Origin of the sequence: Geobacter sp. FeAm09, from assembly GCF_008330225.1 — a bacterium.
Lineage (GTDB): Bacteria > Desulfobacterota > Desulfuromonadia > Geobacterales > Pseudopelobacteraceae > Oryzomonas.
Window position 1 is genome coordinate 2236260 of the sequence record NZ_CP042466.1, and the last position, 108741, is coordinate 2345000.

The 108741-nt window shown below is 59.6% G+C and carries 75 protein-coding genes, 3 tRNA genes, 2 rRNA genes, 1 other RNA gene, 2 pseudogenes and 1 riboswitch (2 of these 84 running past the window's edge); of the genes and pseudogenes, 36 read left to right on the forward strand and 47 right to left on the reverse strand.

Annotated features, from left to right (window positions below):
• Positions 1 to 113, forward strand: partial view of a DUF2726 domain-containing protein gene (locus FO488_RS10535; RefSeq protein WP_149210531.1) — the 3' portion only. The gene continues 295 nt to the left of window position 1, outside the view; only the last 113 of its 408 coding nucleotides appear in the window; its start codon lies off the left edge, out of view; it ends in the stop codon at positions 111 to 113.
• 179 nt (positions 114 to 292) lie between these two features.
• Complete coding sequence (locus FO488_RS10540) at positions 293 to 1735, forward strand: P-loop ATPase, Sll1717 family (protein ID WP_149210532.1); 1443 nt, start codon at positions 293 to 295, stop codon at positions 1733 to 1735.
• 190 nt (positions 1736 to 1925) lie between these two features.
• On the opposite strand, the pseudogene FO488_RS10545 reads toward FO488_RS10540, so the two are convergent.
• From FO488_RS10545 to smpB, 3 genes and pseudogenes are all read right to left on the reverse strand, one after another.
• Positions 1926 to 3159: pseudogene (locus tag FO488_RS10545) on the reverse strand (tyrosine-type recombinase/integrase).
• 200 nt (positions 3160 to 3359) lie between these two features.
• Positions 3360 to 3714, reverse strand: a transfer-messenger RNA (tmRNA) gene (gene ssrA / locus FO488_RS10550).
• A 51-nt stretch (positions 3715 to 3765) separates the two neighbouring features.
• Complete coding sequence (gene smpB / locus FO488_RS10555) at positions 3766 to 4224, reverse strand: SsrA-binding protein SmpB (RefSeq protein WP_149212151.1); 459 nt, start codon at positions 4222 to 4224, stop codon at positions 3766 to 3768.
• A 139-nt stretch (positions 4225 to 4363) separates the two neighbouring features.
• Positions 4364 to 4529, forward strand: a riboswitch (M-box (ykoK) riboswitch).
• Positions 4530 to 4595: 66 nt separating this feature from the next.
• Here smpB and FO488_RS10560 point away from each other — a divergent pair.
• Together FO488_RS10560 and FO488_RS10565 are read left to right on the forward strand one after the other, a co-directional pair.
• Positions 4596 to 5852: a magnesium transporter MgtE N-terminal domain-containing protein gene (locus tag FO488_RS10560; protein WP_149210533.1), complete on the forward strand. Its 1257-nt coding sequence runs from the start codon at positions 4596 to 4598 to the stop codon at positions 5850 to 5852.
• A gap of 11 nt (positions 5853 to 5863) precedes the next feature.
• Positions 5864 to 7162: an Nramp family divalent metal transporter gene (locus tag FO488_RS10565; RefSeq protein ID WP_149210534.1), complete on the forward strand. Its 1299-nt coding sequence runs from the start codon at positions 5864 to 5866 to the stop codon at positions 7160 to 7162.
• 78 nt (positions 7163 to 7240) lie between these two features.
• On the opposite strand, the gene FO488_RS10570 is transcribed toward FO488_RS10565, so the two are convergent.
• The 18 genes from FO488_RS10570 to FO488_RS10655 all read right to left on the reverse strand — a co-directional run bounded on the left by FO488_RS10570 (position 7241) and on the right by FO488_RS10655 (position 32524).
• Positions 7241 to 7771 carry a DUF4124 domain-containing protein gene (locus tag FO488_RS10570; RefSeq protein WP_168205983.1) on the reverse strand — a complete coding sequence of 177 codons (531 nt, stop codon included), beginning with the start codon at positions 7769 to 7771 and terminating at the stop codon, positions 7241 to 7243.
• Positions 7772 to 7790: 19 nt separating this feature from the next.
• Positions 7791 to 8135: a histidine triad nucleotide-binding protein gene (locus tag FO488_RS10575; RefSeq protein WP_149210536.1), complete on the reverse strand. Its 345-nt coding sequence runs from the start codon at positions 8133 to 8135 to the stop codon at positions 7791 to 7793.
• A gap of 6 nt (positions 8136 to 8141) precedes the next feature.
• Positions 8142 to 8885 carry a TlyA family RNA methyltransferase gene (locus FO488_RS10580; RefSeq protein ID WP_149210537.1) on the reverse strand — a complete coding sequence of 248 codons (744 nt, stop codon included), beginning with the start codon at positions 8883 to 8885 and terminating at the stop codon, positions 8142 to 8144.
• Positions 8885 to 9433, reverse strand: coding sequence for an orotate phosphoribosyltransferase (gene pyrE / locus FO488_RS10585; RefSeq protein ID WP_149210538.1), 549 nt, complete (start codon positions 9431 to 9433; stop codon positions 8885 to 8887). Before pyrE ends, FO488_RS10580 begins: the two co-directional genes overlap by 1 nt.
• The gene (gene purF, locus FO488_RS10590; protein ID WP_149210539.1) at positions 9426 to 10853 is read right to left on the reverse strand and encodes an amidophosphoribosyltransferase; all 1428 of its coding nucleotides are present in this window, start codon (positions 10851 to 10853) and stop codon (positions 9426 to 9428) included. Before purF ends, pyrE begins: the two co-directional genes overlap by 8 nt.
• Positions 10854 to 11021: 168 nt before the next feature.
• A complete protein-coding gene (locus tag FO488_RS10595; protein WP_149210540.1) occupies positions 11022 to 11849 on the reverse strand; it encodes a phosphoribosylformylglycinamidine synthase subunit PurQ in 828 nt (275 codons plus the stop codon).
• A gap of 1 nt (position 11850) precedes the next feature.
• Positions 11851 to 14841, reverse strand: a complete 2991-nt coding sequence (locus FO488_RS10600) for a phosphoribosylformylglycinamidine synthase subunit PurS (RefSeq protein WP_149210541.1) — start codon at positions 14839 to 14841, stop codon at positions 11851 to 11853.
• Positions 14842 to 14951: 110 nt separating this feature from the next.
• Positions 14952 to 16085 (reverse strand): mechanosensitive ion channel family protein, encoded by a 1134-nt coding sequence (locus FO488_RS10605; protein WP_370514273.1) that lies wholly within the window; start codon positions 16083 to 16085, stop codon positions 14952 to 14954.
• Positions 16078 to 17373, reverse strand: a complete 1296-nt coding sequence (purB, locus tag FO488_RS10610) for an adenylosuccinate lyase (RefSeq protein ID WP_149210542.1) — start codon at positions 17371 to 17373, stop codon at positions 16078 to 16080. The genes FO488_RS10605 and purB overlap by 8 nt, the downstream gene beginning before the upstream one ends.
• A 258-nt stretch (positions 17374 to 17631) precedes the next feature.
• Positions 17632 to 18402, reverse strand: a complete 771-nt coding sequence (locus tag FO488_RS10615) for an MBL fold metallo-hydrolase (RefSeq protein ID WP_149210543.1) — start codon at positions 18400 to 18402, stop codon at positions 17632 to 17634.
• A 328-nt stretch (positions 18403 to 18730) separates the two neighbouring features.
• Complete coding sequence (gene xerD / locus FO488_RS10620) at positions 18731 to 19618, reverse strand: site-specific tyrosine recombinase XerD (protein ID WP_149210544.1); 888 nt, start codon at positions 19616 to 19618, stop codon at positions 18731 to 18733.
• Positions 19619 to 19672: 54 nt separating this feature from the next.
• Complete coding sequence (locus tag FO488_RS10625) at positions 19673 to 19897, reverse strand: VF530 family DNA-binding protein (RefSeq protein WP_149210545.1); 225 nt, start codon at positions 19895 to 19897, stop codon at positions 19673 to 19675.
• Positions 19897 to 20328 carry a DUF2231 domain-containing protein gene (locus tag FO488_RS10630; protein ID WP_149210546.1) on the reverse strand — a complete coding sequence of 144 codons (432 nt, stop codon included), beginning with the start codon at positions 20326 to 20328 and terminating at the stop codon, positions 19897 to 19899. Before FO488_RS10630 ends, FO488_RS10625 begins: the two co-directional genes overlap by 1 nt.
• Before the next feature lie 24 nt (positions 20329 to 20352).
• The gene (glnD, locus tag FO488_RS10635) at positions 20353 to 23061 is read right to left on the reverse strand and encodes a [protein-PII] uridylyltransferase (RefSeq protein ID WP_149210547.1); all 2709 of its coding nucleotides are present in this window, start codon (positions 23059 to 23061) and stop codon (positions 20353 to 20355) included.
• A gap of 149 nt (positions 23062 to 23210) precedes the next feature.
• Positions 23211 to 24203 carry an ADP-ribosylglycohydrolase family protein gene (locus tag FO488_RS10640; protein ID WP_149210548.1) on the reverse strand — a complete coding sequence of 331 codons (993 nt, stop codon included), beginning with the start codon at positions 24201 to 24203 and terminating at the stop codon, positions 23211 to 23213.
• A 299-nt stretch (positions 24204 to 24502) separates the two neighbouring features.
• Positions 24503 to 27949, reverse strand: a complete 3447-nt coding sequence (locus FO488_RS10645; RefSeq protein WP_149210549.1) for a pyruvate carboxylase — start codon at positions 27947 to 27949, stop codon at positions 24503 to 24505.
• Between the two features lie 377 nt (positions 27950 to 28326).
• Complete coding sequence (locus FO488_RS10650) at positions 28327 to 29829, reverse strand: response regulator (protein ID WP_149210550.1); 1503 nt, start codon at positions 29827 to 29829, stop codon at positions 28327 to 28329.
• 1 nt (position 29830) lies between these two features.
• Positions 29831 to 32524: a PAS domain S-box protein gene (locus FO488_RS10655; protein ID WP_168205984.1), complete on the reverse strand. Its 2694-nt coding sequence runs from the start codon at positions 32522 to 32524 to the stop codon at positions 29831 to 29833.
• A 410-nt stretch (positions 32525 to 32934) separates the two neighbouring features.
• Here FO488_RS10655 and FO488_RS10660 point away from each other — a divergent pair, with 410 nt between their 5' ends.
• Complete coding sequence (locus tag FO488_RS10660; protein WP_149212153.1) at positions 32935 to 34374, forward strand: sigma-54 dependent transcriptional regulator; 1440 nt, start codon at positions 32935 to 32937, stop codon at positions 34372 to 34374.
• A 111-nt stretch (positions 34375 to 34485) separates the two neighbouring features.
• On the opposite strand, the gene FO488_RS10665 is transcribed toward FO488_RS10660, so the two are convergent.
• Together FO488_RS10665 and FO488_RS10670 are read right to left on the reverse strand one after the other, a co-directional pair.
• The gene (locus FO488_RS10665) at positions 34486 to 34791 is read right to left on the reverse strand and encodes a cytochrome c3 family protein (protein WP_149210552.1); all 306 of its coding nucleotides are present in this window, start codon (positions 34789 to 34791) and stop codon (positions 34486 to 34488) included.
• 162 nt (positions 34792 to 34953) lie between these two features.
• Positions 34954 to 36408, reverse strand: a complete 1455-nt coding sequence (locus FO488_RS10670; RefSeq protein ID WP_149210553.1) for a multiheme c-type cytochrome — start codon at positions 36406 to 36408, stop codon at positions 34954 to 34956.
• 257 nt (positions 36409 to 36665) lie between these two features.
• Here FO488_RS10670 and FO488_RS10675 point away from each other — a divergent pair, with 257 nt between their 5' ends.
• Positions 36666 to 37595, forward strand: a complete 930-nt coding sequence (locus FO488_RS10675; RefSeq protein WP_149210554.1) for a D-2-hydroxyacid dehydrogenase — start codon at positions 36666 to 36668, stop codon at positions 37593 to 37595.
• Positions 37596 to 37665: 70 nt separating this feature from the next.
• Here FO488_RS10675 and FO488_RS10680 read toward each other — a convergent pair whose 3' ends face one another.
• The 9 genes from FO488_RS10680 to FO488_RS10720 form a co-directional block, all read right to left on the reverse strand.
• A complete protein-coding gene (locus tag FO488_RS10680) occupies positions 37666 to 38475 on the reverse strand; it encodes a TOBE domain-containing protein (protein ID WP_149210555.1) in 810 nt (269 codons plus the stop codon).
• A 148-nt stretch (positions 38476 to 38623) separates the two neighbouring features.
• Positions 38624 to 39964 carry a porin gene (locus tag FO488_RS10685; protein WP_149210556.1) on the reverse strand — a complete coding sequence of 447 codons (1341 nt, stop codon included), beginning with the start codon at positions 39962 to 39964 and terminating at the stop codon, positions 38624 to 38626.
• A 242-nt stretch (positions 39965 to 40206) separates the two neighbouring features.
• Positions 40207 to 40974: an energy transducer TonB gene (locus FO488_RS10690; protein ID WP_149210557.1), complete on the reverse strand. Its 768-nt coding sequence runs from the start codon at positions 40972 to 40974 to the stop codon at positions 40207 to 40209.
• Positions 40975 to 40977: 3 nt separating this feature from the next.
• Complete coding sequence (locus FO488_RS10695) at positions 40978 to 41358, reverse strand: biopolymer transporter ExbD (protein WP_149210558.1); 381 nt, start codon at positions 41356 to 41358, stop codon at positions 40978 to 40980.
• Complete coding sequence (gene exbB, locus FO488_RS10700) at positions 41339 to 41779, reverse strand: TonB-system energizer ExbB (protein WP_149210559.1); 441 nt, start codon at positions 41777 to 41779, stop codon at positions 41339 to 41341. The genes FO488_RS10695 and exbB overlap by 20 nt, the downstream gene beginning before the upstream one ends.
• Positions 41780 to 42037: 258 nt before the next feature.
• Positions 42038 to 43603 carry a ShlB/FhaC/HecB family hemolysin secretion/activation protein gene (locus tag FO488_RS10705; protein ID WP_149210560.1) on the reverse strand — a complete coding sequence of 522 codons (1566 nt, stop codon included), beginning with the start codon at positions 43601 to 43603 and terminating at the stop codon, positions 42038 to 42040.
• Positions 43604 to 43844: 241 nt separating this feature from the next.
• Positions 43845 to 44843 carry a peptidylprolyl isomerase gene (locus tag FO488_RS10710; RefSeq protein WP_205743255.1) on the reverse strand — a complete coding sequence of 333 codons (999 nt, stop codon included), beginning with the start codon at positions 44841 to 44843 and terminating at the stop codon, positions 43845 to 43847.
• A 302-nt stretch (positions 44844 to 45145) separates the two neighbouring features.
• On the reverse strand, positions 45146 to 46057 hold the full coding sequence (locus tag FO488_RS10715) for a hypothetical protein (RefSeq protein ID WP_149210562.1): 912 nt from the start codon (positions 46055 to 46057) through the stop codon (positions 45146 to 45148).
• Positions 46058 to 46507: 450 nt separating this feature from the next.
• The gene (locus FO488_RS10720) at positions 46508 to 53212 is read right to left on the reverse strand and encodes a filamentous hemagglutinin N-terminal domain-containing protein (protein WP_149210563.1); all 6705 of its coding nucleotides are present in this window, start codon (positions 53210 to 53212) and stop codon (positions 46508 to 46510) included.
• A gap of 1036 nt (positions 53213 to 54248) precedes the next feature.
• Here FO488_RS10720 and FO488_RS10725 point away from each other — a divergent pair.
• The 12 genes from FO488_RS10725 to FO488_RS10780 all read left to right on the forward strand — a co-directional run bounded on the left by FO488_RS10725 (position 54249) and on the right by FO488_RS10780 (position 75307).
• Entirely contained in the window at positions 54249 to 54599 is a 351-nt protein-coding gene (locus FO488_RS10725; RefSeq protein ID WP_149210564.1) for a winged helix-turn-helix domain-containing protein, read from the forward strand.
• A 584-nt stretch (positions 54600 to 55183) separates the two neighbouring features.
• Positions 55184 to 55993 carry a hypothetical protein gene (locus tag FO488_RS10730; protein WP_149210565.1) on the forward strand — a complete coding sequence of 270 codons (810 nt, stop codon included), beginning with the start codon at positions 55184 to 55186 and terminating at the stop codon, positions 55991 to 55993.
• A gap of 150 nt (positions 55994 to 56143) precedes the next feature.
• Positions 56144 to 63760 carry an S-layer family protein gene (locus FO488_RS10735; RefSeq protein ID WP_168205985.1) on the forward strand — a complete coding sequence of 2539 codons (7617 nt, stop codon included), beginning with the start codon at positions 56144 to 56146 and terminating at the stop codon, positions 63758 to 63760.
• A 105-nt stretch (positions 63761 to 63865) separates the two neighbouring features.
• Positions 63866 to 65071: a hypothetical protein gene (locus tag FO488_RS10740; protein ID WP_149210567.1), complete on the forward strand. Its 1206-nt coding sequence runs from the start codon at positions 63866 to 63868 to the stop codon at positions 65069 to 65071.
• Between the two features lie 30 nt (positions 65072 to 65101).
• Positions 65102 to 65833, forward strand: a complete 732-nt coding sequence (locus FO488_RS10745; protein WP_205743256.1) for a hypothetical protein — start codon at positions 65102 to 65104, stop codon at positions 65831 to 65833.
• Positions 65834 to 65836: 3 nt separating this feature from the next.
• On the forward strand, positions 65837 to 66088 hold the full coding sequence (locus FO488_RS10750; RefSeq protein ID WP_205743257.1) for a hypothetical protein: 252 nt from the start codon (positions 65837 to 65839) through the stop codon (positions 66086 to 66088).
• Positions 66088 to 67983 (forward strand): heterodisulfide reductase-related iron-sulfur binding cluster, encoded by a 1896-nt coding sequence (locus FO488_RS10755; RefSeq protein ID WP_149210568.1) that lies wholly within the window; start codon positions 66088 to 66090, stop codon positions 67981 to 67983. The genes FO488_RS10750 and FO488_RS10755 overlap by 1 nt, the downstream gene beginning before the upstream one ends.
• Positions 67980 to 69005: an ABC transporter substrate-binding protein gene (locus tag FO488_RS10760; RefSeq protein ID WP_149210569.1), complete on the forward strand. Its 1026-nt coding sequence runs from the start codon at positions 67980 to 67982 to the stop codon at positions 69003 to 69005. Before FO488_RS10755 ends, FO488_RS10760 begins: the two co-directional genes overlap by 4 nt.
• A gap of 28 nt (positions 69006 to 69033) precedes the next feature.
• Complete coding sequence (locus FO488_RS10765; protein WP_168205986.1) at positions 69034 to 71157, forward strand: TonB-dependent receptor; 2124 nt, start codon at positions 69034 to 69036, stop codon at positions 71155 to 71157.
• Between the two features lie 41 nt (positions 71158 to 71198).
• Positions 71199 to 72962, forward strand: a complete 1764-nt coding sequence (locus tag FO488_RS10770; RefSeq protein ID WP_205743258.1) for a fibronectin type III domain-containing protein — start codon at positions 71199 to 71201, stop codon at positions 72960 to 72962.
• A 34-nt stretch (positions 72963 to 72996) separates the two neighbouring features.
• A complete protein-coding gene (locus FO488_RS10775) occupies positions 72997 to 74790 on the forward strand; it encodes a dockerin type I repeat-containing protein (RefSeq protein WP_149210572.1) in 1794 nt (597 codons plus the stop codon).
• Between the two features lie 52 nt (positions 74791 to 74842).
• Complete coding sequence (locus FO488_RS10780; RefSeq protein ID WP_149210573.1) at positions 74843 to 75307, forward strand: hypothetical protein; 465 nt, start codon at positions 74843 to 74845, stop codon at positions 75305 to 75307.
• Between the two features lie 118 nt (positions 75308 to 75425).
• Here the strand turns inward: FO488_RS10780 and FO488_RS10785 are convergent.
• The 5 genes from FO488_RS10785 to serA form a co-directional block, all read right to left on the reverse strand.
• Positions 75426 to 75502, reverse strand: a tRNA-Arg gene (locus FO488_RS10785).
• Between the two features lie 124 nt (positions 75503 to 75626).
• On the reverse strand, positions 75627 to 75866 hold the full coding sequence (locus FO488_RS10790; protein WP_240731855.1) for a DUF1450 domain-containing protein: 240 nt from the start codon (positions 75864 to 75866) through the stop codon (positions 75627 to 75629).
• A gap of 1 nt (position 75867) precedes the next feature.
• Positions 75868 to 76389: a ferritin gene (locus FO488_RS10795; protein WP_149210575.1), complete on the reverse strand. Its 522-nt coding sequence runs from the start codon at positions 76387 to 76389 to the stop codon at positions 75868 to 75870.
• Between the two features lie 85 nt (positions 76390 to 76474).
• Complete coding sequence (gene lgt / locus FO488_RS10800) at positions 76475 to 77251, reverse strand: prolipoprotein diacylglyceryl transferase (protein WP_149210576.1); 777 nt, start codon at positions 77249 to 77251, stop codon at positions 76475 to 76477.
• A 13-nt stretch (positions 77252 to 77264) separates the two neighbouring features.
• Positions 77265 to 78890, reverse strand: coding sequence for a phosphoglycerate dehydrogenase (serA, locus tag FO488_RS10805; RefSeq protein ID WP_149210577.1), 1626 nt, complete (start codon positions 78888 to 78890; stop codon positions 77265 to 77267).
• A gap of 116 nt (positions 78891 to 79006) precedes the next feature.
• Between serA and FO488_RS10810 the strand changes: the two genes are divergently transcribed.
• The 3 genes and pseudogenes from FO488_RS10810 to FO488_RS10820 all read left to right on the forward strand — a co-directional run bounded on the left by FO488_RS10810 (position 79007) and on the right by FO488_RS10820 (position 82297).
• A complete protein-coding gene (locus FO488_RS10810; protein WP_205743259.1) occupies positions 79007 to 79537 on the forward strand; it encodes a tRNA (cytidine(34)-2'-O)-methyltransferase in 531 nt (176 codons plus the stop codon).
• Positions 79534 to 80738: pseudogene (gene truD, locus FO488_RS10815) on the forward strand (tRNA pseudouridine(13) synthase TruD). The gene FO488_RS10810 and the pseudogene truD overlap by 4 nt, the downstream one beginning before the upstream one ends.
• Positions 80739 to 80914: 176 nt before the next feature.
• Entirely contained in the window at positions 80915 to 82297 is a 1383-nt protein-coding gene (locus FO488_RS10820; protein ID WP_149210578.1) for a TatD family hydrolase, read from the forward strand.
• Between the two features lie 212 nt (positions 82298 to 82509).
• Here FO488_RS10820 and FO488_RS10825 read toward each other — a convergent pair whose 3' ends face one another.
• From FO488_RS10825 to FO488_RS10845, 5 genes are all read right to left on the reverse strand, one after another.
• Positions 82510 to 85410 (reverse strand): ATP-binding protein, encoded by a 2901-nt coding sequence (locus tag FO488_RS10825; protein ID WP_149210579.1) that lies wholly within the window; start codon positions 85408 to 85410, stop codon positions 82510 to 82512.
• Between the two features lie 836 nt (positions 85411 to 86246).
• Positions 86247 to 86801: a nitroreductase family protein gene (locus FO488_RS10830; RefSeq protein ID WP_149210580.1), complete on the reverse strand. Its 555-nt coding sequence runs from the start codon at positions 86799 to 86801 to the stop codon at positions 86247 to 86249.
• Between the two features lie 58 nt (positions 86802 to 86859).
• The gene (locus FO488_RS10835) at positions 86860 to 87615 is read right to left on the reverse strand and encodes an energy-coupling factor ABC transporter ATP-binding protein (protein ID WP_149210581.1); all 756 of its coding nucleotides are present in this window, start codon (positions 87613 to 87615) and stop codon (positions 86860 to 86862) included.
• Positions 87616 to 87763: 148 nt separating this feature from the next.
• Entirely contained in the window at positions 87764 to 88567 is an 804-nt protein-coding gene (cbiQ, locus tag FO488_RS10840) for a cobalt ECF transporter T component CbiQ (protein WP_149210582.1), read from the reverse strand.
• A 68-nt stretch (positions 88568 to 88635) separates the two neighbouring features.
• The gene (locus tag FO488_RS10845; RefSeq protein WP_149210583.1) at positions 88636 to 89652 is read right to left on the reverse strand and encodes an energy-coupling factor ABC transporter permease; all 1017 of its coding nucleotides are present in this window, start codon (positions 89650 to 89652) and stop codon (positions 88636 to 88638) included.
• Between the two features lie 188 nt (positions 89653 to 89840).
• Between FO488_RS10845 and FO488_RS10850 the strand changes: the two genes are divergently transcribed.
• The 5 genes from FO488_RS10850 (at position 89841) to FO488_RS10870 (ending at position 92640) form a co-directional block, all read left to right on the forward strand.
• Positions 89841 to 90056: a 4Fe-4S binding protein gene (locus FO488_RS10850; RefSeq protein WP_149210584.1), complete on the forward strand. Its 216-nt coding sequence runs from the start codon at positions 89841 to 89843 to the stop codon at positions 90054 to 90056.
• 64 nt (positions 90057 to 90120) lie between these two features.
• Positions 90121 to 91179, forward strand: a complete 1059-nt coding sequence (locus FO488_RS10855; RefSeq protein WP_149210585.1) for a 3-methyl-2-oxobutanoate dehydrogenase subunit VorB — start codon at positions 90121 to 90123, stop codon at positions 91177 to 91179.
• Positions 91180 to 91216: 37 nt separating this feature from the next.
• Positions 91217 to 91960, forward strand: a complete 744-nt coding sequence (locus FO488_RS10860; protein ID WP_149210586.1) for a thiamine pyrophosphate-dependent enzyme — start codon at positions 91217 to 91219, stop codon at positions 91958 to 91960.
• Positions 91961 to 91973: 13 nt separating this feature from the next.
• Complete coding sequence (locus tag FO488_RS10865) at positions 91974 to 92525, forward strand: 2-oxoacid:acceptor oxidoreductase family protein (protein WP_149210587.1); 552 nt, start codon at positions 91974 to 91976, stop codon at positions 92523 to 92525.
• Positions 92526 to 92565: 40 nt separating this feature from the next.
• Positions 92566 to 92640: transfer RNA gene (locus FO488_RS10870), tRNA-Gln, on the forward strand.
• 123 nt (positions 92641 to 92763) lie between these two features.
• Here the strand turns inward: FO488_RS10870 and FO488_RS10875 are convergent.
• Positions 92764 to 93114, reverse strand: coding sequence for a helix-turn-helix domain-containing protein (locus FO488_RS10875; protein WP_205743260.1), 351 nt, complete (start codon positions 93112 to 93114; stop codon positions 92764 to 92766).
• 286 nt (positions 93115 to 93400) lie between these two features.
• Between FO488_RS10875 and FO488_RS10880 the strand changes: the two genes are divergently transcribed.
• The gene (locus tag FO488_RS10880; protein WP_149212157.1) at positions 93401 to 94087 is read left to right on the forward strand and encodes a type 1 glutamine amidotransferase domain-containing protein; all 687 of its coding nucleotides are present in this window, start codon (positions 93401 to 93403) and stop codon (positions 94085 to 94087) included.
• A gap of 201 nt (positions 94088 to 94288) precedes the next feature.
• Here the strand turns inward: FO488_RS10880 and FO488_RS10885 are convergent, their stop codons facing one another.
• Both FO488_RS10885 and FO488_RS10890 read right to left on the reverse strand, forming a co-directional pair.
• Complete coding sequence (locus FO488_RS10885) at positions 94289 to 94702, reverse strand: hypothetical protein (RefSeq protein WP_149210588.1); 414 nt, start codon at positions 94700 to 94702, stop codon at positions 94289 to 94291.
• Positions 94703 to 94781: 79 nt separating this feature from the next.
• Positions 94782 to 96842, reverse strand: a complete 2061-nt coding sequence (locus FO488_RS10890) for an ATP-binding protein (protein WP_149210589.1) — start codon at positions 96840 to 96842, stop codon at positions 94782 to 94784.
• Between the two features lie 242 nt (positions 96843 to 97084).
• Between FO488_RS10890 and gap the strand changes: the two genes are divergently transcribed.
• The 9 genes from gap to FO488_RS10935 all read left to right on the forward strand — a co-directional run bounded on the left by gap (position 97085) and on the right by FO488_RS10935 (position 107055).
• The gene (gene gap, locus FO488_RS10895; protein WP_149210590.1) at positions 97085 to 98089 is read left to right on the forward strand and encodes a type I glyceraldehyde-3-phosphate dehydrogenase; all 1005 of its coding nucleotides are present in this window, start codon (positions 97085 to 97087) and stop codon (positions 98087 to 98089) included.
• A gap of 91 nt (positions 98090 to 98180) precedes the next feature.
• Entirely contained in the window at positions 98181 to 99380 is a 1200-nt protein-coding gene (pgk, locus tag FO488_RS10900; RefSeq protein ID WP_149210591.1) for a phosphoglycerate kinase, read from the forward strand.
• 8 nt (positions 99381 to 99388) lie between these two features.
• Entirely contained in the window at positions 99389 to 100144 is a 756-nt protein-coding gene (tpiA, locus tag FO488_RS10905; RefSeq protein WP_149210592.1) for a triose-phosphate isomerase, read from the forward strand.
• 92 nt (positions 100145 to 100236) lie between these two features.
• Complete coding sequence (gene secG, locus FO488_RS10910) at positions 100237 to 100617, forward strand: preprotein translocase subunit SecG (RefSeq protein ID WP_149210593.1); 381 nt, start codon at positions 100237 to 100239, stop codon at positions 100615 to 100617.
• Positions 100618 to 100680: 63 nt separating this feature from the next.
• Positions 100681 to 100767 (forward strand) — tRNA-Leu (locus FO488_RS10915).
• Positions 100768 to 101107: 340 nt separating this feature from the next.
• The gene (locus FO488_RS10920) at positions 101108 to 103975 is read left to right on the forward strand and encodes an SLBB domain-containing protein (protein WP_240731857.1); all 2868 of its coding nucleotides are present in this window, start codon (positions 101108 to 101110) and stop codon (positions 103973 to 103975) included.
• A gap of 11 nt (positions 103976 to 103986) precedes the next feature.
• The gene (locus FO488_RS10925) at positions 103987 to 105192 is read left to right on the forward strand and encodes a Wzz/FepE/Etk N-terminal domain-containing protein (protein ID WP_149210594.1); all 1206 of its coding nucleotides are present in this window, start codon (positions 103987 to 103989) and stop codon (positions 105190 to 105192) included.
• Positions 105173 to 106369, forward strand: coding sequence for a phosphatase PAP2 family protein (locus FO488_RS10930; RefSeq protein WP_240731859.1), 1197 nt, complete (start codon positions 105173 to 105175; stop codon positions 106367 to 106369). The genes FO488_RS10925 and FO488_RS10930 overlap by 20 nt, the downstream gene beginning before the upstream one ends.
• Positions 106363 to 107055: an HAD family phosphatase gene (locus tag FO488_RS10935; protein ID WP_149210595.1), complete on the forward strand. Its 693-nt coding sequence runs from the start codon at positions 106363 to 106365 to the stop codon at positions 107053 to 107055. The genes FO488_RS10930 and FO488_RS10935 overlap by 7 nt, the downstream gene beginning before the upstream one ends.
• 310 nt (positions 107056 to 107365) lie before the next feature.
• Here the strand turns inward: FO488_RS10935 and rrf are convergent.
• Both rrf and FO488_RS10945 read right to left on the reverse strand, forming a co-directional pair.
• A 5S ribosomal RNA gene (gene rrf / locus FO488_RS10940) occupies positions 107366 to 107482 on the reverse strand.
• Positions 107483 to 107619: 137 nt separating this feature from the next.
• Positions 107620 to 108741 (reverse strand): 23S ribosomal RNA (locus tag FO488_RS10945) (it continues 1833 nt past the right edge of the window).

Consider the following 108741-nt stretch of genomic DNA (forward strand, 5'->3'; position numbering starts at 1 on the left):
TGAAGATAAGAGAAAAGAAGTCTGGAGAAGAGACTGGGAAAAAGTTTTTAGTGTGTATCAAGTATCCTGAATGCCGAACTGTTGAGCCGTATGCCGAGGCCAGATGGTTTTAGGAGTAATAAGGCCCCGTGTTACTGGAACGGGGAAAGATGCCTGCATTATAACAGCTATATAGTTGTATATGGGTTTAATAAAAAAAATATCAGGTTCCCATATACATGTAGATGGAACAACCTGACCGATCTATAACGAGTTGGTCATTTAAGAATGTATTATAAATGGAGGTTTCGATATGGAAGGACTTAAGCTGAGTGATATTTATCTCGGAGTAAATGATGGGAAAAAAGAAGCCCGATATAAGGCTGATTTTGAAAAGTATTTTTTTGATTATAACAACCTCCATGAGCATGTTCTTGATCCTGCAGTTTTTTTAATACTGGGAAGAAAAGGTTCAGGCAAAACTATATTAGCTGAGTACATTAAAAAGACCTGTAGTGGACCAACATTTTTTATAGATATTCGATCATATAAAGATTTCAGGTTTCATGAACTAGTTCATTTAAAATCAGGTGACATTTCTCCGAACGAGTATTTTGCAATTTGGGAGTGGGTAATGTTGCTTGATTTAGCAAAAATCATAATACAAGATGAAGGAATACCACAGTCTAATGAAAAAAGAAGACTTGATACTTTTTTTAAGGAAAACTATGCCTCTTTAACAATTGATGTAAAGAAAGTTATCGAAATAACCAAGCAGCACAAAATTAAAGGCTCATTATTGAAGCAAGAAGCTGAATATGGTGGAGCAAGCAAACAAACAGAAGGTTCATATCTTCAATATCTTGAAGACCTGCGCGAAGTAGTAATTACCCTACTTTCTACTTCACGCAGCGAGTACGCATTATTTTATGATGAACTTGATGACAGATTTAGAAATGAGGAATACTACAAAAATTCTATTATTAGCCTGCTAAAAGCCGCTGACAAAATAAATATGTTGTGCATTGACAATGGCTGTAAATGTAAAATATATGCACTTTTAAGAAGTGATATATTTTCAATTCTTAACGACCCAGATCTTAATAAAATAGTAAAGGTCAATGGATTAACAATAGACTGGGGAAACAAAGTTGATAAATCATCACCATTATTTGAACTGATACTAACTAAAGCATCCAGATCAGTAAGTTCGCTAGAGTCACGTAGTTATGATGACAAATTCAAGATATTGTTCCCTCAAGACATAAAGCGCGTTGAACCAGAGCGGTTTATACTTGAAAGAACTTTATTCCGCCCAAGAGATATAGTTACCTACCTTAATCTTATAATTAAAAAATATCCTACAACAAGCTATTTTGGTTTTAAAGGCTTTTTAGATTTAAGGAAATCATATTCAGAGTATCTTTTAAATGAAATCAGAAATGAAATGTGTGGACACATCTCAGATGACCAAATTGACACAGGGCTTCAGTTGTTAAAACAGTTCAATAGACATAATTTTAAATACACTGACATTAAGCTATATTGGGATAAGAATAAAGATAAATACAAAGCTGTTGAGCTTGACAATATATTATCAATATTTTTTAAGTTCAATATCGTTGGCAACAAATGGTTTAAGGATGATCATAAGAAAAACTTCTACAGTTGGGCTCATAGAGATCCAAGATCTGAACTAGATTTTGATAAAGAAATAATTATCCATTTAGGATTAAGAGATGAACTGTCTGTTTAATTGCTAAGATCAGGGGGAATACGGCAGGGAATAGGTGTCGCGTCTGCGCATTGACAAAAAATGTCCCAACCAGCCGGTTGCACGCCGCCACGCCCGGAAAACCGACCGGGCGAAGCGGGTGAACCGGGCACCCCGTTATAACGAAGTTAGCTCTTTCCAGTGCCCACTTTTGTTCGAACCGGGGAGCCAATCAGACAGATCGTTTCAACGGTATTACCTTCGCCACGCTCTTCAACTCTTCAAGATAATCCGCCCATTGCTGCATCATTTTTTTGCGTTCGACAAGGTGAGCCGTGCGGTTGTAAGCTCTGCCGTTGGGATCTTTCACGGCATGTGCAAGTTGATGCTCGATGAAATCCGGTCGAACCTGCAGGACTTCATCAAGGATCGTCCTGGCCGTTGCTCTGAATCCGTGACCGGTCATTTCGTCGGAGGTATACCCCATGCGCCGGAGAGCGGCGTTTATGGCGTTGTTGGTCATGGGGCGGAGCGGTGAGCGGTGGCATGGGAAAACATATCTGCCGTAGCCGGTCAGTGGGTGAAGATCTTTCAGGGTGGCGATTGCTTGGCGCGATAGAGGGACAATGTGGGGCTGCTTCATTTTCATCTTTTCGGCCGGTATGTTCCATTGCTCGTTTTCAAAGTCGATTTCGGCCCATTTCCATTTGCCGGAGTTCTCCAGGACGAACAAAGAGCATGGGTGCCAGCTTGAGGGCGCACTTGACGTGAAAGGTGCCTTTAAAGCCGTCTATGGCCCGGAGAAGGTCGGCAACTTCTTTCGGGTCGGTAAGGGCGGCATGATGTTTTTCCCGGACCGGTGGCAATGCCCCCCTTAAATCGGCAGCAGAATCGCGCTCAGCGCGTCCGGTAGCCACGGCATAACGTAGGACCTGCCCGCAGATCGTTCTAACCCTGTGAGCCGTTTCCAGGGCTCCCCTACTCTCTACCCTTCTCAGTATCGCCAGAATGTCCACAGGCTTGATTTCGGCAACAGGCTTACCGCCGAGCCAGGGGAACACGTCGCGGGTCAATCTGTCCATGATCGTGGCGGCATGGCCGGGTGACCATTGACCGGAGAATTTGCTATGCCATTCGCGGGCAATTATCTCGAAGCTGTTTTCAACCTCAGCGAGCGTAGATGCTTTTTGCGCTTTTTTCTGTTCTCCTGGATCAACACCATTGACCAAAAGCTTCCTAGCTTCATCTCGACGCTGGCGGGCATCGGCAAGGGACACGGCGGGGTACGCACCAAGAGCCAGCATTTTACGCTTGCCAGCAAAGCGATAATCGAGACGCCACAGCTTTCCGCCTGTAGGCGTGATCTGTAAGAAGAGGCCTGAACCATCCATAAGCCGGTAGTCACGTTCCTGAGGTTTGGCGTTTTTCACCTGGAGATCAGAGAGCGGTGCGATCCGTTTCGGCATGGCCTTTTCTCCTTTTTGGAGGTATCCGGTTTTCGTATGGAGGTATTTCACTTTGAGGATGCTCCATATAACCCCAAAAATACCTCCAAAAATGTTGGCCACAAGCATATCAAAGCGAACTTTGCCGGACAACACAAAAAGAAAAGCCCCTGATTTCTCAAGGGCTTTTGGTCTTAGCCGGACAATACCGGACTATGTTTTGGTGGAGGTGCCGGGAGTCGAACCCGGGTCCGAAGAACCTACCATCTGAATTACTACACCGTTAGTCCGTTGCTCGATTTAACCGGCCCGGTACGCAAAGGACAAAGCACCGTGCCGGCGGTCCCGTAAGTTTTCAGGTTGCGCTACGGGCGTTGCGCATCCCAATCCGGTAGTGAATGACGTCCCCTTCTTACCACCGGCATCTCGGTCGGGGACGCCTGTTAAGCTGCGAGAGCTACAGGAGTGTTATAATTGTCGGCAATTAATGCCGTTGCAGGTTTATTAAGGTCGGCCACCTGCCCCGACCCGGTGCAACCCAGATTTTCACTTCCCCGTCGAAACCTTTACACCCCCCTTTGAAAAATTTGTAGCCAAAACCACGAAGCGGATTGTCGGACAACCGCCCTAGCCCCGGTTGCGGGCCTTCATGGCCTGCGACATCTCCCGCTGCGTATCCTTCTTTTTCAGATCCTCACGTTTATCGTACAGTTTCTTACCTTTGGCAAGCCCTATCTCCACCTTGACCAGCCCGTCCTTGAAATAAAGCCGCAGGGGAACGACCGAATACCCCTGTTCCCTGATCCTGCCGTACAGCCGCCCGATCTCCTTGCGATGCAGGAGGAGCTTGCGCTGGCGGTCCGGCTGGTGGTTCTGGCGGTTGCCGAAATCATAGGGCGCGATGTGCAGGTTGTGCAGAAAGGCCTCGCCCTCGCGGATCAGCATGAAGGCGTCGGTCAGGTTGACGGTGCCGGCCCGCAGCGATTTTACCTCGGTCCCCTGAAGCACCATCCCGGCTTCCAGCTTTTCCTCGATAAAATATTCATGGTAGGCCTTCTTGTTGTTGCAGATCAGTTTCTCACCCATGTCGATCATCATAGCAAAATCGGCGCTGAAAGGGAAATCATATCCTGCGTCACGAAACGGCAATAATTCCGTAACGCTTTTTTCACCGGCAGGGGGGTTTTGCGTATTGACAAACAATTTCCTTTTGGATTATATGGTTAAAGTTCCTCGTTAGCAGAGGCGTTTGCACAAACACAGGCTACTGCCCAAAAATGTCGAAAGACGCCAATGGGTAGACCAGGTATTGTCGGCCTAAGGCTTTACCTAAGGTAGCTGGTCATTGACCTACGTTGTGCTCTGCCGAAAGTCAACCAGTGGGGAAACGGTTACTTTGCGTGCGCCAAAGGCCCTTTCTTCCCTGAAAGGGCCTTTTTTATTTCGGGGTGGCCATTATGAACACGGAATACAGCGAAATATACCTGAGTGCCGTCATCGGCCGGTCGGTGATCAACAGCAGGGGCGAAGAGCTCGGGCTTCTCCGCGACCTGATCATGGTGCCGGGCGAGGTCTTCCCCGAGGTGTCGCACATCGTGATCAAGGGACGCAAGGGCAAGATGCTGCTCCCCTGGAGCGAGGTATCGCTGTTTACCCACGTGGTCATATCCTCCGCCGGCATCGCCCCCGGCCTGCGCCCCTACGAGTACCGCGAGGCGGAGATCCTGGTGCGGCGCGACCTTTTGGACAAGCAGATCGTGGACGTGGACGGGGCCAAGGTGGTGCGCGTCAACGACATCAAGCTGGGCAAGCTCCACGACAAGCTGTGCATATTCTCCGTCGATATCGGCTTCCGCGGCCTCCTGCGCCGCCTGGGCTACGAACGGTTCGGCGAGAACGTGGCGCGGCTGATCAAGAAGGACATCCCCAACGCCGAGATCAGCTGGGAGTATGTCCAGCCGCTGGAGCCCCATTCGTCCAAGCTGGCCCTCAATATCGCCCGCAACCAGATGAACGAGATCCATCCGGCCGACCTGGCGGACATCATCGAGCAGATCCCGATCCAGAGCATCAAGACCGTGCTCGAAAGCATCGACCCGGAAACCACCGGCGATACGCTCTACGAACTGGAACCGGAGATGCGCAGCGTGGTCATCAGCCAGATGGATGCCGAGCACGCCTCGGACATCCTGGAAGAGATGTCCCCGGACGATGCGGCCGACGTCCTCTCCGACCTGTCGGAAGAGACGGCCCAGCAATTGCTGGGGATGATGGACGACGAGGAGAAGGAAGAGATCGAGGAACTGCTGGAGCACGAGGAAGACACGGCCGGCGGCTTCATGACCAGCGAATTCCTCACCCTGCCCCTGAACCACACGGTGGGCGCCGCCATCGCCGAGGTGCGCCGGCTCGCGGGGGAGATCGAAAACGTCAGCTATGCCTATCTCCTGGATGACGCCGAACATCTGGAGGGGGTGCTCAGCCTCCAGGATTTGCTCGCCTCCAAGGACGATGAACTCGTCGTGGATGTGATGGAAGACAACATCCGTAGCGTGAATGTGGGCGACGCCCCGGAGGAGATCCTGGAAACCCTCACCCGGTACGACCTGACCGCGGTAGCGGTATTGGACGAGGAACAGCGCATGGTGGGCATCGTCACCGTTGACGACGTCCTGGCCCACTATCTGCCGCGCCTGGTGAAGAAGAGAGGATAGGAAGAAACGCCATGTTCACCGGTATATCGCTGTTCAAATTCCTCAAGCCGCTCAAGAGCGTGACCCCCCGGAACATCATGCTGTTCCTGGCCATCCTCGGTCCCGGCATCATCACCGCCAATGTGGACAACGACGCCGGCGGCATCACGACCTATTCCCTGGCCGGGGCCAACTACGGCAACGACCTGCTCTGGACCATGCTCCCCACGACCATCGCCCTGGTGGTGGTCCAGGAGATGTGCGCCCGCATGGGCGCCGTGACCGGCAAGGGGCTCGCCGACCTGATCCGCGAGTCGTTCGGCGTCAAGGTCACCTTCTACGTGATGATCGCCCTGCTTTTGACCAACATGGGCAACTCCATCTCCGAATTTGCCGGCATCGCCGCCAGCCTCGAGATCTTCGGCATCAGCAAGTACCTGTCGGTCCCCATCAGCGCCGTGGTGGTCTGGCTGTTGATCGTCAAGGGGTCGTACAAGACCGTGGAGAAGGTGTTCCTGGTGGCCTGCATGGTCTATGTCGCCTACCCCATCGCCGCCGTCATGGCCGGCCCCAAATGGGACGTCATCATCAAGGCCAGCGTCACCCCCACGTTCCGCTCCGACAGCGCCTTCACCATGACCCTGATCGGCCTGGTGGGCACCACCATCGCCCCCTGGATGCAGTTCTACCAGCAATCGGCCGTGGTGGAGAAGGGGATCACCGCGAAACAGTATGCCTTTACGCGGCTGGACGTCATCTTCGGCTGCATCATGGCCATCGTGGTCGCCTTTTTCATCGTGGTGGCCTGCGCCGCCACCATCAATGTCCAGGGGCTCAAGGTGGAGACCGCCGCCGACGCGGCCATGGCGCTCAAGCCGCTGGTGGGCCGCCACGCATCCACCCTGTTCGCCTTTGGCCTCTTCAATGCGTCCCTGTTCGCCGCCTGCATCCTGCCGCTCTCCACGGCCTTCTACATCTGCGAGGGCATGGGGTGGGAGTCGGGGGTGGACAAGGATTTCGAGCGGGCGCCCCAGTTTTTCTGGCTCTTCACCGTGATCATCGTCATCAGCGCCGGCCTGATCCTGGCCCCCAACGCCCCGCTGCTCAAGATCATGTTCATCTCCCAGGTGGTCAACGGCGCCATGCTGCCGTTCATCCTGATCTTCATGCAACTGCTGGTGAACGACCGCAAGCTCATGGGCAGTTTCGTCAACGGTCCCGTCTTCAACATCATCGCCTGGCTGACGGTGGCGATCATGATCGTCATGACCATCGTCATGACCCTGGACATGATCCTCCCCGGCGCGCTCAAGGGGCTTGTGACCTTTTAGCCCCGCGCCCGGCGTACACGGCAAAAGGCCCGCCGGATATCCGACGGGCCTTTTGGGTTTTCGCTCCCGGGGCAGGTGCTATTTTCTGTACTCGGCGGGCAGGCCGACCTTGTTGGCGGCGTCGTTCAACTCGTTGTACGCCTTGACGGCGTCGTTATAGCGCTTCTGCGTCGCCCGGAACTCCTGGGGAAGCCCCTGGATACGCTCGCGGGAGATGCCGACCGGCTTCTTGACGAGCTCTTCCAGCTCCAACAGCTCCTTTTCGAGCTGCTTGACCTCGGCGTAACGCCCCTTGAACTCCTGCTGCCAGATTTCCGCCTTTTTCCCGCCATACTGGTCGTTGGCGGAGTCCTCCCCCGCACCACCCTTGCCCGCTTCCGGCAGCGCGGCCTGCTGTCCCGCGCCGGCGCCTTTCCCGCTGTCGGCCGCGGCCGGCTGGGCATCGATGTCCCCCAGCCTGCGCACCTTCTTGCGGTACTGCTTCGGCACGCTGTAGTAATCGTCGCTGAAGTTGACGGTGCCGCTCCTGTCGGTCCAGGAGTAGGTTTCCGCCATCGCCGGCAGCGACCACAGGAGCGTCACCGCCACAACCGTTACAATCCGTTTCATGATCTCAAATCCTCTCTCCTTACCCCGGAGGCCAGGTAAAATCACGTCCGGCCAGGAGGTGAAAATGGATATGGAATACCGATTGCCCCACCCCTTCGCCGTTGTTCTGCACCAGGCGGAAACCGGAATCGGCATATCCCTTCTGGCGGGCTATCTCCCCCGCCTTTCTCATGATAAAGCCGACCAGGGCGTCGTCCTGCTCGGTCATGTCGAGACAGTTGACGAAATGCCGCTTCGGCAGCAGGAGGAGATGCAGGGGCGCCTTGGGGGCGATGTCTTCGATGACCAGAATCCGGTCGTCTTCAAACACCTTTTTCGACGGTATTTCACCGCTGATGATCTTGCAGAAGATGCACGCGTCCATGGTGGTTTATTCCTCCGGTAGTGCCAATAGAATCAAAAACTCCCGGTTGCCGTCCGCCCCCAGGATGGGTGAATCGCAGACCCCGCACACCCGGATGCCCAGATCCGCTGCGGCTTGCCTGACCCCGGCGATGGCCTGGTCGTGGGCGGCCGGATCGCGGACGATGCCCCCCTCCCCCACGTCGCTTCGCGGCACCTCGAACTGGGGCTTGATCAGGGCGATGATGCGTCCCCCCGGCCGCACCAGCCCGACTACGGCTGGCAGCACCCTGGAGAGCGGGATGAACGAGGCGTCGATGACCGCCAGTACCGGCGATTCGTCGAGCCGGTCCGGGGCAAGATGGCGGATGTTGGTCCGTTCCAGATTGACGACCCGCGGGTCCTGGCGCAGGCTCCAGGCCAACTGGCCATACCCCACGTCCACCGCGAAGACCTTGCGGGCCCCGGCCTGCAACAGGCAGTCGGTGAAGCCGCCGGTGGAGGCGCCCACATCCAGGGCAACCAGCCCGTCCACGTCCACGCCGAATGCCTCCAGCGCCTTTTTGAGCTTGAGGCCGCCCCGGCTAACATAGGGCAGCGCCTCCCCTTTGATGCGGATCTCAGCAGCGGCCGCCACCTGCTGTCCGGCCTTGTCGGCGGCATGGTCTCCCACCACCACCCGGCCGGCCATGATGAGAGCCTGGGCCTTTTCCCGGGTGGGGGCCAGGCCCCGTTCGACCATCAAGGTATCGAGGCGCTGCTTTACCGCCATTACCCTACGATGTCGGACTTGGTGAACAGGGCTTTCAGCCAGTACCCCTCGGCCTCGATATTCTCCCGGCCGCCTTCCTCCCGGTCCACCAGGGTGACGATGCCCAGCACCTTCAGCCCCTCTTCCTCTGCCCGGCGCACGGCCTTCATGGAGGAACCGCCGGTGGTGACCACGTCTTCCACGATCACCACGCCGGTTCCCGGGGGGAGGTTCTTGCGCCCCTCCAGCCACTGGCCGGTGCCGTGCCCCTTGGGCTCCTTGCGGATGATGAAGGCGTGCATCTTCCGGCCGTCCAGGTGGGCGGCAATGGAGGTCGCCGTGGCGATCGGGTCGGCGCCCAGGGTGATGCCCCCCACCGCCTCCACCCCGGCCACGTCCCTGATGGCCTCGTAAAAGAGCTTGCCCACCAGAAAGCCGCCTTCGGCGTGCAGCGTGGTCTGCTTGCCGTCAAAATAGAAATCGCTCTGCCGGCCGGAGGCCAGGGTCACGAGCCGTTTTTCGTAGGACAGCTCCAGGATGATCTGTTTCAGTTTGTCACGGTCACTCATGTTCGTTGTACTCCTCTCCGAAAAGTCCCATCTGCGGCTTCAAGTCCGGCCGGGGGAATGCCACCGGGTAGGTCCCGGCAAAACAGGCCTTGCAAAAACCGGTGTTCTCCATGCCGACCGAATTGACCAGCCCCTCTTCGGACAGGTACCCCAGGGAATCGGCGGTGATATAGCGGCAAATCTCGTCAATGGTGTGGGAGGAGGAGATCAGCTCCTTCCGGTTGGGGGTGTCGATGCCGTAGTAGCACGGATAACTGGTGGGGGGCGACGAGATGCGCATGTGCACCTCCTTGGCCCCAGCGTTGCGCACCATCTTGACGATCTTGCGTGAGGTGGTGCCGCGCACAATGGAGTCGTCGATCACCACGACCCGTTTGCCCTTGAGGATCTCCCGCACCGGGTTGAGCTTGATCTTGACCCCGAAATGGCGGATGGCCTGGGCCGGCTCGATGAAGGTCCGCCCCACGTAGTGGTTGCGGATCAGCCCCATCTCGAAGCTGATCCCGGCTTCTTCGGCATAGCCCATGGCCGCCGGCACGCCGGAGTCGGGCACCGGGATGACGATGTCGGCATCGACGCCGTGCTCCCGGGCCAGTTGCCGCCCCAGTTCCTTGCGGGCCAGGTACACGTTCTTGCCGAAGATATAGGAGTCGGGCCGGGCAAAGTAGACGAACTCGAAGATGCAGGGGGTCGGCTCGACCTTCTTGAACGGGAACAGGGACTTGAGTCCGCCGTCCTTGGTGCAGATGATCATCTCCCCCGGCTCGATCTCCCGCACGAACTCGGCCTCGATCAGGTCCAGGGCGCAGCTTTCCGAGGCCACGACCCAGGCGTCCCCCAGTTTTCCCAGGCACAGGGGGCGGAACCCGTTGGGGTCGCGCACGGCGATCATGCGGCTTTCGGTCAGAAACAGCAGACAGTAGGCGCCTTTGATACGGTTCAGGGCGTCCACGATGCGGTCCACCAGGGAATTGGTGTGGGAGATTGCCAGGAGATGGATGATGATCTCCGTGTCCATGGTGGTCTGGAAGATGGAGCCGTAGGCCTCCAGCTCGGCCTTAAGCAGTTGGGCGTTGACCAGGTTGCCGTTGTGGGCCACGGCAATGGAGCCCCGGGAGTAGTCCACCATGATCGGCTGGACATTCTTCTCCACCGAGGCGCCGGCGGTGGAATAGCGCACATGGCCGATGGCCGACCTGCCGGGCAGTTTCTTGAAGATCTCCTGGTTGCCGAACACATCGGCCACCAGCCCCATGCGCTTGTGGGCGTGCAGCGTGGTACCGTCCGACGAGACGATGCCGCAGCTCTCCTGCCCCCGGTGCTGGAGGGCGTACAGCCCCAGATACGTGAGGTTGGATGCCTCCGGGTGGTTATAGACGCCAAAAACGCCGCATTCTTCGTGTGGCCGGGTAAATTCCATGAATTATGGCTCCTTAAGCTTGAAACAGCACATCAGAAAATCGGTACATCTGCCACAGAGACACGGAGACACGGAGAAAGGCAGGAAAAAACCAAAAGCATTTTCGTAAAAGTTGTACACGGTTTTCTCTGTGTCTCAGAGTCTCTGTGGCAGATTTTTTTTCGAATTTTAAATGAGATTTTTCCTCACATACTCCGCCGCGTTGCGGTACAGCTTCAGCCCATCCCCCTCTTCCGGCAGTTCTTCCCGGGTCCAGCGGGGATGCTGGGTGTAATGCACAAAGGCCTCGGGGTGCGGCATCAGCCCCATCAGGCGGCCGGTCGGGTCGCACAGCCCGGCGATGGCATTCTGCGCCCCATTGGGATTCAAGGGAAACTCCATGGTCGCCGCCCCGTAGTCCGGGCCGGAATACTTGAGCACCGCCAGGTGTTCCCGCTCGATGCGCTCCAGGGTCGCTGCCGAATCGCAGAGGAATTTCCCCTCCCCGTGGCGCATGGGCAGGTAGACGCCCCGCTCGATCCCCCGGGTAAAGACGCTGGGCGAGGCCGCATCGGTCTTCAGATACACCCACCGGTCCTGAAAGCGTCCGCAGTCGTTGAAGGTCAGGGTCGTGCGCTGGGTCAGGAAATCGCCGTCGAAGCCGGGCAGCATCCCCATCTTGACCATCAGCTGGAAGCCGTTGCAGACCCCCAGGATCAGCTTGCCGTCGGCGATGAAACGGGTGAACTGCTCCACCAGCTTCTCCCCCGTGCCGGCGACGCCGGCATGTTTCAGACGGTTGGCCTGGGCCTTGGCGCTCCCCAGGTCGTCGCCGTCCAGAAAGCCGCCGGTCAGGTTGAGGAAATGGAAGTCGTCCAGCCGGATCTCGCCGGAGAGGATCTCGGCGATATGGGCGATGACCGCCTCGTCGAAGCCTCCCAGACGGCAGGCATGGGCCGCCTCGGTCTCGCAGTTGGTGCCGTTTCCGGTAATGACGATGGCACGGATCTTTTTCATGTCACAGCTCCCTCAATGTCTTCTGCCAGGCTTCCTTCAACTCCGCCAGCCCGGCGCGCACGACGGCCGTCCCGCCCAGCCCGGCGATGGCGAGCACCGGTTCCGCGGTCACCGTGCCAATAGATGCGAAACAATTACCGCTCATGATGTTTTCGAATTCTTCCCGCTGTTCGGGATGGACCGTCACCAGGTGCCGCGATGCCGATTCGGAGAAGAGCAGCGTTGCATCGGATTTGCCCGCCGCGTCCCCCTTCCAGAGCACCCGGGAGAGTTCCAGGCTCATGCCGTAGCCTCCGGCAAAGGCCGACTCGGCCGCAGCCACGGCCAGGCCGCCGTCGGAGAGGTCGTGACAGGAGGCCACCAGCCGCCGCGTGGCCGCCTGGTGGTACGCCTGGTAACGCCGGTAGGCCCGCTCCGCATCCACCAGGGGCACCTTGTTGCCGACGGCGCCCTTGAGGGCGAAATATTCGGAGCCGCCCAACTCGTCGCCGGTCTTGCCCAAGAGGTACACGATGTCGCCGGGCCGCTTCACGTCCATGGTGACGGCCGTGCGGGCATCCTCGATCTTGCCGATCACCGAGAAAAGCAGGGTCGGCGGGATGGAAATCTTGGTGGAGCCGTCGTAGAAATCGTTCTTCATGGAATCCTTGCCCGAGATCAGCGGCAGGTTGTAGGCCATGCAGACGTCGTACAGCGCCTGGTTGGAACGCACCAGTTGGGCCATCTTGTAGGGGCCGTCCGGGGTTTTCTCCGACAGGACCGGGTCGCACCAGCAGAAGTTGTCCAGGCCGGCCACCAGGTCGAGGGAGCCGCCCACGGCCACATAGTTGCGCAGCGCCTCGTCGATGGCGTTGGCGGTCATGTGGTAGGTGTCGATGTCGGAATAGCGCGGACAGATGCCGTGGGCCGTCACCACCCCCTCGAAGGAGTCCAGGATCGGCCGCACCACGGCGGCGTCGGAGGGACCGTCGTTGGCGACGCCGCTGAACGGCTTCACCACCGAGCCCCCCTGGACCTCGTGGTCGTAGCGGCGCACCACCGACTCCTTGGAGCAGATGTTGAGCGCTGAGAGCAGGGCGGCCAGATCAGCGGAGTAATCCCCCTTGATCTGGACGGCCGGCTCGGCATGCCGGGGCGGTTCCCACTTGGCGGGGAGTTGCAGCGGCGGCAGCCCCTCGTGCATGAAGGCCATGGGGAGCCAGGCGACGGTGCGGTCGTCGTAGAGGATATGGAACACGCCGTTGTCGGTGAACTCGCCCAGTACCGTGGCCTCGACGCCGAAACGTTCGGCCATGACCAGGAATTCGTCGATCCGCTCCGGCGGCACCGCCAGGGACATGCGCTCCTGGGCTTCGGAAATGAGGATTTCCCAGGGGTTGAGTCCGGGATATTTAAGTGGAGCCTTGGCAAGGTCCATGCGACAGCCGCCGCACTCGCCGGCCATTTCCCCCACCGATGAGGAGAGCCCCCCGGCGCCGTTGTCGGTGATGAAGCGGTAGAGCGCCTTGTCCCGTGCCCGGATCAGGAAGTCGAACATGCGTTTCTGGGTGATGGGGTCGCCGATCTGGACCGCCGTGACCGGCGAATTCTCGTTCAACTCCTCGGACGAAAAGGTCGCCCCGTGGATGCCGTCCTTGCCGATACGCCCCCCGGTCATAACGATCAGGTCGCCCGGCTTGATGGATTTCTCATGGCTCGGCTGGCCATTGATCTCGCGCGGCATGATCCCGGCCGTGCCGCAAAAGACCAGCGGCTTGCCGGCGAACCGCTCGTCGAAGACCAGCGACCCGTTGACCGTGGGGATGCCGCTCTTGTTGCCGCCGTGCTCGACCCCCTCCACCACCCCTTCGTAGATGCGGCGGGGATGGAGCAGGCGGCTGGGGAGAGGCTTTTCGTAAAACGGGTCGGCAAAGCAGAACACGTCGGTATTGAAGATCAGCTTGGCTCCCTGGCCGGTGCCGAACGGATCGCGGTTGACCCCCACGATGCCGGTCAGCGCCCCGCCGTAGGGGTCCAGGGCCGAGGGGGAGTTGTGGGTCTCCACCTTGAAGACCAGGGACTGCCGGTCGTTGAACCTGATCACCCCGGCATTGTCCTTGAACACCGACAGGCAGAAGTCCTTGTCGCCCAGCTTGGCGCGCACATCTTTGGTGGTCCGCTGGATGAACGACTTGAACAGGGATTTGATCTCCTGCTTGTTGCCCGCTTCATCCTCGTACTGCACCGTGCCGGAGAAGATCTTGTGCTTGCAGTGCTCCGACCAGGTCTGGGCCAGGCACTCCAGCTCCACGTCGGTCGGGCTGGCGCCCAAGCCCACCGTGGCGCGCTCCGCCACCACCTGCGGGTCGCGGTAGTGGGCCTGAATGATCCGCATCTCCTCCAGGGTCAGGGCCAGCACCCCCTCCTTGCTGATGCGCAGCAACTCTTCGTCGGATACGTTCAGGTCGATCTCCCGCACCTCGGCCTTGACCTCGGCCAGCACCCGGGGGACCGTTGGCGCGAAACCGCGCCGGGCCATGAAATCGGCCGCCGAGAGCACGCTGTAGCGCTGGATGAGGGTGTTGCACAAGAGGCCGGTGGCGATGCGTTCCACATCGGCGGCCCCAAAGGCGCCCTTCAGCAGGTACTGCACCGAGTAGTACACCCCGCAGCCCGCGGCAAAAGGGCGGCCGGTCAGGTATTCCACCGCTTCCCGGCCGGTGCGGCCCACGTTGTCGGTCACGCCGGGACGGAAACCGACCTCCACGGCAAAATCGAAGCCGGCCGCCAAAGGCCGGTCGATGCTCCACTCCTGGATAACCGGGTCGCTGAACGGGCCTGCGGCGGCCTGCTGAAGCTCCTCCGGCGCCAGGGCGGCATCCACGGTATAAACGTCGATGGTGCGGACCTCGTCCACCGCCAGGTGCAGAAAATGTTCGATCTCCCGCTTGATCCGTTCGCCGCGGGCGTCGCGGACGCTCTCCCTCAAGGCCACTTCAATTCTGTATGCCATGTCAGTTGGTTCCTTTTTCTATTGAGCCTCTTGCATAATATTGCGGGGCCGATCTACTGTGTTGCCACTCGCTCGGAAACTCAACGTACTAAACAGTACGCCTCGTTCCCTCACTCGCTTGCGCCTTGCATATCCGCCTCCTCATGACGTTTTGCAAGAGGCTCCATGATCACCGTCCTGGTGGGGAACGGGATTTCAATGCCGTTTTCGGCAAAACGGCGAATAATCAATGTGTTGACCTTATCGATGGTGCCGAACAGCCGGGAATACTCCTCCACCCAGAAAAAGAGCGACATGTTCAGGGCCGAGTCGCCGAAGGTGACGAAATACGCCTCCGGCGCCGGGTCGCGCAGCACCTCTTCCACCTCCAGGGCCGTGGCCGCCAGAAGCGCCTTGACCCGCTCCACATCGCTGCCGTAGGCCACGCCGATATTGACGCGCCCCTTGGCGCGGGCATCCGGGAAGGCCTGGTTGATCAGCATGGTATTGCACAGGTCCGAGTTGGGGATGATGAGCAGTTGGTTGTCCAGGGTCTTGATCCTGGTGCTGCGCAGGCCGATGCCGGCCACATCCCCCACCTGGCCGCCCGACAGTTGGATGCGGTCGCCGATCCGGAAGGGCTGGTCGAGCATGAGGGTGAAACCGGAGATCATGTGGGCCAGGGTATCCTTGGCCGCCATGCCGATGGCCAGCGAACCGATGCCCAGTGCGGTGACCAGCGAGAAGATGTCGTAGTTGAAGTGCTTGAGGATGACGATCAGCGCCGTGCCCATCAGGAACAGCATGGTGATCTTTTCCGCAATCGGGATCATGTTGCGGGAGATCAGGGCATCCTTGTCGTGCTGCCGGCCGGCGATATACCACTGCAGCAATTCGTCGAAGGCGTGGTAGATCAGGTTGAAGACGATGATCACCAGGACGATGTAGAGAGCGCCGGAGCTGATCACGATCAGTTTTTCGTGCAGCGGCAGGGAGCGGATCGCCAGGTAGACGCCCGTCGTGACCAGAAGCCGCGAGACGTGGGGGGTGGTGCGCTGAAGGATGCGGTCGTCCAGGTCGGTGCTGGTGAAGGAGGCCAAACTTTTGCCCCACCTGTTCAGCGCCATGACGGCCAGTTGGGCCAGCATCCAGAAAATTGCCAGGATCAGGAGCGCGCCCAGGATCTCCTTGGCCCAGAACAGGGTCGGGCCGTCCGTATCCAGCGGCCGGAAAAGCCCTTGAATGATCCCCAGGATTCTATTCACCGAAGACTCGCTTGAAGATGGTATTCACGTGCTTTAAATGATAGTTGAGATCGAACGATTCACGGATCTTGGCCTCGCCCAGGGCGCCGACCACATCCTGGTCCGCCAGCAGCTCCTCCTGGAAGTCCTTGCCCTGCTCCCATACCTTCATGGCGTTGCGCTGCACCAGACGATAGGCATCCTCCCGGGACACGCCCGCCTGGGTCAGATCAAGGAGGATCTTCTGGGAGAAAACCAGCCCCTTCATCTTGTTCAGGTTGTCCAGCATGTTCTTGGGATAGACCACCAGGTTCTTGATCAGGCCGCTCAAGCGGCGCAGGGAGAAATCGAGCGCCACCGTGGCGTCCGGGCCGATGTAGCGCTCCACTGAGGAATGGGAGATGTCCCGCTCATGCCACAGGGCCACGTTTTCCAGCGCCGGGATGCACATGGAACGGATATAGCGGGCCTGACCGGTCAGGTTTTCCGAGAGGATCGGGTTGCGCTTGTGGGGCATGGCCGACGACCCCTTCTGCCCCTTGCTGAAGAATTCCTCCGCTTCCAGCACCTCGGTGCGCTGCAGGTGGCGGATCTCGATGGCGATGCGCTCCAGGGACGAGGCGGTCAGTGCCAGAACGCAGAAGTACTCGGCATGGCGGTCCCGGGGGATGACCTGGGTCGAAACCGGTTCGGGGGTCAGCCCCATTTTCTTGCAGACGTACTCTTCCACGTACGGGTCGATATTGGCGAAGGTGCCCACCGCACCGGAGATGGCGCCGGTGGCGATGTTCTCGCGGGCCGCGGCCAGGCGCCGGCGGTTGCGCTCCATCTCGGCATACCAGGAGGCCAGCTTGAGGCCGAAGGTGACCGGCTCGGCGTGGATGCCGTGGGAACGGCCGATGCAGACGGTGTCCTTGTGTTCCAGGGCGCGTTCCTTGATGGACGCGAGCACCGCGTCCAGGTCGGCCAGCAGTTCGTCGGCGGCCTGGACCAACTGTACCGACAGGCAGGTATCCAGTACGTCGGAGGAGGTCATCCCCTGGTGGATGAAGCGCGCCTCGGGCCCCACATATTCGGCGACCGAGGTGAGGAACGCGATCACGTCGTGCTTGACCTCGGCCTCGATGGCGTCGATACGGGCAATGTCGAAGTTTCCCTTCTCGCGGATGACCGGCACCGCCTCCTTGGGGATGACCCCCAGTTCGGCCTGGGCCTCGCACGCCAGGGTCTCTATCTCCAGCCAGATGCGGAAGCGGTTTTCAGGTTCCCAGATGCGGGCCATGTCGGGGCGGGTATAACGTGGAATCATTCAATAACTCCTGATATCGATTTTGGATTCTACCATAGAATTAACATCTGCCACAGAGACACAGAGAAAACCGGAAAAAAACAAAATCACTATTTACATGGATGAACAGGATAAAAGGGATGAAACCGTTAACACCTTTGAGTCGTGCAATGAATCCGAGTTTTTATATCCTGTTCATCCGGTTCATCCATGTAAAGCTCGCCTGTATATTTCCAGGCTTTTCTCTGTGTCTCTGTGTCTCCGTGGCAGATTGAGACTTTAAATCGTCATAACGTCACTTGCTTTGTACTGGTCCCCGATCACGATTTTGGGGGCGCAGACGTTCTGATCGCGCAGAAAGGCCCCGGTGGTGCGGACCACGTGGTCCGGGTGGTTGTTGACCTCGGACAGGTGGGCCATCACCAGCGCCTCCAGCCCGGCGTGGGCCAGGTCGAAGAGCAGTTCCAGCGATTCCTCGTTGGAAAGATGGCCGTGGCGCGACTTGATGCGCTGCTTCAGCTCCCAGGGATAGGGGCCGTTCATGAGCATCTCCACGTCGTGGTTCGATTCCAGGTTCAGCGCCCGGCAGCCGCGCAGCTTTTCCGCCACCAGCCGGGTGACGATCCCCAGGTCGGTGGCCGAACCGCACCGCCCCTCCCCCGACTCCAGGACGAAGCCGACCGGGTCGCAGGCATCGTGGGTGATGGGGAACGGGTCGATCCGCACGTCGCGCAACGACAAGGCGCAACCGGCCTCGAACTCGATCCGCTGCGTCTTGTGCAGGTATTTTTCCGCTTTTTCGCACACCAGGTGGCTGGCGACCACCGGCACCTTGAACTTGCGGGCAAAGGCCCCCACGCTGCGGATATGGTCGATATGTTCGTGACTGACCAGCACGGCATGGACACGGCCGGCGTCGATGCCCCGCGCCTCCATGCGCAGCAATGTCTCGCGCAACGATAGCCCCACATCGATCAACAGATGCGTGTCGCCGGTTTCGACGTACAGACTGTTGCCTTTGCTGCCGCTGGCCAGCGAACAGATTTTCACACGGACTCCAGGATTCCCGGACTGACGAAGCACAAGCCCCAAAAGAACATAAACAACAGAAGGATTTCAGGCAGTTATAGTTAACGCACGACGGCGTTTATGCGGCGTAATAATAAACTCTATTTATACTCGAAGAGCAAAATAGTTTCAAGGGTAATCATGGCGGTCGTGTTATACATTCCTGCCACGGAGCCGCAGAGGCACAGAGGTATCTCAGAGATTTTTCGGGGATAATTCCGCAAACAAATTTCAAGTTTTGCGATTGCAACCGTACCCAATGATTTTCTCCGCGTCTCTGTGGCTCCGCGGCAGAATCCGGTTATGCCGTTTACCCCCGGGGATGGATCTGCTGGTGCAGCCGTTTCAGCCGCTCCCGGGTGACGTGGGTGTAGATCTGGGTGGTGGAGAGGTCGGCATGCCCCAGCATGATCTGCACGCTGCGCAGGTCGGCGCCGTTTTCCAGCAGATGGGTGGCAAAGGAGTGCCGCAGGGTGTGGGGGGAGATGTTTTTGCGGATACCGGCCATCGAGGCCCGTTTCTTGACGATGTTCCAGAACGCCTGGCGGCTCATGTCCGCCCCCAGGCGGGAAAGGAAGAGAAAGGGATTCGCCCCCGGGGGGTCGAGCTTGGCGCGTACCGCCGCAAGATACGCCCCGACCCTGTCCCGGGCCGACTCGCCGATGGGCACCAGGCGTTCCTTGTTCCCCTTCCCCACCGTCATCAGGTAGCCCGAGTCCAGGTTGACCTCGCGCAGTTTGAGGCCGACCAGTTCCGAAACCCGCAGGCCGGTGGCGTAGAGCAGTTCCAGCATGGCCAGGTCGCGGACGTTTTCGGCCGACGTGCCGGCACAAGCCGCGAACAGGGCGTCCACCTCCTGGGTCGTGAGGAATTCCGGCAGTTTGTGCAGGATGCGGGGCGCCTCGATGGTCGAGGTCGGATTGGTTTCGGCGTAGTTTTCCACCATGAGGAACTTGTGGAACATGCGGATGGCCGACAGGCAGCGGGCCCGGCTGCGCGGGCCGATCCCCCGGTCTTTCAGCCGCCCCAGGAACAGGGCGATATCCGTGGCTTTCACACTGTCGGGAGACACGGTCCCCCGCTTTTCGAGGAAATCCAGGTAGCGCGCCAAGTCCCGGCTGTAGGCCTCCTGGGTGTTGCCGGAGAGCCCCTTTTCCACGGCCAGGTAGTTTATGAACAGATCGAGGTAGTCGTTCATGGAACCAGGATCTCTTCCGGGGTGGCGCCGGGTACGCGGTGGCCGCCGTTCACCTTACGGCTCCTCCAGCTTCCAGCGCAGATACAATTCATCCACCTTGTCCCGGGCCCACGGGGTCTTGCGCAAGAACTTCAGGCTGGACCCCATACTCGGCTCATGGGTGAAACATCTGATGGGGATGCGGTTCCCCAACTCCGCCCAGCCGTAATGAGCCACCAGTTCGGTCAGCATCGTCTTTAAAGTAATGCCGTGCAGCGGGTCGTTGCAGGACGCTGCCATCAGTGAAACACCAGCCTGCCGCCATAAAATCCGAGGACGGTGCAATCCGCGGCACAGGCGGCCAGCAGGAGCAGGTACCCAAGGCCGGCCCCCTGGAAGGGGTGCAGGAGCAGGTCGGGGTGATACGCGCGCAACAGCACCGCCGGCAGGGCCAGGGCAACCAGCAGCGCCGAGCCGGCTATCTTGATCTTGAACACCCGGGTCATGGCCCCCTTGAAACGGAGCTTCCAGTCGATGATCCCGCTCAGGGTCGCCGCCGGCACGGACAACAGGCCGAAAAGGACGCATATATAGGCGCCGACCTCGAACTCGCGGATCCCCAAAGCCAGGTAGGCCACCGCCGCGGCAAAGGCGGCCGGGAAGAGGGCTTGGGGAAAATGCACGCATATGGGGTGCAGGTGCGGAATCTTCTTTTTCTGGTCGTCGGTCATGATCGCTCCCTCAGCGCCCGGATATCAGACCCATTCGTCGATGGCCCGTATCAGGTGCGGTATGATCTCCTGCAGCTTTTCTTCCGCTACGATCTTCTGGCCGAAAATATCCCGCACATAAAAGACGTCGGCCACCTGGTCAACCTTGGTGGAGATCTTGGAGACGCCGATGTAGAGCCCCAGATGGGTCAGGGTGCTGGTGATCAGGTAGAGCAGCCCGACCTTGTCATGGGTGTAGATATCGATGACCGTATAGTCTTCCGACACCTCGTTGTCGATCTCCACGCGGGTCGGAAAACGGGGAATGGGACGGGCGGTGAGGAGCGAGGGGCGCTGGCGGTTCTCCACAAGCTCCGCCACGCTGACGTCGCCATGAAGGGCCAGGCGCATGTCGTCCTTAACCTTGTGCCAGCGCTGTTCGTCGGTAATGACCATGCCTTGGGGCGAATTGACCTGGAGTATGTCCAGCACCTTGCCGTTGCGGCTGGTGTTGATCTGGGCCCCCAGGATGTTGACGCCGTTGGCTGCCATGACGCCGGTGATGCGCGAAAAGAGGCCCGGCATGTCGTGGGTGCAGATGGTGAACTCGGAATAGCCGCTCTCCTGCTGATGGACGACCTTCATGAGCATGTCGTTCGTTTCCAGGCCGAGCAGCAGCCGGGCATGGCCGGAGATCAGGGCCAGGTCGTTGGAGAGCAGCAGCCGGACCGGCATGGCCTTGAGTTCCTCCCGGACCGTCGCCACCGGAAAATCGTCCTGCAACAGTTCCGTGACCTTCTTGATGACCCCCTTGACCCGCTCGCTGCTGGCCTCCAGGTGGAAATCGCCCCGTTCCAGAACGTTGAAGGCCTTTTCGTACAACTCCTGGAACAAAAGCGCCTTCCAACTGGTCCACACATCCGAGCCCACCGCCCTGACGTCGGCAATGGTCAGCAGATAGAGCATTTTCAGATTCTCGCTGGTTTCCATCTGGCGCGCGAACTGGACCACCATCCGCTCGTCGTGCAGGTCGCGGCGCTGGGAGATGTGGGCGAACAGCAGGTGCTGGCGCACCAGGAACACCAGCCGCTCGGTGCCCTCCTTGGAAAGCCCCATGCGCCGGGCGATGGTGGGGATCATGGCCGCCCCCTTTTCGGAGTGCCCCCCCCCTTCCCCCTTGCCGATGTCGTGAAACAGCACCGCCAACAGCAAGAGCTCGCGCTTGCCGATCTGGGAGGCCACCTCGCACGGGAAGGGGATCAGGTCCCTCGACTGGCCGGTCAGCATCTTCTCGGCCTCTTCCACGGCAAACAGGGTGTGGATGTCCACGGTATAGATATGATAGATGTCGTGCTGCACCTTGCAGTAGATATGTTCCAGTTCGGGGATGTAGCGGTTGAGGAACTCCAGGTGGTGCATGCTCCGCAGGGTTTCGGCCACCCCCTTGGGCGAGCGGAGGATCGCCAGGAACGACTGGTTCACGTCGCGGTTGCGGCGGAACTTGTCGTTGACCAGGTGCAGGCTCTTGCGGACCAGGGCCTTGACGCGGACGTTCAGGGCGACGCCGTGCTTTTGGGCCAGTTCGAAGATGCGCATCAGGACGACCGGGTTTTTCTCCGCCACCGTCTCGTCCGGGACGATCAACTCCCCCTTGAGCACGAAACAGCCGTCCCCCACCGGGCGGCGCACGAAGTAGCCGAGGATCTTCAGGGCGCCCTCGTCGCGCCAGATGCATTGGGACACCAGGCTTGAGGCGAAGTGTTCGACCCGGTTGGCGTGGCGGTAGTAGTCCCGCATGAAATCTTCCACCGCAAGCACCTTGCCGTGGTCCTGGTAGCCCATGAAACGGGCCAGGTGCACCTGGGCGTCAAAGGTGAGCTGGTCGTTCTTGCGGCCGTTGAAATAGTGCAGTTCGTTGCGGATGCGCCAGAGATAGTCGAGGGCGGCGTAGTAGGTGTCCAGTTCCTCTTCCGTCAGTATCCCCTTGATGATCAGCTCCTTGGGACTGGCGAACTTGTATTTGACCCGCGCCGCCCACATGGCGGTCTGCAGGTCGCGCAATCCCCCCTCGCCTTCCTTCAGGTTGGGCTCCAGCAGGTAGACGGTCGAGCCGTACTTCTCCCGGCGGCTCTTCATGTCGGCCATCTTTTCCTTGATGAACTTGTCGCTGGATTTGGTCATGATCTGGGTCAGGATCACCTTGGAAAGGTTATCGAACAACTGCCGGGTGCCGCTTAAGTAGCGGGCGTCGATCAGGGCGGTCTTGACCGTGCTGTCCGCGGCGGCCATCTCGACGCAATCGGAGATCTGCCGCACCGAATAGCCCACATCCAGGCGCATGTCCCAGAGGAAATACAGCATCTTCTGGGCCACGTCCTCCACGCGTGCCGCCGGCATGCTGCCGTCGTGCAGAAACATGATGTCGATATCGGAGAAGGGATTCAGTTCGCCGCGGCCATACCCCCCCACCGCCACCAGGGTGATGTGTTCCATCATGCTGCCGCCATCCGCGTCGTACAGGATGCTCTGGAAGAGCTTGTTGTTCAGTTCGTCCATCATGTCGCAGATCAGATGGGCCACCTCGCTGCCCGACGCCCCCCCGTCGTGCAGTTTTTTGATCTCCTCGCGGTAGTGGCCGAGAAAATTCTTGCAGCCGGAAAAATACAACGGCCGTTTCTCTTCGAATCCGGCCATGCCTGCATCGCCAACGGCGTTTATGTCATCGGGGAAGTAAGGGTCGATAAAGAATTGCATGGTACTCCTCTCGGGAAACGATGCCGCCCGGCATGACGGTTATTGATACGGCTGGCATCGTCGGCGTCCGTACGGGAGGCGATTATACGTCACGTGCGCCGGAGAGTCAAAAGCAATAAGAAGGCGGCCAGCGCCGCCGGGAAGCGATTTCACTCCACCCGCATCAAACGGCCGACGCCGTTCTCGATCTCGGCGTGGGCCTTAAGGCGCAGGCGCCACTCGCCGGGGATGGCGGAAACGCCCAGGGACGCGCCCAGCCAGGCGCCGACCATAGCCGCCCGGCCGGCGCTGTCGCCGCCCGCCGCCGCCGTTGCTTTCAGCGCGCCGCTGAAATCGCCGGCATGGTGCAGGGCACAGTGGACGGCCGCCGGAAAGCTGCTGGCCAGGGGGCACGACTGGCCGAACCGGGCCGTTACCGTACGCACCGGCTGGCTGCGGGATGCGACTGCGTCCGTGATCTTCCGGCTCACTTCCGCGCCCAAGTCCCCCTCCGTCCCGGCCCGCTGCGCCGCCCTTTCGAAAGCCTCCGCCAGGGGGCGGCCCAGGAACAGCTCGCGCAGGATCACGGCATGGGCCTTGAGGTAGGCCACGGCCCGGTCGTTATTCTGGCAGACCCGCGTGGCCCGTTCCACCTGAAGCAGGTAATCGCCGCTGCGGAAATAATGCGCCGCCAGGGGCGCCAAGCGGCTGATGGTGGCCGGCTGGTCGTCGTCGGCCCCTTCCTGGAAACTGTAGGCCGCATCGGGATGGGCCTCCCGGAATGCCCGGTAGTTTTCCAGGGTCCCCTTGGCGGCATGGTCCCGGTACCCCTTGTAGGCGGGGCATTCCATCATGGCCACGAAGCGGCTCCCGAAATCTGCGGCATCGAAGCCGTCCCGCTCCAAAAGCGACCGGAGCAGCAGCAGCGCGGCGTCGCCGTAGTGGGTCAGTTCCCCCGGCTCCTTGCCGAAGTGGTAGTGCCCTTCTGCCGGCGGGTCAAAGCCCTGCGGCCCGCCGGGAAAAAAGCGCTCCAGTTCGTTCAGGTCGTAAATCCAGTGACTCCCGAGGCAAAAGGCGTCTCCCACAAACTGCCCCCACACCGCCCCGGCGATGCGGCCGGCAAGGGAAACATCTTGATTGTTCGATTTTTTTTCACTATCCATGCTCACAACCTCCCGCGACTGCACACTATGGCGTGCTTTGCTATTTAGTATACCGCTTTCCCGCCACTATGGGAAAAAATGCTGTCGCGCCGCATGAGGAAGCCCCACCTGCAAACAAAGAACGCCCCGCCCTGAAAACCAAGGCGAGGCGTTCTGCTTTACATCTAAATCGTTGGGAACGCGCAATTTTTCGTTCCGGGTTTGGCAATCAAGGGGTTGCGCGGAGACGTAGCAGCGCTACGTCGCACAAAGCAAAACCGAAGATTGACGAGGCCAGGGCGGAAAATTGCGCGTTCCCATCAGCCCATGACGATGATCAGGTCCCCCTTCTCAACCTTCTCCCCTTCCCTGAACTTCACCTCGGCCACCCGGGCATCGGCCTTGGCCTTGATGTTGGTCTCCATCTTCATGGCCTCGGTCACCACCAGCACGTCACCGCTCCTGACCAGGTCGCCGGCCTTGACGTTGACCTTGAGCACCTTGCCCGGCATGGGGGCGCCCACGTGGCTGGGGTTGCCCCTGTCGGCCTTCTCGCGCTGTGCTTCGTCGGTCGTGGCCGACTGGTCGCGGATGACCACCGAGCGGTTGTTGCCGTTCAACTCGAAGTACACGGTGCGGGTGCCGTCGGCCTGGACGCGCCCCACGGCATTGAGCTTGATGATCAGGGTCTTGCCCGGTTCGATCTCGATGGAGGTTTCCTGCCCCGGTTCCAGGCCGTAAAAGAAGATCGGCGTGGGGATGACCGAGGTGTCCGAGTACTCCTGGCGGTGGCGGTCGAATTCGGGATACACGTGGGGGTAGAGGATATTGGACACCAGCGCCTTGTCGCTGACCCCGTGCTCCAGCTTTTCCTCCAGCTTGAGCCGTTCCTCGTCGAAATCCACCGGCTCCAGCAACTCGCCGGGACGGCAGGTAATGGCTTGCTCCCCCTTCAGGATGATCCGCTGCAGCTCCTGGGGCCACCCCTGGTAGGGCTGCCCCAGCATCCCCTTGAACATGCCCACCACCGATTCCGGGAAGGCCAGTTCATCCCCCGAGGTGAAGACATCCGCCGGTTCCAGGTTGTTCTTGACCAGGAACATGGCCATGTCCCCCACCACCTTGGACGAGGGGGTGACCTTGACGATGTCGCCGAACAGGAGGTTGACCTTGTGGTACATCTCCTTGCACTCGTCCCAGCGCTCCAGAAGCCCCAGGCCGGCCACCTGCGGCTTGTAGTTGGAGTACTGGCCGCCCGGTATCTCGTGGTGGTAGACCTCGGCCGTGCCGGACTTGAGGCCGGACTCGAAGGGGGAGTAGTAGTCGCGCACCGTTTCCCAGTAGTTGGCCAACTTCTGCAGGCCGGGGGCGTTGACCCCGGGATCGCGTTCGCTCCCCTCCAGGGCCGCCACCAGGGCGTTCAGGTTGGGCTGGGCCGTAAGCCCCGAGAGGGACGACAGGGCCGCATCGACGATATCCACCCCGGCCTCGCTGGCCTTGAGCAGGATGGCGCTGCCGTTGCTGGAGGTATCGTGGGTGTGGAGGTGGACCGGGATGCCGATGTTCTCCTTGAGCGCCCTGACCAGTTTGTAGGCGGCCAGCGGCTTGAGCAGGCCGGCCATGTCCTTGATGGCCAGGATATGGGCGCCCATGGCTTCCAGTTCCCTGGCCATGTTCACATAGTATTCCAGGGGATACTTGTCCCGTTTGGGGTCGGTGATGTCGCCGGTGTAGCAGATGGCGGCCTCGCAGATCTTGCCGGTCTTGCGCACCGCCTCCATGGCCACCCGCATGCCGGTGGTCCAGTTGAGGGAGTCGAAGATGCGGAAGATGTCGATGCCCGAGTTGGCGGCCTCCTCCACGAACTTCTGCACCACGTTGTCCGGGTAGTTGGTGTAGCCCACGGCGTTGGAGCCGCGCAGGAGCATCTGGAACAGGATGTTGGGGATCTGCTCGGAGAGCTTGTGCAGCCGCTGCCAGGGGTCCTCCCTGAGGAAGCGCATGGAGACGTCGAAGGTGGCCCCGCCCCAGCATTCGAGGGAGAACAGGTCGGCCCCCAGGTAGGAGGTCGGTTCGGCGATCCTGAGCAGGTCGTAGGTGCGCACGCGGGTGGCCAGGTTGGACTGGTGGGCGTCACGCATGGTCGTGTCGGTCAGAAGCAGCTTGTTCTGCTCCAGGATCCACTTGGAAAGCCCCTCGGCCCCCAGTGTCATGAACAGGTCGCGGGAACCGGACGGACGGGGCGCGGTCACGTCGGTTTCCGGCACCCGCGCCTCCAGCAGGTCAGCCGACTTGAGCGGCTTGGCGATGCCGGGCGAACCGTTGACGACCACCTCACCCAGGAATTTGAGCACCTTGCTGGCCCGGTCCTTTTTCTCCCGGACCTTGAGCAGTTCCGGATGTTTCTCGATGAACGAGGTGTCGCAATCCCCCTTGAGAAAGACCGGGTGGGTGACGACGTTCTCCAGGAAACCGATATTGGTCTTGACGCCCCGGACGCGGAACTCCTGCAGGGCGCGGTTCATGATGTGGGCCGCGGCCTGGAAGGTCAGCCCCCAGGAGCTGATCTTGACCAGCAGGGAGTCGTAATGGGGGGTGATCTTCGCGCCGGTGAAGGCGTTGCCCGCATCCAGCCGCACCCCGCAGCCGGCCGCCGAGCGGTAGGTGGTCAGGGTGCCGAAGTCCGGGGCAAAGTTGTTGGCCGGGTCTTCGGTGGTGATGCGGCACTGGATGGCGTAGCCGCGCATGTCGATGGCGCTCTGGCTGGAAATGTTGATCTCCGGGTCGGACAGCTTGTGGCCGCAGGCGATCAGGATCTGGTCCTGCACCAGGTTGCGGCCGGTGATCATCTCGGTCACCGTGTGCTCCACCTGGATGCGGGGGTTCATCTCGATGAAGTACCAGTTCCCCTCCTGGTCCAGCAGGAACTCCACGGTCCCGGCATTGCGGTACTTGACCTGGCCGGCGATCTTGAGCGCCGCGTCGCACAACTCCTCGCGGGTCTTCTGGGACAGGGAGAGGGAGGGGGCGAATTCCACCACCTTCTGGTGGCGGCGCTGGATGGAGCAGTCCCGCTCGTAGAAGTGCACCAGGTTGCCGAAGTTATCCCCCAGCACCTGCACCTCGATATGCTTGGGATTGGCCAGATAGCGTTCCAGGAAGACGGCCGGATTGCCGAAGGCCGCCTTGGCCTCGCTCCCGGCGGCCACCAGCCCCTCCAGCAGTTCCTTCTTGGTGCGGGCCACGCGCATGCCGCGCCCGCCGCCGCCCGCCGCCGCCTTGATGATGATCGGGTAGCCGTGCTCCTTGGCAAACCGTAAGGCTTCCTCCTCTTTGGCGATGGGTTCCTCGGTGCCCGGCACGGTGGGCACGCCCGCGGCAAGGGCCACCTTGCGGGCCGCCACCTTGTCCCCCAGGGCGCGCTGCATCTCGGCCGTGGGGCCGATGAAGGCGATCCCGTTGGCCTCGCACCGCTCCGCAAACTCGGCGTTCTCGGCCAGAAAGCCGTAGCCGGGATGGATGGCGTCCACATCGGCCTTGAGCGCCAGGGCAATGATCTCCTCGATCCCCAGATAGGCGTCGATGGGCGCCTTCCCCTTGCCCACCAGGTAGGCCTCGTCGGCCTTGTAGCGGTGGAGCGACAGCTTGTCCTCTTCCGAATAGATGGCTACCGTGCCGATACCCAACTCGGTACAGGCCCGAAAGATACGGATGGCGATCTCGCCGCGGTTGGCGGCCATGACCTTGCGGAACTTCTGTTTCTGCATGAATGTCCTCCCAAGTGTAGGGGTACCGTGGAACCCATCGGGGCGTTTGGCGGGGACTGCCCCCGTCCCTGCGATGGCGATGTTCTCTCTGCCTTTGCAGACTGCCGGGCAAAGCGAGGTTTAACGGGAATGAAATTTGGCCGTCAGAAACGGCAAAACATTTAGCAAAACTAAATTTATTCAGCTATTTTAAATAGTTATACCGTAAACAGTGGCGACAATAAACCAGATTGAGGGGGCTTTGTCAACTACGATTTTGCAGGCAGCGCCATTGATACGGGGAAGGTGGTGCGAACGGAAACACGAGAGGTGGCCGCTTCGCGGCCAAAGGGTGGGAAATTGCTGTGTCCCGCGCGGCAAGCCGCGGAGCACGACGGTCAGAGTGAAAAGAAGAACGTAGCGCCTTTACCCGGTTCCCCCTGGGCCCAGATGCGCCCCTGGTGCCGGTCGATGATGCGCTGCACAGTGGCGAGTCCGATGCCGAACCCTTCGAACGCATCGTCGTCGTGCAGGCGCTGGAAGGTTCCAAACATCCGGTCGGCCTTGGCCATATCGAATCCGACGCCGTTATCCCGGACAAAATACACCGGTTTCCCATCGGCGGCGGACATACCGAACTCTATCCGCGGCTCGTCCGTGAGGGCGGTGTATTTCCAGGCGTTGCCCATGAGGTTGCTCAGGACGATGTGCATCAGCTGCCGGTCGGCGCAGCACGTAACCCCCTCCTGGATGCAAAACCCGGTGTGCCGGTCCGGCTCCTGCATGCGCAATTCAGCCCTGACGCCGGATGCAATGGCCGTGAGATCCACCGTTTCCCTGGTGATGGCCTGGTGCGACAACCGGGAAAACGCCATGAGGGCCGACAAGAGCGCCTCCATCTGTCGTGCCGTACGGCTGATGATCCCCACGATCTTTTCGCCCTGCTCGTCCAGGTTTGCGCCGCACTTGTCCAGAAGCAACTGGCTGTAGCTGCCGATAATGGTCAACGGACTGCGCAAATCATGGGAAACCGTGTAATTGAAAGCCTCCAGGTCCACATTGGCGGATTCCAGCTCCCGGGCGCGGTCCGCCAGCGCGGCGTTGAGGGCTTCGATCTTTTCCTCGGCACGCTTGCGGGCGGTTATGTCTTCCTTTACGGCAACGTAGTTGGTAATGGCACCGGTATCGTCCATGACCGGAGAGATGGCGGCGGACTCCCAGTAGAACTCCCCGTTCTTTTTCCGGTTCAGGAATTCGCCGCGCCACTCATTCCCCGAAGAGATGGTACACCACAGGCCGCCGTAAAAGGCGGGCGACATGACCCCCGATTTGAGGATGCGCGGGTTCTTCCCCATGACCTCCTGGGGGGAGTAGCCGGTGAGCTCGAAAAACTTGGGGTTGGCATATTCGATCTGTCCGCGCCCGTCGGTTATCAATACCGTACTGGGGCTCTGCTCGACGGCACGGGAGAGTCTGCGGATAAAACGGTGCTGGGAGGCCACCTGCCGCTTCAGCGAGATCATGGCGATGCTCTTGTCGATGGCGGCAAAGAGCTTTTCGTAATTGACCGGTTTGAGGACGTAATTGCTTATGCCCAGTTCGATGGAGTCCAGAAGGTATCTCGTCCCGCTGTGGGCCGTCAGGACGATGATGACCGTCTCCGGGGCGATGTCCCGTATGGCGGCAGCCATTTCAACGCCATCCATGACCGGCATGCTGATGTCCGTAATGACGATGTCGTGGCGATGCTCCTTGAAGAGCGCCACCCCCTGCTCACCGTTCTCGGCCGCATCGAGGCGCGTGAAACGGTACTTGCTTTCAAATACCGAGCAGAGGATTTCCCGGGCGCTCTGTTCGTCCTCAACATAGAGGACGGAAATCTGCGGCTGGTCGTCCGGCATATCAGACCTCGATCATGAACTCGGCGCCGACACCCGTATTGCGGACACTGAGCCTGCCGTTCATATTCTTTTCTATGATGGTTTTCGCCATGAATAAACCGATGCCGGTTCCCTTGTCCGGCCCCTTTGTCGTGAAATAGGGTTCAAACATCTTCTCCATGATATGAGCGGGGATGCCGCCCGCATTGTCGCGTATGGTGACCACGGACACTCCCTCCCTGCTGAAACTTCTGATCACCACCCTGGCGTCGTCCACGTCCCGCTCCGCAAAGGCGTCGCGCGCGTTCAGCAGGATGTTGAGAACGACCTGGGAATACTCGTTGGGGAAGCCGAGAACCCGCACATCCCCCTCCGTATCCGCATCGATCTCGATATGGTGGGCCTTGAAGCTCTCGGTGATCAGCGAGACGGTTTGCAGGATGGTGGCATGGACGCTGAAAAAATTCTTTTCCTTGTCCGGCTTGAAGAAGTTCCTGAAGTCGTCGATGGTCCGGGACATGTGATAGACCAGCTTCATGGCCTCCTGCGTGCTCTCCTGCAGGAATGCGGCGTCGAACTTGCCCGAGTTGTAAAAAAGCTGCAAGCGTTGGACGATGAGCCCCAGGGTATTGAGCGGTTGGCGCCACTGATGGGCAATATTGCCGATCATCTCGCCCATGGCGGCCTGGCGGCCCTGAAGCAGCATCAGTCGTTCCTTCTCCCGCAGATCCTGCTCCGTACGCACGCGTTCGGCGGTTTCCGCCAGCAAGTGCTGTTCGGCCAGTTTCCGCTCGGTGATGTCGGTGTGGGACCCGGCCATGCGGTGGGGGTTGCCGTCGCCGTCGCGGAAACAGGCGCCGCGCGTCAAGACCCAGCGGTAGCTGCCGTCCTGGTGGCGCAGGCGGTATTCCAGGCAGAACTCGGGGATGCGACCGTCCAGGTAGTCGTTCAGGGTCTCCAGTGCGGCCTGATAATCATCGGGATGGATCAGGCTCATCCATTCTTCCATGACATTGTCTATTTCATTCTCGCCGTACCCCAGCATCTCCTTCCAGCGGGACGAGACAAAAGCCGTATTGGTCTCCAGGTCCCAGTCCCAGATACTGTCGCTGGCCCCCTGGGCGGCAAGCATATAGCGTTCGTTGCTCTTGCGCAGCGCTGATTCCGTCTGTTTGAGGGCCGTGATGTCGAACGCCGTGGAGCGGCACATGACGTAGTTGCCGTCCCCGTCCCGGATGGCAACCGCATTGACCATGACCGACAACCGGCTGCCGTCCTTGCGGACCAGTTCGAATTCCGCCCCCTTTATCTGCCCCTCCCGTTTCAGGCGGGAGAAGGTTTCCTCGAACACCTCCCTGCTGCCGTCCGCGAGGATGTCGCTGAAGCTCATCCTGCCGATGACCTCATGGCTGCCGTACCCCAGCCAATTGAGCTCCGTATCGTTGATAAGCACGAAGACACCGTGGTCGTTCAGGGAGTGGTAGCCGCAGGGGGCGTTATTGTACAGGTCCCGGATCTCATCGGACGTCCTGACGAGGTACTCCTCGGTCCTCTTCCGTTCCGACACGTCGCGGAAGATGATGCACGCCCTCCGGTTCCCCTCCCTGTCCGCAAAAAGCGACGAACTCAGATCGCAGGGAACCCTGCTGCCGTCCTTGCGGATGAACATGACCTCCCCGCGCGCCTTGCCGGTGCGCGTCCGCTCCTCGAGCAGGGCCGTTGCCCGCTGGTCCCCCACATCGACGATGTCCTGCCGGCACCGGCCGCACACCTCCTCTTCGGTCATGCCGAGGATACGGCAGGCCTCGGGATTGGCTTCCAGTACACAGCCATCGGAGGTGGCAAGCAGGATGCCGTCGATGCTGTTGTCGAACAGGGAGCGGTAACGTTCCTCATTCTCCCGCAGGGCGTCTTCAGCCCGTTTCCGCTCGGCGATCTCCGCTTTCAGGACCTGAATCGTATCCGCCAATTCGCCGGTCCGCTCGGCAACCCGCTGTTCCAGCTCTGCATGGGCCCGCTGAAGCTCCGACTCAACCCGTTTCCGTTCGGTGATGTCGCTTATGATGGAAAACAGGTGGTCCTTGCCCCGGAAGCTGATGGTGCCGGAAGAGACCTCCACGCTCCGCAGAGAGCCGTCCGCCCGGCGATGCTGGAAGACAAAACGCGAAGGCGCGCCTTCGCAGGCGTGCTCCATATTTTCCCTGGTCGCGCCCTCATCATTCGTGTTGATGTCGAAGATGCGCATGGCGGTAAGCTGCTCTTTGGGATAGCCGTAAAACGAAACCGCCGCCGGATTGGCATCCACGATGTTCCCGCTGTGTGGTTCAATTATCAGCATTGCGTCGTTGCTGCTGTTGAACAGACTGTCGTAACGCGCCTCGCTTTCCGTGCACGATGCCCGCATCCGCGAATGCATCCTCAGGAAAGCGACCGACAGCCACAGCACGATCATCGCCAGGATTCTGTTGAAGAGGGAGATGGGGAAATGGGTGGCCGGTGGAGTGGCCAGGAGATCGACGACCATCAGCAGCGTGCTGACGCCTGCCAGCCATGTGACGGGTCCGGCCCCCAGGCGCCGGAACAGGAGCAGCGGCATGAAGAGGTAGCCGATCCAGACCGCAACGCCGGGCGGGGTCAGCAGGTCGATGGCGAAAATGACGCCACAGAGCGCGACCGCCGCGGTCCATGATGCAACATGTTGTCGTGTCTCAGTCATGGTCGGATCAGCCATCCCCCCGGCAGAGATTGCCCCTGCGGTTCCCCACGCATTAAGGACCGCTTTTATCCTGAACGGATCATGCAGTATTCATAGCAAAAGATTGCAACAATTTCACCTCTATATTTTTTAATGTCGCAGCCGTAAGCAACGGGGCGGGAACGCCGTGGGCGCAGACACGGCCGGACCGGGTCCCGTCCCCCCGGCAACAGTCCGGCCCGACAACGGAGAACGACGCCTATCTGTGCAATAAATCCCGCTTATTTATTCCGACGGACAGCCAGACCGATTGAAATGCCGATTCTTTTGATATAGTATTCACGACGGCAGTTCAACAGCACCGATTTCCGGAAAAGAGGAATGCATCATTTTCGCATCAAGCTGAAAAATCCGACCACCTGCGAGTGACCATGGAAAACAGGAACAACGGTAAAACGCCCATCATGATCGTGGATGACGACCCCCAGGCCCTGTCGCTGCTCGAATCGCTGCTCCGCCATGACGGGTATGAAAACGTCATAACCTTTGAAGACAGCCACCGGGCGCTCGATCATTTCAACGCCCGGGAGGCTGCCGCTGTTGTGCTGGACCTCTCCATGCCCAAGCTCCACGGCATGTACCTTCTCGAGCTCTTCACCAAGAACAAGCCGCATGTCCCCATAATCATCGTGACGGCGGAGAACCAGATCGATTCGGCGATCGAGTGCATCAAGGCCGGGGCGGTCGATTACCTCACCAAGCCCATATCGATCAACCGTTTCATGGCCAGCATCACCCGGGCGCTGGAACTGCGTTCCCTGAACGACGGCCTGAGCTCTCTCCGGGACCCGGGGCTGACCGTCGATCTCCCCTCCACCATCGCCTCCCGCCACGCCATCGTGACGCAAAACAAGAACATGCTCTCCCTCATGCAGTACGTGGGGGTCATCTCCAATTCCCATCAAGCCGTCCTGATCAATGGGGAAACCGGGGTGGGCAAGGAACTCGTCGCCCGGGCAATACACACCATGAGCAGGCGCAAGGGGGAGTTCGTCTCCATCAACATCTCGGGGCTGGACGACCTGATGTTCTCCGACACGCTCTTCGGCCACAAAAAGGGGGCCTACACCGGAGCGAACCAGGACCGGGACGGCCTCATAAAAAAGGCGGCCAACGGCACCATATTCCTTGACGAGATCGGCGACCTTAACGAGTTGTCCCAGGTGAAACTGCTTCGCCTGCTCCAGGAAAACGAATACTACCCCCTGGGATCGGACAACCCCCACCAAAGCAACGCCCGCCTGGTGGTCGCCACAAACCACAATCTACGGCACTTGGTGAACGAGGGCAAATTCCGCAAGGACTTCTACTACCGTCTCTGCACGCATCAGGTGACGATCCCCCCCCTTCGGGACCGCCTTGACGACATGCCGATCCTGCTGGACCACTTCATTGAAGAAACCGCCAAGGTCTTCGGCAAGGAGCGCCCCACGTACCGGAAGGAACTGGTCGATCTCCTCTGCAGCTACGATTTTCCCGGCAATGTCCGCGAGCTCAAAGCCATGGTCTTCGACAGCGTGACCAAGACCGCGTCGTCGAAACTGTCGTCCGAGTATTTCTCCGAACTCATCAAGCGGGAGCGGGACTCGCTCCCGTTCCAGGAGACCTCCGCAACGCCCCAGAACCAGGTGGGGGCCAACGGCGTCACCTTCGACCGGTTCCCGACCCTGAAGCAGGCCGAGACGGAGTTGATCCGCAAGGCTCTGGAAATCGCCCGGAACAACCAGGGGGTAGCCGCACGGCTGTTGGGCATCACGCGGCAGGCCCTCAACAACCGGTTGCAACGGATCAAGAAGGGCACCTCTCCCTGACCCTCCCCCCCGGCGCGCACTTGGCCGGCCCGGCGGCCGCCCCGTGACGGGCGGGACGAAAAGGCCCGCCTTGAAGGGCGGGCCGGGAACTGACGGATAACGGAGGAGAGCCTACTTTGTATGGCACTGGTGGCACTCCACCGGCCCTTTGTCGTAGAGATCATGGCAGGAAATACAGATTTTGTGGGCGGTTTCCTTGCCCCAATTCTCGATTTTGCCGTTTTCGCGCGTGTGGCAGTGAAAGCATTCGTTGTTCAGGTCCTTTTGGTGTTTGCCATGCCGGAACGGCAGCGACATGACCCCCATCTTGAGGTTGATGACCTCCGGTCCGGGATTCGGAGCAGCCCCCGCCGGAACGGCGGCACACATCCCGTACGGCAACAGTGCGATCATCGGCACCACCCATCGTTTCATCATCCGTCCCCTCCTCCTCGTGCGGCTTCGATGTACGTTTTTCGACAACCTGCCAAACCATTTCAATAAAAGAGAGACATTTCCCCTGCGGCACATTGCCACGCCGGCCGGACAGCGGGATGCCTCCCCACCTGCCGTCTTTCCGCTCTCCCCGGCGATCATGCCTCAGAGCGTGCCGCGCAGCTCCGCCATATCGAAGATCGGCAGTTGTGGCGCTTTTGCCCCCAGGAGTTCATCGACCAGCCACTGGGGTGCGCTTCGATAGCGCATTTTTGCGGCAAAAACCAGGGGGAGGCGGGCGGTTCCCGGCACGGAGAAGGTGAAATCTTCCAGGGAGTGCCCCCTCGGGCGGATCCTCTTGTCGGACAGGATCTGCACCGCCGCCGGCAGGAAGAAGGTCGGCTTGCGCTCCCTCCCCCCCTCGCCCAAAACGGTCTTGTAGATCACCGCCCCTGTGCGGATATTTCCCTTTTCATCCAGGTCCCCCGACCGGTACACGAGCTTGCCGTCCGCATCCGTGACCATGACATCCAGCCACATCTCCCGGACGTAGGTCAGGCCCGTGGGCAGATAGTGCCCCGCGCCGGAATTGGTGACCTTGAGCGTCAGCGTGGCAAGAGTCCCCTTCTGCACGGGGGAAGCCGAAACCTCTTCAATGGTGACGGCATTCTTCAGGCGGTCGGCAGCCATGGCGGCCTGGGGATTGTGGCCCAACAGGGCGGTAACTGCCAGGTTGCCCCCGACGAAGTTGTGCTGCCAGATGTGATCGCGCTTCTTGGCCCCCATCCCCTCGTCCGCCGAAAAACCGGGAAGGTCGGGACGGGGCGTGGAACCCGTGGCCGGGTGCTTCTCGTCCTGGCGCATATGGCAATCCTGGCAATGGGTCGAGGTCTCGCTGTCGCCCGTGTTATAGGGGCTTTGGCGCCACTCGGTATAGGTGTTCTCGATGGGCATGATATTGTGGGCATGCCCCACGTCATGACACATCCCGCACATGTCGGAACGGGTGTGGAGCTGGGAAGGGGCCGAGCCGTGGAATGGCGAGACCGCATCGCTGCGGGGGCCGAATTTCGTGCCGGCCTCATCCTTTGCGGCGTTGCCGGGCTGCAGTATGAAGGCGCCGTTGCCGGTGCCCGCGCTGGCAGCCACGGAGTGGCAGACGTCGCAGGATACGCCGGATGCGCTGACCGCCGGCAGTTTGCCCCCAAGGTAGCGGGCCTGGTCATCGTCCAGGTAGCCGATGGGCGTGTGGCAGCGGCTGCACATGGCGGTCTCGGACTGCTCGTCGTGGGTTTTCGCCCTCTTCAGGTAGGTTGCGTACACCGACAGGAATACCGGATCGTTCCAGGCATTGCCCATCATCGACCCCTTCCACTGGCCGATGATGGACGCATGGCACCCCCCGCAAACATCGGGTTCGTGAAAGTTGCCGGACTTGTGGCTTCCCGCCATGTCGGGGACGGTCCACAGCATATTCTGCGGGGCCATCTTTTTGGGGAGAACCCAGGTGGGCGAAACCTTCCCGTGGTCCCGGCTCCAGCCGCGGAAATCGTCCGCCGCCCAGGCGAGCGCGGAGCCGGTAAGGAGTGTCGTCATCAGCAACAGCATGCTTCGTTTCATGGCGGCCTCGAAGAATTCGGATCAGGGGTTCACAATCGTCGCATCATACACCATTGGATGGTACCGTCAACACGTTCGGCAAATAATTTCAAACAAATAGCGGTGCATCGTGGATGCTTCCCCAAGGGCATGCTGCGGCACCGCCCGCGGCCATGATGCCGCAACAGCGCCGCAGGGACGGACGGTTGACGGTTGAATTTATCGATTTTACGGGTATGATGCTTTCCCAACACATACCATCTACGCGGGTGCAAACCATGAACGTCCAGAACCTCCTCATCCATCTTCACCACAGCATCGATGCCTTCTCCCTCAAACCGCGCCATATCGACCTGATCCGCGGGATGCTTCCCGACACCCCCCTTGCCGTTGCCGAAGGGAACGGCGATTTCCTGGAGCGGCTCCCGGAGGCCGATTGCGTATTGACCTGGATGTTCAAGCCGGACTGGTACGCCGGCGCTCCGAATCTGAAAACGCTCTTTACACCGGCCGCCGGACATGATTGGGTCGCCCCGGACCCGGCCGGCCGGGTACGGACATGCTACGGCAGCTTCCATGGCCGCATCATGCGGGAAAGTCTTCTCGCCATGATGCTCCACTTCAACCGGCGTATGGGAAAATCGCTGGCAGACCAGCGGGCACGGGTCTGGGGCCGCCCCGGCTACAGCGAATGCGTTGCGCTCTTCAGCCAGCGGGTGGTGATCGTCGGATTTGGCCCTTTGGGGCGGTCCATGGCCGAACTGCTCTCGGCCTTCGGCGCGCGCGTTACCGCCGTCAAGCGTGATACGAGAGGATTCGAGGGCGTCCCCCACGTGGACCGGCTGATCCCCTTCGCCAGCCTGGAAGAGGAACTGCCGCGCGCCGATCACGTGGTCCTGGTCCTGCCGGGCGGGACGGAAACCGACGGCATCGTTACCCAGCGCCATTTCAAGGCCATGAAACCGGGGGCATACCTGTACAATCTGGGACGGGGCACCTGCTACCGGGAGGAAGATCTCATCGATGCCCTCGAAAACGGCCCGCTGGCGGGCGCCGGGCTGGATGTCTTCGCCGAGGAGCCGTTACCGGCCGCCTCGGCGCTCTGGGGCCGCCCCGACGTGTTGATCACGCCCCACGCCAGCGCCATCAGCCGGGAATACCTCGATCTCTTCATCCATGAGTGGTTCGGGAAGCTGCGGAATATGTGAGGCAGGCACGGTGTTTTTTTTGGGGGGGGAGAGAGCCCGGGAACTCATCGGGAGCCCGACGAACGTCATGTCAACTGACTCCGATGATGACGCTGGAGGCCTCGAACAGGGTGCAGGCGTGGCTGCCGACCTTCAGACCCAGCCGGTTGGCGCTGTCGTGGGTGATGACGGCGGTGACGGTGGTACCGCCGCCGATCTCGACGGCCACCTCGGTGCTGACCGGCCCGTCGATGATCTTGGTCACGGTGCCGCAGAAGACATTGCGCGTGCTGACCTTGACGTCATGCACGTCGGTGCCGATCAAGACCGAACTCGCCTTGATGATGGCGTACGCCTCGATGCCGGGTTTCAGCCCCAGATTGTCGATGGCTCCATTGGTAATGACGGCCGTGAGGGCGATGCCGCCTTTCAGCGTCATCCTGATCTCGGAGTTGACGGCGCCCATGGCAAGCTCCGTTATGGTACCGATGAAGGTGTTGCGCGCGCTGACCTTCAGGGAAATCCTCTTCAGAAAGCGAAACAGCCGGTCGGTATCGTCGAGCCGGTCCCCCAGGTTTTCCAGAAACTTGCGGTGTTCCTCCTCAATGATCTTGAACCGCGTGACCACGTTTTTGCCTTCGGCGGTGAGCCTGGTGCCGCCGCCCCCCTTGCCGCCCGTCAAACGATCGACCAGTGGCCTTTCCGCCATGTTGTTGACCAGATTGACCAGATCCCACGCGGTTTTGTAGCAGAGCCCCATGGCCCTGGCGGCCTTGCTGATCGAGCCGAGTTCGTCGATCTTTTCCAGCAGGTCGATCCTATCGCTTCCCAGGAACTTGTTCTCCGCGCGGTTAAACCAGAGATTGCCGGCAAGTCCGACCTTCATGGCATCGGTTTTCATAGAGGCACCTCCACCTAAGCTCCTCGGTGACAAAATCCTACTCCCCGCTCCCCCGGGCCTCTCCCATGCCGCAAGGGAAAACTATCTTCCCCGGCGGCATGAAAGCGGCGTGCGGACGGCCTGATGATACGCGCTACGCTGCCCTACCCTAGAACACCAGTTGCAACTGCACCCGGGCCTGATTGTCGTCCGTGGGCTGCATGACTACGCTTGTGGACTGGGATATCAGGTTTCTCTGCTTGTGGATGGCGGTGTAATCGGCCTGGAGCTTCAGGTAGTGTTCCCTGATGTACCAGGAGACCGCCACGCTGTTCTCGATCCAGTGGTCGTTGAGCGCCAGGGTGTTGTTGTTGATGTTCGGGTCCAGGTAGGCATAGCGATAGGCCACTTCAAGCGTCTTCGGGATGACCATGTAGCCGGCCTGGGCATAGAAACCCATGGCCCGCTGGCCATACTTGGATTGCTGGGCATCCCCCTCGCCCCACATATATTCGCCGGAGATGGAGAGCCCGCGCCATTTGAACGCCGCGTCCAGGCCGAGCATGCTGATGTTGACGGACTCGCCCGACAAAAGCGTACCCCGCTTGTTGAGGGCGAACCACCCGGCCTTGCTCTTCAGGTACCCCAGGCTGTTGTTGGAGGAGGTGCTGTACTCCGTCTCGGTGATGGTGTTGCGGTAATAATTGGCGCCGAAGGAGACCAGCGGTTTTTCCGTCTGCTCCAGATCAGCTTCCGTATTCTTCATCTCGCCGAAGGGATTGGCGGTGATGCGCGCGGACAACGCGTTGTTCCGGGTGGCGCGCACGTAGTTCTGCCCCAGCCCCCCGCTGACCGCCAGGCTATAGGTCACAAGCCCCTTGGGGAGCTTGCCGAAGAGGCGCACGCCCGTATCGTAGGTCGGCGCAAAAGCGGCCGTCACATGGGACACGTCCACGAATTGCAGGTCGGTGGCGGAAATCAGCCATTGCCTGCCGAACTGCACCTTCTCCTGGCCGGCGCGCACCTGAAGCTCGTCACGCCACTTATAGTTGATGAAGGCGTTTTCCAACAGGCCTCCGTTCTTCGTCGAGCCGCCGGCGATATTGGAGAAGTTCGCCGTCACGTTATAGGTAAGGTCCTTGGAGAAGGCGTGGCCGCCAATAACCAGCTTGGCCCGTTTCACCTCGAACTGGCTGGAAGTGCCTCCCGGGCTGGTGGTCATGCCTACGGAACTGGCTTTGTCATCATTGACATCGTCGGAATTCAGGAACGTGTACCGGGCTTGCACGTAGCCGCCGATGGTGGTACTGAAATTCCCGTCGGCCGTGGTCAGGGTGATCCCCTGCCCCGGCTTGTAGCTGACGGCGGGCGTACTCTTCACGATCCGCTTGTACTCCTCCTCCGTGATCATCCCCTTCTGCTTCAGCACATCCTCCAGGCTCTCCGCCAGGACGGTGCCGGCCTGGGCCATAACCGCGGCGGCACCCAACAGGATTACCAACTTCTTCATGTACTACCTCCTTTGTTGTGGCGTTCGCTCTGCGACGCCGTGGTAAATGCACAAAAGCTGCGCAAGCTATATAACTAATTACATAACGACAGACGCGAACCGGCCCCGTGGATACGTAAAAAAGGGGGGGAATGTTCCCACCACCACATGAAGGAGACCCCAAAATCGAGCCGGTGTTATACCGCAGAACAGCCATCACGAGCCGGGTGCCTGGTGCGTGGGCGCGGCAAGAGACTGCTGCGTCAGGTTTTAACGTCGAAATTTATGTCGACAATCAGCGGCATTTCGTTTGGAGGTTTCTCGAACGGTGCGCTGTCCCGGGCGGCCTTCAAGGCACTGGCGTCCAGGGCGGCATAGCCGCTGCTCCTTTTCACCCGCAGGGAACCGTCCTTGATCTGCCCGGATTCCGTAACCCAAAAGTAGATTTGGGTAACAGCCACGATCCCCATCCGCCTTGCTTCCTTGGGGTAGACAACATTGCTCCGGAGCCGTTTTGTTACCTTTTCTCCGTACCTTCTTTTCCGGTCCGCCTCCTGTTCCGCCGCCGTCCTGATGCTCTGCTGCCGCTGCCGCTCAGCGTCGGCGCCCGAGGTAGTCACCTGCGCCGCGGCCACGCTCTGCACCGCCACGGCCGCCGCCGGGGCGGGCTTGGTCTCCGGCTCCACCGGTTTGGGCTTTTCCTCCGTCTTGTGCACGCTGACCGGGCTCTCCGTGGCCACGGTGCGGTAGGTGACGGTCTTGGGGGGACGGTACGCCTCGCGCCGTTGCGGCGCGGCCTGCTGCGCCACCTTCTTTTCCGCCACCTGCCGGTCGGCCACCATACCGAACAGCTCGATCTGGAGCCGGGAGCGCATATGCCGCGCCGGCGAGTGCAGGCTGAACAGGATGAACGGCACGATGAGGCAGGCGTGCAGCAGCGAGGAAACAGAAAGCCACTGGCACATCCCGGAACTACTCCCATAGCGGGGCACGCCATCGCCCCCGCCGTATGAAGCTGGACACGTATTCATGGTTCACGTCCGATTCTTGGTCTGGACGGCCACCTTCTTGAAGCTCAACTGCTTCAGCAGGTCGGCCACGTCGATGAAATGCTGCAGGGTGATCTCCCGGTCCGCCCGGATGATGAAGCCGGTATCCTTGCCCAGGGGGGCCAGTTCGCCTCTCATGGAGTCCAGGGTCACCTGCTTGCTGTTGAAATAGATGCTGCCGTTGGCCCCCAGTTCGATGATGGCCGCCTTGTCCGTCTCCGCCGCACTCTTCGAGGCCTGGGGCAGATTGACCGGAATGCGGCCGCTGGCGATGAAGCTCGACGTGGTCAACACGATGGTCAGAAGCACCAGCATGATGTCCACGAACGGGATCACGTTCATGGTTTCAAAGGGTTTTTCGTCCATTGGCTATCTCCCATTGCAGCATCAGCACCTTGGCCTTGCGCAGCAGCGCGTTGTACAGCACCACCGACACCAGCGCCACCACCAGTCCCACCGCCGTCGCCTTCAGGGCCAGGGCCAGGCCGGTCATGATCTTGCCCGTGTCCATGGCCGCATCCTGCCCCATGTTGTAGAAGGTCAGCATGATCCCGAGCACGGTCCCCAGAAGCCCCAGGTAGGGGGCATTGCTCCCCACCGAGGCGATCACGGAGAGCTTCTCCGTCAGCACCAGTTCCAGGGACTTGATATTATCGAAATCCCCGACCTTCAGCTTGCGGTACAGGCCGTACCGCTCCAGCGCCACGGCCACCACGATCACGCTCAGGAACAGCAGCAGGCCGATAATCCCGTAATCGATCGTTCCCGACAACCACTTCACCATCATGTTCTATCCTTTCCTTTGGTATAAAATGCGCAAGATTTCAGGAAACACCCGGGAACTGCACGTTTTGCCCACCACCCCCTCTCCCCCGGAAGAGGGTGGCCGAAAGCCGAGTGAGGGGCGTATTGCCGGACGCAGGCATCGGGACGAATTGCCGTCCGCCAACCAGGGCGCATGCAATGCGCCCCTACGCCGGGATGGCCTGCTTGCCCGCCGAAACCGGATGCCCCCGTAGGGGCGTATTGCATACGCCCCATGGCATCAAAACGCCGCGCCGAACTGCAGCAGGAAACGGGTGCCCGGATCGTTGACGCCGCTGGTTTTCCCCACCGGCTGGGCCACCTGGGCGGTGCAGAACAGCTGCTTGTAGCCGGCGTAATACCCCACGCCGGCATCGCTCAGGATGTAGATATCGTTGGCGGCGTACTCCCCTTTTTCCGCATAGGCCAGGCCGTGATCGAAGAACGCCCCCAGGGAGTGCTTGTAGCCCCCCAGGGACGGCAGGGCGTATTTGACTTCCAGGTTCACCAGATAACCGTTGTCGAAACCGACACTCTCGGAATAGGCCTTGACGCCGCCGAGCCCGGAGATGAAGAACTGCTCGCTCGAATCGATGTTGGCCGCCGACAGCACCTGCTGCATCTTGAACGACGCCTTGGCGGAGATATCCTCGGTCAGTTCCAGGTTGGCGCCCAGCGCCAGGTCGAATTTGGAATAGATGCCTTTCGAATTGGCACCTTTGTTGTTCTGTTCCAGGGTAGTCGAGTCGGCGTCCGTGAACTCCACCGAACCGACGCTGAAGCTGGCGGTGGCATTGGTGAAGAGATGTTGGCCCAAGAGGCTGCCGTAGGCGTTCCTCTGCATGGCCACGGTCCCGGCAAAGCCCTCCCTCCGGTTATGGGTGGTTGCCGAGGTAAACCACAGATCGTCCCACAGTTTCTTGTAGGCGAAATTCACGGAGAGGTCGTAGGCCTCCTCGCTGGTTTTCCTGACCGGATAAAAGACGGTGCCTTCCAGGGAATCCGCCACGCCTACCGCGTTCAGATAGGAGTATTCGCCGCCGAGCTGGTAATTGGTCCGGGCCGCCGCCACTTCGCCGCGCAGGCCGTTACGGGCCAGGGGAAAGCCGTAGGCCAGCCGGGCGTTCCACAGGTCGGCGTCCTCGGTGATCATGCCGCTGACCGAGAGCTTGTCGGCGCTGCCGGTGGGCGAATTGAGGTCGATGCCGCCGTAGACGCGATTTCGCCCCGTGAAGCGCGACCCCTGGTTGTCCGCCATGAGGTAGCCGTTCACGCGCTGCCCGGCGGGCACGTTCACCTCGAAATCGGTGGTGCCCGGCAAGGTGCCCGGCGCCAGGGTGACCGTGGGGATGGCGCACCCCGGCAGGTCCCTGACCACCAGGATGGCACGTTCCAGACCGGCCTTGGTGACGACCGGAGAGGCATCATCCTTGGTGTTGTCGAAGACCCCCTGGAGGAACGAATCTCTCACCGGGGATTTGTTCTTCAGGGCAAAGGTGCCGTAGCTGCCCATGACGATCCTGATGGTCAGAACGCCGTCCCTGGCGTCCTGCTTGGGGATGTAGGCCTTGGCCACCAGGTACCCCTTGTTCCGGTGGAAGATGGTCAGCCTGTTGGCCGCCTCCGTGATCTCCGTCATGGTCAGATCCCGGTTCCGGTACGGCGTCAGCAGGGCCAGCAGTGTGGCCTCATCCCCCTTTTCAGCCCCTTCCAGCCGGAAATCCCTGATGAAGATCTTTTCGCCGTCGGTCATGGAGAACGGCTTCTCCTCTTCCTGGATAATGACCGGCTTGTCCGGGGCCGGCACCTCTTTTTTGGGCGGCGGGGGGGAGGAGTTGCCTCCTTCATGGCGCCGCCGATGTTGTAATCGGGGATCGCCGGAGTAGCAGGAGTCACCAGGGGCGCAGGGGCGGCGAAAACGGTGGATGCAGCGATGACGAGCGCCGGGAGAGTGAGTAACCGCCCTGCGGCTGCCGCCGGGCGACTGGAAAATTTGTGCATGGTGGTGGTCCCCTGTAGTTGGTTGGTATGCCGCGGCGGTGCCGCCCTCAGCTATTCTCCCCGGACAGGCGGATCTCCACCTTGGCCCGGTCCCGCAACTGCTTCACGAAGGGCAGCAGCTCCTTTTCCGTCTTTTCCTGCTTGAGCGTGGCCGCAATCCGCTCCTTCAGCTCGTCGAAGGTGGGGGTGAAGGCCGCCCTGCTCTCCATTACCTTGATCAGGTGCAGGCCGAAGCGGTCCTCCACGACGGCGGACACCTCCCCCACCTTGAGATTTTTGACCTTGGCGTGCATCTCCGCCGGCATCTGCTCCTGGGTAAACCAGCCGATGTCCCCTCCCCGGGTCCGGTTCTTGGCGTCGTCGGAAAATTGGGCCGCCAGGGCCGCAAAATCGTCGCCCCGGGCCACCCGTTTCTGCACCTCGGCGATCTTCTCCGCCGCCCCCTTCTTCTGTTCCGGGGCGGCGTCCTTGGCCAGGGCGATGAGCACATGGCTCAGGTGGACCCGGGCGGGCTGGGCGAAGCTCGCCGCGTTGCGCTCGTAATAGCCCTTGGCCTCCTCCGGCGTCACCGTGACCTTCTTGCCGATGGCCTCGTCGATCAGGGTGCGGATGGCGATCCCTTGGGCGATCTGCTCCCGCACCTGGGCCTCGCTCAGCTTGAGGCGCGCCAGGGTCTCGCCGTACTGGCTCTCGCCGGCGAAATTGGCCTTGTACTGCTGGTATTCCCGGTCGATGGTCGCGGCGTCGATGGCGATGTTCCGCCGCCGGCTCTCCTGGAAGAGCAACTCGCGGGTGATCATGTTGTCCAGGGTTTCCTGTTTCACCCGGGCCATCATGGCGTCATGGGCCAGCTTGGCCTTGGCCTCCTGCAACTGGGTGGCGCTTTCCAGTTCCTTCTGGTACGCCCCCATGGTGATGGCCGTGCCGTTGACCAGCACGGCCGCGGCGGCGGGGTCATCGGGCGCCGGTGCGGAGTGGCCCGGGATGGCCAGGCCCCAGGCGCACAGGGCCAGCGTCAGGAGCCTGGCGGCGATTGAACAGCACACGGTGAAACGGTTACGGCGTTCGCATCTGTCTTTCATTGGTACCTCGCATGTATGACGTAGTGAACCGGCAAAGGTCGCTCATTTTGGCGCTGCGGCGGAACCTGCGGGCCGGTGCCCGTAGACTCTGCCGAGGGGCCAACGCTGGGAGGGGATGACGGCGGCCCGCCGGAGAGCCGTTAACTCTGCCGACGGACCGCCGTCCTTCCCGGTGCCGGGACGTTCCCCGGAACGTCCCCTGTGTCCCGGCCCTGCTCATGCCGGGGCCGGGTGTGCTGCGTGTTTGTTCCAGCTACCCGGTTGTGCTAGATCGTACCGTAGCAGTGAAGGGGGAGAAAGGTGCTATTCCAGGTACCGGCGCTCATTTGGCCCTGGATGTAGCTATTGAGATTCGCCGCCACGGTATCGGACGGCAGGAGCAGGATTGCCTTCTGGTCCAATACATAGTTCGTGTTCGTAAACTCCACATAGGCGACACTGCTTTTTATGTTGCAGATCTGCGCCAGGGACACGAACCCGTTTTTGGTGGTACCACTGGTGGTTACGGCATCGAAGGTCAGATTGATGTTGGTGTACAGCGGGGAGACGACCCAGGTGGGGATCGTCGTGGGCATTGCGTTGGTGCCCGTCAGCGCCTCGATGCTGTTCACAATGGCATGCGCCTTCACCCCATAGGGGGCGCCGGCATTGGCAATGGCCGTGGAGCCTGCGGTGGTGGTATCGGCGATTGTATATGCGCTCAGATCCGAGCCGGTCAGGGTTGCGTAATAGCTGCTGTGTTTGTCGCTGGCCGCAAGGTTGGAGATCAGGTTATCCACCGTGCGCGAGGTGCCCCTATAGGTAAAGTATACGGGTACCCCTTTGGCATAGGAATACGCTATGCGGGGGGAAGTGGTATCATAATAATTTGCCGTCGTATCGGCGGCAAACAGCATGCTGTAGAGGTTCGAATTGGCGTCGATCTGGCTCCTGAGATTCGTAGTGGAATCGTTGCAAATAGTGATGGCCGTGTCGGCCCCATCATCCGTCAGTTGAAAGGCGTCCACCATATCCTGGGCCGGGGTCGTAAAGTTGGAGGCAACAGCTATTGTGGTGGTATATTCCCCGGTCCCGACGGTTCTGGTGACGCAGGAAGTGGCAGCCCAGCCGCCCGAGGCGGTGAGGGCAAGAACGGCAGCGGCCATGCAACAGGAATGAAGTGTTATTTTAATGCTCATTGTTAGTCCTCCATGTTTATTCGGGTTATGTTTCACCTTTGTCTGATTCCACTTCTGCCATAAGGGGCCGGGGTTCCCTCATGGCAACCTTCCCGGCGTGGATCGGGGGACCTCCCCTTCGGTTGCCGGGTTCCTCGCCTGCGGCGTCGGGCCGCAGATGCCGGTTTTCTTTTGCGGGCTGGTTCGCCCATCACCCCCTTTCGCCGTGGTCCGTGTACCTCGGGGCCGATGCCCTCAAGGCCCTGTTTCCCGGCCGGGAACGCCGGATCAAGGGGGAACGTAGTGGCAGCGGCCGCGCGCACCAGGGGGACGGGTACTGCCCGTTCCTCCATGTCCCCTGTCGCGCGCCTCCCCCTCTGCTATCCGGATGTGCGCCACCCCGGGGGGCCGGCCCCGGGGTCGTGTTCCCGGCCGGGAACCCTGGCGCCGCACCGTGCGGCGCACTCGCCCTTACTTCTTCTTGTCCTTCGCTTTGTCGCGCAGGTCGTACTGCACCCCGTCAACGTTGATGGAATCAATGTCCGCCGAGTAGCTGGCCGAGTCGGCGTACTCGATCTGGTCTTCGACGGACGCGGCGGTCAGGGGGGCATCGGCCTGGGTGGCAAGGCTTGCCGTACGCTTCACGCTCTGCACCGTCTGCCCCGAGGTTTGGCTCCCCTGCGCGGCGGCTTCTCCGGGCAGGGCCTCGCGGGCGGCCTCAATGGCCGCTGCGGCGGCGTCGGCACGGTCCTGGAGCACCTGGTTGATGGTGCCGTCGACATAATGATCGGCATCACTCATTTGCGTGCTGGTAAGGCCTTCATTTTTGTCGCCCGTGACTTGCCCTCCGCTGCCGGCGGCCGAGTTGTTGCTGTCGCCATTCCAATAGTTGTTGTCGCCCGTTGCATTGCCTCCGCCTATCAGGCCGCCGACCTTTGTCGCGCCGTCGCTGCCGATCACGAAACCGGCGGAATAGGAGTTATCGATGGTCGCCCCGGTCGCGAAGCCCGCCAGGCCGCCGACCCAATGCGCCCCGGTTATAGTGCCCGTGGTGTGGACATAATTGAGGGCGGTGTTGGTCATGTACCCCACCAAGCCCCCCACGAAGCCGGTTTTCGAGTAGCCGGTGACGTTGCCGGTGGCGTAGCTGTTAAAAATGCTGTTGCTGCCGTTACTCCGGAGCAGCCCGATCACCCCCCCCACGTAATCCACAAAGTCGCTGGCCACTACGTTGCCGGTGGCATAGGAGTCGGTGACGGTCAGGGAACCGGTACCGGAAGTTTCCGCCGTGCCGATCAGGCCGCCGGCTCCGTTATCCACACCATGTTGTTTGTCTAAGTCCGTACCCGTGGCCGTGGCCTCCACGTTGCCGGTGGCGTGGCAGTTGGCGATGGTGGTGCCGTCGGGGTCAATGGCGAGATATCCCACCAGGCCGCCGACATTCGACTTGCCCGACACACTCCCCTTGGCAAAGGAGTTGACGATGTAGCTGCCGGTGGAGTCGTCGTTGCCGAAGAAAGACCCGACCAGCCCCCCCACGTTGTAGCCCGTGCCGTTCCCCACGGTGCCGGTGGCGTAACAACTTTCGATGTTGGTACCATAGACGGTCCCGATCAGGCCACCGGTGCCGTTCGTCACATCCCCAGTGGCGTGGCAACTCGTCACGGTGGAGGCGCTTGTCCACCCGATCAACCCCCCGCCCGTCGAACCGTCGGCATCGGAATATGAATAGGAAATGGTGGAGCCCGTGACGTTTCCGAGCAGCCCCCCTGTCCCACCATTTACCTTGCCCGTGGTATAGGCATGGCTCACCGTGCTGTCGGTAACCGTACCGGCCAGTATGCCGCCCGCCCCGGAGGCATCGGCATTGACCACGCCGATATCCCGGATGGTGCTGGCGGTGGCCTGTCCTATCAGGCTGGCATAATCAGTACTGGAAGTAGAGATTTTCAAGTTACTGATGGTATGTCCCAGCCCGGCCAGGGTGCCGGAGAACGCGGCGATAGGCGAACTGCTGTAGGTGGTGCCCGACGCATCAAGGTTCTGTGCCAGGGCGAAGGAGCCGGTGGCCGTGCCGGTGGCGTCGTCCAGGGCCGCCAGGTCGGCCATGCTGTGGATGAGCGTGTAGCTGGTGCCGTTCATGGCCAGCTTGGCGTTGGCGCCGCTGAGGGTAATGCCGGCGTAGGTGGTGCCGCTCGGGGCCGCGTTGGCCACCGGGATGCCGTCCGCATCCAGCACCGCGCCGCTGTAGCTGGCCGGGGTGAGGATGCTGTAGTCGCCCCCGTAGTTCATGGCCAGGGCGGCATTGGCGCCGGTGAGGGTGACGTCCGCATCGATGGCGATGTCGTTGCCGGCGGTGAGCGCCAGGGTGGCGTTGGCGCCACTGGCGGTGATGGCCTTGCCGATGACGATGTCGCCCCCGGCGGCCAGTGCCAGGGCGGCGTTGGCGCCGCTGCTGCCGATCGTTCCATTGACGGCGAGGTCGCCCCCCGTGGCGGTGAGGGTCAGCCCGCCGTTGGCGGTGATGGCCCCGTTGACCGTGACGGCGTCGGCAGCGGTCAGGATCAGTGCCGAGCCGTCGCCGGTGGCGGTGAGCGGGGCAGCGACGGTGATGTCGCCCCCGGCTGCGGTGAGTGCCAGCCCGGCGGCGGTACCCGTGGCGGCAATGGCCTTGTTGACGGTGATGGCGTTAGCGGCGTTGAGGGCCAGTTTCGTGTCCGCCGTCCAGGCCAGGGCATCGTTGACGGTGATGTCGCCCTTCGTCGAGGTAAGGATAAGATTGCACAATGCCAGTTCGGCATTGACAAGGGTTCCGGTGAGGGTTCCGCCGCCGCCGATGGTGATGCTGCCGTCCTGGGTCCAGAGCCAGGTGTCGGCGGCAACCGCCAGGCCGCTGGCGGCGGCGACGGTCGCGCCGGCCGTCTCGATGAGCCCGCCCGTGGCGGTGAGCGTTCCCCCAACCGTGGCGGTGCCGTCCAGCCCGGAGAAGGCATAGCCGGCCAGGCCGGTGTCGGCCGTATTCAGGGTGAGGGTCATTTGATCCGCCGAGGCCAGCAACACCGTGCCGTCGGTGGCGGTCACGCTGCCCGAGGCGGTGACCCCGTTGTTGCTGATCAGGGCCAGGAAACCGCCGTCGGCGATGATGATGTCGCCCTTGGCGACCACCGAGCCGCTGGTGCTGCCGGCCACGGTAAACACATAGTTGCTGTTGAGAAAATCGGCGTCGGTCAGTTGCAGGGCGCTGGCCACCAGGCCGGCCGTATTGACGGTGGAACCGGCCGCGAAGAGGATGCCGTTGGAATTGATGAGGAAAACCCGGCCGTTGGAGGCGAGGGTGCCGTTGATCACGCTGGCCTCATAGCCCACGACCCGGTTGAGCACAATGGCGGTGGTGGAGGGCTGGGCAAAGGTGACGGTCTCACCGGAAGCGATGTTGAAGCGGGTCCAGTCGATGACCGTCTTGTCCGTGGAGGTGGTGACGGTGGTGTCGGTGCCGCCGTTGGCGTTGGCGGCCGTGGTGATGGTGGCCGTGCCGCTGGCCACCGAGTTGAGGATCAGGCTGGCGCCACCCACGATGACGTATGAAACGGCGGCGCTCCCCGCCACGGTGTAGTTGGGATTGCTGACCGTGAGGCCGCTGGTGTCCGTAAGCGCGTAGGTGGAACCCGACGTGGGCGTGGTGGAGACCGTGGCCGTACCGCCGAGGGTGACCGTGTCGCCGGCTACGATATTGGAGGCCGTGAGATTCCCCGCCGAGATCGTGGTGACGCCGTCGTCTCCCTTGATGCCGGCAAGCGCCAGCACCAGGGGGTTGATGGTGGCCGTGGTGGAGAGCGTCGAGGTGGTGCCCAGGGTGTAGTTGCCGCCGTCCGTGCCGCCGAGGGAGAACCCGGAGACGGTGACCGCCTTGTCGGTGCCGGCGTTCTTGTCGGCAAAGGAAGCGCTGTAGCCCAGGGTGACCGTATCGCCCGAGAGCACGCCGGACAGGATGGAGGAGACCGTGGCGGTGGTGGTGCCGTCATAGGTCTTGTCGTTGCCCGTGACCGAGACGGTGATCGTCTTCTTTTCGATGCTCGCCGTGGTGGTCGTGGTGGTGCCGTAGACGTAGTTGCTCGCCTTGCCGGTACCGTCGCCCGCGGTATAGGCAACGGTGACCGTCTTGCCGTCGCCGGCGTTCTTATCGGAAAAAGTCGCTGTGGATGAGGTGGTCAGGGTCTGATCCCCCACCAACCCGGACAGAACCAAGCTCGTCAGAGTGGCCGTGGTGGTGCCGTCGTAGGTCTTGTCGGCGACCGTGGCCGTGGCGGTCAGGGTCTTGGGGGTGACCGTGACGATCCCCGCGATGTTGGAATAGGAAGCTGAGGTCAGGACTTCCGAGGCGTCACGAGCGCCCGCATCCACGTAGCCTGCGTCCGTGACCACGGCAAACGGGTTGGTCGCGGTGGCGGCTATGTTGTCGATGCCGCTTAAAGTAAGTGTTGTTCCAGAGTAGTATCTCAGTCCTCCCCCCTGGAGGCCGGACGCAGCCAGCCCAAGGGTGGCGATGGCTGCGGTGGCGCTGCCGTAGGTGGCGGCACTGGTGGTGGTGACATACACCAGCATGTTCTTGAGGATCGGGTTGCCCGCCGTGGACGCCCCCCAAATGTCCGGGTCGAACCCGGCATAACTGGCTATGGAGGTGGCGGCGACATAGGTGGTCAGTTGGGTTAACCCCGACATGGCGGTTTGGGTGATCGTGGTCGCCCCGGAGGTCTTGGTCAGGCCGTACCAGTAATCGTCCGTGAGGGTGCCGGTATTGGTGCAGACGAACCCGCACCTGGTGGCGTTGGTGGTGTTGGGTGAATAGGTGGCGGCGTAGGAGTTGCTGATGGCGCCGTTATTGATGTAGGCGAACCCGGCGAGCCAGGTAACTGCGGTGCCGCTTAGGAGGGTGGTGTAGGCGTTGGTAATGGTGCCGTCATTCCGGTACACGAATCCGGCAAGTTTCGGGCCTTTGCTGGAACTGTCGCCGGTTACCATTGCGCTATAGCTCTGGTCGATGGTGCCGGTGTTCAGCCCCGCAAAACCGCCGGACGTCGAGTAGGAGTCCGTCAGGTTCACCCGCAGAGTGGAGTAGGACCGTTCGATGTCCCCCTCATTCTCCCCTACGAAGCCCCCTACATAGGTGATGCCGGTGGCGCCGGTGGTGTTTAAAACATAGTACGAGTTGGCAACTCCGCGTGCCGAGCTATCGATAATCTTGCCGGAAGTTTCGTTGATCCCCACCAGGCCGCCGGCGATGTACGATGCGTAGACGATGCCGGTGAAGTAGCTTTGCGCGATCAGGCCGTAATTGCTGCCCACCAGGCCACCGGCGGTGGAAAACTCAGACTTGCTCGTGGTACCGATAGTACCGGCGGCAAAACTGTTGACGATAGAGCCATAGTTGTAGTCAGCCAAGAGCCCAACCGAGTCCATTTTTGTGCCGGAGCTAAGAATAGAGTCGGTTACTATACCCAGATTGCTGACTATGGAACCGCCGGAAATTTTGTGGATCAGTCCCCCATCAGTAGTCTGCAGCCTGCTGACGTAATGGCCGAAGCCGTTGAGATTACCCGTGAAGGTATCGATGCTAGTCCACGAAGCGTAGCCGGCGACCTCTGTATAAGCTATGTTGCTGCCCAACACATAATTGCCGTCAGGATGGGCCTGGATGTAATCCAGCCCGTAGGTGGCCACGCTGCCGTCCGTATTATAGGTGGTAGTCAGGGCGTTGATGACGATGTAGTTCGCGCCGTTCATAGTCACGGTGCCGGTGCCGCTGAAATTGATCTTGCCGGTGTACGCGCCGTTGGTCGCGCTCTGGATGGTGTAGAGTCCGTAGGGGGTGCCGTCGCTGTTGCCGGTGCCGCTCGTCGTGGTGGTCGGGTTGCCCGAGCTGTCCAGGACATGGCCGTAATTGGCGGCCAGGCTGGCCGAGCCGGTGGCGGTCATGGCGGCGTTGACGTAGATGTTGTTGGTGGCGTTGAGGGTCAGGGTGTTGGCCGACCAGGAGACCGCCGCGTTGATGTCGATATCGCCGTCCGTGCCGGTCCCCGAGGTAGAGGAGATTGTCACGTTGCCATTGGCCAGGGCGTTGGTGAGGGCCGTGGCGGTCATGTCGCCATCGGCGCTGGTGGTGCCCACGGTGAAGCCGTCCGGGTCGATGAGCCAGGTGCCGTTTTTGCCCATGGCCGATTTGGTGGTGATGGTGGCGCTGTCCGCGATCTTGACCGAATCGCCGCTGGTCTCGATCAAGCCGCCGTCGCCCGCCGTGGGGGCCGAGGCGTCCAGGGTGCCGGCTACGGTGGTGGTGCCGCCATAGGCGTGGAGGTTGATGGAGCCTTTCAGGTCGTCCACGGTGCGGGCCTGGATCAGGCCGCTGTTGTTCACCTGGGCCGACAGGAGTTCGTCCGCCGCCTTGGCCGTGAGGATGACCGTGCCGCCGTCGGCGTAGATGGCCTCCTTGTTCTCCACCAGGGCATCCAGGGTACCTTCATCCACGGTGACGCTGGCCAGGGAGTCGCCGTTGAAGTTGAGGGTGATCTTGTCGCCGCTGGCCAGGGCCACGGTCCCTTTGGTGGCGGTGATAACCCCCTGGTTGGATACGGAATTGCCCAACATGGCCACGTAGCCGCCGTCCGAGGCGGTGATGGTGCCCATGTTGACCACCGAGCCGGTGGAGCCGTTGGCCTTGAACACGTAGTTGCCGGCGTTGAAGTCGGCGTCCGTGATGTTGAGGGTACTGGCCACGAATCCGGCGGTGTTGACCGTGGAGCCCTTGGTCATCAGGATGCCGTTGGAGTTGATCAGGAAGACCTTGCCGGTGGCGTTGAGGGCTCCCTGCAACACGCTCGCCTCGTTGCCGATCACCCGGTTGAGGGTGATGGACGAGGTGCTCGGCTGGTTGAAGTTGACCGTTTCCGTGGGCGCGGTGCTGAAGCTCGTCCAGTTGATGGTGGCCGTGTTGGTGGATTGGTTGACGTTGGTAACGCTGCCGGATTGGCTGATGGCCGCGCTGCCGCTGGTGACCACCCCACCCGTGGGCGCCCCGTAGACCGTGCCGGTCGCCAGGAGCTGGCACCCCCACAGTGCAAGGACCAGCCGGGCCGTCACCTTCGTTCCCCATCCCCGGCCATGCCAGGATTTCACATGCATCTTGCTCTCCTTTCAGGAACTGTCGTTACTGGTTGTAAGCGAGACTATTCGGCAAAGATGGAAACTCGGAAGCGATGCCGACGGCACGGGAGGCCAGCCGCATGTCGTTTTCCCTTGGGGCCGGCGTAGCTTCGGCGCAGCCTCCCGCAGGGGGACGGCACACATGTTATAAAACTATCTATATAACGATAACCACGCACTTCCCGGAATGGACGCGAAAAGAGGGGGGCTAACGCTCCCCCATCGCAGGGAAGGGTGTTATGGATGAATCCGGAAGAGACGGAAAACTGCGTAGAAGTGTTGCTCATCGGAACGGCACGTGCAGCTTCCCCTGGCAGTTGGCGGACCGGGGAGACCGGGACAAAGCGGCGGCGTTGCCTGCAATGAAGGAGCGGCGGATAATGCGGGCGGCGCACACATAATATAGTCTACCACATAACGCATGGCAGATATTTTCAGTGCAATGTTGAAAAGATGGAAAAGTTCGGCCTTTCGATGTATACCTTATTACATAATGCATACCAAAATGACAAAATAATAGCAACTACCTGTTATATAAGTCTTTTATACGTTTCACGTTATATACTCACATGACCAAATGTTTTCATATTGATTTTACTGCCCGCATAATGTGCAGTAAATATTCGTAATTCGAGCCTCCGCCAGAGGGGCGAGTCCGGGATATTCATTAAAAGAAGAGGTATTTTAATCATTTCCAGGAAAATTATTATTTTGATAAGCCATTTTATCATATTGATAGTCTGCTGCCTCTTCAAGAAGCAGCCTGCCTAAAAAAGATCAACCGCCGGCAGCAGAGGCTCCCCCGCCTGTTGGCACCCGAAAAGCAATTCATTTAATATAAATGCCGGTCCTGGTCGCGCCGGGTACATACAGGCGCAGACGTTCTCATATTCGAGCGGTTATTGAATGCTCGGCAAAATTGGGGTGAAAACCAACTACACGGGCAAAGAAACGTAATAAAAAAGCGATATTGTGCCATTGACAATAAAACAACCGGTGCTGTACCTTCACATCCATGCAAAATGAAATAACGCCATATGATGGTTCCCAAAAACTTCAGGTCTGTGCCAAAGTCTGGTTTGAGTTGGATGGCCGGAGAGTATTCGGCGAGGGGCGGGCAAAGCTGCTTCGCCTGGTGCAGGAAACGAAATCCATTAACCTCGCTGCAAAGAAAAAGGGAATATCGTTCCGGCGGGCATGGGGGATAATTAAGGAAATGGAAGAGATCCTGGGCGTCACGCTCGTGGAAAAAAGAAGGGGCGGGGTTGGTGGCGGCATGGCAATCGTTACGCCAAAAGCGCTAGAATTGATCGAGAGTTACGAAAAGATCAACACTGAATTCAAACGTTCCATGCAAAAAAAATAAGAGACCGCCAATTTTTTTCTTGACCGTTATGCACCTTAGGCATAACGTAAGACGAAATATAACTATCGACATAACGGCAATGGGCATTCCTTACCTCACCCGGACAGTGCAGAAGAAAACCGGGCAACGGGGCGCCGTAAACAGCGCTACCCCCCTGTTTGCCCGTGTCCGATGGATGTTGTTCTTCGTACCGTAATATAAATGTAAACATAACGAAGTGCGGATATTTTCTCTCGCCCGGGGCAGTACGGCCTGTCGTCCATGCCATGGGAACCGGGCAAAGGGGTGGCGCTGGAAACGGCGTTGCCTCCCTGTTTGGAAAGAAACTAACACCACGGCCCTGCGACCGGCGGATGTTGTTTTTCGCCGTTTTTTGGTACGCGGGACATGCTTGGTGCTGCGAACAGGCAGTGAAGGTGATTTCAGGAGGAGTGGCCAGGGGCGACAACGGTCGAGGCGGCGATGGGAATCGGTCCGGGAAGATGCGGGTGCAAGTTCCTGTTTCAGAAGTGCCGGTTTCTGCAATTTGTTAACCAGACGCTACAGAACACGAATCAAAAAACGTAATGAAAGGAAAAAACTGAATGGGAACTCGTTTTTCGTTATTTGCGCTCATGTTCACCGTCGTCACCTCCATGGCCTCGATTGCATACGGCGGCTCGTACCTGACTTCGGAAAGTTTCGCGGTCAGCGCCGGCGGTAACCACGCAGGCACCTCGACCACCTGCATGGTCATGAACGGTGGGTCCACCTGGTCGGGCGGCGCGTCCGGGCTCCAGGGGTCGGACGGCACCAATATGAGTTGCGGCAATTCTTTGGCCGCCAACGTCGCTCTCAAATTCAACGTGGGCGCGACGGTGGCCGCGCTGAACGCCGCCTACGGGGTTGGTGGCTGGACGATTGAAAACCCGAAACTGACCTTCCAGTACACCCTCTACGCCAACAATACCCGCTTCAACGGCGGCGCCGGCGATTTCAACATCTACTGGGTCGGCAACGACGGCTGGTCATACAACTCAAACCCGCCTGTCTATGCTTCCTCGCCGACAACAGCATTCAGCAGTTGGGCCGGCAGCTATGCCCTTCTTACCGCCAGTGCGGCCAATTACCCCTGGACCACCAGCAGCTACACCGGCGACGCATCCGACTGTGCCCAATCCGTTTGGACCACTGACAAGACCGGGAACAAACAGGCCGTCGTCACCTATGACCTCGATGCGGCTTCCGGCTTCGTGGGCGACATTACCGGAGCCACGAACGGGGGAGACTACAATAACGTCTCGCTCTACCTGATGCCGGTCAATCCTGCTGCCTCATACCTTGGATTGACCATCTTCACGGGCGGCGGCACCACGCTCCCGACCCTGAGTTTCGACGTCGTAAGCGTCCCGTAATGAAGGTAGTAGCGTCTGGTTACCAAACTGCAGAAACCCGGTCGGTCTCTGAAACAGCGCAGATAGTACCGCATCACCCAATATGTCAGGGGGACTTCAAAGATGCCTCAGAAAATGTCAAGAAGGTTACGGAGTTGGAAAAATAATCTGATGATCCGGTTCTGGCGCAGGCTGTGGAGGTGTATCCCGGCCGCCATGCTGCCGGTCGCGGCGGTGGCGCTCTTTTTCGCGCCGACCGCCTGGGCGGGCGTGACCTCCAGCGGCGACATCTCTCCCGCCACCGACCCGAGCACCTGGACCTCGAGCACCGCGGCATACATCGGATACAATACGGGCGATGGCTCCCTGGGCATCGACGGCGGCAGCACCGTGACCGACAGCACGGCACGGCTCGGGTACGCCGCCGGGAAAACGGGAACCGCTACCGTGGACGGTTCCGGCTCCAAATGGACCAACTCCAGCGGCCTTACCTTAGGCTATTACGGCACCGGGACGCTCACCATCACCAACGGCGCCTCCGTTACCGGCGGCAGTAGCGGCTTTAGCCTTGGCCTCTATGCCGGATCAAACGGCAGTGTAACCGTTAATGGTACGGGTTCGACGTGGAGCAGCAGTGGCCCCCTGAACGTCGGCTATTCAGGCGCTGGGACGGGGACGGTTGCCGTTACCAACGGCGCAACCGCCGGCAGTGGCTATGGCACTATCGCCAACGGCACCGTCACCGTGGACGGTACCGGCTCGACATGGTCTACGACTACGATGAACGGGAGCTACGGCCTTTTTGTAGGCTCGAGTGGTACTGGAACTCTCAATATAACCAACGGTTCTGCGGTTTCGGTCGTAGGGGCGACTACCGTCGGCAGCCTCGGAAAGATCAACTTCGGCACCGCCGGCGGCGCCCTCACCACCGGCATGCTCTACGCCTCGCCGTCGCTGATAACCGGCACCGGCACGATCAACACCTCCGGTATGGTGAGCGACCTGGACCTGACCCTCGACGCCTCCCACGGCACCACGCAAACGGTCACGAAAAACAATATTGCCTATAACTTGACCCTGGCCGCCACCAACCCGCTCGGTTTCGGATATCTCGGTTCGGGAACCCTGAGTATCACGGGGGGCGCCACCGCCACATCCAAGGTCGGCTATCTCGGCTACCTGGCCGGCTCCACCGGTGCGGCAACCGTCAGCGGGTCCGGTTCCAAGTGGACCGACAACGCCGAACTGTACATAGGATATTCCGGCGCCGGGTCGCTTGCCATCGCGAATGGCGGCACGGTCACGAATACCTCCTACGGCTATATCGGCAACAACGCCGGCTCCACAGGCAGCGTCACCGTCGACGGCGCCGGCTCGACGTGGAACAACTCCAACACCCAATTGTATGTAGGGAGTTTCGGCAGCGGGACGCTTGCCATCACGAATGCCGGCGTGGTCAGCAATCTCGGCGCCTATCTCGGCTACAACGCCGGCTCCAGCGGCACGGTCACCGTCGATGGCCCGGGCTCGCAATGGAATACCACCGGCGATCTTACCTTAGCTTACTTAGGCACGGGGAAACTGAGTATTCTCAACGGCTCGAAGGCTACCGTCACGGGCAAGACCACCCTCGGCACCTCGGGGAGTCTCGATTTCGGTCCCAACGGCGGCACCCTCACCACCGGCATGCTCTACGCTACGCCGGCCCAGATATCGGGCAGCGGCACCATCACCACCAACGGCATCATCAGCGACGTCAATCTCGTCTTCGACGCCTCCCACGGCGTGAGCCAATCCTTTGCGCAGAACGGCATCGTCTACAACCTGAACCAGTCCGCCGCCAACCCGCTCGGGGTAGGGTATCTGGGTACGGGCAGCCTGAACATCTCGGGCGGCGTCACCGTTACATCCTCCAGCGGTTATATCGGCGGCAATAATGCCAGCGGCACCGGCACGGCAACCGTTAGCGGCGCAAACTCCAAATGGATCAACAGCGGCCTGCTGAACATCGGTACCGCTGGCACCGGTGCACTCAGTATACTGAACGGCGGCTACGTCAGCGATACGGTCGGTACCGTCGGTTACAAAGGCACCGTCACCGTGGACGGGTCGGCCACCCTGGACGGCACGACCACGCCCTCCACGTGGCTCAACAGCACCAGCCTCACCCTCGGCAACTATTTAGGCGGCGGAAGGCTCAACATCAGCAATGGTGGTTTGGTGTCCGTCACCGGCGCAACGACCGTCCTGAGCGGCAGCGCCATCAACTTCACCGGCGGCACCCTCACCACCGGTTCGCTCTTTGCCTCGCCGCCGGCGCAAATGTCGGGTAGCGGCACGATCAACGCCTCCGGCCTGGTCGTGGATGCGGATCTGGTCTTCGACGCATCTCACGGCGCCACTCAAACCCTGGCGCTGAACGGCGTTACGACGAACCTGACCCAGAGCAGCGCCAGAGAGCTCGGGGTCGGCTACTTCGGTACGGGGACCCTGAACATCTCGGGCGGTGCCGGTATCGCATCGTCCACCGGCTATCTCGGCTACAATGCCGGGTCGAACGGTACGGCAACCGTTGACGGCGCAAACTCCCGGTGGACCAATACGACCCTGAACGCGGGCAATTCCGGCACCGGCACCCTCAGCATCACCAACGGCGGCTACGTCAAAAGCACCACCGCCGGCATTGTCGGCGTCAGCGCCGGTAGCACCGGCATCGTCACCGTGGACGGCTCGGCCACCGCCGACGGCACGACAACGCCCTCGACCTGGGAGAACAGCGCCGCCCTCACCGTCGGCTCGGCCGGCAATGGGAAGCTCAACATCACCAACGGCGGCTACGTCAAAAACACCACAGCCGTCATCAGCAACAGCAGCGGTTCCGCCGGTGCCGTCGTCGTGGACGGCGCCGGCTCGAAGTGGGAGAACAGCAGCACCCTTGCCGTCGGCAGCAGCAGCGCCACCGGGACGTTCAACGGGTCGCTCAGGGTCGGCAACGGCGGCTACGTCAGCAATACCAACGCAACCATCAACAACTCCGCTGTCGCCGCCGTCGACGGCGCAGCCACGGTGGCCGGCGTCACGACCCCCTCCCAGTGGCTCACCACCGGCACCCTTGCCGTCGGCGGCCTGTACGGCGCGGGTACGATCAACGTGACCAACGGCGGGTATGTCAAGAATACCGGAGCCGCCACGATCGGTTACAACAACAATAACGACAAGAATATCGTCAGCGTGGCCGGAACGGGCTCGAAGTGGGACAACAGCAGCACCCTTGCCCTCGGCTCCATCCAGAACAGCAACAAGACCGTGAACGGCATCGGCAGGCTCAATATCGGCAACGGCGGGACCGTTACGACGACGGGCGTCACCATCAACAGCACCTCGACCCTGACCACCGACGCAGGCGGTACGCTCACCGTCGGCAGCGGCGGCATCACCAATTACGGTGTCATCCGCATGGTTGCGGGTGCGGCGACGACGAACGGCGTCTTTACCCCCATCTCCGCCGGCACCTGGGCAAATACCATCACCTATACCACGGTCACACCCAACGTAACGTTCACCGGCACCGTTCAGGCCCTGGGAGGGGTGTACGACGCCACCGCCCACACGGTAACCGTTGCTCCGGCGGCAACGACCACTGCCGGCACAGCCTCCACCTTCGACCTGGCCTCGACCCAGCGCGTGCTGGTCACCGATGCCGGCACGGGCCAGGCGGTCGGAGCAGCTTTCCAGGCCACGACGTCCTCAACCAGCCTGACCTTCAATGCAACCGCCATCGGCGGGACGGAACTGACCTCACTGCAGGGCACCACCAGCACGCCGGTGCTTGGCGGGTGGGACTTCACCACCGCCGGCTACACCTCCGGCGACCCGGTCTATCTTTCGTTCTCCGTCAGTTCGGGACAGGATCAATCCGGCCTTATGGTCTGGAAGTATAACAGCGGGACCGCCACCTGGTCGAAGTACGCGGCCGGCGACCTGGTCCATGACGGCGCCTATGCCGGCTTCACCGTTACCGACCTCGGCACCTATGCAATAACCAGCGGCTCGGTGGCAGCTCCCGGCGCGCCCACCGGGGTAACCGCCGTGGCCGGCAACGGCCAGGCCGCCGTTACCTTCACGCCGCCCGCCAACAACGGCGGCAGCGCCATCACCGGCTACACCGTCACCTCCAGCCCGGCGGGAGGGGTGGACAGCAATGCCGGCTCCCCCGCCACCACCCATATCGTTACCGGCCTGACCAACGGCACCTCCTATTTCTTTACCGTCACCGCCACCAATGGGCTTTTGACCAGCGTCGCTTCCACGTCGTCGTCAAGCTCCGTCACTCCCACCGCGTCCCTCACCGTACCCGGAGCGCCCACCGGGGTTAGCGCCGTGGCCGGCAGCGGCCAGGCGGTCGTGACCTTCACCGCACCCACCGACACCGGCGGCAGCGCCATCACCGGCTACACCGTGACCTCCAGCCCGGCGGGCGGGGTGGACAGCAACGCCGGCTCCACCGCCAAGTATCATACCATCACCGGCCTGACCAACGGCGTCACCTACACCTTCACCGTCACCGCCACCAATGCGTTAGGGACCGGCGCCGGCGCAACATCCAACAGCGTCACCCCCACGATGCCTCTCTTTGCGCCCAGCGCCCCGACCGGCGTCACCGCCACACCCGGTGCCTCCCAGGTGACCGTGAGCTTCAACGCACCGGTCTCCGACGGCAACAGCGCCATCACCGGCTACACGGTCGTCTCCTCACCCGGCTCCATAACCGCCACCGGTACGGCCAGCCCGATCACCGTTACCGGTCTGACCAACGGTACCGCCTATACCTTCACCGTCACCGCCACCAATGCGATCGGAACCAGCGCCTCCGCAACATCCGGCAGCGTCACCCCGAGCTCCGGCCCCGGCGCCCCCACGGGGGTCAGCGCCGTGGCGGGCAACGGCCAGGCGACCGTGAGCTTCACGGCGCCCGCCGACAACGGCGGCAGCGCCGTCATCGCCTATACGGCGGTTTCCACACCCGGCTCCATAACCGCCAGCGGCACGGCCAGCCCGATTACCGTTTCCGGCCTGACCAACGGTACCGCCTATACCTTCACCGTCACCGCCACCAACGCCGTCGGCAGCGGTATCGCTTCCGGCTCATCCAATAGCGTGACTCCGTACACCGTGCCCGGCGCACCCACGGGGGTCACCGCCGTTCCCGGCTACACCCAGGCTGTCGTGAGCTTCACCGCTCCCTCGTCCAACGGTGGCAGCGCCATCACCGGCTATACCGTGGTCTCCAACCCAACGGGCGGGGTGGACAGCAACGCCGGCTCCACCAGCCTGAGCCACACCATAACCGGGCTGACCAACGGCACCGCCTACACCTTCACCGTCACCGCCACCAACGCGGCCGGCAGCGGCGCCGCTTCCGATCCGTCCAGCAGCGTCACCCCCGCTATTCCTTCTACACCGACGACGGTCACCCTGTTCTCGGACTATCAGACCTACGTGGTTTCCGGCAGCGATGCGCCTTCGAACACCACCGGCGCCACCTATGCCGATACGAGTTTCTACAGCAAAGGCGCCATGATGATTTCGGCACCGGCAGCCACAACGTACTACCCGAACCCGCGTACCATGAACTCGTTGTTCAGCTTCAATACGGCCGTCGACAAAAAGGGCAAGGGGGGCACCTACGCCCCCGCCAACGGCAGCACCGACGTGATCGGCGCCGATATCAAATCGGCCTTCAACAGCACGTATGGCACGGGCAACTGGTACATCTCCTCGGTCAGCATTGCCCTGGCGTCCAATTATACGGAGGAAGGCATTCAGCCCAACAACCCTGATTTCAACAAGGTGGCTTCCGGGCTGTTTACCTTCAAACTGTTGGGCGGCAACCCGGAGATCTCCACAACCACCTGGAATACGCTCCAAACGTACCTTGCCCTCCCCACAACCACTGCGACAACCATAGGGACGTTCCAGTGGAATGCAACCGCGACCGGCACCAACAATACCAGCGCAGAGCCGCAGACGACCTACAGCCTGACGGTCAACGACAGCCTCACCACGGCAGTCCTCTCCGGCGAACTGACGCTGCTGGGGGTCGCGGCCGATGACAAGGTCGGCTACCTGTTCAACACCTCCAACAGGCTCGCCCCGCAGATCAGCATCACCGCAGCCGCGTTCTCCGCCCCGGGCGCCCCTGGCGGGGTCACCGCCACGGCGGGCAACGCCCAGGCGAGTGTAGCCTTCACCGCGCCCGCATCCAACGGCGGCAGCGCCATCACCGGCTATACCGTTATCTCAAACCCGGCGGGCGGAGTGGACATCGACGCCGGCACCACCGCCACCACCCATACCGTCACCGGCCTGAACAACGGCACGGCCTATACCTTCACCGTCACCGCCACCAATGCCAAGGGTACGAGCATCGCTTCAGCCGCATCGAACAGCGTTGTCCCCGCCGTGGCGGCCGTCCTCACGCCGAGCATCGGGGCACCTTCCGTCACCATCGCAAAATCGGGCACGACCGTGACCTACAGCGTAAGTTACAACAACGCGGACGCCATCACCCTGACCGCCGACAACGTCACCCTCAACAAGACCGACTCCGCCACCGGCACGGTGACGGTCAGCGGCAGCGGCACCGTCAGCCGCACGGTCACTATTTCCAATATCCTTGGGGACGGCACCCTCGGCATCACCATCAAAGAAAAAACCGCCACTGCCGGCGGAAGCGCCACCACCGCCACCCAATCAGCGCCGAGCGCGACCTTCACGGTGGACAATACCGCTCCGGAGCTGACGGTTTCCGCCCTTGCCGACGGCACGGTCACCAGCAGCAACACCCTCACCGTCATGGGCACCGTTAGCGATGCCAACAACGTTCAGAGCCTGACCGTGAACGGGACCGTCGTTACCGTGACCAACGGGGCTTTCAACACGGCCGTTGCCCTTATTCCCGGCACCAATACCATTCTGGTCGCCGCGACCGACCCGGTTGGAAACCAGGCGACCAACAGCCGGGCCATCATCTACGACTACACGGCGCCGACCATCACCTTTGCCGACCCGACTCCCGCCGATGGCAGCCAGACCAACCAGCAGATGGTCACCATCACCGGCACGCTCAGCGAGGCCGGCACCGTGGATGTCAAGGTGGGAACCGGGGACTTCCAGGCCGCAAGCATGAGTAACAGCGGCACCACCTTCACCTACCAGGCCGTGCTGGCATCCGGCCAGAACACGATCACCGTCAGGGCCACGGACCTGGTGAACGACGGCACCAAAAACAGTGCCACCGTTTCCCGCACGATCACTTCCGACACGGTCGCCCCGACGCTGGCCATCACCGACCCGTCCGGCGACACAACCACCACCTTGAGCGTCTACCAACTGAGCGGCACCGTTTCCGACCAGTATACGGGCATCACTTCCGTCGGCCTCACGGTTGACGGGGTGGCGGTAACGCCGTCGCCAGCGGTAACCAACGGCGTATTCCAGCAGACCTTGACGTTCACCACCGGCAAGACCTACGCCATCGTCGTCACGGCAACCGATGCCGCCGGCAACACCACGACGATCCAGCGCAACATCGTCTTCAGGCCGCTCACCGTAGCCGATCCCCTGCGTGCCTTGCAGATCGCCGTGGGGCTTGTCGCCCAGACATCGGCCGACAGCGTCCTGGACGTGGGGCCGCTGGTCAACGGCAAGCCCCATGCCGACGGCATCATCGACGTGAGCGATGCCATTGCGCTGCTCCGCCGAGCCGTCGGGCTTGTGATCTGGTAGCACGATCATCTTGAAAGCCCTTTGGGGGGTGAACCACGTGTTTACCCTCCAAAGGGAGAGGACATATACCGTATGAGACCCGGAGAAGTTCAAAGGAGAAACGATATGAAGCCCAGTTTTATCTTCCGCCTGATACTGATGATGTGCCTGCTCGCCCTGTTCGGCTGTGGCGGCGGCGGTGGCTCCACGTCGGCCACCACCGTGGCCGGTGTGGTTTCCAAGGGAATATTCACCAGCGGCCAGGTCAAAATCTACGCCTTGAACGCCGACGGCAGCAAGGGCACCCTGCTGCAGACCGTAAGCGTCGGTGCTGACGGCAGCTACACCGCCAGCCTCGGCTCCTATTCCGGCGCGATCCTTGCCGAGGCGAGCGGTGCATACAAGGACGAGGCGACCGGCACGACCATGCAGGTAGCCGATACCGCCCCCCTGCGCACCGCACTGCAAAGCGCCTCGGGAACGATCACGCTCAACATTACCCCCCTGACGGAGATCGCGGTAACGAAGGCCACGGATGCCACAAGCAAAAAAATCACCGTAACGTCGATCTCCTCCTCCAACACCACGGTAGCCACGGCCTTCCATGTGGCTGACATTGTGACCACCACGCCGGTGGACGTAACCGGTGCCGCGTCGGCCACGGCCACGGAGGCGCAGAAGGAATATTCCTTGGTGCTGGCCGCCGTATCCCAGTTGATGCAGACCAGCAGCCAGGACCTGACAACGGTGGTCACGCAGTTGTCCAGCGGCATTACCGGCACGGGCAGCAGCGCCTCACTGGCCGCCACCACTGCCGCCAGCTTTCAGGCGGCCCTGCAAACGATCGCCGCGGATACGAGCAAGAACAAGACCGGCGTTACCGATGTGACCGCGACACCGCTTATCAACATCGGCGGCACCACGGCGACCGTCACCCTGAGCACTCTGGGCAGCGCCACGACGCTGAACGGCATTCAGGTGACCCTCGAGTTGCCTGCCGGCGTCACGGTCAAGGCCGCCAGTTCCGATGCCTCGACTGCCCTGTCGCCCCTGGCCGGACTGGTAGCGGCATCCGGTGTGGTTCCTTCCGGGGCGACCTTTTTGGCTCACTATGTATCCGCCACCTCGACGGCCGGCGCCCAACTGACCCTGGGGCTGATCAGTACGACAAGTTTTGCCACCGGAGAATTTGCGACGATCCAGTGCGATGTCGCGCCGGGCGTGACCATCGGCACGTCATCGTTTACCTCGTCCAGCTATTCGAATCTAAAGGTCGTCGATGCGGCCGGAGCGGTCGTTTCGGGGATTACCGTCAGCGCCGCTGTCAAGTAAGGAAGGCCATCCGTAGTGAATGACATGAGAATGCTTATATCCATCGATGATACCGACGACATCGAAAGCCCGGGAACAGGCGAGGTCGCGGATATTCTGGCCGCAGGCATTGAAGCGCGCGGCTGGGGCCGGTGTGGCCCGGTAACGCGGCATCAGCTTTTGCTTGCCCCTGAAATCCCCTATACGTCGCACAACAGCTCCATGTGTTTTACGGCTGATGTCTGCGAAGACATGCTGAGCGAGATTGCCGGGTTCTGCGGTTCGGAACTTGAGGCGCAGAGCGTGCCGGGGTCGGATCCGGGGTTATGCATTGTTCTGCCGGAACGCCTTCCGTACCCGGACCGGTTGATCGAATTCGGCCGGAAGGCAAAAGAGAGCGTCATCTCAAAAAATGAAGCATACGAACTCTCCGCTTTTCTTGGTGTGCACCTGTCCGAGCATGGCGGCACCGGGCAGGGAGTGATCGGCGCCCTGGCCGGTGCCGGCCTGCGGCTTTCCGGAAACGACGGCCGGTTCAAGGGCAAGTTTCGCATACCTTCGCGGCAGGGAGTGGCTTCCGTCAAGGACATCCGCACATCCGGGATCGACCTCGTGCAGGCGCTCGACGGGGAGCAACTGCATGACGACGAGACAGTGCTGGTCGGCGACTGGGTCAAACCGGTGCTCATGGCGGGAAAAACGGTTCTGCTCGCCGTCCCCCAGATACATGGCGGCAATGTCTGCTGGAAGGCGTGTGAAAGAAAGGTATTCAAAGATTATTAAACCATGAAGCAGTTACTGGACCAAAACGGCACCATCGTGTTCCGCGGGAATCTGGAGTCCGACGACGACCTGGCGGCGGCAGCGCACATCGCCATGGCCTGCCCCTCCTACAGGACCGACGAGGATGACGAGGACTATCTGGAAAGGGCGACGAGCTGTTTCAACTGCCGGTATCGCCGCTGGTTATCGAGCGGTTTCCTGTGCATGAAAGGCTTCCCGACCGCACCATCCATCCAGCCCACGGAGCGGAACTGATGGAAGCCTCGCGACAACTGCTGTGGAACATCGACGACCGGACCTTCATAAACATGGGGGGCATTCTCGTCCTTGCCTCGCTGCTGGTCGGGCTTGCAATGCGGCTTGTCTGCTGGTGCCGCGGCGGAGCGCTCCAAAATGCCGCCCGCAGCGGCAAGCCGCTATCTGCCACCATCCGCACGATCATGACCCTTAAGGGGATACACCTCGGCTCGTTCCCTCTCCTGATGCATCGGTGCATCCTCTACGGCTTCATGCTTCTTCTGGCCGGAACGCTTGCGGCCTCCCTTGAGCTGCATGGTGGCTTACGCTTCCTGCGCGGCACCACATACCTCCTTGTCAGCGTGACCCTGGACCTTGCCGGCGTGGCCTTCTTGGCCGGCATCCTGCTGGCCGCCTGCAAACGCTACATAATCAGGTCGGAGCGCCTCGAAAACCATGCCCTCGACGCCGCGATACTCGCCATGCTCGGACTGGGCGTGGTGAGCGGGTTTCTTGTGGAGGGGTTGCGGATAACGGCAACAGGCGACCCCTGGGCTCCGTGGTCTCCGGCAGGATACGCGGTTGCGGCGGGGCTGGGCACCACGATCTCGCCTGTGGAGGCCCGGGTTCTGCATAAAACGATCTGGTACCTGCACGCGGCGTTGTCGTTCCTGATGCTCGCCATGATCCCATGGACCAAGCTCAGCCACATGCTGGCGCTCCCCCTGAACATCCATTTTGCCCGTCCCCTGTCCCCCAGAAACACGCTGCTGGCGGTGCCGCAAACGCTCGTACGCGGGACGGCGGACCTGTCCGCCTCGCCGCTTGGGGCCTTGATCGAGATGGATGCCTGTACCCGGTGCGGCAGATGCAGAAAACAGTGCCCGATACATCTTGGCGGGATCCCCTTTTCTCCCGAGACGCTGCTGCAAGGCCTGGGCAGACTGTTCCATTCGGGAAGGTGGACAAAACCCCTGATCGGCGGGGTGATCGATACGGATGCCCTCTGGTCGTGTACGGCCTGCCGTTCCTGCGAGGAGCGCTGTCCCATGGCCGGAGAGCATGTTGAACGCTTCGTCGGGATACGGCGGAGCGAAATCGTGCATGACCGCATGCCGGCGCCCCTTGCCGAACGTTTCAAAAAACACGGCGCAATCCCCGTTGAGCCGCCACAGCTGCCCTCCGCAGGCGACGCCCCCGGCACCGTCTACGTCTGGCCCGGCTGCCGGAGCGCCGGCAAGGAGACAGATGCGGTTCTCGATGCCCTGCTGGCGATCATGAACAAGGCAGGCGTCCCGTTCCGGGTGCTCGCCCCGCCGGCGTGCTGCTCCGGCATGGACCGTATCCTCGGCAACGACGCCCTGTTCCATAGGGCGGCCAGGGCCAATATCGAGTACCTGCAACCGATCAAAGGGGCGACAATCGTTACCCCGTGCCCCCATTGCTACAACACGCTCAAAAACGAGTACCCCGCCCTTGACGGATGCTTCACCCTGCTGCATCATTCGCAATTTCTCAAGCAACTGGGCGAAAAAGGGCCGCGAGTAACGGCAAAGGGGACCGGGATTACGGTAACGCTCCATGACCCCTGTTTTCTGGGACGGTACAATTCGGATTACGCGTCATCCCGGGAACTGCTCTGTTCCCTGCCCGGAGTGTCCCTGATCGAGATGAAACATTCCCGCAAGAAAAGCTTCTGTTGCGGCTCGGGTGGAGGGAGCGTGGTGACGGCATCCGCCCTGGCAAATGCACGTCAGCGGGTGCGCCAGGCGGCAAGCACCGGGGCGGACCTGGTGGTCACAAGCTGCCCGTACTGCCGGGAGATCCTGCAACGGGCAGTGGCGGAGTCCGCCGCAGGGGATATCAGGGTCGCCGATATTGCAGAACTCTACCCCCAAGGAGAATACGTATGAAAACGCTGTCGATTACAGCCCTGCTGTCGCTTCTTCTCATGACGATGTCATCGGCGGGAGCGGCCGACATCACCGATATGCACGGTCGCAAGGTCCAGGTGTCGGCCCGGGTGCAAAAGGTGCTGTGCGCTTCCCCGCCGGTCACGTACCTGTTGTATACCATAGACCCCGCGCTGGTGGCGGGGCTCAATCTTCCCGTGGACGATAAACTGCGCCGCTTCATTCGTCCGGAAACGGCGAACAAGCCCGTTGTCGGAGCCTTCGGCGGCGGACAGGGAAGAAACTTCAATTCCGAGGTCCTGCTGGCCGTCAAGCCGGATCTCATCGTTGCCTGGCCCCCCCGCTCGGCAGCCCCGAAGATCGAGCAGATGCTTGCCAAATTCAATATCCCCCTGGCCACCATTTCACTCGACACCATGGATGAGTATCCGACCGCTTACGAATTTCTTGGGGAAGCGCTTGGCCGCCAGGAAAGATGTAGAGTACTTGCGGAATATTTCCGGACGGAATTGAGGAAACTGAAGGCCTTTTCTGCCGGAATCCCCGCCAACAAGCGAGTCTCCGTCTATTTCGCCGAAGAAAGGGATGGACTGCTTACGGTGTCTGCCGATTCGGTGCACTCGGAGGCCGTCGCCCTGGCCGGGGGCAGGAACGTCCATAAGGGTGCATCCCTAAATCGCCGCGGGAAAGACCGGGTTTCCCTGGAGCAGGTGCTTGCCTACGACCCCGAGGTGATCATCGCCCAGGACCCGACATTCTTTAACGCCGTCTACAAGGACTCCCGTTGGGCACGGATCAGGGCCGTCCGCAATCACCGGGTGTATCTGGCCCCCAACGCTCCGTTCAATTGGCTGGACCAGCCGCCGTCATTCCTGCGCTTGCTGGGGGCGAAATGGCTGGCTCACACGCTCTATCCGAGCAGCTTCAAGACGAATATTACCGCCGAGACCCGTCATTTCTTCAATCTTTTCTGGGGCAGCAGGCTGAGTGAACAAGATGTGCGCACCATGCTCGCGCTGTGAAGAACCATTCCCGAACGGAGCCATCAAATTGAAAAACAAGCTGCTCGCACCTACGGCCCTGTGGCTGGCCCTGCTTCTTCCCGCACCGCTGTTTGCGATGGGGAGCCCCGAAGACCAGAGCGAGGATATCTTCAATCTCGGAAAAGCTTCGGTGACGGCAACAACAATGTCCCCCATCGAAGCGGGGGAGACCGTGCATGAAATAAGTGCCGCCCAGATTAAGAACACCAATGCGCGCACCCTCGACGAGGCGCTGGTGCTGCTGTCGGACGTAAACGTCAAGGTGGGGACGGATGGCGTGCCCCGCATCGAAATCAGGGGGTTCAAGGCACGGGACATCCTGGTGTTGCTGGACGGCGTGCCGATCAATTCCGCCTTCGATCAGCAGTTCGATCCATCGATCATTCCGGTCGACAGTATCGAGAAAATCAAGGTGACGACCGGGGCCAGTTCCGTCCTGTACGGCACCGGCGGCCTCGGCGGCGTGATCAACATCATCACCAAAAAGGGTCAGCCGGGAGCGCGGGGAACGCTCGGTTTCGAATCGGGCGACGGTGCGCCGTACCTGGCCAAGGCCAGCCTTTCCGGGGCCAAGGGAAAATTCGACTATTTCCTGAGCGGCAGCGGCTATCACCGGGACAATTTTCCCCTCGCCAAACCGGTAACCACCGCCACGGAATACAACGGCAAGACCGATGCAATAGAGCCGGTGGAAAACTCCGGATACCGCAAGAACAGCGACAACACCCGGAACAACGCTTTCCTGAACCTGGGGTACACCCCCAGCAGCGAACTGCACCTTGCGCTCACCGGCAATTATGTGGAGGGGGGATACGGAAAACCGGCCAGCGCCATCAACAACACCTTCGACCCCTTCGCCCCGACGCCGCAGTACGCTCGGGTGGACAATTACCAGGGGTTCATGCTGCAACTCGCCGCCGATTACAGCCCCAGCGATGTCCTGGATGTACGCTCGCGCATCTTCTACAACCGGATCGCCCAGGACAACAACCGCTACGACAATGAAAACTACAATTCCTTTGGTGACGAGAAGGTACCCGGTTCCTACCATCTGAGGAACGCGGGGGTCAAAACCGGGGTATCCCTGCAGCCCAGATACGATTTCGGCACAGCAGGGGCGTTAACCCTGGGCCTTCTGGGAGGATGGGATACCTGGACCTCCTCCGGCGAAAAGAAACCGGGTGGCTATGTCTATCAGAATGTTCCCGGCTCGGGTGCCGGAAGTGCTCCTTACCTGCTTTCCTCGGTTTCGGATCATCATGAGGTTTACCTCTGCTCGACCTCCTTCGAGTACGAGGTAACGCTGCCGAAAGGCATCGGGCTTGCCGTGGGGTACGGCCATCACTGGCAGATCAGGGAGGACCGGACCCTTCAGGAAGACAGCGTCTCCGTCGGCCTGCATTACGACCTGTACCGAGCAACCAGGCTCAAGGGCGCCTTCATGAGAAATGTTCGTTTCCCCACCATGAGCGAGTTGTACATGCATCCCACCAACAACCCGAAACTGTTGCCCGAGATCGTCTATCACTACCAACTCGGCATCGAGCAGAAGCTCCCCTGGAAGAGCTTGTTCAAGGTCAACGGGTTTTACAGCGACCTCCACAATTTCATCGGCTTGAAGCAGTCGGGGCTGACTCAGGATGAAGGGTATGTGCCGTACAACGTGAACTTTTCCCTGTACAGCTTTTACGGCTTCGAGACGTCGCTGGAAACCGCTTTTATGCAGAACCTTCAGATGAAGCTGAACTATACGCTGAACGTGTCGCGGGATTTTTCCCTCTCCTCCCGGGACGACGTGCAGTATGTCCCGATGCACAAGCTGGTGCTGACCGGCAGATACGACTTCGATTTCGGCCTGACCCCGTTTGTTTCGGTGGTGTACGTCGGCCACTCGGCGGTCTATACGAAGCCGTCGGGAAACACCCAGTTGACGGAGCAGGTTTTCTGGAAGAGATACATGGGCGATTATGCCGTGGCAAACCTGAAAGTGAGCCAGAAGCTGTTCAAGGACAAGGCCACCCTGTACATCGGCGTCGATAATGTCCTGGACAAGGATTATGAGGACACTTACGGGATTCCCCGGGCGGGCAGATACATTTACGGCGGTTTTGAATACCGTTTCAGCCTCTGATCCCACGGGTGCGGGGCCATAGACAACGTGGAGGAATCGTTTTGAAACTTCGATCTGTTATACAACTCCTGGCATTGGCGGCCATCCTGGCGGGATTCTGCCTGTCCGGCTGTTCGGTTGCGGGCGAAGACGCCTGGCGCTACGAACCGGGGATACCGGGAAAGGTAACCGGGTTTACGGCAAAGCAGGGGGATCAGCTCGTGTCCCTCTCCTGGGATACCCTCGACAACGCCTACACGGCTACCTCGTACAACGTGTATTACGTGGCGGCGACCAACACCGACGCGATCACCAAGACAAATTCGACCAAAATCAATGTCACCAGAAGCCAAACGACCATTTCGGGGCTTACCAACGGCGTCACCTACTACTTCATGGTGACCGCCCAGAACCGCTACGGGGAAAGCGAGGCATCGATCCAGGTCGCCGAGACCCCGAAACCGAAATCCCCGGCGGACCTGACCGGTACCTGGTATTTCCATACCCTGGTCAGCGGCCCGAGCGCCAAATGGGAGCGGGGCACCATAGTCATTGACGATTACGGCGCCGTAACCTTCACGGAATTCCTGGACAGCGACCACTATAACCCCGCGGACGACAGTTCGACCGCCGTCACCCCGCCGGCCGACGTGAACATCACCATGCAAAGCGACAAGAGCCTGGCATTGTCCGGCTCCGGCGCCTGGGTCGATTTTCACGGCATCATGGGGTCCCGGAAGAACATGCTGCTCGGCAACTGGACCTATTCCGTGGACGGATCGAAGGCCATCACCATCTTCCAGAAGAAACGTGATACCGATGATTACGACGTGTGGGACGTGAGCGGCACCGGCAACCAGAACCCCCACTATCCCGAACTGGCCGGCAACGGCCCGACCCGCTACGCCTACCACGCCCTGAACAGCGGGGCCAGCGTGGAATGGGAATACAGCAACGCCAGGGTCGGGCAACAGGCCCAGTTCTGGACTCCCGACGCATCGCTCACCGGGGCGGGAAACCTCTTCCCCGACGGCATCGGGAGCATCAAGGACATCATTTACTGGGATTACAGCACGCCGACCTACAAAATGACGCCCATGTGGGACCTGATGTGGAAAGTGACCTGCTTCGGGGTGCAGCCGGACGGCCTGGTGAAGGAGTACGACAGTTACGCCGAGCCAAGCAGCAGAAAGGACGCGAAGCAGAATGTGATCTTCACCGGCAGGATGACCGACGACAAGACCGTCATCGTCGGGGTATCCACGAAGAAAGAGGTGAAAACCGGCACGATCACGCCCAACCAGTTCTATCTCCGGGTGTTGCAGTTCAACTTCAAACCCACCGACCAGGCGCTGCCGACCTATGACCTGAACGACCTGGCCGGGACCTACCTGTTCCACAAGATCGGGGCCGTCAAAGACTCCACCGGCGCATCGACGGCAACGTGGGCCTACGGAAAGATGCAGGTTACCAGCGCGGGGGTAACGACGTTCCCTACGTATGTCGACAGCAAGGGGGCAACGTCGAGCGCCGATACGTTTACCCTCGCCTACTATCCCGACCCCGGCAGCGACGCCCACACCTGGACGACCTTCGCCAACTTCGTCTCCCCCGACACCGGCGCCGCGGACGCGTATTCCCGCTATTACGACGCCAACGGGCAGCCGTACTTCTCCGTCTATACCTGGTGGAACCTGACGTCGTCCCTGACGCCCATGAGCACGAGTTATTACAACGAACATGCGACATTGTCCTACAACCAGGATCTGGTCGTGATGACCAGGACCGATGCTTCCGGGCACAGCTTCATTATCGGGTTGAAATGAAGCGTTGCGGTTAAAAAAGAACAAGGGGTTTTCCGTGAGAAAGATTTCTTTTTCGGTATGTGCCGCGGCTCTGCTTGCGGTGACTTTTCTGTCGGGGGGATTGCGTCCGGCCGGTGCGGCAACCACGCTCGGCAATCTTGCCACGGATTACGACTGTTACGTCGTATCCGGTACGCAAGCCAATTCGAACCAGGGCGGGACCGCCTATGCCGATACCACCTTCTATCCCAAAGGCGGGATGATGATCTCGGCGGCGCGGGACGACACCGTTCTGGGCACCTATTACAGCACGCGCACCATGGATACGGTCTTCAGCTTCAATACGGGCCAGGACTCCACCAACGGCAGCAATGGGCTCACCAACGGCATAAACGTCGTGTCGGCCTTCGATACGAAGTACGGCGCCGGGAATTGGGCCATCACATCGGTCAGCATCAGCCTGAGCACAAACTATGCTGCCGCGGGTGTGCAGCCCAACAATCCCGATTTCAATACGATCGCCGCCGGGTATTTCTCGTTGAACGTGCTCGGCGGCAATCCGGACATCACGACCCTGACGTGGAACAAGCTGCAAACGCTCCTCGGCACGACCGCCGTGTCGTCCGCCGGAACCTTTTACTGGCCCGCGACACAGGACCTCTTGAATACGTATGTCACCTACCAGCTGAACGTTACCACCGATCTGGTCAATGCCATAAAGAGCGGCAAGGTGACGTTTCTGGGCCTGGCGGCGGACAGCGGCGTCGGCTACCTGTTCAATACGAACACGAAAGGGACCCCTCCCTACCTTGTGATCACCGCCGATGCGATCACCCCTGCAGCCGGGCCGGTTCTGTCCCTTTCGACCCTCGCCGATAAGGCGGTAACGAACAATCCGACGCTCAATGTTACCGGCACGGTTACCGATAGTGGCGGAATTCAAAGCCTTACGATTAACGGCGCCAGTGTCACCGTCAATCCCGACGGCAGCTTCAGCCAGGCGGTTGCCCTTGTGGTCGGAGACAACACCATCACCACCATAGCCACCGACTTTGCCGGCCTTCAGGCCACCGACATCAGGACCATAACCCTTGACCAGACGGCCCCAAACCTGACCATCACCCTGCCGTCCGACAACAGTGTCACCAATGCGGCCTCCGTTGAGATCACCGGCAGCGTCGATGACGCCCATGCGGTGGTCACGGCCTCGGTCAACGGCGGGCAGACGACCAACGCCCACATGGTCGGAACCAGTTTCGACGTGACGGTAAGCCTCGCCCCCGGCACGAATACCGTCACGATTACGGCAACCGACCAGGCAAACAACAAGACCACCGCCAAGCGCACCGTCATCGCCGATACCGCAGCCCCGAGCCTGGCCGTGACCGCTCCGCCGCAGGACCTCAGCACGACTCAGGCAAGTTACACTATCTGCGGAACCGTCACCAACGCCATCACCACCCCGGCAATCACCATTGTGGCCGATGGTCGGGCATATGCGCCGACCCTGGGGGACGACGGCGGTTTCTGTCAGCCGGTCACGCTTTCCGCAAACAAGGTCAACGCGGTTGTCGTCACCGCCACGGATCAGGGTGGTAACACCGCCACGGTACAGCGCAATATCGTTACCTACCCCAAGGGTGATATCAACGGCGACGGCAAGGTGGATATAAGCGATGCCCTCAAGGCCCTGCGGGTGGCCGTGGACCTCGATACCGTCACCCCTGCTCTTCTCTTGAGCGCCGATGTGGCCCCTTTGGTCAACGGCGTGCCGGCCCCGGACGGCATCATCGATGTTTCCGATGCGCTGGTGATTTTGAAAAAGGTAGTCGGTACGCTGAACTGGTAGGCCGGATAGTGTCGTCAAACCAGGTGGAATCTTACAAAACGGGTGGAAAATTATGAATGTAAAAAGCGTCGTAGGTCTGTTGCTGCTTCTCGTGCCTCTGGTCATGTCCGGCTGTGGAGGTGGGGCAGGAGGAGGGAGCGCCACTACGGTGGTCGTCAAGGTGGCAAGCGCCGGAACCCTGCCGGCTGATACCAAAATCGGCGGGATTCTCGCCAACGTAATCGTGAACCCGTCAACCGGGCTTTCAATAACCGGTGATGACATTGCGGCAACGAGCGCCGGTGCCGCATCAACTCTTCAGTCGAACACCGCCAACAGCGGCGATGTCGTCATTGGCCTGATCAACGCCAATGGCATCCAGACCGGCGAATTCGCCACGCTGACCTATCATATAACCGCCGGTGCCGCACCGGCGGCCGCGAACTTCAGCATCGCCGCCGGTGCAAGTATCATCGACGTCAATGGCACGGTAGTTCCCGACATCGCTGTCGTCATTCAAAGCGTCACAATCCAGTGACGGCACCGTCGGCTGTCGTGCGCACACCATTGAATCCGACTGCCGGCAGTGACCTTTCCCCGGCTGCAATTCTCTGCACAAATAAAAAGAGGGTCTGCTTTCGCAGACCCTTTATTTTTGGCGCGCCCGGCAGGATTCGAACCTGCGGCCCACGGCTTAGAAGGCCGTTGCTCTATCCAACTGAGCTACGGGCGCGTACTCTGCTGACAATGAGAAAGTAGTGTTATGTAGCACAAAACTCTCTCGACGGCAACCGCCAATCACGCGACACAACGCCATCGGACACGAAAAACGCCGGGGAAGGCCCGGCGTCCTGTGCTCATTCTTCCCCGCCCTTGGGCAGCTTCTCCCGAATCGCCGCAACGATCTTGTCGTAGAGCCCATCGCCGTCACGGGCGGAGATCCTTTTCTTGTCCAGCGTAGCCAGGGGCATCTCCCGGCAGGCGGAGCACTGCTTGATGCAATCCTTGATCTTGATGTCGAACTCGGGGAATTCCTCTTTCAGGCGACGGTATACCTTGCCCTTGCCCTTGTTATGCTCGCAGAAGCGGATCTTCACGCTACACCGCAAGCGGAGCGCCGACAGGCTGCACAAACACCCGCTGCCCCATGTCGGCATCGATCATCAGAATCCCGTGGCCGTTGTCGCCCACCAGTTTCAGCTTGGCGATCAGGTCCCGGTCGTTGTTCTCCTCCTCGATCTGCTCGGTCACGAACCACTGCAGGAAGATCTGGGTGGCATGATCCTTCTCCTGCACGGCCTGTTCGCTCAGGTCGTTGATGCACTTGGTAATGAGCTCCTCATGGGTCAGGGTCCTCTGCATCATCTCCAAAAGCGATTTGTAGGTATTCGGCACAGCCTTGCTGGAGAGTAGTTCCACATTCTTCCCCTGGTCCACAAGGTAGGTGTAAAACTTCATGAAATGGACCATTTCCTCGCGGTACTGCACCATGAACCAGTTGGCGGCGCCCTTCAGCCCCATCTCGTTGGCGCAGGAAGACATGGAAAGGTAGATATGCGCGGAATAGAGCTCAAGGTTCATATGCTTGTTGAGCGAGTCGGCCATTTTTTTGCTTATCATGGGTGGAGAGCCTCCTGTCGTATCGGATTTTTAGACCAGTATACTCCTGAAGCAGAGGATTGAAAGCCCTTTCCGCAGTTCAGGTTCAGGCGGACCGGCGGGAGAGCCTGAACACCATGAAACTCCCCACCAGAAACATGGGCAGACTCAGAAGCTGCCCCATGGAGAAGAAGTTGAGGAAGAAACCGATCTGGGCGTCGGGCTGGCGGAACAGTTCGACCACGAACCGGAACAGGCCGTAGCCGGCGCAGAAGGTCCAGGCCGGGATGCCGGTCACGTCGGACCTGCGGGACATGAACCGCACTACGAAGAACAGGAGCAACCCCTCCAGAAATGCCTCGTAGAGCTGGGAGGGATGGCGCGGCATCCCGCCCCCTCCCGGGAAAACCATGCCCCAGGGGACGTCCGTCGGCCTGCCGTACAACTCCCCGTTGATAAAATTGCCGATCCTCCCGAGCCCCAGACCGACGGGCGCGCACTGGGCCGCCATGTCGATCAGCGCCCAGAAGGAGATCCCCTTGCGCCGGGCGAACAGGACAAAGGAGAGGACAACGCCGAGGAAGCCGCCGTGGAAGGACATGCCCCCCTTCCACACCGCAAAGACCTGCAGCGGGTCGGCCAGGTACACCTTCAGGTCGTAGAAGAGGATATAGCCGAGCCGCCCCCCCAGCACCACCCCCATGGCGCCGTAAAACACCAGGTCGGCGACGTCGTCCCTGGTCAGGGGGTGCTGTTTGCGGCGCACCTCGGAACTGAGGATGAAATAGGTGGCAATAAAGGCCAGAACGTACATCAGCCCGTACCAGCGGAACTGGAGCGGGCCGATGCTCAGGAAAACAGGGTCGATGTGGGGAAACTGCATGGAGCCGGGGACCTCAGGCGCCGCAGCCGCAGCTGCGGGTGCAGGCTCCGACGCGCATGCGCAGCGCCTTGATGAAGGAGGCTTCGGTGGCCGCCTTGATCTCCTGCAGGACGTTCTCGGGCACGGCCGAGTCGAGGGAAAGCAGTACCATGGCCTCCCCTTTCTTTTCACGGCGCCCCAGGTTCATGGAGCCGATGTTGATGTTGTACTGCCCCATGATGGTGCCGATCTTGCCGATGATGCCGGGGCGGTCGTCGTAGTTCAGGAGCAGCATGTGCTCTTCCGGGGTGAAGTCCATGGAATAGTCGCGCAGCCGCACGATGCGGGGGGAGCCTTCGAAGAGCGTGCCCGAAACCAGCCGGCGCTTGCCCTGCCCTTCGATGACCAGGGTAATGACGTTGGAGAAGGCGCCCCCCTGGGTCGTCTTGGACTCTTCCACCACGATGCCCATCTGCTCGGCGATCAGCGAGGCGTTGACCATGTTGACGTCCTGATCCACCACACGGTTCAAAAGGGCGGTGAGGCCGCACACGGCCAGGGGCGAGCAGTCGTAATGGGCGATACTGCCGGCAAAGCCGAAGCTGACCTTTTCCAGGTTATTGTCCACCAGTTGGATACCGAAGTCGCACATGACGCTCATCAGGTTGAGGAACGGCCGCATCTGGTCCATGAGGGCCAGGTCGAAGCGGGGGATATTGACGGCGTTCTCCATCGGCTTGTCGTCCAGGTAGTTGATGATCTCGCGGGAGACGTCGATGGCCACGTTGACCTGGGCCTCGAAGGTGTTGGCGCCCAGGTGCGGGGTCACCACCAGCCTGTTGCAGGCGATGAGCTGCTTGAGGGTGTCCGATGCGGGCGGTTCCTGGCTCCAGACGTCCACGGCGCCGCCGATCACTTTGCCGGAGGTCAAATTGTCCAGGAGTGCCTGTTCGTTGATGATGCCGCCCCGGGCCACGTTGAGGATGATGACGCCGCTCTTCATCAGCCCGAATTCCCGAGGGCCGATCATGTCGCGGGTTTCCTCGGTCAGGGGTGTGTGCACGGTGATGATGTCGCAATTCTTGTAGATTTCGTCGTGGGATACCAACTTGACCCCCAGGTCGTTGGCGCGCTTCACCGAAACGTAGGGGTCGCAGGCCAGTACCTCGCATTCGAAGGCCTTGAGCCGGGTCGCCACCCGCCCCCCAACCTTGCCGAGGCCGATCACGCCGGCAACCCTGCCCTTCAACTCGTGGCCGGTAAAGGGGGCCCGCTTCCATTCTCCGGATTTCAGGCTGGCATTGGCAATGGTGACGTTGCGGCAGAAGGAGAGCAACAGCGCCAGGGTATGCTCCGCGGCGCTGTTGGTATTGCCGAAGGGCGCATTCACCACGATGACGCCCTTGGAGCTGGCGTAGTCCACATCCACGTTGTCGATGCCGACCCCGGCCCGGGCCACGATCTTCAGCTTGACGGCCGCGTCCAGGAGGGCCTTGTCCACGGTGGTGCCGCTACGGGTGATGATTGCTTCATAGTCGCCGATGACCGCCAGCAGTTCATCTTTCTTCAACCCAAGTTTCACATCCAACTGGATGCGCGGGTCCTGGGTCAACAGGGCAAGACCTTCCGCGGATACTTCATCAGTTACGATAATCTTCATTGCAACTCCCCGGTATCAATAATTTGTGGGTTCATAGTAGCCTTGACGGACGAAAATTGCAAGAGGGGGAAGGGTATACGGGGCAGGCAGTGTTGATTTTGAACGGCAAGTGGTCTATGGTTGATATTTTCATCAAAGCCAAGGAACGCGCCGTGCCCCACAACATGCCATTCAACATCGTGCTGGTCGAACCGGAGATCCCTCCCAACACCGGCAACATCGCCCGCCTGTGCGCCGCCACCGGCAGCGTGCTGCACCTGGTGGGGCAACTCGGGTTTTCCATCGACGACAAACACCTGAAACGGGCCGGCCTCGATTACTGGGAACATGTGGCCATGCGCCGCTGGGACACCCTGGAGGAACTCCAGGCAAGCGCACCCCGGGGCCGTTTTTTCTATCTCAGTACCAAGGTTGCCCGCAGCTATCTGGAGGCCGGCTTCCGGCCGGGGGATTTCCTGGTCTTCGGGCGTGAAACCAGGGGGTTGCCCGAAGAGTTGCTCAAGGCCAATCCGGACACCTGCATCACGATCCCCATGCCGGCCGGCGCCGTACGGAGCCTGAACCTGTCCACCTCGGCGGGGATCGTCCTGTACGAGGCCCTGCGCCAGTCAGGCGGGCTCGACCACACGGAACGGGAGGCCCCATGATACCACCCCGCCCCTACCTGACCGCCGCCCTCCCCGGCACCGGCGGCACGATCAAGGAATCCTGCGACGACTTCCTGGTGGAGGAAATCCCGGCCTACCCCCCTGCGGCTCCGGCGACCACGCCTACCTGACCGTGGAAAAGCGCGGCATCACCACCCTGGAGGCCATCCGCCGCATTGCCCGGCATCTCAACGTCGCGGAGCGCGCCATCGGCTACGCCGGGATGAAGGATGCCGCCGGCGTCACCCGGCAGACCATCTCCGTGGAGCACATCAAACCGGAAGCGGCCAACGGGGTGGAACTGGACGGCCTGAAGATCGTCGCCGCCACCCGCCACACCAACAAGCTCAAGCTGGGGCACCTCAAGGGAAACCGCTTCCGCATCGTTATCCGGGACATTGGGGCAAACGCCGGAGAAGCCGTCCCCGCAGTCCTGGAGATTCTGCAACAACGGGGCGTGCCCAACTATTTCGGCTACCAGCGCTACGGTAGCCAGGGAAACTCCCACCTGATCGGCGCGGCCATGCTGCGGCGCGACTGGCAGGGGGCCACGGACCGGCTCATGGGAGAACCTGAGGCGGTGCGCGACGAGCAGTGGCGAGCCGGAATCCACGCCTACCAACGGGGCGACCTGGCCGGGGCGCTTGAGCTGTTCCCCCGCCACTGCCGCAGCGAGCGGGAGGTACTGCAACGGCTGGTCGTCCGGCCGGACGGGTTCGAACGGGCCTTTGGCGCCATCCACCCCCGCCTGAAAAAGCTCTACCTCTCGGCCCTGCAATCCTGGCTTTTCGACCAGGTGGTGGAACGGCGCATCGGACACATCGACACCCTGCTGCCGGGAGACTTGGCATGGAAGCACATAAACGGCGCCTGCTTCCTGGTGGAGGATGCGGATACGGAAGCGGAGCGGGCCCGTGCCTTTGAAATATCCGCCACCGGGCCGATCTTCGGCTGCAAGATGAAGCAGCCTGCGGGGAAACCCCTTGAAATCGAACAGCAGATTCGCGACAATGAAGATATACGGCCGGCAGATTTTGACCTGGGGGGCGGCTTGCGGATGGAAGGGGAGCGGCGGCCGGTGCGGGTGCCGCTGGAAACCCCCTCCTTCCGGATCGAAGGCGACAGGTTGGAGTTGGAGTTCAGCCTGGTGAAGGGGAGCTATGCGACGTCGCTGATCCGAGAAATAACAAAAACATTCTGATTATCTTGCCCGAGAGAGATAATAGTCAACACAAACAGGTTGTTCAAAAATAGTCAGATCGTCGCACCCGCAGGAAGCCCCGCGGAGGCGTAGCAGCGCTACGCCGCACAAGAGGGCTTTCGAGGACGGCGGCGAGCGAGATGGCTGTTTTTCAACAACCTCTAGAGGAACCATTGATGAATAACAACAGCATCCTCATCGATTCCCACTCCCACATCTACTACCGCGACTATGCCGGCGATTTCGACGCCATGCTGAAACGGGCCGAGGATGCCGGGGTGGGCGCCATGCTGGTGGTGGGCACGGATATGGAAACGAGCCGCGAATCGGTGGAACTGGCGGAGAAGTATCCCCACATGTATGCGGCGGTTGGGGTCCACCCCCACGATGCCGGCCGGGTGACGGAGCAGTGCTACGACGTCATCCGGGACCTGGCCCGGTCCAGCGCAAAGGTGGTGGCCATCGGGGAGATCGGCCTGGACTTCTACCGGGACCACTGCCCCCGCGACGAGCAGGAGGCCGTGTTCCGCCGTTTCCTGCGCCTGGCGCACGAGTTGGAGCTGCCGGTCGTCATCCACGACCGCGACGCCCATGAACTCATGCTGACCATCCTGCGGGAAGAGCAGGTGCACCGGGGGGTGCTGCACTGTTTCTCCGGCGACGCCGCCATGGCCGCCCAAGCCCTGGACATGGGGCTGTATATCTCCATCCCGGGCACGGTGACCTACCCGTCCAACGAGGCGCTGCGCGAGGTGGTACGCAGCGTCAGCATCGACCGCCTGCTGGTGGAGACCGACTGCCCCTACCTGACGCCGGTGCCCCACCGCGGAAAACGCAACGAGCCGGCCTACGTGCGCCTGGCGGCGGAGAAGGTGGCCGAGGTCAAGGGGCTGTCCCTGGAGGATGTGGCCCGGATCACCACCAAGAATTGCCGCGACCTGTTCGGCATCCGCCTGTGGGATCAGTCCACCAAGATCGCCTACATGATCCGCAACTCGCTCTACCTGAACATCACCAACCGCTGTTCGAACCGGTGCAGCTTCTGTGCGAAGTTCGACGACTTCACCGTCAAGGGGCACAACCTGCTGCTGGACGGGGAGCCCTCCTTCGAGGAGATCATGGCGGCCGTGGGACAACCGGAGGGGGTCGATGAAGTGGTCTTCTGCGGCTACGGCGAGTCGCTAATCCGGCTGGAGCTGGTCAAGCGGGTGGCGGCCGAACTCAAGCAGCGCGGCTACCGCATCCGCATCAACACCGACGGCCAGGCCAACCTGGTCCACCAGCGCAATATCCTGCCAGAGCTGGCCGGATTGGTGGACAGCATCTCGGTCAGCCTGAACGCCCCAGACAGCGCCACCTACGGCAGGCTCTGCAACACCCCTTTCGGCGACGCCGGGTTCGAGGGGGTATGCGACTTCATCCGCATGGCGCGGGAGCATATCCCCCAGGTCGTGGCCAGCGCCGTAACCGTGCCGGGGGTCGATATGGAAGCCTGCCGCAGGCTGGCCGAGTCGTTGGGTGTGGAATTTCGCGTGCGGGAATATTCCGAGGTGGGGTGAAGGGGAAATGCCCGTGATCGTTGTCACGGGAGAGAACGGGGTGGTTCGAGTCCACACCAGGGCCCCAAGTGGGCACTGGCAAGAACACCTATTATTGTAACGGTTCCGCGCTTGACCTGACGGGCGGATTTTAGCCCGATCATGGTCCTAGCGCTTGTTATGCATCCACGCAGTAGCACCAATAGAGAGCAATTTAGAAGGGGGAGGTCAATTTACGTCCTCATTGTTTTCCATTCTGGAATTCCATCCATAACAGTTTCATCAATTAGTTTGATAAAACTTCCATAAAGGGATTTTATTTCTTCTTCTGTAACATTGTGAGAGCAGGAATACTTGAACGTCCAGGCACAGAGCTCATCAAGACCGTCTGTAGTGACCTTTTTCTGATTCTTGTCAAAGAAAAACGGTAATACAAAGTGTTCATGAAAGGGATGAACGTCTGATAATGAGTGGCACCAATCCAATTTTTCTATGTTTGCTGCCAGTTTACTAAACTCATCCCATACTGGCAGGGCGCGACGACCTCCAACGCCTCTCATTCGCTGCTTTATTGCATCTAAAAGCACACTTCGTAAATAGTTCGTTCCAATTGGTGGCAATGCTTGCTTTGAGAATATTAAAGTTGCGCCTTTCCACTCAGGTGTAAATTCAATTTGAATATTGCCTTTTTGCTCATTCCATAATCTAAACAGCAGCTTATATCTAGGTGATGAAATCTCTGTTGTATCTATAACTAGCCCACCTTCTGGCGGTTCCATATCGTTCACATTCGAATTCATTTCTCTTAAATAGAATTTAAAGTTGTCCAAATTACAGATTTCATTAATTGTACTGCCAACCTCGTTTAAGGTCATATTTCTCCAAGTTTCCACTAATTCTGGACGTGCACTAATTTTGTCATGCCAGAAAAGAAATGCTGATGCAGCATGTTTCTCTACATCAGACAGATTTTGAAGATCAATGTTGCACAAGTAGCTTGTAATAGTTTCAATCAATATTTTATAAATATGTTCATATGCAGAGTCCTTAACCTCATTTCTATTGACAGTTAAGGTGTCTGGAGCCAACTCAGCTAAAATATCTGCCTGAAATAGAACGAATGGAATTTCAGCATGCCATTTCTCAATTTTCTGCCCTCGAAATGCAAGCCATGTTCTAAATTGTCGGTTAATTATGAATTTAGGGTCAATAAGCATTACTCCAGTTTCTAAGCTAAAGTAGCGTGGTGGTTCCTCTGTGCTTGTTTTATTTGTGTTTAGAAGTTGTTCACCAAATTTAATAATTAAGTTTATTGGTGATAGAGCAGAGAATCTCAGTATTTCGTCAACCATACGAGCCGGTTCGCAAGGAAGATCGGACATAAGAATCGGATCAAAATCTGACAGAATGTAGCTAGTGACATTATCCTCAAAATTCATACTATATCGCTTGGGTATTGCTTCAGTGTTGATTGCAATTGACAATAATGTACCACTCTCTCGTCCTGGCAAATGTGTCGAGCTCTGAAGGTAAATTAAACCACGCTGAGGGCCAATTGGTGACGTCATTTTGATTTTAAGAGCATCTCCAGTGAATAAGCTCTTGGTTTCAAACTGAATCTCGTGTGAAATCAAAAAAGCACTTTGAAGTCCAATACCAAATGCACCAGACGGACACATCCATTTTGGCATTTTTGATATGATAGCCTTTCTATCAGGATTCTTAGATGAAGCCCCAACAGACTTCATAAACTTCAAATCCTGCTTTGAGATTCCAATTCCTCGATCTCTAATATCTAACTGCCATGTAACTCGGCCCCCCTCAGCTTCATTTGTTTTGAATAGGTTCACTTCAATTGGATACCGACTGAATAATTCTCTTACAGCAGGGGATATTGGATCTTGCCAGTCGATGGATTTATCAGTTGAATCCGAATTTTCACCGTGGGTAAGCCAAATTCGGATAAGAGTCGCATCTACCGCGTTTTGTAAAAGCTCACGTAAGCTTTGCAAACTATCACGGTATAGTCCGGCCCCTTGTAGCAGTTCAATTGTTTTCTGTGGATCTACTCCAAAACGAGGACGCTGACCAGGATCCAGTACTTCATGTGGTGGAGTAAGGTTAACTTCCAGCTTCCCTAATGTCGGTAATAATCCAAACTGACGATTTGGTACGATATCTTTCCAGTGGGTCATCTGACACCGTAGTTCATCCTCTATCCAGCGGAACCAAAGATCAGTAGCTTCATAACTCTCATAATTCGGACACTCAGCCGTTATCTCAACACGATCAGGGTCAAGCCGGAAATGGCGAATAGCTGCATGCTTGTCGATGTGTGCTTGGCTAGAGGGTGGAATTTCTCCTGCAATTCGGAGCATGACTGGACAAAAACGATTATCATCCAGATCAAAAAGATCTCCTAATCGGAGAAGACAAGCCACAAATCTTGGGTGACAGTCTTCTGTCGCCATGCCTGTTTCACAGTGTGGTAACGATTCAACAATGGAGTCGAAACTGCTGCCATGTGACCGGCATATTTGGCCTATTAGACGAAATAACCTCATTGGAACTAGTTCGTTTCGTGGCGAAGCAATTCCTGCTTTAAGCCAAGGGTCTCCAACAATTTCAGCTGCACGCTTTGGATGGCGAACGCGATACCAACCAGCCAAAAGTTGCCGATAAAGATCTACTGCTTGATGTGGGGTATCAGCAGCTGAAAAACAGTTTTGAACATCAAAACTGGAAAACTTCTTTGCAAATAACTGGAGTTCATGGCCATTTTGTGAAGCTATGTCGGTGACGTATTGTTTAAACTCAAAAGATTGCATGTCATCGGTAATGTCTTTAGATGTTATAACCATACCGATATCGTGCCAGTAAGCAGACTCTAATAACAGCCAAGTATCAGTAGTCGTTAATGTTTCCAGAGTATCACCCAGGATACGCTCAATGTTGATAAGAATTTGTCGAGAATGTGATGCGTCATGCCGGCTATAGTGAGGGAAAATAGCTGCTACATTCTGTAATGCTTTAGGAATCAATTCTTCATCAAAATTCCACTGAGACAGCAAAAGATTAAGATGAGGGTGTTCCTTTGATTTTTCGCGAAGGTGCTGCATCAATCTTCCGGCCATAGCAATACCTCACTCATCCATTTAATTGAGTTTTGCCTGATTGGTCTTTTATGTATAACTCGTTAATCTAAGGTTTCCCAATATAAGTAACTTGTTACCTGTATTGGGTGTTTGTTTCCTATATAAGTAACCGTGTAGGTTACCTATATAGGATACCTACGTCTTTTTCGATTGGAACCATTCGTGATTCCCCCCGTTTCAGTAACACGGGGGCTTGAACATATATTCGGTCAAAAACATAATTCTCCTGTCCGTTAAAATCAATTTATTCAAGGCCGGTGCGGCAGGATTTTCCCCCTCTGGGGGGGGAATGGGACCAGGCTTCCAAGATGCCAACTTAGAACATTAACATAACAACTCGGTAGCCTGCCCCCGACGTCCTTCCCCCTGCACTTCACCTTCTACTCCACGCAAAAATGAATTTCAACGCAAATTCAAAGTGTTAAAAAAAGAAGCATCACAAGGGGTCAACTCTACATTCTACACAAAATGGAAAAAGTTGACACGCCCCCTGGGAATAAAATGGGACCAGGCTTCCAAGATACCAATTTAGAGCATTAACGTAATAACTCGGTAGCTTGCCCCCAGCGCCCTTTCCCACCTACACTTCACCTTCTACTCCACGCAAAAATGAATTTCAACGTAAATTCAAAGTGTTAAAAAAATTAACACACAGGATCAATTTGTTTATCCTCCTGTTTTCACATTAAAAAAGGCGCCTGGAACGTGTCCAGGCGCCTTTGGTTGCGTTATTTTGATACAAAAAAACTTTACGGCATGATCGTACCCATTGAGTGACACCCCGCGTCGAGAGCCCTGCCGAACCGGAGGCGCCTTCAGCCGACGTAATGTACCGAACCCTTCCGCTTACGCTCGCCAAGGGTAAATTTGTTCTCATCCGCGGCATACCCCGCAACGACCGCACACTGGAGCTTGTAGCCGTCCGGTATGCCGGCCTCCTGCACCAGGTCAAGGTTATTCGGGCCATTAAACGCCAGTGTCGGAGAAACGAGGTAGCACGAGCCCAAACCCAGGCTGGTCGCCATAAGGAGCATGTTCCCGGCGGCAAGCGCGGTATTGACGGCACCGTAGGGGGCATCGGCCGGGCCGGAGAGCAGGAAGAGCACCGGAGCGCCGTACAGCGGCTGGTATCCGGGCAGAGCTGCTCGTTGCTGAAGGAATTCATTGCCCGAGTGAATCATTGCATCGAGCGTACGGTCATTGATTTTTTGCCGCAATCCCGCAGTGCGGACAACTGAAATCTGAAAGGGACCGGCGTTGGGCGCACACCGGGCCGCCTCGATTATCTTTTCCATAAGATCGACGGGGACCGGTGCATCCAAGTATGCTCTGACACTTTTTCTCGTTAGAATCGCCTCTGAAACATTCATACTCATCCTCCCTGAAAATTGGTGCAACTACGTACTATCCGAACGGCAATCACTCCTGTCATTTCGCAATGCCGCACACCGGGCACCCCTGCATGGACAGGGGCTTTTCGAGCCGGCATTCGGCCAAGAGGGCCGCATCGGCGAAGATCTCCCGGGTCGGGCCGTCCGCCTTCACCTCACCCTCGTGGAGCACGATGGTTCGCTCGCAGAGATCGAGGACCATGTCCAGGTCGTGGCTGGTAAAGATCCGGGTATGGCGGAACTCCCTGAGCAGCCCCATGAGCTGCCGCCGGGCAAAGGGATCGAGCCCGTTGGTCGGTTCGTCCATGACCAGAATGTCGGGCGACATGGAGAGCACCGTGGCAATGGCCACCCGCTTCTTTTCGCCGCCCGAAAGGCGGTACGGCGGCTTTGCCTGCAAATGCGCCGCCCCAACCTTCTCCAGGGCCGCCCGCACGCGCTCGTCCACCTCCCCGGCGGGCAGGCCCAGGTTGAGCGGGCCAAAGGCAACGTCGTCGTAGACCGTAGGCATGAACAGTTGGTCGTCGGGATTCTGGAAGACCATGCCCACCGTGCGCCGGATATCCGGCAGGGTCTCCCGGGTAAGGGGAAAATCGCCGATGCGGATCTCGCCCGCCGTCGGCGTCAGATAGCCATTGAAATGCTGCAACAGGGTGGACTTGCCCGCGCCGTTGGCGCCGATGACCGCCACCGACTCCCCGTGGGTGATGCGCAGGGATACATCCCGCAGGGCCGGCGTCCCGTCGGGATAGGTATGTTTCAGCCCTTTTACTTCAACGATGTGATGACTCATGCACCTATCCCCGTTACAAGAGGTTGTTGAAAAACAGCCATCTCGCCGCCGTCCTCGAAGGCCCTTTTGTGCGGCGTAGCGCTGCTACGCCTCCGCAGGGCCTTCTGCGGGCGCGACGATCTGACTATTTTTGAACAACCTGGGTTATTCAAAAGCCTGCCAGTGCCCCAAGCAGGTGGGCCACCGGCACCAATCTGACGGTAATGAAGAACAGGCTCCAGCCCAGGACGAATACCGTCTCCCTGGGGCCGAAACAGAACTGCCGGCGGGTGTGGAACGCGCCGGAAAACCCCCGCGCCAGCATGGCCATATGGATGCGCTCCGCCCGCATCCAGGTCCGGAGCAGCAGATGGCCGATCATGGACCCGTAAATCCCGATGCCCCGTCCCCGGTTGCCGAAGGTCCGCAGCTCCCGCGCCCGGGACACCTGCGCCCCCTCTTCCGTCAGCACGAAGATATAGCGATAGAGAAAGAGCAGTTGCACGGCAAAGGGCTGGGGCATGCCCATACGCTCCAATGCCGCGCAGATGCCGGGAAAACCGGTCACGGCCACCAGGACCAGGGCCGAACTGACCGTGAGGACGGCCCGCACCACGATGGAGGCGAAGGATACCCACCCTCCCGTAATGCCCAATCCCCCGACCTGCAGCACCACCTGCCGGTCGAGCAGGGGGTTGAACATGCCGACCATGACGGCAAACGGGATGATGACGGCAATCTTTTTCGCCAGGTAGACGACCGGAACATTACCCACGGCGATAATGAACACCGGGAACAGGAAAAAAGGGAGCAGCGTCGCCAGTTCGTACTTCCCGCACGAGACGACGGAGATGATAAAGGCAAGGGTTGCCAGCACCTTGGCACGCGGATCGAGGCGATGGATGGCCGTCTCCCCGTCCGCCAGGCGGTCTAGTTGTTTAAAATCCAGCAAAGTGCCGTCGATACTGCACATGGTTGTTCCCCGCAAAAAAGGGGAGAGCTGTCCGCCCTCCCCGGCAATCTCGAACGGCTACCCGCGCTTCAGGCTACCCAGCGCCGCCTCTTCAGCAGAAAGCCGCCCGCAAAGACGATAGCCAGCGTTATCGCCCCCCCCACGATTCCGGACACACTGGTTCCCAGGTTGGCAACCCCGTCGTTTTTCGTCCTGCTTTCCGTATCTTTGAACGAGTAGTCGGGCAGGAAAGCGGTCCTTTTCTGGAGCGCGGTCACGGCGGCGTGCAGCCCCCCTTCCGGCCCCTTCAGCTCTTCCGCCCCCGTGACCTTGGCAATGGCCCATTCCAGGCCGTCGGGATTTTTCGAGGCAAACCCGGAGAGGACGCCCCCGATCAGGAGAGCCGCCGCAAAAACGGCAACAAGCGCCACGCGAAACGGGCGTCTGCCCAGGGGACGCGCGCCCATGGCTCCCCGGATAATCTCCGGCCGGGCCGCGCGGACGAAGGTGACGATCGCAACCGTTGCCGCCCCCTCCACCACGCCGATGGCCAGGTGTATGGGCTGCATCAGCAACGCGAAGGTCGAAAACGGCAGGGACGAGATGCCGGAGAAGACGGTTTCCAGCACCACCCCCAACGGCCCCAACTGCAAGCCGATGATCGCCGAGATCATGGTCGCCGCCACGAGGCGCTTCCGCCCCGGGGCGGGGCCGGCTATCCGGGTGTAGACCAGGGGGTACACCAGAAAGGCGGGAATAAACCCCATGTTGAAGATATTGCACCCCAGGGCCAGCAGACCGCCGTCGGCAAAGAAGAGCGCCTGGACCATGAGGACCGACGCAATGGTGAGAAAGGCCGCGTGGGGACCGAGCAGGATCGCCAGGAGGAGTCCCCCTCCCAGGTGGCCGCTGGACCCGGTGGCCGGAATGGTGAAATTGATCATTTGGGCCGCGAAGAGAAACGCCCCCAGCACGCCCATGAGTGGCACCGTGCGATCGTCGAGCTCCGTGCGCACCTTTGAGGAACTATAGGCGATCGCCCCGGCGGAAACCGCCCACATCGCACCCCCGACCGTCGGGGACAACAGTGCGTCTGCCATATGCATGGCACACCCTCCGTGTTACGAAATCATTCTTATGTAGCACGGCGACTATACGATTATGAAAGAGAAGGTGTCAACAAAAAACAGCCCCCCTCCCCGCCCCGTTGTGGCTAACCGTGCAACAAACTTGACTCAGCGGGAACAAATCTGCTATTTGTTTACATTCGACCCAATCAATAAGGAATATCGCCATGCCGCATACGCACATCACCATTGACGAGGCACGCTGCAAGGGGTGCGGACTCTGCACCATCGCCTGCCCCCACAAGCTGGTCACCCTGAGCGATACCCCCAACAGCCACGGGTTCACCGTCGCGCTTTTTTCCGACTCGGGGAAGTGCACCGGCTGCGCCCTGTGCGCCGAGATGTGTCCCGACGTGGCCATCGTGGTATTCAAAGAGAACTGAAGCGGCTTCCACGGTTGATCGGTAGTGAATTAACCGCACGGAGCACGTAAACACGGAGGCACGGTTGTCCGAAAAACTTTTCGTCAAGGGAAACGAAGCGGTTGCCATGGCTGCCATCGAGGCCGGGTGCCGCTACTACTTCGGTTACCCCATCACGCCGCAAAGCGACATCCCCGAATACCTTTCACGCGAACTCCCCCCCCTGGGAGGAGAGTTCATCCAGGCCGAGAGTGAAATCGGCGCCATCAACATGCTGTTGGGGGCATCGGCCACCGGCGTGCGCGCCATGACCTCCTCATCCGGCCCCGGCATCTCCCTCAAGCAGGAAGGCATCTCCTACATGGCCGGCTCGGAGTTGCCCGGCGTGATCGTGGACATCATGCGGGCCGGTCCCGGGCTGGGCGGCATCGACGCATCCCAGGCCGACTACTTCCAGGCCACCCGGGGCGGCGGCCACGGGGGGTACCGCATCATCGTGCTGGCCCCGGCCTCGGTGCAGGAGATGTACGACCTGACCATGCGGGCCTTCGACCTGTCGGACATCTACCGCATCCCGGCCATGGTGCTGGCCGACTCGGTCATCGGCCAGATGAAGGAGTCGCTTACGGCCCATCCCCGCCCCAAGGCAACTCTGCCCGCCAAGGAGTGGGCAGTGCGCGGCCGCGAATCGGGGGAACCGCAAAACATCGTCAAATCCCTCTATCTGGGCGATGGCGAGATGGAGGCGTTCCACTGGAAGATGCATGCCCGCTATCAGGAGCTGGCGGAGAAGGAATGTCGCTGGGAGGAAATCGAGACCACGGATGCCGCGCTGGTAGTGACCGCCTTCGGCTCGACGGCCCGCATTGCCAGGACCGCCGTGGCCATGGCCCGGGAGGCGGGCATGAAGGTCGGGCTGCTGCGGCCGATCACCCTCTTCCCCTTTCCCCGGCAGGCCTATGAGACAATCTCAGGATACTGCAAGCGCTTCCTGACCATCGAACTCAGCACCGGCCAGATGGTGGAGGATGTACGCCTCTCCGTGGCCCGGGACGCCGAGGTCGCCTTCTACGGCCGCCCGCCGGGCGCCGGCTCGCTGCCGACGCCGGAGGAGCTTTTCGAGCAGATCAAAAAGCAGTATTGACGCGCAGGCGCATCGCGCGCTGCGGATGAGGGATTCGATGAAACAGGTATTCACCAGGCCCGAGAGCCTGAAAGATGTCCAGACCCACTTTTGCCCCGGCTGCCACCACGGCTCCGTCCACCGCCTGGTGGCCGAAGCCATGGACGAGTTCGGCATCAGGGACAAGACCATCGGGGTCGCTTCCGTGGGCTGTTCGGTCTTTCTGTACGGCTATTTCGACATCGACGTCATCGAGGCGCCCCACGGCCGGGCACCGGCCGTGGCCACCGGGGCGAAACGGGCCCGCAACGACCGGATCGTCTTCACCTATCAGGGGGACGGCGACCTGGCCGCCATCGGCACCTCGGAGATCATCCACGCCGCCAACCGGGGCGAGGACATCACCGTGATCTTCGTCAACAACACCACCTACGGCATGACCGGCGGCCAGATGGCCCCCACCACCATGGTGGGACAGAAGACCTCCACCTCGCCCTATGGCCGCAACCAAGCCAAGGACGGCTATCCGATCCGCATGGCCGAACTGCTGGCCCAGCTGGAGGGGGTGGCCTTCTCGGCCCGCGTGGCGGTCAATTCCCCCCGAAACGTCATGCAGGCCAAGAAGATGATCAAGACCGCCTTCCGCTATCAGGTGGAGGGGCGAGGCTTTTCCTTCATCGAGGCCCTGGCCGCCTGCCCAACCAACTGGGGCATGAATCCGCTGGCCGCCAACGAACGGGTAGGCAGCGAAATGATCCCGTACTTTCCGTTGGGCGTCTATCGCAATACCGCCAACCTTTAATCGGGAGATTTCCATGCGTCACGATGTCTTTATAGCCGGCTACGGGGGTCAGGGTGTGCTGCTGGCCGGCAACCTGCTTTCCTATGCCGCCATCCACGAAAACAGAAATGTCTCGTTCTTTCCCGCCTATGGCGTGGAGAAGCGCGGCGGATCGGCCATGTGCACCGTGGTCTTTGCCGACGGCGACACCGGCTCGCCGGTGGTGGGCAACCCATCGGTGGCCATCATCCTCAACCAGCTTTCCTTCGACAAGTACGCCGCTAAGGTCAAGCCGGGCGGCCTGTGCATCATCAACTCGACCCTGGTGGAGGCCGATGCCGGCCAACTGCCGGGGGTGGAACTGGTGGCGGTGCCCATGAACCAGATCGCCCTCGACCTGGGGGACATGCGCATGGTCAACATGGTGGCCTGCGGGGCCTATGCCGCCAAGAGCGGTTCCCTGGCCCTCGACTCCCTGGAGGACGCCCTGAAGAAGGCCCTGCCGGAGCGCAATCACCGCCTGATCCCGGCCAATATCAAGGCGATCCGGGCAGGAGCGGCGGCGGCAACCCAAAGAAACACTTGACGCACCTCCTGCTATTTGCTAAAAGAAGAGTCCAACTTATTGGGGTGTCGCCAAGCGGTAAGGCATTGGACTCTGACTCCAACATTCCGAGGTTCGAATCCTCGCACCCCAGCCAATAAAAACAAAGGGTTACTCCTTAGGAGCAGCCCTTTTATTTTGTCCGAAATTCGGATTTGGTAGCAATTGGGTAGCAAAATTCAAAATGGTAACAGACGGAAATCATATGATAATGCCGGCGTTACCCCTTCAGATACATCTGCCCCCATTCGCACATCCGCTCAAGAATCGGATAGATGCTTCTCCCCTTTTCCGTCAATGAGTATTCCACCCGGGGGGGCACCTGGGGATACACCTCCCGATGGACAAGTCCGTCCGTCTCAAGCTCCCGAAGCTGCTGGGTCAGCATTTTGCGGGTGGTATCGGAAAATTGGCGCTGCAATTCGGAAAAGCGCATGGTTTCATGCGCCAGGTGCCATAGGATCGAAGCCTTCCATTTCCCGCCGACCACCGCAAGCGTGACATCAATCCCGCAGGAATACACCTTCTCCCGGTAAATCATAACGTCCTCTGCCGCCTGGTTTTGTGGCATGGCTCTCTCCTCTCCCATCAAAGTTCCCTAAAACATACTAAGTATTTTTTTATATACTACGTTACAAAATTGTACGTTATTGACCCTATACAGCTTATGCAACAATATAGCCCATAAATGGGACGCAGTAAAGCGGGAAGAGCCCTCCCCCGTGCAGAACCCTGCGAAAGACCTGCAAAAAGGGCAGGGGCCGACCATGGCTGCCCGCAACTTGCAAAAGAAAGGATGGACTATGAAAAGGAATGTGATCGGAATATCATTGTTGGCAATGCTGCTCTGCACGGCCATGGTGCCGGCCTTGTCTTCGGCCGCGGAGAAAAAGGTCCTGATGGTCGTCACCAGCGCCAGCCGCATGAACGACGGCACGCCGACGGGGCTCTGGCTGGAGGAGTATGCCGTACCCTACCTGCTGTTCGCGGAAGCGGGGTTCAAGGTCACGGTCGCCAGCCCCACGGGGGGCAAGGCGCCGGTTGACCCGCGGAGCCTCACCGATGCCGCCCGTGTCTCGGGGTGGGCCAAGGCCGCGGCATTGCTGGAAAACACCAGACCGCTGGACAAGGTGCAGGCAAGCGGCTTCGATGCCATTTTCCTCCCCGGCGGCCACGGAACCATGTTCGATTTTCCGGGCAACGCGCACCTCAAGCGCCTCCTGAACGATTTTGCCGCCGCCGACAAGGTCATTGCCGCTGTCTGCCACGGCCCGTCCGGGTTCGTCGGGGCGAAAAAGGCTGACGGGACCCCGCTGGTGGCCGGCAAAACCATCACCTCCTTCACCGATGCGGAAGAGACGGCAATGCATCTCGTCGCGGCCGTACCCTTCCTGCTCGAAACGAGACTCCGGGAGGAGGGGGCAAAATTTGTGGTTGGCGAGAAATGGGCCGCCCATGTTCAGGTTGACGGCAAACTGGTCACCGGCCAGAATCCTGCCTCCAGCGCGGCCGGGGCGAAAGCGGTCATACAATTGCTGAAGTAGCCGACCGCCCCTGGAGCCAGGGACAGGAAACGAAACGGGAAAGACGAGGATTGCGGAAAGGAGGGTGCATGCAACGAGCGGCATCATGTGGCCCGAGCAATGTAAATTTCGCGGATTCTTGCGTAAAAAAATCACCAAGGGTAGCCAAGCCGGAGCGCTACCCTTGGTGATGGTGATGCGGGGGCAGCCGGGATGGCGGGTCTAGCGCCGGGGCTGGGGCGAGGCGATGGTGGCGGCCACGTCAATGGCCCGGGCCGGATCGACGAGGTTGGCGGTGCCCGCCGCGATCTTCGTCCTGATGCGGGCGTTCACCTGGGCCAGGTTGAGCCCGTTGGCGGCGACCAACTCGGCCAGGATCTCTTCCGTCGCAATAATGTGATAGGCCATGCTTTCCGCCTTCTGCACCAGCATCTCAAGCGTTTCCCCCAGGGCTTCCACCAGCTTCGAAAGCGTGGCGAAGTTCGCAATCACCAACTCCTCGCCGCTCATGTCGTTGATCGACTTTTCCACCAACGCCTTCGATTTTGCCGAGCCCCCCTTGGGAGCGGCCTTCTTTTTCGGCGTGACCGCAACGGTACTCTTCTTGCCGACAACCTGCTTTGCCGCTCTTGCCATGACTACCTCCTCCTCTTTCTGGGATTGCGTGATAACGCCGTGAATCGATCACGGAGCGGCTCGGGTACCGAGCGCCTCATCAGCCGGCGGCAGGCCCATCCGCCAATGACAACGATTCTATGGGGAGCAGAATATGGAACGTGGTTCCGGGGCACGTGCTCTGGTCCTGGCCCTGGGATTCCACCCAGATGGAGCCGCCATGCATTTCGGCAACGCCCTTTGCGATGGAGAGCCCAAGTCCGGCCCCCCGGGATTTGAAGGCGACCTTGCCGGAACTGTGCTCTTCAATATTGCCCACCTCGTAGAACTTGTCGAAGATGCGCGTCTGGTCGTCCGGATCAATGCCGATTCCGGTGTCCGACACGATAATCTCAAGAAACGCCTCCTGCTCCTTGCCGGCATTCGACGAAAAAACACCGTCGAACCCGGCCACCTGCGGATCCCGCAGCAGATACCTGAGAGAGGTGCTGACGGATATGTTCCCGCCATCCGGGGTAAATTTGATGGCATTGCCCAGAATGTTGGACAATAGCTGGAGCAGACGCGTCCTGTCGCCGCGGATCATGGGAAGGGAATTGTCCAGCGCGACCGTGATCTCCTGCTTGCGCAAGGCGAAGAAAAAACGCAACTCCCGGATGGTTTCCTCCACAAGGCCGTTCACATCCACCAGTTCGAGCTTGAGGTCAAGCTGCTTCTGATCGATTTTCGACACGTCGATCATGTCCTTGATGACCGTGTCAAGGCGTGCGGCCGCGTTGGAGATGTTCTGGACCATCTCGTTGGCCGCGGCGGGCAGTTGGTCCTTCAGGTCGGATTGCAGCAGATCCGCATACCCCATGACAACGGTCAGCGGGGTTTTCAGTTCGTGGGAAGCGAGCCCCAGGAACGAATCCTTCATCCGGTTCAACCGCGCCAGGCCGGCGGCGCTCTTTTCCAGATTGGTGATGGTTTCCCGCGCCTTCGTGACATCCCGTATGATGACCTGCAGCAGGCTGTTGTCCCCCATGGTGACGCAACTGGCGTGGATCATCCCTACCAACTGCTCCTGGCGGCTGTTGAAAATGACCACTTCCCGCGACATGTGGTTTCCCTGGAAGGCGTCGGCGATGTCCATGAGAAAATGCTGGATATTTTCGAGCTTGAGCAACAGGAGCAGGGCGGTAACGTGTTTGCCGACAAAATCGGCCGCCGGGTAGCCGAGGAACTCCTCGGCCATCTTGTTGGCGATGATAATGGTTTCGTTCTGGTCGAGGATGATGATCGCATCCCCCGATTCCTCCAGAAGCTTTTTATAGAGTTCTTCCGATTTTTCCAGCTCCAGGCTGAGCTTTTCCAACTGCAGGTATGAATCGTGAAGCTGGGAATGGGTTGCCGACAGTTCCTTGTAATTGTCCCGCAATGCCGTATCGCGGGTTTCGAGCGCGGCGGCCATCGAATTGATCTTGACGCTCAGTTCGTTGAGCTCGTAGACGGGCAACTCCTGCATGGGGGTGGTGAAATCGCCCCGGGAGATCCGGGTAACGCCCTCGAGCAGGGTCGAGATGGGCTCCATGATACTGCGTTTGAGGAAATAGACGACAAGGGCAAAGGAGGCGATGAAAAAGGCAAAAAAGACGATGATGGATCGCAGGACAATGGCATGCACCTTCTGATCGATGACCTGTTGGGGGAAACCGATATGGATGAAGGCCGCGGTTTCGCCGTCAAAGGCCCTGACGGGAGTCTGGGTGTCATAGTAGGTGCCCTTGGGCCCCTCTATGGTGCTGCTGTTCAGTGCCCCCTTCTCCCCTTCCCCGCTTCCGGAGCGCGAAAAATCCAACTGGGCGAACGAACTGTCGCTGACAAACAGGACGGCGCCATCCCTCCCCTTGATGGCGCAATAGGCCATTTCCGGATCGGACTGGACGATCTCCCGGCATTTGTCCGCCAGGCCGGCCACATCGCGAATATTGATCCCCAGGGCCAGCACCTTCTCGATGTTTGCCTTGAAGGCCGCCGCCAGGCCTTGGGAGCGCAGCTCCATCTCCTGGATGTAGTCCCTGCGAAACACGGCAATATCCATTCCGGTGTTGGCAAGGGTGGTCATCGAGAGAATGACGAAGGAAAACAGGATTATGCGTTTCTCGAGTGATTGCTTCATCGGAGCAAAAGGGCCTTGTTTGGTGGTCCGGGTAAGTTATTTTGAAATAAAAAAAATATTATACCATGATATAGAAAAAACTGAATTGTTATTTCAGAATTTCCCGTGCCGCGCTTCCCAATGCTCGGAAATTAATGGTTGACGATTTGTAAAGATGTTTTATTATTATAGGGCTGTACTGTTTATGCAATGAATCGGACAAGGGCAATTCATCATCCAGATACCACCCAAAGGAGGGAAGCATGGCATTACGGGTTGCAATCAACGGCTTTGGCAGAATCGGCAGAATGGTTCTAAGAGCGGCGTGCAAGGACAAAGACATCGAGTTCGTGGCGGTCAACGATCTGACCGATGCGGCGACCCTGGCGCACCTGTTCAAATACGATTCCGTACATGGCACCTTCCCCGGCAAAGTGGAAGCGAAGGACAATCAACTGATTGTCAACGGCAAGGCGATAAAGATCTATGCGGTCAAAGACCCGGCGGAACTCCCCTGGAAAAAGGACAAGATCGATGTCGTCCTGGAGTCAACCGGCCTGTTCACCTCAAAGGAAAAGGCGGAGCTGCACATAAAGGCCGGCGCCAAGAAGGTCGTCATCTCGGCACCGGCGACCAACGAGGATATCACCATCGTCATGGGGGTCAACGAGCACCTCTATGATCCCAAGAAACACCACATCATCTCCAACGCCTCATGCACTACCAACTGCCTGGCGCCGGTGGCAAAGGTGCTCAACGATGTCTTCGGCATCGAAAAGGGCCTCGTGACCACGGTGCACTCCTATACCAACGACCAGCGCATCCTCGACCAGCCCCATAAGGACCTGCGCCGCGCCCGCGCCGCAGCCCTCTCCATGATACCCACGACCACCGGAGCCGCCAAGGCAGTCTCCCTGGTTCTTCCCGAGCTCAAGGGCAAGCTGGACGGCATGGCCATCCGCGTTCCGACACCGAACGTCTCTGTCGTCGACCTCGTCGCCACCCTGAAAAAGAAGGCCGATGCCGCCAAAGTCAACGCGGCGCTGAAGAAAGCGGCCAAAGGGCCGCTCAAGGGCATCCTCGACTATGTGGAAGAACCGCTGGTTTCCGTCGATTTCAACGGCCGCCCGGTTTCCTCCTCGGTTGACGCCTCCTGCACCAAGGTCATCGGCGACAACATGGTCAAGGTCATCAGTTGGTACGACAACGAGGCGGGTTTTTCAAACCGGGTGGTTGACCTTTTCAAACTGATCGCTTCCAAGAAGTAGCACATCCACGTGGCAGTCACCTGAGGGGGAATCCGATTCCCCCTCTTTTTTTGCTGCCACATCGCTGCACCATTTTTTCGAGGAGGGCCATATGCCGATCCGCTATATCGACCAGATCAAGGATTTGAAAGACAAAAGAATTTTTATCCGGGTCGACTTCAACGTCCCCCAGGACGGCAAGGGAAATATCACCGAAGACACCCGAATTGCCGGCGCCGTGCCGACCATCAGGTATGCCGTGGAACAGGGGGCAAAAGTGGTATTGGCCTCCCACCTGGGCCGCCCCAAGGGTGAAAAGAACGCAAAGTACACCATGGCGCCGGCCGCCAAACGCCTGTCGGAAATGCTCGGCAAAAAGGTCAGGCAGGCCCCCGACTGCTTTGGCCCCGAGGTAAGCGCACTGCTCGACGCCATGAAGCCTGGCGACGTGGTGATGCTGGAAAACGTCCGGTTCTATCCGGGCGAAGAAAAAAACGACGCGGCCTTTGCCAAGCAGCTTACCAACGGCTGCGAAATTTACGTCAACGACGCCTTTGCGGTGTCCCATCGCGCCCACGCCTCGGTGGAGGCCATCACCAAATGCATTCCGACCATTGCGGCCGGATTCCTGATGCGCAATGAAATGACCTTTTTCGACAAAGCCATGAGCAATCCGGTGCGCCCGCTGGTTGCCATACTCGGCGGAGCCAAGGTGTCCGGCAAGCTGGAAGTGTTGCAGACACTGGTCAACAAGGTGGATAAGATCGTGATCGGCGGCGGCATGGCCTTCACGTTTCTCAAGGCCCTGGGGTACTCTGTCGGCAAGTCCCTGGTGGAAGACGAATTGATCCCCACCGCCAAAAAGATCATGGACAAGGCGAAAAAACGCGGGGTAACCTTCTACCTCCCGGTGGACTGCATCGTGGCCAACGCCTTCGAAGCCACGGCAACCAACTTCATCACCGCCGTACAGGAGATACCCGAAGGCTGGATGGCCCTCGACATCGGCCCCGCCTCGGCGACCCTCTTTGCCGAAACATTGCGGGATGCCAAGACTGTCATCTGGAACGGCCCCATGGGCGTATTCGAGATGGACGCCTTTGCCCGGGGCACCTTCTCGGTGGCCGAAGCGGTTGGCAACTGTTACGCCACCACCATCATCGGTGGCGGCGACACGGATGCGGCCGTGCGCAAGGCCGGCGTCGACGGAAAGGTCAGTTATATCTCCACCGGCGGCGGCGCATTCCTGGAACTGTTGGAAGGCAAAATCCTGCCGGGCGTAAAAGCCCTCGATATCAAGACGAAAAAATAGGGGGAACCATGCGCACACCCGTCATTGCAGGAAACTGGAAACTCTTCAAGACCATCGGCGAAGCAACCGCCATGGTCAATGACCTCAAACCGCTGGTGGCCGCAACCAAAGGGGTCGAGATCATCGTTGCCCCGGTATTCACGGCCTTAAGCTCCGTAGCGGACGCGCTTGCGGCGACCAACATCCGGCTTGCCGCCCAGGACTGCTACTGGGAGGAAGAAGGCGCCTTCACCGGTGAGGTGGCCCCCAAAATGCTGAAAGACGCCGGGTGCAGCCATGTGATCATCGGGCACTCGGAGCGGCGCCAGTATTTCGGCGAGACCGACGCGACCGTCAACAGGAAGGTCAAGGCCGCCATCAATGCCGGGTTGACCGCGATCGTCTGTGTCGGCGAGACCCTGGCCGAGCGCGAGGCGAACAAGACCTTTGCCGTTATCGAGGCGCAAGTGTGGGGAGGCCTGGAAGGGCTCCCGCCGGAAGCCCTGTCCGGGGTGATCGTCGCCTATGAACCGGTTTGGGCCATCGGCACCGGCAAGACCGCCAGCGACGCCCAGGCCCAGGAGGTGCACGCCTTTATCCGTGCCCTCATGGCGCGCTGCTTTGGCCAGGGCTGCGCCGACGGCATGCGCATACTCTATGGCGGCAGCGTCAAACCGGACAACGTCAAGGGGTTGATGGCGCAAGCCGACATCGATGGCGCCCTGGTGGGGGGCGCAAGCCTCAAGGCGGAGTCGTTCGCCGCCATAGCCAATTTTGCCGAGTAGGGGCGTCATCCTTTCAAGACAATAAAAACTTTACAAATTTGAAAATCCTGTGGTATAAATTTTTTTCCCATTAAACTTCCAGAGGATACGAGATGATTATAGCCCTTACGATACTGCACGTTCTGGTCAGCATATTCATGATTGCCGTTGTCCTGCTGCAATCCGGCAAAGGCGCCGAAATGGGCGCTTCATTCGGCAGCGGCGGCAGCCAGTCGGTTTTTGGCGCCGGTGGCGGCACCACCTTCCTGAGCAAGATGACGACGGGCGCCGCCATCATTTTCATGCTGACCTCACTGACGTTAGCCTACATCTCGGGCCAGCCGTCTTCATCCTCGATCATGTCAGGCAAAGGGAAGTCCGCCACCACCACAAAGGCGCCGGTTCAGATGCCGCAACCGGCGGCCCCTGCCCAGCAGGGCAAGCCCGCGGACCTGCCAGGCGCACCGGCAACGTCCCCCCAGCAGCAAAAATAGTTTTATACGCAAGTTTTATACTTGATTACCCATCGCAGTTATGTTATTAGATTGAATTCAATTGCCGAAGTGGTGGAACTGGTAGACACACCATCTTGAGGGGGTGGCGGGCAATAGCCCATGCGAGTTCGAGTCTCGCCTTCGGCACCAACCCATAATTAAGAAATTAAATATACGAGTAACCGAGAAACCGTTTTTACTACTACGTCAGTTAGTTAGTAAAAACGGTTTTTTGCATGCCGTGAAAAAGAACGTTGCACGCACCGTGTAGCCGGCTGATCGCACGGCAAATGGCCCTCGGCAGGATTTTGAATTGCTTTCACCCCCAATAAAGTGATACAAGTTCATATTTACACAGACAAATATGACAGTGGGGTTTTGTAAAATGTCACGAGCACCATATCTCTTTCGGCACCTGTTTCTGGCAACGGCTCTGGCGACAGCCTGTGCGGGGACAAATGCCTGGCCGCTTGACTCGAATGACAGCTTCATGGACCAGACTGACGGCATCTTCCAGGAACAGAGCTCAAGAAAAACGACCCAATCAGATCCCTACCAGCAGAACACCTATTCCCCCCAGCAGAACAGCGGCACCTATTCCGGCAATCAACGCTCCCTTTCGAACAGTGCTTTTCAGGATGACCAGCGAACCTCGCCTGACGGCAACATGCGGGATCAGGAACTGACGCCCGAGGAAAGTTTTGACAATGACCTGCTGGGTGGGACACAAGCTGACGAAAAGCGAACCTCCGACAACAGCAGCAAGGTTATCGCTGATAAGAACAAGTTAAAAACCCGCTTGGTGGTAAAGGCGGAACCGGGCGACGGCTTGGCCCGCCTCAGTTGGCAACCGTCGGGATATCGCAAGCCTCAGGAGGATGAAGCGGTTCAGTACCGGGTCCAGATAGGGCTCGCGCCAAACAAGCCGCTCAAATCCATCGATGTTGGAAACGACACGACCTATACCCTTCGGGATTTGCGGAATCACCAGGTTTATTTCATTCAGATAATCGCCATAAACCGCGAACAAAAACGCGTCACCAAATCGGAAGAGATCAAGATCATCCCCCTTCCCGCTGAAGAGCTCGGCTCTTCCCTGGAAAAGGTCTTCTCCCGGAAAAACCAGACCTTGCAGGACAAACTTACCCCGGAACCGTTCAAACGTGAACTTCGGCAATTCGGTTACGACTTTTTCAAAAACAGCGCCCAATTGCTCGAAGCGACGGACAACCTCCCTGTGGGGGACAATTACGTCATGGGGCCGGGTGACAGCCTCAATCTCTCCATCTGGGGCTCCATCAATGCCCGATACAACCTCACCGTCGATCGCAATGGCGAGGTCATGATTCCCCGGGCAGGGGTCGTCAAGGTATGGGGGCTCTCCTACGAAAAGGCCAAGGAGGCCATTCAGAAGGCCGTGTCGCGATATTTCAAAAACTACGACATGAATATCTCCCTTGGCAAGCTGAAGACCATCCAGGTTTTTGTGGTGGGCGAGGTCGAATTACCCGGCAGCTACCCCATCAGCTCCCTTGCCACGGTTGTCAACGCCCTGTCGGCGGCTGGCGGCCCGACGAAAAACGGGTCACTGCGTGTAATCAAGCTCACCCGCAACGGCAAGCCGGCAGAGAATATCGACCTCTATGACATGTTCCTTTCCGGTGATCGCAGCAAGGATGTTCGCCTCCAGAATGGCGACACCATCTTTGTTCCGGTGATCGGCCCTGTTGTGGCCGTTGCGGGCGAGGTAAAACGACCGGCCATTTATGAGATCAAAGGGCCCCAGACGCTGGCCGATGTGATCCAGATGGCCGGAGGCATCACCGCCAGCGGTTTTACCGGCAGGATTCAGATAGAACGTTTTTCCGGCAACAATTCCAGGATCGCCCTTGATTACGAACCCAAGGAAGGCCATTTGGATGGTGCGACAGCCGGCGTGGGGATACAGGACCGGGATATGGTCAAGATATTCCCCGTTCAGGAGGCGGTCCGCCAGGTCGTCAGCCTCAAGGGAAATGTGGTCAGGCCGGGCGAATACCAGTTCCGCAAGGGCATGCGCGTCAAGGATCTCATCTCGTCCTTCGCGGACCTGCTCCCGGAATCATACCTTGAATCCGCCGAGATAACCCGTCTCGCCCTGCCCGATTATCACAAGGAAATGCTGCATTTCAATCTTCGCAAAGCCCTTGAGGGCAACGAAGCCGAAAATGTCGCCCTGCAGGAGCAGGACACGGTCAAGATCTCCTCACGCTGGGAAATGCAGGAGAAACAAAGCGTCATCATAAACGGGTTCGTCGTCAATCCGGGCAAATACGACTTTCATCCCGGCATGACGGTGCGTGATCTCGTTTCCGCTGCCGGCAGCCCAAAACGGAATGCGCTGCTCGACATGGCAGAACTCAGCCGGGTTGAGGTTGCCGGCGACAAGGCGACCGCATCACGCCTGCAGATCGACCTGGGCAAAGCCATCAGCGGCGATCCCGCCCATAACCTGTCCCTCAAGTCGGACGACGTGCTGATCGTCCGCGGCATTGTGGGCTGGACAGATTCAACGGATAAGTTCGTCCGGCTCAAGGGAGAGGTGCAGTATCCCGGTGTCTATTCCGTGGCCAGGGGCGAAAAGCTGAGTTCGGTCATTGCCCGTGCCGGCGGCTTCACCGAAAAGGCCTATCTGAGAGGAGCCAAGTTTACCCGGAGATCCGTTCAGAAGGAACAACAGAAGCGGATGGACGAGATCCTCGTCAAGACCGAGAAGGAAATCAACCAGAAGCAGGCCGCCCTGGCCTCGGTCGCTGCCTCGAAGGAAGAGCTTGAAGCCACAAAATCGGCCCTGGATGGCCTGCAAAAAGACCTTGAGCGGATGAAGCAGCTCAAGGCCGAGGGTCGCGTGGTCATCCGGCTTGCTCAACTGGAGGAATTGAAGAAGAGCAGCTACGACCTGGAAATGGAGGGGGGCGACATTCTGGAGGTCCCCACCCGGACCAATGTGGTCAACGTCATGGGCCAGGTGTACAATCCGATCTCCTTCGTCTATGTGCCCGAAAGCAGTTCCGTGGAGAGTTATCTCAACAAAGCCGGCGGCGCCACCAATGACGCCGAGGTTGCCGAGATGTTCATCATCAAGGCCGACGGCACGGTATTCAGCCGGCAGCAGGCGTCCTTCGGCATAAAGTGGAGCGACGACGCCAAGCAATGGACCCTCGGCAGCTTCATGGCGTCCTACCTGGAACCGGGCGACACCCTGGTCGTGCCGCAAAAACTCGAGCGTACGGCCTGGCTCCGGGACATCAAGGATATCACCACGATTATCTCCCAGATCGCCCTGACGGCAGGCACGGTCCTGGTAGGTCTCAAATGATGAGCGATCCCATGAATACAGCCCAAGAGCAGCGCCAACTCCCCGAAGAAGAGGAAATCAACCTCCTCGCACTCCTGCAGGTGATCCTCAGACGCAAGTCGGTCATCATCAAGATATGCGCCGTCGCCGTGGCCATGGCGGTCTGCTATTCGCTGACGCTGAAGAACATCTATACCGCCACGGCAAAAATCCTCCCTCCCCAGAAGGAGTCGGGCAGCGGCCTTTCCGCCTTGCTCAGCCAGGCCGGCGGCCTGGCATCCCTGGCGGGCGGCATGAGCTTGGGCGGTTCCACCGACCTCTACCTCGGCATCCTCAAAAGCCGCTCGGTGGCGGACGCCGTCATCAAACGGCTGAACCTGCAGCAGGAATTCGAGGCCAAGTCCATGGACGAAGCCAGGAAGCGGCTGGAAGGCGCCGTCAAATTCAAGGCCGGCAAGGACGGCATCATCAGCATCGATGCCGACAGCAAGGACCCCCGGAAGGCGGCGCAGTTGGCCAACACCTTCGTGGCGGAGCTGGGGCGGCGCAGCGTCGAGCTCAACCTCTCCAAGGCGGGGGCGGAGCGCGTGTTCCTGGAGAAGAGGCTGGACGTGGTGAAGCAGGATCTGCGCAACGCCGAAAATGATATGAAGGCCTTCCAGGAAAAATACAAGACCTTCAAGGTCGATTCCCAGGCCAGCGCGGCTATTGAAGGCATCGCACGCCTGAAAGCGGAGATCATCACCAAGGAGGGGCAACTCGCCACGTTGCGCAATTCCATGACCGACGAGAGCAGCGAAGTCAAGGCGCTCCAGGCCGGCATCGCCCGTCTCAAGGGGCAGCTTGGCTCCATGAGCGGCAGCGGCGGCAGCGACGTGATCCCGGCGGTCGGCAATATCCCCGGCCTGGGGGTGGAATATGTCCGCAAAATGCGCGAGCTTAAGACACAGGAGGCTATTTTCGAACAACTCACCAAGCAGTACGAGGTTGCGAAAATAAGCGAGGCCAAGGACTCCTCGTCCGTGCAGGTGCTGGATGAGGCGGTCGTTCCCTTGAAGAAGAGCAGGCCGAAGCGGTCCATGATCGTGGTTCTCGCAGCGGTGACGGCTTTCTTCACCTCCATTTTCGTCATCTTTATCCAGGAGTATCTTGCGAAACTATCCCCTGAAGATGCCGCCATCATCCGTGACATCAAACATTCGCTTCGCTTCAGATCCCATGACGGCCAGACGCCATAACTCGCGGCGATTGTGGGCCATCACCTGCTTCGGCTGGATCTGCCTGGTGCTCTTCCTCAGTCTGACGCCCGCCCCGCCCCATCTGGAGGGTCCTCTGGGCTGGGACAAATTCCAGCACGCCGGGGCGATGGCTGTAACCGTTGTTCTGGTCATGGCGGTGTATGCCACCAACGGCACGAGCCGCCTGTATTCGCTCCTTGCCGGCGTCTGCGCCGCCATCCTCTTCGGCGGGCTGATCGAGGTGCTGCAGGGCATGGTGACGACAACTCGCCAGGCAGACATCCATGACTTCATCGCCGACATTATCGGCTCGCTTGCCGCCGGTGCCGCCGTATTGGCCTATTACACTGCTCGTGGAGTCCCCTTGAGAAAATCGATCTGTGGCCTGACGGCGATCCTCCTGTTGATCCCGACATTGGGATGTGCCTCCGAAATAGGGACAACCTCCATCGGCAACGAAATCGGCAGTGGTCTGTCGAGGCTGGGGCATGAAACTGTTGACCTGGCCCGGACGCCGTTTCAGACCGATAACGGCAACATCCTCGTTACCATTGGGGTCGCGGGGGCGGTCGGTCTTACCTACGTGTTTGACAGGGACATCCACGACAAGCTGCAAACCCGTAAGGGCAATTCTCTCGACAAGGCAGCCGATGCCGGCTCTTTGGCAGGAGATCCCTTCCTGCACCTGGGGTTTGCGGCACTGGTCTACGGCGGCGCCATGGCCGCAGACTCCCCCAAGTGGCAAGAGGTCGGAGAAATGATGGGCGAATCACTCATCCTGGCCGATGCCTCCACCTTCCTGATCAAGGAAGCGACCGGCCGGGGGCGACCCGATACGACCATGTCCAAAGGCGACTTCAAACCGTTTCGGTTTAAAAACAACTACGATTCATTCCCGTCCATGCACACCGCCAGTTCCTTTGCCCTGGCCTCCGTTATGGCTGCAACCACCGAGAGCCTGACCCTGAAAACCGCATATTACGCGGCGGCAACCTTTGTCGGGTTTTCGCGCCTGTACCAGAATAAACACTGGGCCAGCGACGTGATTATGGGTGCTGCTTTGGGGGAACTGTGCGGTCGGGTCGTCACCCATTATCATGCAACGGCCCAGCGGATGGCGATAGTTCCTCAGGCCTTCGAGAATGGAGCAGGTCTGGCAATGGTGGGCACATGGTGATCTTTCCGGGAGGATTGCAGGCCGATGCCGTTATCTTCGACTTCGACGGCATTATCGTGGATACGGAACCGTTGCACCACAAGGCGTTCCAGCGCATCCTGGAACCGCTGGGGCTCGGATTTTCGTGGCAGCAGTATGTGGACACCTATATGGGGTTTGATGACCGTGATGCTTTTATCGAGGCCTTTGCATCACAGAACAGACCGCTCGATGCCGCGACGCTTGCCAGCCTCGTGGAGCAAAAGGCACGGGTCTTCCAGACCGTCATCCAGGATGGCATCACAAGCTACCCGGGGGTCGTGGAACTGATCACGAAGCTGCACCAAATGCAGGTACCCCTGGCCATCAGCAGCGGCGCCCTGCGGTCCGATATCGCTCCCATAGTGCAGCAGCTCGACATAGCCCACTGCTTTGACGTCATCGTGACCGCTGATGACGTAACGAAAAGCAAACCAGACCCGGAGACCTATCGTCTCGCCTTCAAAAAGCTCGCCTCCCGCACCGCTCCCCTGTCGCCCGAGCGCACCGTCGCTATCGAGGACACGCCAGCGGGGATCAGCGCCGCACAAGGCGCCGGCCTGCAGATAATCGGCGTTACCAACAGCTACCCGAAAGAACTCCTCTCTACCGCAACGGTCGTTCTTGATTCGCTCGAAAAGCTCATCCCCTTCGCCGTACATCCGTAATACTCCCTAAACCACACTCAGGACACCGAACTCAGGCGCGTGGCATAGCAGCTATACATGATTATTTACTGAAGCGTTCTTTCGACAGGTGTTTTAACGGAGGTACACGGAGGAGAATCACAACGAGGGGAGCGGCGGGAACAACGGCATCCGGTACCGTCTTGTGGCTTCCTCCGTGTCCTCCGTGTCCTCCGTGGTGTGGGGGGAGTAAAGCAGCGGCAGCCTTTTCGTGTCGAGTCTTATGGAGCTTGGAGTGTATAAACGCAACGAGCCCTTCAGGATTGTTCCTGAAGGGCTCGTTGCTATTTATTCCCGGCGGCGACCTACTTTCCCACACAGCTACCCGTGCAGTATCATCGGCCCTGAGGGGCTTAACTTCCGTGTTCGAGATGGGAACGGGTGTGACCCCCTCGGCATAGCCACCGAGAAATCGTTGGCAAGGATGCATTCTCATGCGTCCATGCGAATCGTTATCAATTGCATTGTGGTTTAGGTTTGTTGTTTTGTCGATTTATATCCGGCCCGGGGGAAGGAGAACCTTCCCCCTGACCGTATTTTATTTTTATGGTCAAGCCTCACGGCCGATTAGTACCGGTAAGCTGAACACATTGCTGTGATTACACACCCGGCCTATCAACGTTGTGGTCTACAACGGGCCTACAGGGGTTGTTACACCCAGGGATACCTAATCTTGAAGGAGGCTTCCCGCTTAGATGCTTTCAGCGGTTATCCTTTCCGTACATAGCTACCCAGCGACTGCGCCTGGCGGCACAACTGGAACACCAGAGGTACGTCCATCCCGGTCCTCTCGTACTAAGGACAGCTCTTCTCAAGTATCCTACGCCCACGGTAGATAGGGACCAAACTGTCTCACGACGTTTTAAACCCAGCTCGCGTACCGCTTTAATTGGCGAACAGCCAAACCCTTGGGACCTACTTCAGCCCCAGGATGCGATGAGCCGACATCGAGGTGCCAAACCTCCCCGTCGATGTGAACTCTTGGGGGAGATCAGCCTGTTATCCCCGGAGTACCTTTTATCCGTTGAGCGACGGCCCTTCCATACAGAACCGCCGGATCACTAAGACCTACTTTCGTACCTGCTCGACTTGTGGGTCTCGCAGTCAAGCTCCCTTATGCCTTTACACTCTACGGTTGGTTTCCAATCAACCTGAGGGAACCTTCGCGCGCCTCCGTTACTCTTTGGGAGGCGACCGCCCCAGTCAAACTACCCACCAGACAGTGTCCCCGACCCGGATGACGGGCCAAGGTTAGACATCCAAAACAACCAGGGTGGTATTTCAAGGACGACTCCACCGACACTGGCGTGCCAGCTTCAAAGTCTCCCACCTATCCTACACAAGCTATTCCGAATGTCACTGTCAAGCTATAGTAAAGGTTCACGGGGTCTTTCCGTCTTACCGCGGGTACTCGGCATCTTCACCGAGAATTCAATTTCGCTGAGCCACTGGTTGAGACAGCGCGGAAATCGTTACGCCATTCGTGCAGGTCGGAACTTACCCGACAAGGAATTTCGCTACCTTAGGACCGTTATAGTTACGGCCGCCGTTTACCGGGGCTTCGGTTCAAAGCTTCGGATTGCTCCTAACAAATCCCCTTAACCTTCCGGCACCGGGCAGGCGTCAGTCCCTATACATCGTCTTACGACTTAGCAGAGACCTATGTTT

Excerpts from the sequence above, each read along its gene's own strand:
- FO488_RS10540 (WP_149210532.1), top strand. The coding sequence starts at position 293 with ATGGAAGGACTTAAGCTGAGTGATATTTATCTCGGAGTAAATGATGGG.
- smpB (WP_149212151.1), bottom strand. The coding sequence starts at position 4,224 with ATGGGTGAGAAACTGATCTGCAACAACAAGAAGGCCTACCATGAATAT.
- FO488_RS10560 (WP_149210533.1), top strand. The coding sequence starts at position 4,596 with ATGAACACGGAATACAGCGAAATATACCTGAGTGCCGTCATCGGCCGG.
- FO488_RS10565 (WP_149210534.1), top strand. The coding sequence starts at position 5,864 with ATGTTCACCGGTATATCGCTGTTCAAATTCCTCAAGCCGCTCAAGAGC.
- FO488_RS10570 (WP_168205983.1), bottom strand. The coding sequence starts at position 7,771 with ATGAAACGGATTGTAACGGTTGTGGCGGTGACGCTCCTGTGGTCGCTG.
- FO488_RS10575 (WP_149210536.1), bottom strand. The coding sequence starts at position 8,135 with ATGGACGCGTGCATCTTCTGCAAGATCATCAGCGGTGAAATACCGTCG.
- FO488_RS10580 (WP_149210537.1), bottom strand. The coding sequence starts at position 8,885 with ATGGCGGTAAAGCAGCGCCTCGATACCTTGATGGTCGAACGGGGCCTG.
- pyrE (WP_149210538.1), bottom strand. The coding sequence starts at position 9,433 with ATGAGTGACCGTGACAAACTGAAACAGATCATCCTGGAGCTGTCCTAC.
- purF (WP_149210539.1), bottom strand. The coding sequence starts at position 10,853 with ATGGAATTTACCCGGCCACACGAAGAATGCGGCGTTTTTGGCGTCTAT.
- FO488_RS10595 (WP_149210540.1), bottom strand. The coding sequence starts at position 11,849 with ATGAAAAAGATCCGTGCCATCGTCATTACCGGAAACGGCACCAACTGC.
- FO488_RS10600 (WP_149210541.1), bottom strand. The coding sequence starts at position 14,841 with ATGGCATACAGAATTGAAGTGGCCTTGAGGGAGAGCGTCCGCGACGCC.
- purB (WP_149210542.1), bottom strand. The coding sequence starts at position 17,373 with ATGATTCCACGTTATACCCGCCCCGACATGGCCCGCATCTGGGAACCT.
- xerD (WP_149210544.1), bottom strand. The coding sequence starts at position 19,618 with ATGAACGACTACCTCGATCTGTTCATAAACTACCTGGCCGTGGAAAAG.
- FO488_RS10625 (WP_149210545.1), bottom strand. The coding sequence starts at position 19,897 with ATGGCAGCGTCCTGCAACGACCCGCTGCACGGCATTACTTTAAAGACG.
- FO488_RS10630 (WP_149210546.1), bottom strand. The coding sequence starts at position 20,328 with ATGACCGACGACCAGAAAAAGAAGATTCCGCACCTGCACCCCATATGC.
- glnD (WP_149210547.1), bottom strand. The coding sequence starts at position 23,061 with ATGCAATTCTTTATCGACCCTTACTTCCCCGATGACATAAACGCCGTT.
- FO488_RS10640 (WP_149210548.1), bottom strand. The coding sequence starts at position 24,203 with ATGGATAGTGAAAAAAAATCGAACAATCAAGATGTTTCCCTTGCCGGC.
- FO488_RS10645 (WP_149210549.1), bottom strand. The coding sequence starts at position 27,949 with ATGCAGAAACAGAAGTTCCGCAAGGTCATGGCCGCCAACCGCGGCGAG.
- FO488_RS10650 (WP_149210550.1), bottom strand. The coding sequence starts at position 29,829 with ATGCCGGACGACCAGCCGCAGATTTCCGTCCTCTATGTTGAGGACGAA.
- FO488_RS10655 (WP_168205984.1), bottom strand. The coding sequence starts at position 32,524 with ATGACTGAGACACGACAACATGTTGCATCATGGACCGCGGCGGTCGCG.
- FO488_RS10660 (WP_149212153.1), top strand. The coding sequence starts at position 32,935 with ATGGAAAACAGGAACAACGGTAAAACGCCCATCATGATCGTGGATGAC.
- FO488_RS10665 (WP_149210552.1), bottom strand. The coding sequence starts at position 34,791 with ATGATGAAACGATGGGTGGTGCCGATGATCGCACTGTTGCCGTACGGG.
- FO488_RS10670 (WP_149210553.1), bottom strand. The coding sequence starts at position 36,408 with ATGAAACGAAGCATGCTGTTGCTGATGACGACACTCCTTACCGGCTCC.
- FO488_RS10675 (WP_149210554.1), top strand. The coding sequence starts at position 36,666 with ATGAACGTCCAGAACCTCCTCATCCATCTTCACCACAGCATCGATGCC.
- FO488_RS10680 (WP_149210555.1), bottom strand. The coding sequence starts at position 38,475 with ATGAAAACCGATGCCATGAAGGTCGGACTTGCCGGCAATCTCTGGTTT.
- FO488_RS10685 (WP_149210556.1), bottom strand. The coding sequence starts at position 39,964 with ATGAAGAAGTTGGTAATCCTGTTGGGTGCCGCCGCGGTTATGGCCCAG.
- FO488_RS10690 (WP_149210557.1), bottom strand. The coding sequence starts at position 40,974 with ATGAATACGTGTCCAGCTTCATACGGCGGGGGCGATGGCGTGCCCCGC.
- FO488_RS10695 (WP_149210558.1), bottom strand. The coding sequence starts at position 41,358 with ATGGACGAAAAACCCTTTGAAACCATGAACGTGATCCCGTTCGTGGAC.
- exbB (WP_149210559.1), bottom strand. The coding sequence starts at position 41,779 with ATGATGGTGAAGTGGTTGTCGGGAACGATCGATTACGGGATTATCGGC.
- FO488_RS10715 (WP_149210562.1), bottom strand. The coding sequence starts at position 46,057 with ATGAGCATTAAAATAACACTTCATTCCTGTTGCATGGCCGCTGCCGTT.
- FO488_RS10720 (WP_149210563.1), bottom strand. The coding sequence starts at position 53,212 with ATGCATGTGAAATCCTGGCATGGCCGGGGATGGGGAACGAAGGTGACG.
- FO488_RS10725 (WP_149210564.1), top strand. The coding sequence starts at position 54,249 with ATGCAAAATGAAATAACGCCATATGATGGTTCCCAAAAACTTCAGGTC.
- FO488_RS10730 (WP_149210565.1), top strand. The coding sequence starts at position 55,184 with ATGGGAACTCGTTTTTCGTTATTTGCGCTCATGTTCACCGTCGTCACC.
- FO488_RS10735 (WP_168205985.1), top strand. The coding sequence starts at position 56,144 with ATGATCCGGTTCTGGCGCAGGCTGTGGAGGTGTATCCCGGCCGCCATG.
- FO488_RS10740 (WP_149210567.1), top strand. The coding sequence starts at position 63,866 with ATGAAGCCCAGTTTTATCTTCCGCCTGATACTGATGATGTGCCTGCTC.
- FO488_RS10745 (WP_205743256.1), top strand. The coding sequence starts at position 65,102 with ATGCTTATATCCATCGATGATACCGACGACATCGAAAGCCCGGGAACA.
- FO488_RS10750 (WP_205743257.1), top strand. The coding sequence starts at position 65,837 with ATGAAGCAGTTACTGGACCAAAACGGCACCATCGTGTTCCGCGGGAAT.
- FO488_RS10755 (WP_149210568.1), top strand. The coding sequence starts at position 66,088 with ATGGAAGCCTCGCGACAACTGCTGTGGAACATCGACGACCGGACCTTC.
- FO488_RS10760 (WP_149210569.1), top strand. The coding sequence starts at position 67,980 with ATGAAAACGCTGTCGATTACAGCCCTGCTGTCGCTTCTTCTCATGACG.
- FO488_RS10780 (WP_149210573.1), top strand. The coding sequence starts at position 74,843 with ATGAATGTAAAAAGCGTCGTAGGTCTGTTGCTGCTTCTCGTGCCTCTG.
- FO488_RS10795 (WP_149210575.1), bottom strand. The coding sequence starts at position 76,389 with ATGATAAGCAAAAAAATGGCCGACTCGCTCAACAAGCATATGAACCTT.
- lgt (WP_149210576.1), bottom strand. The coding sequence starts at position 77,251 with ATGCAGTTTCCCCACATCGACCCTGTTTTCCTGAGCATCGGCCCGCTC.
- serA (WP_149210577.1), bottom strand. The coding sequence starts at position 78,890 with ATGAAGATTATCGTAACTGATGAAGTATCCGCGGAAGGTCTTGCCCTG.
- FO488_RS10810 (WP_205743259.1), top strand. The coding sequence starts at position 79,007 with ATGGTTGATATTTTCATCAAAGCCAAGGAACGCGCCGTGCCCCACAAC.
- FO488_RS10820 (WP_149210578.1), top strand. The coding sequence starts at position 80,915 with ATGAATAACAACAGCATCCTCATCGATTCCCACTCCCACATCTACTAC.
- FO488_RS10825 (WP_149210579.1), bottom strand. The coding sequence starts at position 85,410 with ATGGCCGGAAGATTGATGCAGCACCTTCGCGAAAAATCAAAGGAACAC.
- FO488_RS10830 (WP_149210580.1), bottom strand. The coding sequence starts at position 86,801 with ATGAATGTTTCAGAGGCGATTCTAACGAGAAAAAGTGTCAGAGCATAC.
- FO488_RS10835 (WP_149210581.1), bottom strand. The coding sequence starts at position 87,615 with ATGAGTCATCACATCGTTGAAGTAAAAGGGCTGAAACATACCTATCCC.
- cbiQ (WP_149210582.1), bottom strand. The coding sequence starts at position 88,567 with ATGTGCAGTATCGACGGCACTTTGCTGGATTTTAAACAACTAGACCGC.
- FO488_RS10845 (WP_149210583.1), bottom strand. The coding sequence starts at position 89,652 with ATGCATATGGCAGACGCACTGTTGTCCCCGACGGTCGGGGGTGCGATG.
- FO488_RS10850 (WP_149210584.1), top strand. The coding sequence starts at position 89,841 with ATGCCGCATACGCACATCACCATTGACGAGGCACGCTGCAAGGGGTGC.
- FO488_RS10860 (WP_149210586.1), top strand. The coding sequence starts at position 91,217 with ATGAAACAGGTATTCACCAGGCCCGAGAGCCTGAAAGATGTCCAGACC.
- FO488_RS10865 (WP_149210587.1), top strand. The coding sequence starts at position 91,974 with ATGCGTCACGATGTCTTTATAGCCGGCTACGGGGGTCAGGGTGTGCTG.
- FO488_RS10875 (WP_205743260.1), bottom strand. The coding sequence starts at position 93,114 with ATGCCACAAAACCAGGCGGCAGAGGACGTTATGATTTACCGGGAGAAG.
- FO488_RS10880 (WP_149212157.1), top strand. The coding sequence starts at position 93,401 with ATGGTGCCGGCCTTGTCTTCGGCCGCGGAGAAAAAGGTCCTGATGGTC.
- FO488_RS10885 (WP_149210588.1), bottom strand. The coding sequence starts at position 94,702 with ATGGCAAGAGCGGCAAAGCAGGTTGTCGGCAAGAAGAGTACCGTTGCG.
- FO488_RS10890 (WP_149210589.1), bottom strand. The coding sequence starts at position 96,842 with ATGAAGCAATCACTCGAGAAACGCATAATCCTGTTTTCCTTCGTCATT.
- gap (WP_149210590.1), top strand. The coding sequence starts at position 97,085 with ATGGCATTACGGGTTGCAATCAACGGCTTTGGCAGAATCGGCAGAATG.
- pgk (WP_149210591.1), top strand. The coding sequence starts at position 98,181 with ATGCCGATCCGCTATATCGACCAGATCAAGGATTTGAAAGACAAAAGA.
- tpiA (WP_149210592.1), top strand. The coding sequence starts at position 99,389 with ATGCGCACACCCGTCATTGCAGGAAACTGGAAACTCTTCAAGACCATC.
- secG (WP_149210593.1), top strand. The coding sequence starts at position 100,237 with ATGATTATAGCCCTTACGATACTGCACGTTCTGGTCAGCATATTCATG.
- FO488_RS10920 (WP_240731857.1), top strand. The coding sequence starts at position 101,108 with ATGGACCAGACTGACGGCATCTTCCAGGAACAGAGCTCAAGAAAAACG.
- FO488_RS10925 (WP_149210594.1), top strand. The coding sequence starts at position 103,987 with ATGAATACAGCCCAAGAGCAGCGCCAACTCCCCGAAGAAGAGGAAATC.
- FO488_RS10930 (WP_240731859.1), top strand. The coding sequence starts at position 105,173 with ATGACGGCCAGACGCCATAACTCGCGGCGATTGTGGGCCATCACCTGC.
- FO488_RS10935 (WP_149210595.1), top strand. The coding sequence starts at position 106,363 with ATGGTGATCTTTCCGGGAGGATTGCAGGCCGATGCCGTTATCTTCGAC.